The sequence below is a fragment of the Streptomyces sp. B15 genome, from assembly GCF_018070605.1.
Lineage (GTDB): Bacteria > Actinomycetota > Actinomycetes > Streptomycetales > Streptomycetaceae > Streptomyces > Streptomyces smyrnaeus.
Map to the genome: position 1 here is coordinate 55640 of NZ_JAGPXJ010000003.1, position 111359 is coordinate 166998.

104 protein-coding genes, 1 tRNA gene, 3 pseudogenes and 1 riboswitch (2 of these 109 running past the window's edge) are annotated in these 111359 nt (G+C 71.7%); of the genes and pseudogenes, 60 read left to right on the top strand and 48 right to left on the bottom strand.

What is annotated here, in order from left to right; genetic code table 11:
- On the top strand, nucleotides 1-202 hold the 3' portion of the coding sequence (locus tag KBY19_RS02780) for a TetR/AcrR family transcriptional regulator (RefSeq protein WP_099882156.1). It extends 593 nt beyond the left edge of the window; 202 of the gene's 795 nt are visible here — the last part of the coding sequence; its start codon lies off the left edge, out of view; the stop codon is at nucleotides 200-202.
- A 94-nt stretch (nucleotides 203-296) separates the two neighbouring features.
- Here KBY19_RS02780 and KBY19_RS02785 read toward each other — a convergent pair whose 3' ends face one another.
- Together KBY19_RS02785 and KBY19_RS02790 are read right to left on the bottom strand one after the other, a co-directional pair.
- Nucleotides 297-527 carry a tautomerase family protein gene (locus KBY19_RS02785; protein ID WP_099882158.1) on the bottom strand — a complete coding sequence of 77 codons (231 nt, stop codon included), beginning with the start codon at nucleotides 525-527 and terminating at the stop codon, nucleotides 297-299.
- A gap of 55 nt (nucleotides 528-582) precedes the next feature.
- Nucleotides 583-1362, bottom strand: a complete 780-nt coding sequence (locus KBY19_RS02790; protein ID WP_210965070.1) for an SDR family oxidoreductase — start codon at nucleotides 1360-1362, stop codon at nucleotides 583-585.
- A 158-nt stretch (nucleotides 1363-1520) separates the two neighbouring features.
- On the opposite strand from KBY19_RS02790, the gene KBY19_RS02795 reads away from it, so the two are divergent.
- Complete coding sequence (locus KBY19_RS02795) at nucleotides 1521-2453, top strand: helix-turn-helix transcriptional regulator (RefSeq protein WP_307843425.1); 933 nt, start codon at nucleotides 1521-1523, stop codon at nucleotides 2451-2453.
- Between the two features lie 69 nt (nucleotides 2454-2522).
- On the opposite strand, the gene KBY19_RS02800 is transcribed toward KBY19_RS02795, so the two are convergent.
- Nucleotides 2523-3491, bottom strand: a complete 969-nt coding sequence (locus KBY19_RS02800) for a hypothetical protein (RefSeq protein ID WP_099886586.1) — start codon at nucleotides 3489-3491, stop codon at nucleotides 2523-2525.
- 121 nt (nucleotides 3492-3612) lie between these two features.
- Between KBY19_RS02800 and KBY19_RS02805 the strand changes: the two genes are divergently transcribed.
- From KBY19_RS02805 to KBY19_RS02815, 3 genes are all read left to right on the top strand, one after another.
- The gene (locus tag KBY19_RS02805; RefSeq protein ID WP_185017335.1) at nucleotides 3613-4326 is read left to right on the top strand and encodes a GDSL-type esterase/lipase family protein; all 714 of its coding nucleotides are present in this window, start codon (nucleotides 3613-3615) and stop codon (nucleotides 4324-4326) included.
- A 373-nt stretch (nucleotides 4327-4699) separates the two neighbouring features.
- On the top strand, nucleotides 4700-5356 hold the full coding sequence (locus KBY19_RS02810; protein WP_210965071.1) for a TetR/AcrR family transcriptional regulator: 657 nt from the start codon (nucleotides 4700-4702) through the stop codon (nucleotides 5354-5356).
- 163 nt (nucleotides 5357-5519) lie between these two features.
- A complete protein-coding gene (locus KBY19_RS02815) occupies nucleotides 5520-6518 on the top strand; it encodes an aldo/keto reductase (protein ID WP_099882166.1) in 999 nt (332 codons plus the stop codon).
- Between the two features lie 153 nt (nucleotides 6519-6671).
- On the opposite strand, the gene thpR is transcribed toward KBY19_RS02815, so the two are convergent.
- The 3 genes from thpR to KBY19_RS02830 are packed head-to-tail and all read right to left on the bottom strand — an operon-like array spanning nucleotide 6672 to nucleotide 9096.
- A complete protein-coding gene (thpR, locus tag KBY19_RS02820) occupies nucleotides 6672-7256 on the bottom strand; it encodes an RNA 2',3'-cyclic phosphodiesterase (RefSeq protein ID WP_099882170.1) in 585 nt (194 codons plus the stop codon).
- Nucleotides 7257-7308: 52 nt separating this feature from the next.
- Nucleotides 7309-8685, bottom strand: a complete 1377-nt coding sequence (locus tag KBY19_RS02825) for an MFS transporter (RefSeq protein ID WP_099882172.1) — start codon at nucleotides 8683-8685, stop codon at nucleotides 7309-7311.
- A 33-nt stretch (nucleotides 8686-8718) separates the two neighbouring features.
- Nucleotides 8719-9096, bottom strand: coding sequence for a MarR family winged helix-turn-helix transcriptional regulator (locus KBY19_RS02830; RefSeq protein WP_099886587.1), 378 nt, complete (start codon nucleotides 9094-9096; stop codon nucleotides 8719-8721).
- A 310-nt stretch (nucleotides 9097-9406) separates the two neighbouring features.
- Between KBY19_RS02830 and KBY19_RS02835 the strand changes: the two genes are divergently transcribed.
- Complete coding sequence (locus tag KBY19_RS02835) at nucleotides 9407-9658, top strand: hypothetical protein (RefSeq protein WP_099882174.1); 252 nt, start codon at nucleotides 9407-9409, stop codon at nucleotides 9656-9658.
- Nucleotides 9659-9667: 9 nt separating this feature from the next.
- Here KBY19_RS02835 and KBY19_RS02840 read toward each other — a convergent pair.
- A pseudogene (locus tag KBY19_RS02840) lies at nucleotides 9668-11145 on the bottom strand (NCS2 family permease).
- Nucleotides 11146-11379: 234 nt separating this feature from the next.
- Between KBY19_RS02840 and KBY19_RS02845 the strand changes: the two are divergent.
- Together KBY19_RS02845 and KBY19_RS02850 are read left to right on the top strand one after the other, a co-directional pair.
- On the top strand, nucleotides 11380-11640 hold the full coding sequence (locus KBY19_RS02845; RefSeq protein WP_099882178.1) for a DUF2530 domain-containing protein: 261 nt from the start codon (nucleotides 11380-11382) through the stop codon (nucleotides 11638-11640).
- Nucleotides 11641-11726: 86 nt separating this feature from the next.
- Nucleotides 11727-12124, top strand: a pseudogene (locus tag KBY19_RS02850) (cation-translocating P-type ATPase); the annotation flags it as partial.
- Between the two features lie 186 nt (nucleotides 12125-12310).
- Here the strand turns inward: KBY19_RS02850 and KBY19_RS02855 are convergent.
- Nucleotides 12311-12547 carry a hypothetical protein gene (locus KBY19_RS02855; RefSeq protein ID WP_099882180.1) on the bottom strand — a complete coding sequence of 79 codons (237 nt, stop codon included), beginning with the start codon at nucleotides 12545-12547 and terminating at the stop codon, nucleotides 12311-12313.
- Nucleotides 12548-12841: 294 nt separating this feature from the next.
- On the opposite strand from KBY19_RS02855, the gene KBY19_RS02860 reads away from it, so the two are divergent.
- Complete coding sequence (locus tag KBY19_RS02860; protein WP_099882182.1) at nucleotides 12842-14203, top strand: hypothetical protein; 1362 nt, start codon at nucleotides 12842-12844, stop codon at nucleotides 14201-14203.
- 43 nt (nucleotides 14204-14246) lie between these two features.
- Here the strand turns inward: KBY19_RS02860 and KBY19_RS02865 are convergent, their stop codons facing one another.
- Both KBY19_RS02865 and KBY19_RS02870 read right to left on the bottom strand, forming a co-directional pair.
- Nucleotides 14247-17411, bottom strand: a complete 3165-nt coding sequence (locus tag KBY19_RS02865; protein ID WP_210965072.1) for a sacsin N-terminal ATP-binding-like domain-containing protein — start codon at nucleotides 17409-17411, stop codon at nucleotides 14247-14249.
- A gap of 236 nt (nucleotides 17412-17647) precedes the next feature.
- Nucleotides 17648-18481: a DUF3027 domain-containing protein gene (locus KBY19_RS02870; protein WP_185017343.1), complete on the bottom strand. Its 834-nt coding sequence runs from the start codon at nucleotides 18479-18481 to the stop codon at nucleotides 17648-17650.
- Between the two features lie 359 nt (nucleotides 18482-18840).
- On the opposite strand from KBY19_RS02870, the gene KBY19_RS02875 reads away from it, so the two are divergent.
- The 4 genes from KBY19_RS02875 to KBY19_RS02890 all read left to right on the top strand — a co-directional run bounded on the left by KBY19_RS02875 (nucleotide 18841) and on the right by KBY19_RS02890 (nucleotide 22516).
- Complete coding sequence (locus KBY19_RS02875; protein WP_307843428.1) at nucleotides 18841-20313, top strand: MFS transporter; 1473 nt, start codon at nucleotides 18841-18843, stop codon at nucleotides 20311-20313.
- Nucleotides 20314-20373: 60 nt separating this feature from the next.
- Nucleotides 20374-20895: a DUF2771 domain-containing protein gene (locus tag KBY19_RS02880; protein ID WP_247690541.1), complete on the top strand. Its 522-nt coding sequence runs from the start codon at nucleotides 20374-20376 to the stop codon at nucleotides 20893-20895.
- Nucleotides 20896-20966: 71 nt separating this feature from the next.
- Complete coding sequence (locus tag KBY19_RS02885) at nucleotides 20967-21668, top strand: futalosine hydrolase (protein WP_210965074.1); 702 nt, start codon at nucleotides 20967-20969, stop codon at nucleotides 21666-21668.
- Nucleotides 21650-22516 (top strand): 1,4-dihydroxy-6-naphthoate synthase, encoded by an 867-nt coding sequence (locus KBY19_RS02890; RefSeq protein ID WP_185017347.1) that lies wholly within the window; start codon nucleotides 21650-21652, stop codon nucleotides 22514-22516. Before KBY19_RS02885 ends, KBY19_RS02890 begins: the two co-directional genes overlap by 19 nt.
- A gap of 106 nt (nucleotides 22517-22622) precedes the next feature.
- Here the strand turns inward: KBY19_RS02890 and KBY19_RS37150 are convergent, their stop codons facing one another.
- Nucleotides 22623-23006 carry a cold-shock protein gene (locus KBY19_RS37150; RefSeq protein ID WP_099882193.1) on the bottom strand — a complete coding sequence of 128 codons (384 nt, stop codon included), beginning with the start codon at nucleotides 23004-23006 and terminating at the stop codon, nucleotides 22623-22625.
- 295 nt (nucleotides 23007-23301) lie between these two features.
- Here KBY19_RS37150 and KBY19_RS02900 point away from each other — a divergent pair, with 295 nt between their 5' ends.
- Entirely contained in the window at nucleotides 23302-23538 is a 237-nt protein-coding gene (locus KBY19_RS02900; protein ID WP_180289673.1) for a hypothetical protein, read from the top strand.
- Between the two features lie 29 nt (nucleotides 23539-23567).
- Here KBY19_RS02900 and KBY19_RS02905 read toward each other — a convergent pair whose 3' ends face one another.
- Nucleotides 23568-24290 (bottom strand): HAD family hydrolase, encoded by a 723-nt coding sequence (locus tag KBY19_RS02905; protein ID WP_282103008.1) that lies wholly within the window; start codon nucleotides 24288-24290, stop codon nucleotides 23568-23570.
- Between the two features lie 132 nt (nucleotides 24291-24422).
- Here KBY19_RS02905 and KBY19_RS02910 point away from each other — a divergent pair, with 132 nt between their 5' ends.
- The 4 genes from KBY19_RS02910 (at nucleotide 24423) to KBY19_RS02925 (ending at nucleotide 28694) form a co-directional block, all read left to right on the top strand.
- Nucleotides 24423-25538 (top strand): iron ABC transporter permease, encoded by a 1116-nt coding sequence (locus tag KBY19_RS02910; RefSeq protein ID WP_210965075.1) that lies wholly within the window; start codon nucleotides 24423-24425, stop codon nucleotides 25536-25538.
- Between the two features lie 61 nt (nucleotides 25539-25599).
- Nucleotides 25600-26802, top strand: coding sequence for an iron chelate uptake ABC transporter family permease subunit (locus tag KBY19_RS02915; RefSeq protein ID WP_210965076.1), 1203 nt, complete (start codon nucleotides 25600-25602; stop codon nucleotides 26800-26802).
- The gene (locus tag KBY19_RS02920) at nucleotides 26799-27719 is read left to right on the top strand and encodes an ABC transporter ATP-binding protein (protein WP_099882201.1); all 921 of its coding nucleotides are present in this window, start codon (nucleotides 26799-26801) and stop codon (nucleotides 27717-27719) included. Before KBY19_RS02915 ends, KBY19_RS02920 begins: the two co-directional genes overlap by 4 nt.
- Before the next feature lie 12 nt (nucleotides 27720-27731).
- On the top strand, nucleotides 27732-28694 hold the full coding sequence (locus KBY19_RS02925) for an ABC transporter substrate-binding protein (RefSeq protein WP_210965077.1): 963 nt from the start codon (nucleotides 27732-27734) through the stop codon (nucleotides 28692-28694).
- A gap of 55 nt (nucleotides 28695-28749) precedes the next feature.
- Here the strand turns inward: KBY19_RS02925 and KBY19_RS02930 are convergent, their stop codons facing one another.
- Nucleotides 28750-29334 carry a hypothetical protein gene (locus KBY19_RS02930; protein ID WP_099882205.1) on the bottom strand — a complete coding sequence of 195 codons (585 nt, stop codon included), beginning with the start codon at nucleotides 29332-29334 and terminating at the stop codon, nucleotides 28750-28752.
- Nucleotides 29335-29600: 266 nt separating this feature from the next.
- Between KBY19_RS02930 and KBY19_RS02935 the strand changes: the two genes are divergently transcribed.
- Nucleotides 29601-30131, top strand: a complete 531-nt coding sequence (locus tag KBY19_RS02935) for a hypothetical protein (protein WP_099882207.1) — start codon at nucleotides 29601-29603, stop codon at nucleotides 30129-30131.
- A gap of 27 nt (nucleotides 30132-30158) precedes the next feature.
- On the opposite strand, the gene KBY19_RS02940 is transcribed toward KBY19_RS02935, so the two are convergent.
- Nucleotides 30159-31274, bottom strand: a complete 1116-nt coding sequence (locus tag KBY19_RS02940; RefSeq protein ID WP_210965078.1) for a hypothetical protein — start codon at nucleotides 31272-31274, stop codon at nucleotides 30159-30161.
- A 155-nt stretch (nucleotides 31275-31429) separates the two neighbouring features.
- On the opposite strand from KBY19_RS02940, the gene KBY19_RS02945 reads away from it, so the two are divergent.
- The 3 genes from KBY19_RS02945 to KBY19_RS02955 all read left to right on the top strand — a co-directional run bounded on the left by KBY19_RS02945 (nucleotide 31430) and on the right by KBY19_RS02955 (nucleotide 36360).
- Nucleotides 31430-34090: a helicase-associated domain-containing protein gene (locus tag KBY19_RS02945; RefSeq protein WP_210965079.1), complete on the top strand. Its 2661-nt coding sequence runs from the start codon at nucleotides 31430-31432 to the stop codon at nucleotides 34088-34090.
- Nucleotides 34087-34599, top strand: a complete 513-nt coding sequence (locus tag KBY19_RS02950) for a DUF3592 domain-containing protein (RefSeq protein WP_210965080.1) — start codon at nucleotides 34087-34089, stop codon at nucleotides 34597-34599. The genes KBY19_RS02945 and KBY19_RS02950 overlap by 4 nt, the downstream gene beginning before the upstream one ends.
- A gap of 105 nt (nucleotides 34600-34704) precedes the next feature.
- Nucleotides 34705-36360, top strand: a complete 1656-nt coding sequence (locus KBY19_RS02955) for a DNA repair helicase XPB (protein ID WP_099882215.1) — start codon at nucleotides 34705-34707, stop codon at nucleotides 36358-36360.
- A gap of 108 nt (nucleotides 36361-36468) precedes the next feature.
- Here the strand turns inward: KBY19_RS02955 and KBY19_RS02960 are convergent, their stop codons facing one another.
- The gene (locus tag KBY19_RS02960; protein WP_307842696.1) at nucleotides 36469-37791 is read right to left on the bottom strand and encodes an AMP-binding protein; all 1323 of its coding nucleotides are present in this window, start codon (nucleotides 37789-37791) and stop codon (nucleotides 36469-36471) included.
- Between the two features lie 798 nt (nucleotides 37792-38589).
- Here KBY19_RS02960 and KBY19_RS02965 point away from each other — a divergent pair.
- Both KBY19_RS02965 and KBY19_RS02970 read left to right on the top strand, forming a co-directional pair.
- Entirely contained in the window at nucleotides 38590-40818 is a 2229-nt protein-coding gene (locus KBY19_RS02965) for an AAA family ATPase (RefSeq protein ID WP_099882219.1), read from the top strand.
- A gap of 63 nt (nucleotides 40819-40881) precedes the next feature.
- Nucleotides 40882-41868, top strand: a complete 987-nt coding sequence (locus KBY19_RS02970) for a serine/threonine dehydratase (RefSeq protein ID WP_210965081.1) — start codon at nucleotides 40882-40884, stop codon at nucleotides 41866-41868.
- A gap of 52 nt (nucleotides 41869-41920) precedes the next feature.
- Here the strand turns inward: KBY19_RS02970 and KBY19_RS02975 are convergent, their stop codons facing one another.
- Nucleotides 41921-42100, bottom strand: coding sequence for a hypothetical protein (locus tag KBY19_RS02975; protein ID WP_210965082.1), 180 nt, complete (start codon nucleotides 42098-42100; stop codon nucleotides 41921-41923).
- Between the two features lie 160 nt (nucleotides 42101-42260).
- Nucleotides 42261-43475, bottom strand: a complete 1215-nt coding sequence (locus KBY19_RS02980; protein ID WP_307843426.1) for a helix-turn-helix transcriptional regulator — start codon at nucleotides 43473-43475, stop codon at nucleotides 42261-42263.
- Nucleotides 43476-43689: 214 nt separating this feature from the next.
- Between KBY19_RS02980 and KBY19_RS02985 the strand changes: the two genes are divergently transcribed.
- On the top strand, nucleotides 43690-44037 hold the full coding sequence (locus KBY19_RS02985) for a hypothetical protein (protein WP_210965083.1): 348 nt from the start codon (nucleotides 43690-43692) through the stop codon (nucleotides 44035-44037).
- A gap of 45 nt (nucleotides 44038-44082) precedes the next feature.
- Here the strand turns inward: KBY19_RS02985 and KBY19_RS02990 are convergent, their stop codons facing one another.
- Together KBY19_RS02990 and KBY19_RS02995 are read right to left on the bottom strand one after the other, a co-directional pair.
- On the bottom strand, nucleotides 44083-46134 hold the full coding sequence (locus KBY19_RS02990) for a bifunctional aldolase/short-chain dehydrogenase (RefSeq protein WP_210965084.1): 2052 nt from the start codon (nucleotides 46132-46134) through the stop codon (nucleotides 44083-44085).
- A 154-nt stretch (nucleotides 46135-46288) separates the two neighbouring features.
- Nucleotides 46289-46672 (bottom strand): helix-turn-helix transcriptional regulator, encoded by a 384-nt coding sequence (locus KBY19_RS02995; RefSeq protein ID WP_099882229.1) that lies wholly within the window; start codon nucleotides 46670-46672, stop codon nucleotides 46289-46291.
- Nucleotides 46673-46850: 178 nt separating this feature from the next.
- Between KBY19_RS02995 and KBY19_RS03000 the strand changes: the two genes are divergently transcribed.
- Nucleotides 46851-48146 (top strand): MFS transporter, encoded by a 1296-nt coding sequence (locus KBY19_RS03000; RefSeq protein ID WP_099882231.1) that lies wholly within the window; start codon nucleotides 46851-46853, stop codon nucleotides 48144-48146.
- An 11-nt stretch (nucleotides 48147-48157) separates the two neighbouring features.
- Here KBY19_RS03000 and KBY19_RS03005 read toward each other — a convergent pair whose 3' ends face one another.
- Nucleotides 48158-48862 (bottom strand): copper homeostasis protein CutC, encoded by a 705-nt coding sequence (locus KBY19_RS03005; RefSeq protein ID WP_185017368.1) that lies wholly within the window; start codon nucleotides 48860-48862, stop codon nucleotides 48158-48160.
- Between the two features lie 67 nt (nucleotides 48863-48929).
- On the opposite strand from KBY19_RS03005, the gene KBY19_RS03010 reads away from it, so the two are divergent.
- Both KBY19_RS03010 and KBY19_RS03015 read left to right on the top strand, forming a co-directional pair.
- Nucleotides 48930-49802 carry a hypothetical protein gene (locus tag KBY19_RS03010; protein WP_210965085.1) on the top strand — a complete coding sequence of 291 codons (873 nt, stop codon included), beginning with the start codon at nucleotides 48930-48932 and terminating at the stop codon, nucleotides 49800-49802.
- A gap of 87 nt (nucleotides 49803-49889) precedes the next feature.
- Entirely contained in the window at nucleotides 49890-51230 is a 1341-nt protein-coding gene (locus tag KBY19_RS03015; protein ID WP_185017370.1) for a Cmx/CmrA family chloramphenicol efflux MFS transporter, read from the top strand.
- Nucleotides 51231-51235: 5 nt separating this feature from the next.
- On the opposite strand, the gene KBY19_RS03020 is transcribed toward KBY19_RS03015, so the two are convergent.
- Both KBY19_RS03020 and KBY19_RS03025 read right to left on the bottom strand, forming a co-directional pair.
- On the bottom strand, nucleotides 51236-51493 hold the full coding sequence (locus KBY19_RS03020; RefSeq protein WP_099882239.1) for a DUF4031 domain-containing protein: 258 nt from the start codon (nucleotides 51491-51493) through the stop codon (nucleotides 51236-51238).
- A 28-nt stretch (nucleotides 51494-51521) separates the two neighbouring features.
- Nucleotides 51522-51929, bottom strand: coding sequence for a hypothetical protein (locus KBY19_RS03025; protein WP_099882241.1), 408 nt, complete (start codon nucleotides 51927-51929; stop codon nucleotides 51522-51524).
- Between the two features lie 192 nt (nucleotides 51930-52121).
- On the opposite strand from KBY19_RS03025, the gene KBY19_RS03030 reads away from it, so the two are divergent.
- The 3 genes from KBY19_RS03030 (at nucleotide 52122) to KBY19_RS03040 (ending at nucleotide 56098) form a co-directional block, all read left to right on the top strand.
- Nucleotides 52122-53138 carry a MurR/RpiR family transcriptional regulator gene (locus KBY19_RS03030; protein ID WP_185017372.1) on the top strand — a complete coding sequence of 339 codons (1017 nt, stop codon included), beginning with the start codon at nucleotides 52122-52124 and terminating at the stop codon, nucleotides 53136-53138.
- 189 nt (nucleotides 53139-53327) lie between these two features.
- A complete protein-coding gene (gene murQ, locus KBY19_RS03035) occupies nucleotides 53328-54419 on the top strand; it encodes an N-acetylmuramic acid 6-phosphate etherase (protein ID WP_247690544.1) in 1092 nt (363 codons plus the stop codon).
- Nucleotides 54420-54487: 68 nt separating this feature from the next.
- A complete protein-coding gene (locus KBY19_RS03040; RefSeq protein WP_210957283.1) occupies nucleotides 54488-56098 on the top strand; it encodes a PTS transporter subunit EIIC in 1611 nt (536 codons plus the stop codon).
- Nucleotides 56099-56219: 121 nt separating this feature from the next.
- On the opposite strand, the gene KBY19_RS03045 is transcribed toward KBY19_RS03040, so the two are convergent.
- Together KBY19_RS03045 and KBY19_RS03050 are read right to left on the bottom strand one after the other, a co-directional pair.
- The gene (locus KBY19_RS03045) at nucleotides 56220-57494 is read right to left on the bottom strand and encodes an MFS transporter (protein ID WP_210965086.1); all 1275 of its coding nucleotides are present in this window, start codon (nucleotides 57492-57494) and stop codon (nucleotides 56220-56222) included.
- Between the two features lie 127 nt (nucleotides 57495-57621).
- Nucleotides 57622-58218, bottom strand: coding sequence for a TetR/AcrR family transcriptional regulator (locus KBY19_RS03050; RefSeq protein ID WP_099886591.1), 597 nt, complete (start codon nucleotides 58216-58218; stop codon nucleotides 57622-57624).
- Between the two features lie 92 nt (nucleotides 58219-58310).
- Here KBY19_RS03050 and KBY19_RS03055 point away from each other — a divergent pair, with 92 nt between their 5' ends.
- The gene (locus KBY19_RS03055) at nucleotides 58311-59609 is read left to right on the top strand and encodes a M20 family metallopeptidase (protein WP_210965087.1); all 1299 of its coding nucleotides are present in this window, start codon (nucleotides 58311-58313) and stop codon (nucleotides 59607-59609) included.
- Here the strand turns inward: KBY19_RS03055 and KBY19_RS03060 are convergent.
- From KBY19_RS03060 to KBY19_RS03090, 7 genes are all read right to left on the bottom strand, one after another.
- The gene (locus tag KBY19_RS03060) at nucleotides 59548-61245 is read right to left on the bottom strand and encodes an isocitrate lyase/phosphoenolpyruvate mutase family protein (RefSeq protein ID WP_185017382.1); all 1698 of its coding nucleotides are present in this window, start codon (nucleotides 61243-61245) and stop codon (nucleotides 59548-59550) included. The two genes, KBY19_RS03055 and KBY19_RS03060, sit on opposite strands and share 62 nt — an antisense overlap.
- A gap of 91 nt (nucleotides 61246-61336) precedes the next feature.
- On the bottom strand, nucleotides 61337-62176 hold the full coding sequence (locus KBY19_RS03065) for a MerR family transcriptional regulator (RefSeq protein ID WP_099882253.1): 840 nt from the start codon (nucleotides 62174-62176) through the stop codon (nucleotides 61337-61339).
- 57 nt (nucleotides 62177-62233) lie between these two features.
- Complete coding sequence (locus KBY19_RS03070) at nucleotides 62234-63034, bottom strand: VOC family protein (RefSeq protein ID WP_099882255.1); 801 nt, start codon at nucleotides 63032-63034, stop codon at nucleotides 62234-62236.
- Nucleotides 63035-63367: 333 nt separating this feature from the next.
- Entirely contained in the window at nucleotides 63368-64066 is a 699-nt protein-coding gene (locus tag KBY19_RS03075) for a sensor domain-containing protein (RefSeq protein ID WP_247690545.1), read from the bottom strand.
- Nucleotides 64067-64219: 153 nt separating this feature from the next.
- On the bottom strand, nucleotides 64220-64633 hold the full coding sequence (locus KBY19_RS03080; protein WP_210965088.1) for a hypothetical protein: 414 nt from the start codon (nucleotides 64631-64633) through the stop codon (nucleotides 64220-64222).
- Nucleotides 64634-64868: 235 nt separating this feature from the next.
- Nucleotides 64869-65435, bottom strand: coding sequence for a transglycosylase SLT domain-containing protein (locus KBY19_RS03085; protein WP_210965089.1), 567 nt, complete (start codon nucleotides 65433-65435; stop codon nucleotides 64869-64871).
- 278 nt (nucleotides 65436-65713) lie between these two features.
- Nucleotides 65714-66826 (bottom strand): FAD-dependent monooxygenase, encoded by a 1113-nt coding sequence (locus KBY19_RS03090; protein ID WP_210965090.1) that lies wholly within the window; start codon nucleotides 66824-66826, stop codon nucleotides 65714-65716.
- Between the two features lie 180 nt (nucleotides 66827-67006).
- Between KBY19_RS03090 and KBY19_RS03095 the strand changes: the two genes are divergently transcribed.
- The 3 genes from KBY19_RS03095 to KBY19_RS03105 are packed head-to-tail and all read left to right on the top strand — an operon-like array spanning nucleotide 67007 to nucleotide 69135.
- Nucleotides 67007-68056 carry a TetR/AcrR family transcriptional regulator C-terminal domain-containing protein gene (locus tag KBY19_RS03095; RefSeq protein WP_210965091.1) on the top strand — a complete coding sequence of 350 codons (1050 nt, stop codon included), beginning with the start codon at nucleotides 67007-67009 and terminating at the stop codon, nucleotides 68054-68056.
- 57 nt (nucleotides 68057-68113) lie between these two features.
- Entirely contained in the window at nucleotides 68114-68803 is a 690-nt protein-coding gene (locus KBY19_RS03100; RefSeq protein WP_099882265.1) for a GNAT family N-acetyltransferase, read from the top strand.
- Nucleotides 68800-69135, top strand: coding sequence for a DUF427 domain-containing protein (locus KBY19_RS03105; protein ID WP_099882267.1), 336 nt, complete (start codon nucleotides 68800-68802; stop codon nucleotides 69133-69135). The genes KBY19_RS03100 and KBY19_RS03105 overlap by 4 nt, the downstream gene beginning before the upstream one ends.
- A gap of 191 nt (nucleotides 69136-69326) precedes the next feature.
- On the opposite strand, the gene groL is transcribed toward KBY19_RS03105, so the two are convergent.
- The 4 genes from groL to thrC all read right to left on the bottom strand — a co-directional run bounded on the left by groL (nucleotide 69327) and on the right by thrC (nucleotide 73908).
- On the bottom strand, nucleotides 69327-70955 hold the full coding sequence (groL, locus tag KBY19_RS03110) for a chaperonin GroEL (protein ID WP_099882269.1): 1629 nt from the start codon (nucleotides 70953-70955) through the stop codon (nucleotides 69327-69329).
- 486 nt (nucleotides 70956-71441) lie between these two features.
- On the bottom strand, nucleotides 71442-71645 hold the full coding sequence (locus KBY19_RS03115) for a cold-shock protein (RefSeq protein ID WP_016472377.1): 204 nt from the start codon (nucleotides 71643-71645) through the stop codon (nucleotides 71442-71444).
- Between the two features lie 470 nt (nucleotides 71646-72115).
- Nucleotides 72116-72391 carry a MoaD/ThiS family protein gene (locus tag KBY19_RS03120; protein ID WP_099882271.1) on the bottom strand — a complete coding sequence of 92 codons (276 nt, stop codon included), beginning with the start codon at nucleotides 72389-72391 and terminating at the stop codon, nucleotides 72116-72118.
- A gap of 194 nt (nucleotides 72392-72585) precedes the next feature.
- Nucleotides 72586-73908 (bottom strand): threonine synthase, encoded by a 1323-nt coding sequence (thrC, locus tag KBY19_RS03125; protein WP_180289674.1) that lies wholly within the window; start codon nucleotides 73906-73908, stop codon nucleotides 72586-72588.
- A 17-nt stretch (nucleotides 73909-73925) separates the two neighbouring features.
- A riboswitch (SAM riboswitch) is annotated at nucleotides 73926-74075 on the bottom strand.
- A 221-nt stretch (nucleotides 74076-74296) separates the two neighbouring features.
- Here thrC and KBY19_RS03130 point away from each other — a divergent pair.
- Together KBY19_RS03130 and KBY19_RS03135 are read left to right on the top strand one after the other, a co-directional pair.
- Complete coding sequence (locus KBY19_RS03130) at nucleotides 74297-75298, top strand: glucosyl-3-phosphoglycerate synthase (protein ID WP_099882274.1); 1002 nt, start codon at nucleotides 74297-74299, stop codon at nucleotides 75296-75298.
- 137 nt (nucleotides 75299-75435) lie between these two features.
- A complete protein-coding gene (locus KBY19_RS03135; RefSeq protein WP_210957541.1) occupies nucleotides 75436-76992 on the top strand; it encodes a trehalose-6-phosphate synthase in 1557 nt (518 codons plus the stop codon).
- A 69-nt stretch (nucleotides 76993-77061) separates the two neighbouring features.
- On the opposite strand, the gene otsB is transcribed toward KBY19_RS03135, so the two are convergent.
- From otsB to KBY19_RS03150, 3 genes are read right to left on the bottom strand one after another with little or no spacing between them, the layout of a single operon-like run.
- Nucleotides 77062-77919 (bottom strand): trehalose-phosphatase, encoded by an 858-nt coding sequence (otsB, locus tag KBY19_RS03140; RefSeq protein ID WP_210957540.1) that lies wholly within the window; start codon nucleotides 77917-77919, stop codon nucleotides 77062-77064.
- Nucleotides 77920-77948: 29 nt separating this feature from the next.
- Entirely contained in the window at nucleotides 77949-78317 is a 369-nt protein-coding gene (locus tag KBY19_RS37415) for a DUF3263 domain-containing protein (RefSeq protein WP_210957539.1), read from the bottom strand.
- Nucleotides 78318-78342: 25 nt separating this feature from the next.
- Nucleotides 78343-79629 carry an extracellular solute-binding protein gene (locus KBY19_RS03150; RefSeq protein WP_099882281.1) on the bottom strand — a complete coding sequence of 429 codons (1287 nt, stop codon included), beginning with the start codon at nucleotides 79627-79629 and terminating at the stop codon, nucleotides 78343-78345.
- Nucleotides 79630-79981: 352 nt separating this feature from the next.
- Here KBY19_RS03150 and KBY19_RS03155 point away from each other — a divergent pair, with 352 nt between their 5' ends.
- The 3 genes from KBY19_RS03155 to KBY19_RS03165 all read left to right on the top strand — a co-directional run bounded on the left by KBY19_RS03155 (nucleotide 79982) and on the right by KBY19_RS03165 (nucleotide 83294).
- Nucleotides 79982-80941 carry an ROK family protein gene (locus KBY19_RS03155; protein ID WP_099886593.1) on the top strand — a complete coding sequence of 320 codons (960 nt, stop codon included), beginning with the start codon at nucleotides 79982-79984 and terminating at the stop codon, nucleotides 80939-80941.
- Nucleotides 80938-82131, top strand: coding sequence for an N-acetylglucosamine-6-phosphate deacetylase (nagA, locus tag KBY19_RS03160; RefSeq protein WP_210965092.1), 1194 nt, complete (start codon nucleotides 80938-80940; stop codon nucleotides 82129-82131). The genes KBY19_RS03155 and nagA overlap by 4 nt, the downstream gene beginning before the upstream one ends.
- A 185-nt stretch (nucleotides 82132-82316) precedes the next feature.
- Entirely contained in the window at nucleotides 82317-83294 is a 978-nt protein-coding gene (locus tag KBY19_RS03165; RefSeq protein ID WP_185017387.1) for a 1-phosphofructokinase family hexose kinase, read from the top strand.
- Between the two features lie 31 nt (nucleotides 83295-83325).
- Here KBY19_RS03165 and KBY19_RS03170 read toward each other — a convergent pair whose 3' ends face one another.
- Together KBY19_RS03170 and cdgB are read right to left on the bottom strand one after the other, a co-directional pair.
- Nucleotides 83326-84354 carry a carbohydrate-binding protein gene (locus tag KBY19_RS03170; RefSeq protein WP_099882286.1) on the bottom strand — a complete coding sequence of 343 codons (1029 nt, stop codon included), beginning with the start codon at nucleotides 84352-84354 and terminating at the stop codon, nucleotides 83326-83328.
- Between the two features lie 93 nt (nucleotides 84355-84447).
- Complete coding sequence (cdgB, locus tag KBY19_RS03175) at nucleotides 84448-86271, bottom strand: diguanylate cyclase CdgB (RefSeq protein ID WP_210957537.1); 1824 nt, start codon at nucleotides 86269-86271, stop codon at nucleotides 84448-84450.
- 430 nt (nucleotides 86272-86701) lie between these two features.
- Here cdgB and KBY19_RS03180 point away from each other — a divergent pair, with 430 nt between their 5' ends.
- Nucleotides 86702-87220 carry a flavin reductase family protein gene (locus KBY19_RS03180; protein ID WP_099882289.1) on the top strand — a complete coding sequence of 173 codons (519 nt, stop codon included), beginning with the start codon at nucleotides 86702-86704 and terminating at the stop codon, nucleotides 87218-87220.
- Between the two features lie 99 nt (nucleotides 87221-87319).
- Here the strand turns inward: KBY19_RS03180 and arfB are convergent, their stop codons facing one another.
- Nucleotides 87320-87760, bottom strand: coding sequence for an alternative ribosome rescue aminoacyl-tRNA hydrolase ArfB (arfB, locus tag KBY19_RS03185; protein WP_099882291.1), 441 nt, complete (start codon nucleotides 87758-87760; stop codon nucleotides 87320-87322).
- A gap of 325 nt (nucleotides 87761-88085) precedes the next feature.
- Between arfB and KBY19_RS03190 the strand changes: the two genes are divergently transcribed.
- Nucleotides 88086-88661, top strand: coding sequence for a TerD family protein (locus tag KBY19_RS03190; RefSeq protein WP_099882293.1), 576 nt, complete (start codon nucleotides 88086-88088; stop codon nucleotides 88659-88661).
- A gap of 266 nt (nucleotides 88662-88927) precedes the next feature.
- A complete protein-coding gene (locus KBY19_RS03195; RefSeq protein ID WP_210965093.1) occupies nucleotides 88928-89455 on the top strand; it encodes a hypothetical protein in 528 nt (175 codons plus the stop codon).
- Nucleotides 89456-89503: 48 nt separating this feature from the next.
- Here the strand turns inward: KBY19_RS03195 and KBY19_RS03200 are convergent, their stop codons facing one another.
- Nucleotides 89504-90166: a pentapeptide repeat-containing protein gene (locus KBY19_RS03200; protein WP_210965094.1), complete on the bottom strand. Its 663-nt coding sequence runs from the start codon at nucleotides 90164-90166 to the stop codon at nucleotides 89504-89506.
- A 216-nt stretch (nucleotides 90167-90382) separates the two neighbouring features.
- On the opposite strand from KBY19_RS03200, the gene KBY19_RS03205 reads away from it, so the two are divergent.
- The 5 genes and pseudogenes from KBY19_RS03205 to KBY19_RS03230 form a co-directional block, all read left to right on the top strand.
- Nucleotides 90383-91384 (top strand): zinc-binding dehydrogenase, encoded by a 1002-nt coding sequence (locus KBY19_RS03205; RefSeq protein WP_210965095.1) that lies wholly within the window; start codon nucleotides 90383-90385, stop codon nucleotides 91382-91384.
- A gap of 69 nt (nucleotides 91385-91453) precedes the next feature.
- Entirely contained in the window at nucleotides 91454-92248 is a 795-nt protein-coding gene (gene mltG, locus KBY19_RS03210) for an endolytic transglycosylase MltG (RefSeq protein WP_210965096.1), read from the top strand.
- Between the two features lie 673 nt (nucleotides 92249-92921).
- Nucleotides 92922-93104, top strand: coding sequence for a hypothetical protein (locus KBY19_RS03220; RefSeq protein WP_210965097.1), 183 nt, complete (start codon nucleotides 92922-92924; stop codon nucleotides 93102-93104).
- A gap of 445 nt (nucleotides 93105-93549) precedes the next feature.
- Nucleotides 93550-93855, top strand: coding sequence for a hypothetical protein (locus KBY19_RS03225; protein WP_210965098.1), 306 nt, complete (start codon nucleotides 93550-93552; stop codon nucleotides 93853-93855).
- A 74-nt stretch (nucleotides 93856-93929) separates the two neighbouring features.
- Nucleotides 93930-94199, top strand: a pseudogene (locus tag KBY19_RS03230) (nuclear transport factor 2 family protein); the annotation flags it as partial.
- Nucleotides 94200-94606: 407 nt separating this feature from the next.
- Here KBY19_RS03230 and KBY19_RS03235 read toward each other — a convergent pair.
- Nucleotides 94607-95872 carry a PP2C family protein-serine/threonine phosphatase gene (locus KBY19_RS03235; protein WP_307843427.1) on the bottom strand — a complete coding sequence of 422 codons (1266 nt, stop codon included), beginning with the start codon at nucleotides 95870-95872 and terminating at the stop codon, nucleotides 94607-94609.
- Nucleotides 95873-96876: 1004 nt separating this feature from the next.
- Here KBY19_RS03235 and KBY19_RS03240 point away from each other — a divergent pair.
- Nucleotides 96877-97146, top strand: a complete 270-nt coding sequence (locus tag KBY19_RS03240; RefSeq protein ID WP_210965099.1) for a hypothetical protein — start codon at nucleotides 96877-96879, stop codon at nucleotides 97144-97146.
- A 71-nt stretch (nucleotides 97147-97217) separates the two neighbouring features.
- Here KBY19_RS03240 and KBY19_RS03245 read toward each other — a convergent pair whose 3' ends face one another.
- A complete protein-coding gene (locus KBY19_RS03245) occupies nucleotides 97218-97688 on the bottom strand; it encodes an NUDIX domain-containing protein (RefSeq protein WP_210965100.1) in 471 nt (156 codons plus the stop codon).
- Nucleotides 97689-97690: 2 nt separating this feature from the next.
- Nucleotides 97691-98434 carry a helix-turn-helix transcriptional regulator gene (locus KBY19_RS03250; protein WP_210957529.1) on the bottom strand — a complete coding sequence of 248 codons (744 nt, stop codon included), beginning with the start codon at nucleotides 98432-98434 and terminating at the stop codon, nucleotides 97691-97693.
- 119 nt (nucleotides 98435-98553) lie between these two features.
- Between KBY19_RS03250 and KBY19_RS03255 the strand changes: the two genes are divergently transcribed.
- Complete coding sequence (locus tag KBY19_RS03255; protein ID WP_210965101.1) at nucleotides 98554-98955, top strand: DUF6415 family natural product biosynthesis protein; 402 nt, start codon at nucleotides 98554-98556, stop codon at nucleotides 98953-98955.
- 942 nt (nucleotides 98956-99897) lie between these two features.
- Here the strand turns inward: KBY19_RS03255 and KBY19_RS03260 are convergent.
- Nucleotides 99898-100371, bottom strand: coding sequence for a GntR family transcriptional regulator (locus KBY19_RS03260; protein ID WP_210957527.1), 474 nt, complete (start codon nucleotides 100369-100371; stop codon nucleotides 99898-99900).
- A 158-nt stretch (nucleotides 100372-100529) separates the two neighbouring features.
- Between KBY19_RS03260 and KBY19_RS03265 the strand changes: the two genes are divergently transcribed.
- The 7 genes from KBY19_RS03265 to KBY19_RS03295 all read left to right on the top strand — a co-directional run bounded on the left by KBY19_RS03265 (nucleotide 100530) and on the right by KBY19_RS03295 (nucleotide 106241).
- A complete protein-coding gene (locus tag KBY19_RS03265) occupies nucleotides 100530-100889 on the top strand; it encodes a hypothetical protein (RefSeq protein ID WP_210957526.1) in 360 nt (119 codons plus the stop codon).
- Nucleotides 100886-101089, top strand: coding sequence for a hypothetical protein (locus KBY19_RS03270; RefSeq protein WP_210965102.1), 204 nt, complete (start codon nucleotides 100886-100888; stop codon nucleotides 101087-101089). The genes KBY19_RS03265 and KBY19_RS03270 overlap by 4 nt, the downstream gene beginning before the upstream one ends.
- 14 nt (nucleotides 101090-101103) lie before the next feature.
- On the top strand, nucleotides 101104-102486 hold the full coding sequence (locus KBY19_RS03275; protein WP_210965116.1) for an FtsK/SpoIIIE domain-containing protein: 1383 nt from the start codon (nucleotides 101104-101106) through the stop codon (nucleotides 102484-102486).
- A gap of 46 nt (nucleotides 102487-102532) precedes the next feature.
- A complete protein-coding gene (locus tag KBY19_RS03280; RefSeq protein ID WP_210965103.1) occupies nucleotides 102533-103189 on the top strand; it encodes a DUF2637 domain-containing protein in 657 nt (218 codons plus the stop codon).
- 129 nt (nucleotides 103190-103318) lie between these two features.
- Nucleotides 103319-104782, top strand: a complete 1464-nt coding sequence (locus KBY19_RS03285; protein WP_210965104.1) for a replication initiator — start codon at nucleotides 103319-103321, stop codon at nucleotides 104780-104782.
- On the top strand, nucleotides 104773-104961 hold the full coding sequence (locus KBY19_RS03290) for a helix-turn-helix domain-containing protein (RefSeq protein ID WP_210957522.1): 189 nt from the start codon (nucleotides 104773-104775) through the stop codon (nucleotides 104959-104961). The genes KBY19_RS03285 and KBY19_RS03290 overlap by 10 nt, the downstream gene beginning before the upstream one ends.
- Nucleotides 104961-106241: a site-specific integrase gene (locus KBY19_RS03295; RefSeq protein ID WP_210965105.1), complete on the top strand. Its 1281-nt coding sequence runs from the start codon at nucleotides 104961-104963 to the stop codon at nucleotides 106239-106241. Before KBY19_RS03290 ends, KBY19_RS03295 begins: the two co-directional genes overlap by 1 nt.
- Nucleotides 106242-106330: 89 nt before the next feature.
- Here KBY19_RS03295 and KBY19_RS03300 read toward each other — a convergent pair.
- Nucleotides 106331-106404, bottom strand: a tRNA-Thr gene (locus KBY19_RS03300).
- A gap of 165 nt (nucleotides 106405-106569) precedes the next feature.
- Here KBY19_RS03300 and KBY19_RS03305 point away from each other — a divergent pair.
- The 3 genes from KBY19_RS03305 to KBY19_RS03315 all read left to right on the top strand — a co-directional run bounded on the left by KBY19_RS03305 (nucleotide 106570) and on the right by KBY19_RS03315 (nucleotide 109234).
- Entirely contained in the window at nucleotides 106570-107694 is a 1125-nt protein-coding gene (locus tag KBY19_RS03305) for an ABC transporter ATP-binding protein (protein WP_099882302.1), read from the top strand.
- Nucleotides 107695-107939: 245 nt separating this feature from the next.
- A complete protein-coding gene (locus tag KBY19_RS03310) occupies nucleotides 107940-108377 on the top strand; it encodes a hypothetical protein (RefSeq protein ID WP_099882304.1) in 438 nt (145 codons plus the stop codon).
- 137 nt (nucleotides 108378-108514) lie between these two features.
- Entirely contained in the window at nucleotides 108515-109234 is a 720-nt protein-coding gene (locus KBY19_RS03315; RefSeq protein ID WP_099882306.1) for a nucleotidyltransferase family protein, read from the top strand.
- 101 nt (nucleotides 109235-109335) lie between these two features.
- Here KBY19_RS03315 and KBY19_RS03320 read toward each other — a convergent pair whose 3' ends face one another.
- Nucleotides 109336-111359 carry the 3' portion of a DoxX family protein gene (locus KBY19_RS03320; RefSeq protein ID WP_210965106.1) on the bottom strand. It continues 223 nt past the right edge of the window, so only the last 2024 of its 2247 coding nucleotides appear in the window; its start codon lies off the right edge, out of view — the gene reads right to left on this strand; it ends in the stop codon at nucleotides 109336-109338.

Below are 111359 nucleotides of genomic sequence, written 5' to 3' on the forward strand. Positions count from 1 at the left end.
ATCGGGCGTCAGTGACGAGGAGTTCTGGCGCACCCAGGAGCCCTACATCGTGCGCGGCATGGAAGAGGGCGGCCTCGCCCGCCTGGCCGGCCTCCCCGACGACGCCTTCGCCGCCGAACCCGCCGAGAGCACCCGCTTCGCCGTCCGCGCCCTCCTGGACGGCCTCCAACGCCTGCTGGACGAGCGTCGTCCGTCGCCCTGACGGGGGCCGCGCCACGGGCGCTCCACCGCCGGGCGCGAGCGGCGGTGGCTCTCGGCCGCACGGTGCCGCACCGGCCGGGCGACGGCCGGTGCGCTCAGGCGTCCCCGGCGTCGGCCGGTGCCGCCTCACCGAGCATGGCGAGGGTCAGCACGTTGCCGGAGACGCCCCAGCCGCCGTCGGCGACCTCTTCGACCAGGACCATGGTGTTGCCGCGGGCGCGCTCGCCGTAGATCTCGACGTACAACTCGGTGGTGCGGGCGACGATCTCCTCCTTCTGCTTCGGGGTGAGGGTCTTCTCAGGGACCTTGAAGTTCGCGAAGGGCATGACTGTTCTTCCTTTGCTCGGTGGATGTTCGTGGGTGGGGCGACTGCGGGCGGGTTCAGATGATTCCGCCGTTGGCGCGCAGGACCTGTCCGTTGATCCAGTGGCCGGCCGGGGAGGCGAGGAACGCCACGACCTCGGCGATGTCGGCCGGGGTACCGAGTCGCTCCAGCGGGGGCTGGGCGGCCAGCCGGCCGATGGTCTCCTCGTCCTTGCCGTCCAGGAACAGGTCGGTGGCCGTGGGGCCGGGCGCGACGGAGTTGGCGGTGACGTCCCGGCCCCGCAACTCCCTGGCCAGGATCAGCGTCAGCGCCTCGACCGCGCCCTTGCCGGCGGAGTACGCGCCGTAGCCCGGGAAGGCCAGCCCCACCACCGACGAGGAGAACGTCACGATCGCACCCCCGGGGCGCACCCGACGAGCGGCCTGCTGGACGATGGCGAACGTGCCGCGAATGTTGGTGCGGTACAGATCGTCCAGGACCGCCAGGTCCAGCTCGGCGATCGGCGCCAGATGCAGCCGCCCCGCCGCGTGCACGACGACATCGAGGCCGCCGAACTCCACCTCGGCCGCGTCGAACAGGGTCGCGACCGCGTGTTCGTCGGCGACGTCCGCGCGCACGGCGAGGGCCCGGCCACCGTCGGCGACGGCCTCCTCGACGGCGGCTTCGGCCTCCTTCCGGTTGCCGCCGTAGCCGACCACGACGGCGTACCCGTCGGCGGCCAGCCGGCCGACGGTCCGGCGACCGATGCCGCGCGAGCCGCCGGTGACGACCGCGACCCGGGGTGAGGCGGAGGGCTGGGCCGGGGCAGCCCTCCGGTCGGGGGACGTGTGGGGCATTGCTGACTCCTGTGGTGGTTGCGGGTCGGGCCGCGGCCTCGCCGTCGCCCTGCTGCGTCCCCAACGGTCGGCCGGTTCCCCGCCCCTAGCCAGGGCTGCGTCCACCCAGGGGTTGCCACCCCCTGGCTACGCCCCGGCGCGCGAGCGACGATGGAGGGGTGAACCTTCCACAACTCGGTGCCTTCCTCAGGACACGCCGCGACCGCATCCGCCCCGCCGATGTCGGTCTCCCCTCGGGCCCGCGCCGGCGGGTCCCCGGGCTGCGCCGCGAGGAAGTCGCCCAGCTGGCCGGGCTGTCGGCCGACTACTACACCGAGTTGGAACGCGGCGGCGCGAAGAACGGCGTACAGCCCTCGTCCCAGACCCTGGCCGCCCTCGCCCGGGCCCTGCGGCTGAACGGCGACGAGCGCGACCACCTGTTCCACCTGGCCGAACGGCCGATCCCGCCGTCAGCACGCGGGCCGTCGGCCCATGTGCAGCCCGCGCTCCTCGGACTGCTGGACCGGCTGTCCAACACTCCCGCGCGCGTCATCACCGACCTGCACGAGACCCTGGTCGAAAACCATCTGGCCCTGACCCTGCTGGGCAGGTCCCCGGCACACCGCGGCCCGGCGGCGAGCTTCGTGTACCGCTGGTTCACCGACCCGCAGGCCCGCGAGATCTACCCGCCCGAGGACCACCCGCAGCACTCCCGGGTGTTCGTGGCCGACCTCCAGGCAGCGGCCGCCCGGCGCGGCCGGGACGAGGAGGTCACGAAGACGGTCGCCGTACTGCGCCGCCGCAGCCAGGAGTTCGCGACGCTCTGGGACACCCACGACGTCGCGGTGCGCCGCATGGACCGCAAGAGGATCGTCCACCCGCTGCTCGGCGTCATCGAACTCGACTGCTTCAACCTCCTGAGCGAGGACGGACGCCAGCGGCTGCTGTGGTTCACCGCGCCGCCCGGAAGCCGGGGAGCCGAGCAACTGGAGCTGCTGTCCGTCGTGGGAACCCAGGAGCTGAGCGCCACGGAGGGCACCGCGCCGGCCGTCAGCGACGACTCCCGGCGCGACGGCAAGGAGACGATCCGGGCCGCCTACCGATCACCGTGATACGCAGGCGCACAGCTGGGCCCGGACGGAGGGGAGGTGCCGGCGGCCCGTCGGCGCTCCGACGGCGGCTCAGTCCCGGCGGCGCGCGAACAGCCGGCGCAGACCGAACCAGACGACCAGGGCGGCGATGAACGTGCCGGCGCCCAGGGTGAGGTTCCGGTTGTCGTCCTCGGACGAGCTGTCGCCGGCGCCGTCGTCGGAGGACTTGGAGTCCGAGGAGCCCGAGCCGTTGTCGCGCCCGGAGTCGGGCACCGCCTCGCCCTTCAGCCGGGTCGGCTCCACACCGCTGCCGGACCCCTCGGAGCCGTACATCAGCGTCCGCCCGTCGGGGGCGAACGTGACCGACTCGCCCTGCCGCTGGAGCGGTACGGGGACGGAGCCGATCTTCTCCGGTTCGCCGTCCTGCCAGGTGTAGGCCGTCGCGCCGAAGTAGGCCCGCAGCACCAGTCGGGTGCCGTCCGGCGAGAACGCGCCGTCGGTCGCCTCGAAGTCCACCTTTGCGACGCGCGAGAAGGTGTTGACGCCGCCCGGCTCCAACTTCCGGGGACCCGCGTACAGGCCGCCCTTCCCCTGTGAGCTCTTGCTGGCGATGTAGACCCGGCCGGTCCTGGGGTGCACCATCAGCGACTCGGCGTTCCGCGGGCCGTCGGCGTAGCGGACGGTGTAGCGGGTGGGGGTCACGGTGACGTCGCCGCGCAGCTGCTTCGGTTCGGGGAAGCGGTAGATCCACACCTCGGGCCAGGAGCCGTCCAGGTTGTCGCCGATGTCGCCGACGTAGACGTTGCCGTCCGGGCCGACGGAGATCCCTTCGACGTCCCGCGGCTCGATACCGCTCAGCGTCACACGGCTGACGGTCTTTCCGGTGCGGCTGTCGACGGCGTACACGTACGGGCCGTCGTCGGAGTCGTTGTGCGTCCAGTAGACGCCCTTGTGAGCGCGGGAGGCGGCCAGTCCGCTGGACTCGGTGATCCGGGAGTCGCGGATGGTGAAGCCCTCCGGACCGTCCTCGGCGACGGCGGCGGGCGGGGCAGCCGTCATCGCTCCCAGCACCACGGCAACCGCCCCGACCCCGACCCCGACTCCACGCGTACGCACAGACATAGGCTCCAGTGTCCAGCATCACGGTGCAGCTCAACGCGGGATACCCGAGGATGTGCGGATGCGCGTTCTCTTCGTCGGCGACTCCATGACGATCGGAGCGGCTGGTGGGGGGAGCTCCGGGCCCCGGGCCGGGGGAGATCACACCTGGCGCTACCGGATGTGGCAGCACCTGTGCCGTACCGTTCCGGACGACGAGGACTGGCAGATCGTCGGCCCCCGCACCGCCCTGCACGAGGGCAGCCACGCCTACGCCGACCCGCTCTTCCCCCACCACGCGCGGGCGCACCTGGCGGGTTGGGGCGCGGGGTGGCTGCACATGGCGCCACTCGTCCGCGAGACGGTCGCGTCGTACCGGGCGGACACGCTGCTGGTCTCGCTGGGGCTGATAGACCTCGGCTTCTACACCGACCCCGAGCAGACGCTCGGGAACGTGGAGCTCTTCCTGACGGAGGCGCGGGCCGGCAACCCGACGCTGCGTGCGGTGCTGCTGCCCGTCATGCCCAACATCCGCGCGGTGACCGACCCGGCGTTCGCCGACGCGTGCGCGCGGTTCAACACCCTGCTGGCCAAGGCGGTGGCCGAGCTGTCCCAGCCGCGTTCGCCGCTGCTGCTGGCCTCGGTACCGCACGACTGGTCGCCGGAGCGGGACACCTACGACGGCACCCATCCCTCGGCCGAGGGCGAGCACCGGATGGCCGCCGCCTTCGCCGACGCCCTGCATCAGGCGTGGGGCGTGGGCGGGCCGTACCGCCGGAGCGCACTGGCACTCTGACCTGCCTTGCGGGGCAAGCGCGACCGGGTGCGGGCAAGTGCTGCCACCTGCTGCCAAGCGTCATGAGTACCGCCGAGTGCGGCAAGGGCGTCAAGTCCGGCAAGAGCTGCCAACTGCGCAGGTATCGTCAAGATCGGCAAAAACCAGCCAGGTGGCGTATCTTTCGCGTCGGAACCCCGCGCCTGCCGCAGCGGCGGGCGGCACCGGAGCTGTCGCTGCACCAGACTGGCGCCTTGTGCCGCGAACACCCCCGGCGCGGCGGTTCAGAACCGCGCTGAGGGGCGCTCGCGGCATCCCCCGACTAATGCGCGCGAGCGCGCACTAAGTGCGGGAACAGTAATCGGAACCTGAGCCTCGACGCAATGCGGACCCCATGACTGCTCCACAACCGCACGGATCGGATCGACCGGCCGAACCCGCCCGTCCGCACGGATCGACCCGCCCAGGCGGACGCACCGCGCGCACCCGTGCCGCCGTACTGGCCGCAGCCTGGGAGGAGTTGGACCGCCGCGACTTCGCCTCGCTCACCATCGACCTGATCGCCCGGCGCTCCGGAGTGCACGCCGCGACCATCCGGCGCCGCTGGCGGACCGTCGAAGGTGTGATCAGCGACATACTCAGTCAGCACGGCGAGACCATCCCGGTGCCCGACACCGGCAGCCTGCGCCAGGACCTGCACGCGCTCGCCCGCTCCATCGCCGACTTCTACACCCCGCCGCGCAACCAGCGCCTCGTCGAGGCCATCGTCACGGCCGCCGCGCGCGAGCCGGGCGCGGCCGAGGTGCTGCACAACGTCTTCGGAGACCGCATCCGGCGAGTCGCCGTCATGGTGGAGCGGGCCGCCGAGCGCGGGGAGGTCGCCGCCGACACGGACGGTGAAGAGGTCATCGCCGCGCTGGGCGCCCCCTTCTACTACCGGCTGCTGATGACCCGCAGGCCCGTCGACGCCGAGCTCGCGCGCAGGAGCGCGGAGGCCGCGTATCTCGCGGCCGTCGAGGGGGTCTTCCGTACTGGGCGCCGGGCCCCGTAAGGGGCGCGGGGAACTGCTCCCCCAGCCTCCGGCCGGGAGGCGCCCCCAAGCCACGACAAGCCCGCACCCTGCGACGCGCAGCAAGGCGCACCCCCTCCTCCAGCGGGGCGGGCGGGGCGCAGCCCCTTGCTTCGAGTGCACTCCAGCCGCCTAGCGTGGCGGCATGGAGTACACGCAGCTCGGACGTACAGGACTGAAGGTCAGCAGGCTCGTCCTCGGAACGATGAACTTCGGCCCGCAGACGGACGAGGCCGACAGCCACGCGATCATGGATGCCGCACTGGCGGCAGGCGTCAACTTCTTCGACACCGCCAACGCCTACGGCTGGGGCGTCAACAAGGGCCGTACCGAGGAGATCATCGGCAGCTGGTTCGCCAAGGGCGACGGGCGGCGCGACAAGACCGTCCTGGCCACCAAGGGCTACGCCAACATGGCCCCCGACGGTGAGACGCCCTGGCCCAACCACGACAAGCTCTCCGCGCTCAACATCCGCCGCTCCGTGGAGGCCAGCCTGCGCCGACTGGGCACCGACCACATCGACCTGTACCAGTTCCACCACGTCGACCGGGCCACGCCCTGGGACGAGATCTGGCAGGCCATGGACGTCCTCGTCCAGCAGGGCAAGGTGCTCTACGTCGGCTCCAGCAACCACGCCGGCTGGCACATCGCCCAGGCCAACGAGACCGCCGCACGCCGTGGCTCGCTCGGGCTGGTGAGCGAGCAGTGCCTCTACAACCTGGCCGAGCGGCGCGCCGAGATGGAGGTCGTCCCGGCGGCCGAGGCCTACGGGCTCGGGGTCATCCCCTGGTCCCCGCTGCACGGCGGACTGCTGGGCGGCGCGCTGCGCAAGGTCCGGGAGGGCGGCGGCGGCCGTACGACCTCCGGGCGCGCGGCCACCGCGCTGGAGGACGCGACGGTGCGCGGGCAGATTGAGGCGTACGAGAACCTCGTCGCCGAGCGCGGCCTGGAGCCCGGCGAGGTCGCCCTCGCCTGGCTGCTGTCCCGGCCGGGCGTGACCGGGCCCATCGTCGGCCCCCGGACGGCCGGCCAGCTCGACTCCGCGCTGCGCGCCGTCGAGCTGAAGCTCGGCGACGAGCTGCTCGCCTCGCTGGAGGAGATCTTCCCCGGCCCCGGGCCGTCGCCCGAGGCCTTCGCCTGGTAGGCGCCGGCCGGCGCCCGGCCCCCGGTCAGCTGCCGCCGAGGGCCGAGGCCAGGACGACCACGAGGAAGAGCACCACCAGCACACCGGTCACAATGCGCATTCTGGTCTTGGCGTTCACGCCGACAACGGTAGCCGGGACCCGGAACCGCTCCGTCACGGGCCCAGGGGCCAGCGCTCCAGCGGCTCGTACCGGGGCTGCTCCCCCGGTACGCCGCTGCGCGGCGGCACACTGCGGACCAGCAGCAGCTCCCGGGCACTCCACGGGGTTCCCTGGAAGGACTCCAGCTGCTCGGCGTACGGGCGCAGGTCGCTCGTCCGCCGCCCCTTGGCCCGGGCCAGCGTCAGATGCGGATGGAACGACGGGTGCTTGTCGTCGGGGAGCAGACCGGCGCGGCGGCCCGCCGCCGTGGTGGCCGCCGCCAGCTTCTTGAGGGCCTGACGGTGGGGTTCCTCCTGCTGGAGCCCCACCCACAGCGTGCGGTCGCCGAAGCGGCCGGCGCCGTGGAGGCGCATCGGGAGGGGGCCCGGCGCCCGCCGCGCCGCCCGGGCCAGCCGCGCTCGGAGGTCTTCCGCCTGGTCCTCGGTCACCTCTCCGTAGAAGCTCAGCGTGAAGTGCCAGGCCTCCGGCCGGGTCCAGCGGAGCGCTTCCGCGCCGGGCAGCTCCTCGAGGGCATCGACGGCGCGGGACAGTTCCTGTACCGCCTCCTGTGGAGGCCACAGTGCTGTGAACAGTCTCATGCGTGCGCAGCCTGCCATGGGTGATGCGGCACCACTGGCGCCGCACCACCAGCTACGCGGCCTCCGAAACCTCCGCGCGGCGGACGAAACGAACGGGCGGCTGGCCCCTACGGAGGCTCACCGCCGGGCGCAGGCCCGCGATACGGGCGAGCACCAGGGCGACGCCCACCGCCGCGACCGCCGAGATGAGGCCCCCGGCGAGGAAGCCGACGCGGGGTCCGAAGGAATCGGTGATCCAGCCCATGATGGGCCCGCCGATGGGGGTGCCGCCGACGAAGACCATCATGAACAGGCTCATCACCCGGCCCCGCATCGCCGGGTCGGAGGCCAGCTGGACGCTGGAGTTCGCCGTGACGTTGAACGTCAGGCCCGCCAGCCCGATCGGCGCCATGAGCGCGGCGAACAGCCAGTACGAGGGCGAGAGGGCGGCGAAGATCTCCAGTACGCCGAAGACCAGCGCGGCGCCGACCATCAGCCGCATCCGCGACTGGCCGCGGCGTGCCGCCAGCAGTGCCCCGGCCACGGAACCGACGGCCATCAGGAAGTTGAGGGTGCCGTAGGTGCCGGCGCCCGCGTGGAAGACGTCACTGGTGAACGCCGTGAGCCAGATGGGGAAGTTGAAGCCGAAGGTGCCGATGAAGCCGACCAGCACGATCGGCCACAGCAGTTCGGGGTGTTCGCGCACATAGCGCAGTCCCTCGCGCAGCTGGCCCTTGCCCCGCTCCACCCGCTTGCTGGTGTGCAGTTCGGAGGTGCGCATCAGCAGCAGGCCGATGAGGGGCGCGCCGAAGGACAGGCCGTTGATCAGGAACGCCCAGCCGCCGCCGACCGCGGAGATCAGCACGCCGGCGACGGCCGGGCCGACCAGCCGGGCACTCTGGAAGTTCGCGGAGTTGAGCGAGACGGCGTTGCGTATCTGGCCGGGGCCAACCATCTCGGAGACGAAGGTCTGCCGGGTCGGGTTGTCGACGACGGTGGCCAGGCCGAGGGCGAAGGCGAGCGCGTAGACGTGCGCGACCTGCACGTTTCCGCTCAGGGTGAGCGCCGCGAGCACCAGGCCGATGACACCCATGGTCGACTGGGTGACGAAGAGCAGCTTGCGCTTGGAGCAGCGGTCGGCGATGACGCCGCCGTAGAGCCCGAACAGCAGCATGGGGAGGAACTGGAGGGCCGTGGTGATGCCGACGGCGGTGGAGGAGCCGGTGAGGCTGTGCACCAGCCAGTCCTGGGCGATGCGCTGCATCCAGGTGCCGGTGTTGGAGACGACCTGGCCCATCGCGAAGAGGCGGTAGTTGCGGATCCTCAGGGAGCTGAACATCGAGGGCTTCGCGGTGGTGGTCGCGCGGGGCCCGGCGCCCTGGTCCTGCGGTTCGTTGTCGTCGGCTGGGGATGGTGCGGGTGCGGAGTGTGCTCCGTGGCCCGTACTCAAAGCGGCGTCGCCTCCTGTTCTGGGTCGTGCTCCTTACAGATGTGCCAGCTTCTCCAGCACCGGCGCGGCGGCACGCAGCGTCGCCCGGTCGTCCTCGTCGAGTTCCTGGACCAGCTCGGTCAGCCAGGCGTTCCGCTTGGCACGGGCAGCGGCCAGCATGGATTCGGCCTGTTCGGTCTGGGTGACCACCTTCTGCCGGCGGTCCTCGGGGTGTGCGTCCAGCCGGACCAGCCCCTTGGCCTCCAGCATGGCGACGATGCGCGTCATCGACGGCGGCTGCACATGCTCCTTGCGGGCCAGCTCGCTGGGGGTGGCGGAGCCGCAGCGGGCGAGGGTGCCGAGCACGGACATCTCCGTGGGGCTCAGCGACTCGTCGACGCGCTGGTGCTTCAGCCGCCGGGAGAGACGCATCACCGCGGCACGGATCGCGTTGACGGCTTCCTTGTCGAGCTCGGCGAGGTCCGGTTCCTGGTCGTCTCCGCCGGTCGCGGCGACCTCGTCGGCCTGTTCGAGGCGGTCGAGGCCGGCGAGCTGGTCGAGCGCACCCGGTGGAGGCCCGTCCGCGAAGCGCGGAGCGGGGAGCTGTTCCGACATAGTCCTTAGCCTAACTCATTACCCGGCCTAAGGAAAACGAGGTTTACGGCGCAGGGGCTCACACGTACGAGTGAGTCAGAACACATTCGCCGGACAGCGGCCGGGGTCGGTTCGCGACCGTTGTCGTATGAACAGCCTGACTCCGCCGTGCGACGACGACCATCACGAGCAGCCCGAGTCGCAGGTGCTCAGCCTGCGTATAGAGGCCGCTCTCTTCGAGCGGCTGAACGGCCACGCCGCAAAACGCGGAATGAGCGTCCAGGACTATGTGGTCCGGACGCTCGTTCGCGACGACTTCGACGAACGCTTCAAGGCGTCCGTCGAGCGGACCGAGCGGTTCTACGGCCACTCGGCCCGCAGCGCGGGGGGCCTCGCCTGAGGCCCGGCCTCATCCGACGCCGAACGCCTGCTCGATGGGATCCAGCAGGAAGTAGACGAGGAAGCACAGCCCGACCGCGTTCAGCAGCCAGGGAATCTCCCGCGCACGGCCGACGGCGACCCGCAGCACGATGAAGGAGATCACGCCCAGGCCGATGCCGTTGGTGATGCTGTAGGTGAACGGCATCGAGACGATGGTGAGGAAGGCCGGGATGGCGACGGTGGAGTCGCCCCAGTCGATGTCCCGCACGTTCGACGCCATGATCAGGAAGCCGACGACCAGCAGCGCGAAGGTCGTGCCTGCGAGGGCACGACCTTCGCGAGGGGCGTGAAGACCAGCGCGAGCAGGAAGAGCCCGCCGGTCAGCACATTGGCCAGACCGGTGCGAGCGCCCTCGCCGACACCGGCGGTGGATTCCACGAAGCAGGTGTTGGCCGAGCAGGAGCCGGCACCGCCGGCTGCCACCCCGACACCGTCCATGAACAGGATGCGGCCCATCCGCGGCAGCTGACCGTGCGCCCGGTCGTCGGCGAGCCCACTCTCCTCACCGACGCCGATGATGGTGCCCATCGCGTCGAAGAAGCCCGACAGCAGCACCGTGAAGACGAACAGGCAGCCGGTCAGCCACCCCACCTCCTGGAAGCCGCCGAACAGGCTGATCTCGCCGATCAGCCCGAAGTCGGGGCTGCCCACCACCGAGTCCGGCAGCTCGGGCACCGACAGCCCCCAGGCCGCGTCGGGGATCTCGGCCACGGCGTTGATCACGATGGCGACGACGGCCATCACCACGATGCCGATGAGGATGGCGCCCCGGGTCTTGCGCACCAGCAGCACATACATCAGGACCAGCCCGAGCACGAACACCAGTACGGGCCAGCCCTGGAGCTTGCCGTCCACGCCCAGCCCGAGCGGAACGCTGGTGTGCGCCTTGTCCGGGTTGCGGGTGACGAAGCCGGAGTCGACCAGACCGATCAGCGAGATGAACAGCCCGATACCGATGGCGATGGAGCGCCGCAGCCCGTTGGGGATGGCGTCCATCACCTTCTGCCGCAGACCGGAGGCGACCAGGATCATCAGCACGATCCCCGCGAGCACCACCATGCCCATGGCGTCGGGCCAGCTCATCTTGGGCGCGAGCTGCAGCGCGACGACGGCGTTGATGCCCAGGCCCGCGGCGAGCGCGATGGGCACATTGCCGATGACGCCCATCAGCAGGGTGGTGAGCCCCGCCATCAGCGCGGTCGCCGTCACCAGCTGACCGTTGTCGAGGTGCTGGTGGTACTTGTCCTCGCCCGCCCCGAGGATGATCGGGTTCAGCACGATGATGTACGCCATCGCGAAGAAGGTGGCGAGTCCGCCGCGCATCTCACGGCCCACGGTCGAGCCGCGCTCCGAGATCTGGAAGAAGCGGTCCAGTGCGGACGGGGAAGCGGGCGGGGTCCCCTGCGGGGCTCCCTCGGAATCGACCGGGCTGGCCGAAGCGGACATGCGTGACCTCGGATACTGCTTCGTACTGAGACGTTGCGCTCTCAGGGCGGCTGCTGGACGGTGCTGGAGACGACCGGCTCAGTTTGTACTATCCGACGAAAAAAACCGGCCACATCCAGACCGGTTCAGTATGAACAACCGAACGGGTTGATCGCCAACTCCACCCCCGGCAGCCCGGCACCCCCTCGCTAGGCTGGGGTGGGGGAACAGGCGAGAGACGAGGGAGCCGCGGCGATGAGCCTCATGGACAGATGGACCAACGGCGAGCGCGAGGCACCCGAGCCGCTGGAGGGCAACGTCGTCGCCACCACCGTGACCGGCACGCTGATCTGGCTGGTCCTCTTCCTGGTCCAGCTCCCCTTCTACAGCTGGTTCGCCGACAACGGCCACACCTGGTGGCTGTGGACCTGCGCCGTCGGCGCCGCCCTGGGCTGCGTGGGCATCTGGTACGTGAAGGCCCGGGACAAGGCGATCAAGCGAGCGCAGGAGGACTGAACGACGCGCGGCGGGATCGGCCGAGCTGCGCCCGCACCCGGCGCACACCCCCGACGAGGGCACCGGCCGCCATGTACCGTCGGAACATGACACAGCCCCGCGGCGGCCTCACCAGCGCCGAGGTATCCGAACGTATCGGGCGCGGCGAGGTCAACGACGTTCCGCCGCGCAACAGTCGGTCCGCTGCCGACATCGGTGCGGGCGAACGTCTTCACCGGGTTCAACACGATCATCGGCGCGCTCTTCCTGATCATTCTGGTCGTCGGACCGATCCAGGACGGCCTCTCCGGGGTTCGTGATCATCGCCAACACCGGCATCGGCATCGTCCAGGAGCTGCGCGCGAAGCGGAACCTGGACGATCTGGCCGTCATCGGCGAGGTCGTCGAGTCCGACAGCCCGGAGGTGGACGAGTCGCTGCTGACCGGCGAGGCCGAACCGGTCCTCAAGCGCCCCGGCGATCAGCTGATGTCCGGCAGCTTCGTGGACCAGCGCGGCGACGCTCACTTCGCGCTGAAGCTGGCCGGTGCCGTGTTGCCGTGGACAGCGGTGGGGGTGGCCGCCGTGGCGGGCGTCCTGCTGGAGGTGGTCCGGCGGCGGGCGGCCCGACGGCTCTCCCCGTCGTCGTAGCCTTCCGGCCCACCCGCCGCGCCGGCGGCCCTCCGGCTGGCTCTACGGCGCGCTGTCCGCCAGCTGGGTACGCCCCTGGGCGCGGGCGCAGTGCGCGCAGCAGTAGTAGTGGCCCTCCGACTCCATGCCGTGCCCCAGGATGCGGCAGCCGCAGTTCTCGCACACGGGCGCCATCTTGTGGGCCGCACACTCCAGGCAGTCGAAGACGTGCACCTGCCCCGCGGAACGGACCTCGAAGGTGTGGGGGTAGTCGTTGTCGCAGACCTCGCAGACGGGCATGGACTCTCCTTGAATCACATGGAAACGGGTGGAAGCGGATGCCGAGCCGGTACTGATCCGGTGCCGAGCGTGCACATCGTTACCCCGCGAGCCCCGCCCCCGACCCGGCCTCAGCCACCCGGGCGCACCCGTTGGAGGGGCGGCGCGGCGAAATTCGGGCCCGTAATTCTGAAAGTTATCTCCGGGACAATTGAACTGAACCAGCGGAAAGAAAAGCCGAGTTGAAAATCTACGCGCGATGCGGCAAGAATTCGCGGCACCGAATCCGCGGTTCCCCCCACGAGGAGAATTCAAATGTCCCGTTCCCGTACGGCGGCGTTCACCGCCGTGTCCCTCTCGGTCGCGCTGGCGGTCGGCGGCTGCGGCTCGGACGACCAGGACGACGGGGGCGGCGACGCCTCGGCCGCCGCGTCGGCCCCCGAGGCCGAGCTCTCGCACAAGGTGCCGATGGCCAAGGTGAGCGAGATGGCCGGCGCCCAGGGAATGTGGACGACCGGCAGCCATTTCGTGAAGGCCGACCTGAAAAAGATCGTCGGCTATCCGCTCGACGGGGGAAAGCCCGCCTGGACGGTGCCGCTCAGCGGGGAGATCTGCTGGTCCTCCCCCGAACCGACCGAGGACGGTCTGATAGCCGTCGTCTACGAGAACGACAAGAAGGATCCCTCCGTCTGCACCGAGGTCGGCCTCGTGGACCTGAAGCAGGGCAGACTGCGCTGGCACCGGCAGGCGCTGGAGGACGGGTCCGCCGCGATGTTCGACGAGGTGACCATCGGCGGCGGCACGGTCGCCGCGGGCGGCACCAGCGGCAGCGCGGGCTGGACCGTGGGCGGCCGTCAGCTGTGGGGCCCGTCCTCGGACACCCGCTGCCCGGCCGACGGCTACGCCGGAAGCGGCGACAAGCTCATCGCCGTACGAGACTGCGGTACGACGGACAACCCCAAGCTCAAGGTGCAGACGGTCGACCCCCGCACCCGCGCCGCCGACTCCACCTTCTCGCTGCCCGCCGGGACCGAGAACGTGCACGTCGTCTCCGCCGACCCGCTGGTGCTCGCCGCCGACGACGGCAAGGCGCAGGGCGGCTCCGGAGTCTCCGAGTTCCTGTCCGTGGACGACAGCGCGGCACGCGGCCGGCTGCTCGCCACGATCCCCGCGACGGGCGGCAAGTACGGCAAGTACGACGTGGACTGCCCGGCGACCGAGATCACCGACTGCAAGCAGGTCGCGGTCGGCAAGGAAGCCGGTGCGCTGTACCTGGGCACGGAGAAGCCCGTGAAGGCCGGCTCCGAGGCGAAGAACGACGTCGTCGCACTCGATCTGCGGACCGGCAAGCGCAAGGCCCACGTCGAGGGCTCGGACGTGGGCGCGATGACGCCGATCGGGCTCGACAAGAACGGCGACGTGCTGGCCTACCAGAAGGCCAACACCTACCGCGAAGAGGGCGGCGCGGTGTGGCGGCTGGACGCCCGCACCCTGAAGAAGACTCCGCTGCTGCGCAACAACGGCTCCGACTACAAGACGGAGACCTCCTTCGAGATCGGCGACTCCCGTGCGCTGTACGCGGCAGGCCGGCTGTATCTGGGCGCCGACGACGTGAGCGAGCCCTCCTCGACCGGGCTGCCGACGCCGCTGGCGGCGGTCTACAGCACGAAGGGCTGACCGCCCCCCCCCGACCCCGTGCCGCGGGCGCGGACGTGGGGTCTCAGTCGAACCAGCGGGCGGCGGCCAGCTCCGCCGCCCGCGCGGGGTCCTCCAGCAGCGCCGGGACCTCGAAGCGGCGGGGCCAGGCCCCGGCCGACCAGGCCAGGGCCGAGGCCAGTCCCTCCAAGGTGGCGGCGTGCAGGGTGCCGTCCGGGGTGCGGCGCCAGTCGAGATCGACGCCGCCGATCCGCAGCTCCTCGTGCTCCCGGTAGCGGTCCGGGGCGCCCGGCAGCAGTTCCCGCACCACGGCGGGCACCTCCCGCTCGGTGCCCGCCGACTCGGGCACCAGATGGGCGACCTCCTCGCCGGCGCACCGCACCTCCAGCAGTGCCGCCAGCTCACCGGCGTCCTGCGCGGCCACCGGCAGCAGCGGCCGGTCCCCCACCAGGGGGAGGGCATCGGGGGCGTCCGCGACCAGCGCCTCGGCGGCGTCCACCACCACCGTCGTTCCGTCCCGGACCGCGCGCAGTTCGTCGGGCAGCGTGAGTTCGGCCGGGTCGAGCCCTGCGGTGGCCAGCAGGGTGTAGAGCCCGTGCAGCTGCGCGGGGTCGACGGGGAGCGCGGGGTCTGCCAGCCGGCGCAGCAGCTCAGCCGGCCCGCCCGGCTCCGCGAGCAGCGCGGCGGCGGTCGTCCGGACGCCGAGCGCGCGCAGCACGCCCTCGTCGGTGACATCGCCCGGGTCGGCCTCCTCGTACAGCCCGCGCAGCAGCGGATCTCCCCCGGAGGAGCGCAGGCCGGCCGGACGGCGGCCGTCGAGGACCGGGTGGCCGCGCAGCCACCAGGCGGTGTACGGGCGTACGTCGGTGACGGTGCCGTCGCCGAGCCGCACCCGTACCGGCGCGGTCAGCGCGTCCCGCAGCGGCGGGCGCGCCAGCATCGCCAGCGCCTCGGGCCAGTGCGCGTCGTCCACCAGGTCCAGGTCGCGTACGGCGACGAACTCCACCGCGACGGGCGGCACGGAGCCCTCGTCGCCGTCGGCCGCCAACTGGTCGAGCACGTCCTCGCACCACACGTCCACGGCGTCCAGCAGCCCCGGGTCGTCCGGCTCGGGGTAGTCCCCCTCGCGGGGCTCGAAGCCGTCCGGGTCGAGCACCACGTCCTCGGCACGCACCAGGGCGAAGTCCGCCTGGACGCCGACGGCCGTCAGCGGCTGCTCGCCCCAGCGTTCGGCCAGCTGCGCGTCACAGGTGGCCAGTTCGTCCTCGCGCAGCACGCGGGCGAACGGGGAGCCCGGGTAGACGAGTTCGGCGGCGGGCGCCGGCTCGCCGTCCTCGTCGGGCAGCGCCAGGGCGCCCAGCCACGGCTCGTCGCCGGGCGCGAGGTGTGCGTCACGGACCAGACCGAGGACGGTCTCGGCCAGTTCGTCGGGGTCGAGCCCGCCCCCCTCGGCGCCGTCCGGACCGTCGTCCCACGCCTCCTCGGCGTCCAGCGAGGCGGCGACCGCCGCGCGTACCTGCGGGGTCGTCAGCACGGCGCGCGGGGTGGCGGGGGTGGCACCCAGCTTCTCCAGCAGCGGGTGCGCGGCGTCCGGGTGAGCGGCCTTCAGCCCGAGCCGGGCCATCCTCTCGGGCGGCACGGCGCCGTCCGGGAGCGGCAGCAGCACATGCCGGGGCCCGACCGCCGTCCGGCCGTCGGCGAGCGGCACCGGCAGCCCGGTCAGCCGCTCGGGGTCCACGCCCGCGAGGGAGTCGTACAGCCGCCACCACCAGCCCGGCTCCCGCTCGACGCCGGTGAGCCGGTCGACGGCCTCGCCCAGCGGAACACGGGGCACCTCGAGCACTCGCAGCTCGGTGCGTCGCTCCAGCCCGGCGGGCAGCAGGCTGGGGAAGAGTTCGGACAGTACGGCGACGGTCGCGGCGCCGGCGCCCTCGACGATCTCGGCGTCCCGGGGGCGCAGGGCGTACGGCTGCTCGGTGTCGTCCTCGGCCGCCGTCCCGGTGGCCGCGCTCGCCAGGAACGGGACGTCCGGGAGCCGTTCCAGCACCAGCGCGCGCAGCTCGCCGTCGAGTTCGCCCGCCCCCAGCGGCCCCGGCACCAGCTCGACGGTGCTGGTGGTCACGGGCCGCCAGTCGCGCAGCAGCGCGGCGTAGGCGTCGGCGGCACGGTGCAGCAGAAACCGGGTCAGCGGCCCCGGGGCCACATGGCGCCGGGTGGGCTCCAGCGGGAAGGAGGCCAGCAGCAGCGCGGGGAATCCCAGCGGCTCGTCGGTCGGGGTCGGCGCGTGCAGACACGCGGCGGTACGCGGCTTGGCGGGGGCGCCCTCCTCGTCGACCGGCACCGCCCAGGTCACCGACCAGGTGGGCCGGGCCCGCTCCTCGACCGGCCGGTCGGCGAGCAGTTCCGGGTCGGCGACACCGCTGTCGCCCGCCAGCCGCCACCGGGTGGCGCCCGCCGCTGAGTCCCGGATGAGGACGTATCCGTCCTCCTCGTGCCGGGTGAGGGTGCGGGCCGGGCCGTCCCCGGTGTCGATGACGACCTCGGCCAGGCCGGGCAGCGCCAGCAGCAGCGCGTCGTCCACCGCCGCCAGCAGCTGCCGCGTCAGCGAGTGCGCCGCCTCGTCGCGCAGCGGGAGCAGCACGGCGGTGTCGTACCCCGAGGGCACGGCCGACTCCTGGTACGGGGCCGGGAGCGGCAGCCGCAGCAGCGGTACGTGCCCCTCGCGGTGGTCGAGCTCCTCGGCGAGCCGGGCGTTGGCGGCAGCGGCCTGCCGGGTCAGTTCCCTGGCCTCGGCCAGCGACCAGCGCACGCCGTCGCCCGCCTGCCCCGCCGTCCCCGTGCGGGTGACCACAGCGGGTTCGTCGGTGACGGCGAGGACCGCAGAGAAGCCGACGCCGAAACGGCCCACCGCACCCTGGTCGGGCTCGGTGCGCTTGGCGGAGGCGCGCAGCGTGGACAGCGACTCGACGCCCGCGGCGTCCAGCGGCTCCCCGGTGTTGGCGGCGGTCAGCTTCCCGTCGGCGAGGCCGAGGCGGAGCCGGCCGGGCACACCGGCGCGGGCCGCGGCGTCCGAGGCGTTCTGGGCGAGCTCCACCACCAGACGGTCGCGGTAGCCGCCCAGCGCCAGATCCTGCTCGGCGTTGGCATCCTCGCGGAACCGGGCGCTGGACGCGGTCCAGGCCTCCAGCACACTTTCCCGCAGTCGCTCGGTCCCGAACGTGTCCCTCACGGCGTCGGCCTCCTCGGCATGTGCGTCCCCTCCCCTTGAGCCGTCCCCCTGCGGCGAAAGGGAAGGTTACGGCACGGTCGAATGCCCCAACGCCGCCGTCTGCCGGGTGCAGGCGCGCTGTGGCTGGGGGGGCACCCCCTGCTCGAAGAGCTTGGGGGAGCAGTTCCCCGCGCCCCTTACGGGGCGCGACCGTTCCCGCGAAGCTTGCGGGGTACGCAGAATGCGACGGCCGGAGATCAGTCGCCGAAGGGGTCGGCGACCGTCTCATCGATGACGGGCGGCGGAGGCTGCGGAGCACGCGGCATGACGGCGGCCTCCGAGTGGCCGCCGCAGCCGAAGGCGAGGGAGACGACGTGCCCGTCGGCGGGGCTGTACTCGTTGGCGCACACCCCGAACGCCTGCCGCAGCGAACCCGCCAGCGGCACCAGGAAGCCGCAGCTCATACAGCTGGCCGGGGCCGACTGGGCCATCGGCGTCTTGGAGCCGTGCGACTCCTCCCAGCGGTCGGCGGCCGCGTGCAGCCCGTACCGGGAGAGCACCCGTGGCCGGCCCATGCCCAGTTCCTCGGCGACCGCACCGACGGCGGCACGGGAGGGGCCCCGCGCCTCGGGCTGCTCCTCGGCGACCGGCGAGTCGGGCGGCGGCGCGTCCGCACCCGTGTAGCCGGGCTCCAGCCGCAGGTCGTCCGCCTCGGTCGGGAGCAGGTCGCCGGGGCCCAGGTCACCGGGGCGCAGCCGCTCGCTCCAGGGCACCCACTCGGGGGCCAGCAGCGCGTCGGGGCCCGGGACCAGCACGGACTCGTCGACGGTGACGTTCTTGGCACGGGAGGCCCGCGCGACGGTCACCGCCCAGCGCCAGCCCCGGTACCCGGGCTCCTGCGCCTCGAAGTAGTGGGTGACCACCCGGTCCGCATCGGCGTCGGCCACCGCCTCCAGCCACGCGCCGACGGTGCCGGGCACCGCCGCTTCCTCGGCGGCGGCCCGGGCCAGTTCCACGGCCTCGGCACACAGCCGGTCGGGGGCGCGCCGACTCCGCGCGCCACGGCTCGTACTCCGCGTCGCGGCACTCATGCAGCACTCACAAGAATCGTCTCTCCTACGCCGTCGCGCCGTTGTCGGCGTGCGCTGCCCGTACGGCCACGAGTGGAGGGGCGGGGTCGGGGACGGAGCGGGACCGGGTGGCCGCTACGACGTCCGCGCCCGCGCTCAAAGGCCATACGGTGCGCACCGTTCACCCACGCTACCCCACAGGGTCACCCGAGGAATCCGCAGCCAGCCGTCCCCGCCCGCGCGGGTGGGGGGACGGGGACGGCGGCAGGACGGTCGAAGGAAGGTGGAAGAGGGGAACTGAACGGCATGTTTCGGGGCACACTGACGGCGTGCCTGTCGACAAGCCCGGCAACCGCAGGACGCACGGCAAACTCAGCGGCGTGGGACGCGCCGCCGGTGTGCTGCGCCGCCCGCCTGCCGCGCTGGGGCGCCACATCCGGCGGGCCACCCACGCGGAGGGCGCGGGCGAGTCCGGGCTCGGCAAGCTGATCGAACTGCACGCCGTCAACTCGGCGGGCGACATGCTCATCACGGTGGCGCTGGCCTCCACCGTGTTCTTCTCCGTGCCGACCGGCGAGGCGCGTGGCCGCGTCGCGCTGTATCTGGCCGTGACGATGGCGCCGTTCGTGCTCCTCGCGCCGGTGATCGGTCCACTGCTGGACCGCGTCCCGCACGGGCGGCGCGCCGCGATGGCCGCCGCGATGATGGCCCGCGCGCTGCTCGCGCTGACCATGGCGGGCGCCGTGGCGACAGGCGGGCTGGAGCTCTACCCGGCGGCACTGGGCGTGCTGGTCTCGTCCAAGGCGTACGGAGTCGTCCGGTCCGCCGTGGTGCCACGGCTGCTGCCGCCCCGGATCTCCCTGGTCAAGGCCAACTCCCGGGTCACCCTCGCCGGGCTGCTGGCCACCGGTGCCGCCGCCCCCGCCGGGGCGGGTCTGCATCTGCTGGGCGAGCAGTGGCCGCTGTACGGAGCGGTCGCGGTCTTCCTCGTCGGAACGTTCCTGTCCTTCTCCCTGGACCACAAGGTCGACTCCGCCAAGGGTGAGCGTCCGGCGCGGCTGGCCCCGCTGGCGCCGGTGCTGCCCGTACCGGCCCCTTCGACGTCCGAGGCGTCGGAGGCATCCGAGGCGTCGGGGGCGTCCTCGGCGCCTTCGACGTCCCCGGCACCTTCGGAATCCTCGGCGCCCGCTCCGTCGGAGTCCACGGCACGGGGCGAGCAGGAAGGCCCGCGGACCGAGAAGCAGCCGGGCCCCCGTCCCGGGTTGCGTACCGTCGGCGTCTCCGTACTCAGCGCGCTGTTCGCGAACTCCGCGCTGCGTGCCCTCTCCGGCTTCCTGACCTTCTTCCTCGCCTTCCTGCTGCGCGAGCACCCCCTCGACGGGCTGGGGGCCGCCGTCTCGCTGGGGCTGGCCGGTGTCGCGGCGGGCGGCGGCAACGCGCTGGGCACCGCCATCGGCGCCTGGCTGCGGGCCCGCGGTCCGGAGGTGATCATCACCTGTGTGCTGTTCTGCGCGCTCGGCGCGACGATCGCCGCCGCCGCGCTGTACGGCATCGTCACCGTCACTCTCGTCGCCGCCACCGCCGGGATCGTGCAGGCGCTCGGCAAGCTGTCGCTGGACGCGCTCATCCAGCGCGACGTGCCCGAGGAGGTCCGCACCTCGGCCTTCGCCCGTTCCGAGACGCTGATGCAGATGTCCTGGGTGGTCGGTGGCGCGCTCGCCATGGCCCTGCCGCTGATCGGATGGCTGGGGATGGCGGTCGCGGCCTGTGTGGTGGCCGCGGGGGTGCTCACCTCCGTCCGCGGACTGCTGGGCGCGGCCCGCCGCGGCACGCCCGCCCCCCGCGTCGCCTGATGCCCGCGGCACGCCGCACCCCCGCGTCGTACAGCGCTGCGGGCCCGATAGCCTGCCCGCATGAGCAAGCTCGCGCGGCAGGGCCGCATGTCGTCACAGTCGCGGCGGGGCGTGCGCGCCGCCACCGCCCTCGGTGCCGTCTCGCTCGGCCTCGTCGCCCTCTCGGCGTGTGAGCAGCCGAGCCCGATGGTGACCGCGACGGTCGGTGCGGACTCGGTCTCCACCGAAGCTGCCTGCTACAACGACGGGAAGGCCATCCCGCAGGACGAGGTGCGCAAGTGCCTCGCCAAGAAGGCCGAGAAGTCGATCTCCGTCGACACGAGCGAGGAGCTGCGGCTCGGCGTCGACCCGAAGACGGCCGAGGACGGGTGGCTCGTCCTCGTCGACGGCAAGCGCGCGACCCCCGAGCCGCTGGAGAAGACCTACTTCTCCTTCTCTGGCGAGGCCTTCTTCCAGGAGCAGTCGGCCTCCGGCCAGCCCGCGGCACCGAAGAAGAGCGCCCAGGTGACCCTCGTGCAGGTCTCCGACGGCGAGTTCAACGGCATCTGGCACATCAACCTGAAGAACGCCGCGAGCGAGTAGTCCCGTCGTCCCCTGCCCACCCCGGGCCCGGGGCGGGCAAGGCAGGGGCCGACTCCCCGAAGGAGCGCCGCATGTTGGCAACGTACCGACGGGTACTGGTGGTCGCGGCGGTCCCCGCGGAACGCGAGGCCGTCCTCGCCGCCACCGGCGACAGCGCCCCGCACCTCGACGTGATCGCCGGCGGCGTGGGGCCGGCGGCCGCCGCGGCGGCGACCGCCGCGGCCCTGCTGACCGCCGCCCACCGGTCGCGCCCCTACGACCTGGTGGTGGCGACCGGCATCGGCGGTGGTTTCGCCGCGAACGGCATCGAGGTCGGCGACACCGTCGTCGCGGACCGCATCGTCGCCGCCGATCTGGGCGCCGAGACACCGACCGGCTTCGTCTCCGTCGCCGAGCTGGGCTTCGGCACCGCCGAGCACGCCCCGCCGCCCCACCTGGTGCGGGAAGCGGCCGAGACGACCGGCGCCCGCACCGGGCCGGTGCTGAGCGTCTCCACCACCACCGGCTCCCGGGAGCGCGCCGAGCAGCTGCTGGCGCACCATCCGGGCGCGGCGGCGGAAGCGATGGAAGGCTTCGGCGTCGCCCAGGCCGCGGCGGCGCTCGGCGAGGGGCCGCCGGTCCTCGAACTGCGTACCGTCTCCAACGCCGTCGGCCCGAGGGACCGGGCGGCCTGGCGCATCCCGGAGGCGCTGGCGGCTCTCACGGCCGCCTTCGGCAAGCTGGTCCCCCAGCACCACACAGAAGGACTCCCGTCATGGACACGAACGCCATAACAGCGCCGCTGACCATCGCCTACTCGCCCTGCCCCAACGACACGTTCGTCTTCGACGCCTGGGCACACGGACGGGTGCCCGACGCGGCGGCGCCCGAGGTGACGTTCGCGGACATCGATGTCACCAACGGCATGGCCGAACGCGGGGAGCTGGATGTACTGAAGGTGTCGTACGCGGTGCTGCCGTGGGTGCTGGAGGAGTACGCGCTGCTGCCGTGCGGCGGGGCGCTGGGCCGGGGCTGCGGGCCGCTGGTGCTCACCCGGGAGGCGGGCGAGCCGGCGGCGCTGAGCGGCAAGCGGGTGGCGGTGCCGAGCGAACGTTCGACCGCGTATCTGCTCTTCCGGCTGTGGGCCGCGACCGAGGTGCCCGGCGGGGTGGGCGAGATCGTGGTACTGCCCTTCCACGAGATCATGCCCGCCGTACGGGACGGCGCGGTGGACGCGGGACTCGTCATCCACGAGGCCCGGTTCACCTACCAGGAGTACGGGCTGCACAGCCTCGCCGACATGGGTGAGCACTGGGAGGCCACCACAGGGCTGCCGATCCCGCTGGGCGCGATCATCGCGAAGCGGTCGCTGGGAGCGGAGAGGCTGCGCGCGCTGGCCGACACCATCAGCACCTCGGTGCGGATGGCGTGGAAGGACCCGTCCGCCTCGAAGCCGTATGTGCTGGAGCACGCCCAGGAGATGGACCCGGCCGTGGCCGAGCAGCACATCGGCCTGTACGTCAACGAGTTCACCGAGGAGCTGGGCGCCGACGGCTATGCGGCCGTCCGCGGGTTGCTCGGCCGCGCTGCCGACGAGGGGCTGGTGCCGCCCCTCGGGCCGGATGCGCTGGCCTTTCCGTAAGCCTTGCCCTGGGCCACGGCGGGGTCCCGCCGTTGGTTGCCCGGGTGCCCGTGTCTGTTGGCCGTTCGCGCAGTTCCCCGCGCCCCTGACGGGGCGCGGGGCGCTCTCACACGTCCAGTTGGTCGGCGACGGCGCGGAGCATGCCCGCGATCTTGCGGCCGTGCTGCTTGTCGGGGTAGCGGCCCCGCTCCAGGGACTGGGAGACACCGTCCAGCAGCGTCGTCAGGTCCTGCACGATGGAGGCCAGCTCGTCCGGCTTGCGGCGCTGTGCCGCCGCCACGGACGGGGCCGGGTCCAACAGCGTGACGGAGAGCGCCTGGTCACCGCGCTGTCCGGCGACGACGCCGAACTCCACACGCTGGCCGGGCTTGAGCGCGTCCACTCCGTCCGGGAGGACCGACGAGTGTACGAAGACGTCACCGCCGTCGTCGCGGGAGAGAAAGCCGAAGCCCTTCTCGCTGTTGAACCACTTGACCTTGCCGGTAGGCACGTCTGTCCTCGTCCTCGTACTCGTCCGGATGCACCGGGCTACGGCTGCTGGAAACTGGCTGACTCTGCTGCGCCGGGGCGGCCAGGCCCCGAGACTCCCCGAACCCCGACCCCCGATCCCCCGCAATAGCAGTCGGGCGGGCCGCATGACCCGCCACCACCAAGGTTAATGGCCCGGGGCGCCGTGGCAAGGTGCCACCGAGAGCGGGTGCCCTCAGTGGTTCCCGGCCGGACGGTCTCCGGGCGGCCCGAGTGCCCGCTGCCGGAGCACTCGATCCCGGATCTACCCTGTGTGGGTGAACACTGAAACTCCGTCCGCCGGTGATCTTCTCGTGCGTATCGGCGGGATCGTCTTTCTGATCGGCGCGGTGGCCACACTCGTCACGGTCGCGCCGCTGTTCCTGGGCACCGAGCCGTTCCCGGCCCCCGCGTACTTCGTCTGCATGCTGATGGGCGCCGGGTTCCTGCTGGCGGGCGCGGGCGTCGTGCGCACAGCGGTGGCGCAGCGGCGGCAGGCGGCACGGGAAGTCTGAGGCCGCCCGGGGGGCGGCCCGACAAGCCGCTAGTCCCCCGCGAACGCGGCGAACCAGCCCGGGAAGGCCGTCAGATCCGGCAGCACCACATCGGCCCCCGCCTCGGTCAGCTCGCTCTCGTCGCAGGGGCCGGTGGCGACCGCCACGGAGCGGGCGCCGGCCATCCGCGCACCCCGCACATCGCCCACGTGGTCACCCACGTAGACGGCGGCACCGTGCGCGGTCAGCGCCTCCGCCTTGCCCTCCGCCCACAGCTCGCCGACCAGTACGTCGGGGGTGAGCCCGAGGTGGTCCAGGTGCAGTTCGGCGCTCGGTCCGTGCTTGGCGGTGACCACCAGCGTGCGCCCTCCCGCCGCCCGTACCGCCTCCAGCGCCTCCCGGGCGCCCGGCAGCGCGGTCGTCGGTTCGATGGCGTGGTCCGGGTAGAGGGCGCGGTAGCGCTCGGCCATCGCGGGGATCTCCTCCTCGGGGAACCAGTACGCCATCTCCTGGACGAGCGGCGGGCCGAGCCGGGTCACGATCAGGTCCGCGTCGATGGCCACGCCTGTCTCCGCCGCCAGCCGCCGCCAGGTGGCGTGGATACCGGGGCGGGAGTCGATCAGCGTCATGTCGAGGTCGAACCCGACCGTGGGGCCGGGCGGACTTCCCCCGACTCCGTCCGGGTGGGGGTGCCCCCGGCCGGAGGCTGGGGGAGTACCCCCGGACGCCGATGCCGAGTCGGGGGACGGAGCGTGCGAAACCATGCCGATCATTGTGCCTTGCCCTACGCCTTACACTGTGGTCTGCCTCAATACTTAGGTCTGCCTAACTTGACTGCCTGACCTGGCCCACCAGGTCCGGTTGCCGGTGTCGGCCGACCACACCGATCCGTGAGGAAGGGACCGATGCCTGCCGCCCCCGCACCCCGCTCCACGCCCGCCGGGGCCTCGGCCGCAGTACCGGCCGAGGCCGTGGCCGCGGCCGGCAGCGGCAGCCCTTCCGCGCCGGGGCGCTCCCGCCGGACCGTCGCGCTCTGGGGAAGACTCGGGTGGCTGCTGGCGGGCGCTGCCGCACTGGCGCTGGCGGCGCTGCTGAGCCTCGCCCTGGGCAGTCGCCCCATCCCGCCCTCTGCGGTGTGGGACGCGCTGCTGCACGGTGGCCACAGCAACGCCGCCGAAGTCGTCCGCACCCTCCGGGTGCCCCGCACCGTGGTCGGCATCATGGTCGGCACCGCGCTCGGCCTCGCGGGCACCGTCCTGCAGGGCCTCACCCGCAACCCCATCGCCGAGCCCGGCATCCTGGGCATCAGCCAGGGCGCCGCCGCCGGCGTCGTGGGGGCCATCGCCTTCGCCGGAGTGCACACGCTGAGCGGCTATGTGTGGTTCGGCTTCGTGGGCGCCGGGATCGCGGCGGTCGCCGTCTACGCGGTCGCCGCCAAGGGACGCGGCGGAGCGACACCCGTGAAGCTGGCGCTGTCCGGCGCGGCCGTCAACGCCCTGCTCGTCGCCCTCGTCTCCGGCGTCCTGACCACCCGTGCCGCCGCGCTGGACGAGTTCCGGTTCTGGCAGGTCGGTTCGCTCTCGGACCGGGACGCGACCATCGCCGGGCAGGTGTGGCCGTTCCTGGTGGTGGGCACGCTGCTGGTGCTCTCGGTCGCGCGCGGACTGGACGCGCTCGCACTGGGCGAGGACATGGCGCGCGGGCTCGGCCAGCGGGTCGCCGCCGTACGGATCGTCGGCGGGCTCGGTGCCACCGTGCTGACGGGCGCCGGGGTCGCGGCGGCCGGGCCGATCGCCTTCGTCGGGCTCGCCGTTCCCCATATGGCACGCGCCCTGGTGGGGGCGGGTCACCGCTGGCTGCTGCCCATGGCGGCCCTGCTGGGCCCCGTCGTCCTGCTGGTGTCCGACGTGGCGGGACGGTTGGTGATGCGGCCCGGCGAGGTCCCGGCGGGTGTGATGACCGCGCTGGTCGGGGCGCCGTTCCTGGTGATCCTGGTGCGGCGCAGGGCGGTTGCCGCATGAGCGCCGCCAAGTGCCGCACGACCCGTACGACGACTGCCGCGCCGTCAACAGGGGTGTGGATATGACCGCCCTTTCCCCCCGCACCGACCCGTCCGGCGGCCCGGTGCCGCCCGCCCGCCCGGCCGGATACGGCCTCGTACGGGCCCGCGGCACCTCGTGGCTGCTGCACCGGCGGGCCGGCGTCGTCGCGGGCGCCCTCGCCGTCGCGCTCTTCGCCGCCGTCGTCGCCAACCTCACCCTCGGGGAGACCACCGTCCCGGTGACCGAGGTCGTCAAGGTGCTGTTCGGCCGGCCGTCCCCCGACGAACTGGTCGTCGGCACCCTGCGCATGCCGCGCCTGGCCGTCGGGCTGCTGGCGGGGGCGGCCTTCGGCGTCGCGGGCGCGCTCATCCAGACCGTGGCCCGCAACCCGCTCGCCAGTCCGGAGATCATCGGCGTCACGCACGGGGCCTCCGCGCTGACCGTCGGAGCGATGACGTTCGGCATCACCTCCTACGCGACGCTTCCCTACCTTTCCACCGCCGGTGGCCTGGCCGCCGCCGCACTCGTCTATGTGTTCGCCTGGCGCGGTCCGGGCTCGGCCGGCTCCCGGCCGGGAGCCGGGCCCACCCGCTTCATCCTCATCGGCATCGGCATCTCGGTGGCGCTGCGCTCGCTCACCCAGCTGTTCCTCACCAAGGGCGACTACCTGGTGGCGCAGCAGGCGAAGGTGTGGATGACCGGCTCGCTCAACGGCCGCGGCTGGGACCAGGCCACGCCGCTGGGCATGGCGCTGCTGCTCATGCTGCCGTGCGTGATGTGGTCGGCGCGCGCCATGCGCACCGTGACGCTGGACGACGACACGGCGACGGGGCTGGGCGTACGGCTGGCCCGCAACCGGCTGGTGCTCGTGGTCACCGGCGTCGTCCTGGCCTCCGTGGCGACGGGCGCGGCCGGGCCCATCGACTTCGTGGCGCTGCTGGCGCCGCAGATCGCTCGCCGGCTGACCCGTACGGCGCAGATTCCGCTGCTGTCCTCCGCGCTGCTGGGCGCCTTCGTGGTCACCCTCGGGGACCTGCTGGCCCGCAAGTTGTTCGCGCCGACGGAGCTGCCGGTCGGGGTGCTGACGGCGGCCGTGGGTGCGCCGTATCTGATCTGGCTGCTCGTCCGTACCAGCGGCCGCACGCGCGGCAGCCGCACGCGCCTCGGTGTCCGGACGAACCGGTCGAAGAAGAACAGCACGCAAGAGCCGACCACTCACAGGCCGAAGGGGGCCGCGCAATGAGCACTTCCGCCACTGGCCGGCTGGCGGCGCGCGGGCTGACGCTCGCCTACGAGGACCGCACTGTCGTCGCCGAACTGGACCTGGAGGTACCCGACGGCGAAGTCACCGTCGTGGTCGGGCCGAACGCGTGCGGCAAGTCGACGACGCTGCGCGCGCTCGGCCGACTGCTGCGCCCACGCGCCGGAGCGGTGCTGCTGGACGGCGAGGATCTGGCGCACATCCCGACGCGCACCATCGCGCAGTCCCTCGGGCTGCTGCCGCAGTCCCCGGTGGCGCCCGAGGCGATCACCGTCTCGGACCTCGTCGCACGCGGACGGCAGCCGCACCAGCGCTGGTGGCAGCAATGGTCGCAGGAGGACGAGCGAGCCGTCACCGAGGCGATGGAACGCACGGACGTCACGGCCCTGTCGGAGCGTCCGGTGGACGAGCTGTCGGGCGGCCAGCGCCAGCGGGTGTGGCTCGCGATGGCGCTCGCGCAGCAGACGGATCTGCTGCTGCTGGACGAGCCGACGACATACCTGGACATCGCGCACCAGGTGGAGGTCCTGGACCTGGTGCGGCAGTTGGCCGCGCCCACGGCCGAGGGCACACGGGGCCGCACTGTCGTGATGGTGCTGCACGACCTCAACCAGGCGGCGCGGTACGCCGACCACCTCGTCGCCATGAAGGACGGCCGCGTCGTCGCCCGGGGCCGGCCCGACCAGATCGTCGACGCGGCGCTCGTCAGGGAGGTGTTCGGGCTGGAGGCCGTCGTCGTGCCCTGCCCCGTCACCGGCGACCCGCTCGTCGTCCCCGGCGCCCCGTGGCAGCCGCAGTCGCCGCCGCAGTCCTCCTCGCAGCCGCAGACCCCCGCACAGCAGCGAGCCGACCCCGCGAGCCCCGCGCAAGGCACGTTCGAACCCTCGACAAGAAAGTAGGAGGACCCTCTCGTGAAGGTCACCTCGACCGCGGTGGGCACGGCACTCGCCGTCGCCTCCGCTCTCACGCTCACCGGCTGCGGCTCCGACTCGGATGCGGACAAGGGCGCCAAGGGCGGTACGCACACCGTGCAGACCGCCAATGGGCCGGTGAAGGTGCCCGACGACCCCAAGCGCGTCGTCGTCCTGGACACCGCCGAGCTGGACTCCGCGATCACACTGGGCGTCAAGCCGGTCGGCGCCACCACGGCGCAGCCCGGCAAGCCCTTCCTCGACTATCTGCCCGAGGACAAGGTGAAGGGCGTCAAGAACGTCGGCGTCATCGCCCAGCCCAACATGGAGAAGATCGTCTCCCTCAAGCCGGATCTGATCCTCACCAACAAGGAGCGCGGCGCCAGCCGTTACGACGAGCTGTCGAAGATCGCGCCGACCGTGATGACGAAGACGACCGGATACCCCTGGAAGGAGAACTTCCAGGTGCACGCGGCGGCGCTCGGCAAGAAGGCCGAGGCGAAGAAGGTGCTGGCCGACTACGCGGCCCACACCAAGAAGGTCACCAAGGCGCTCGGCGGCAGGAAGAAGGCCGCCGGTATCGAGGCCGGCGTCATCCGCTTCCAGGAGGGCGCCGACACCCGCATCTACGGCGAGAAGGCGTACATCGCCACCATCCTCAAGGACGTCGGCCTCTCCCGCCCGCCGGTCGCGGCGCAGGCCAAGGACTACGGCGGCCTCGCCATGGACGTCAGCCCCGAGCAGGTCGACAAGGGCGACGCCGACGTCGTCTTCTACACCTCCTACGGCGACCCGAAGAAGTCGGGCGAGGCCAAGTCCGTCAAGAGCCCGCTGTGGAAGAACATGCGCGCCGTCAAGGCGGACCGCGCCTTCCATGTGAAGGACGAGCTGTGGATCCAGGGCATCGGCTACACGGCGGCCGACAAGATCCTGGACGAGCTGGAGGCGGACCTGACCAAGTAGGGCCGCCCGGCTGTCCCCAGGGGGCCCGGTCCCGCAACGGCCCCCTGGGGACGGCTCACGACGCCGGGGACTTGCTGGCGGTGGTGACCTGGCAGGAGTAGACCAGCCGCTGGTTGGTGGAGTGCGAGACGTCCACCGTGACCGAACGGGAGCCGCCGGGGCTGACCGTCACCGTCTTGAAGCGGCTGCCGATGGTCCGGGTCGCGATCGAGGAGCTGGGCGAGGAGCCGATCTTGAACGAGACGGTGAAGTTGTAGCGGAACGCCTGGTCGTTGGAGGAGTTCTGGATCTCCACGTCGTAGCTGATCCGGCCCAGCGAGCGGCTGTAGCGGCAGCGCTCGCCGTCGACCTCGCCGATCGCGCTCGGGTTGTACGTGGGCGGCGAGGAGGGGGTCGGCACACCGCTGCTGCCGCCGCTGGACAGACCGCCCGAGCTGGTACCGCCGTTGGAGCTGCCGCCGGAGCTGAGCCCGGGCACATCGGTGGACCCCGGTGAGGGGACCGAGGGCGCCGAGGGCAGGTCACCGACGTCCCCCAGGCCGCCGAACGCCTTGTCCTTCGGATCGTCGGCGCAGCCCGAGAGGCCGGCCGTGGTGGCGAGGACGAGACCCGCGGCCCCGATGGCGCGACGTATACGCATGTGATCCCCCGTTGTGCGTGAGCGCTTCTACTGGAAAGCTTGTAAAGCTTGTACTGGAATGCCGTGCTGATGTCACCACAGTTGCCGGGTCATGACAGATTCGAAGCACTGAACCGGCAGAGTAACCGATACGGAACGTCCGCGGTCCAGGCACCCGCGACCTCTTCCACACCTGCGCCCCTTGGGTATTTTGGGCGCTCAGACTCGGCAGATGCTTCATATACGGGGGAACGATGAGCCAGCCTTGGCCGCCACAGCAGCAGCCCATGCAGCCGATGCAGCCCGCACCGCCCATGCAGCCGATGCAGCCCATGCAGCCCGGCTATCCGTACGGGCCCGGCCTTCCGCCGCAGCGCCAGGGCAGCGGAGTGAAGGCTTTCCTGTTCGCGTGGCTCATCTCGGGCGTCGCCGCGTCGGTGTTCGCCGGACTGCTCGTCGCCAGCTACGAGGACCTGTCGAAGGTCGGACTGCGCATCATGTACGTGGTGTTCGCGCTCGTACTCGCCGTGGCCGTGGGCGCCATGGCGGGCAAGGTGGGCGGGCCCAACCCCGGCGCGTACGTCGTCCCCAGCCTGTTCGTGATGGCCGCGGTCTTCTTCGGCGTCACCAACGGCTTCGTGTTCGTCCTGCTCGACGCCGGCGGCAGCGATGTCTTCGAAGCGATGATCGAGGACGACCCGGGGGCTCCCGCCGAGTTCTGGTGGAAGGGGCTCAAGGGCGGCATCGCGCTTCTCGGCCTCGCCATCGGTGGCGGCGGCACCTTCGGGATGGCCAGCATCGTCGGCAAGCGCCGCTGAGGGGCCTCGGCCCTCCTCGGCGAGGGCTCAGCCTCCGGCCGACCGCCTGGCGCGCCAGACCAGATAGAGGGCGCTGGCGACGGCGGCCAGCCGCAGGACGACCGGGAAAGCGTCGCTCATCGCCTCGCGCAGGGCCTCGCTGCCCTCGGCGAGCGGGGCGCCCCACCGGCCGTCCGCCCGGCCCCACAGCCAGACCGCCGTACCGGCGACGACCACGCCCGGCATCCCCGCAGCCGCCCACTTGCCCTCGTTCCGGCTCAGCTTCGGCGACCACCAGGCCGCCAGCCAGCCCAGCGCCAGCGGGATGAGCGAGCCGATGACGGCGCCCGCCACCAGCAGCAGCACCGCGGCCCACTCGACCACACCGCCCCGCCCGCCGCCTCCCCCGCCGTTGCCGCGCAGCTTGCGCCCCAGCAGCAGCGCCGCGCCGAGACCGGGCGTGGTCCCCCCGGCCGCGGGGGTCGCCGGAGCCGAAGGGGCCTGCCCGGGTGGCTGCGGCGCGGCGGGGGCGGCGGGGGCCGTGCCAGGTGCGGTGGGGGCCTCGGGACGGTCGTCGGTGGGCGGCGGCTTGAGGACTTCCGGCAGCTCGATACCGCCGACGAAGCCCGGCAGCGGCTCCCCGGCCGCCACGGCGTTGCTGCCGCCGGTGCCGGTGCCGAACGGGCCGGGATCCACGCGCCACCAGTCCGGGTCGGTGTCCTCGTCCCCCAACTCGTCGAGGCTCGCGAGATGCGGCGAGGAGGCGCCGAAGGCGGCGGTCGGGGCCCCGTTCCCGGTGCGCTGGGCGGGCAGCGTCGGAACCGAGGGCTCCGCCTCGGAGCGTCGCGAGCCGCGGGTGTCCCGCTCAGCGGCCGTGCTGTCCGCCGCCCGGGCCTGCTCGGAGGGCACCGGCGCCGCGGAACGCGGACCGTGCCCACCGTTGGCGGAGGCCACCACGTCCTCGGGCCGGCCGAGCCGGTCCAGGATCTTGCGCACGGCCGCCTTGGTGACCGCACCGCCCTCCGCGGCCCGCGCCCGGTCGATCTCCCCGCGCAGGCCACCGACGAGCCGGGCCCGTTCGGCCGCGCTCATCCGCGTACTGTGCGCCAGGTCCCCGACCCGGCTCAGATAGTCGAAGACAAGCTGATCGCTCTCGATCCCCACCAAGTCCCCGCAGCCCGCTAGCCCTTCATGCCCTCCGCGAAGACCGTACCGCGCCGACCCGCCCGAGAGGGAGTAACGACCGACAGACGGGTCCCGAAGGAGCGCGGCCCTCATGGGAGCAGGTGGCGCGGCCGGGGACCGCTACCGTTGGGAGGATGAGCAGTGAGCAGAACGGGGGCTCTCCCTCTCAGCCGGACGCATCGCCCCGCACGCTCGCGGAGGACCTCCGCGCCCGGGACGACAGCGCGCTGGCCGCGCTGCTGCGTGCCCGCCCCGATCTCCTCTCCCCCGTGCCGGGCGACCTCACCCAGCTCGCCACCCGCGCCGGTACCCGCGCCTCGGTGGTACGGGCCCTGGAACAGCTCGACCAGTTCACGCTGCAGGCGGCGGAGGCACTGGCGGTGGCACCCACCGCCCCGCCCCCGTCCGGGGCCGGACGACCCCGGCAGGGCACCGCGGCCGTCCGGGAGGCTCTCGCGGAACTGCTCCCCGGCGAGGAGGCCGCCGAGCGGCTGCCGCAGGCGCTCGCCGAGCTGCGCGCGCGAGCCCTCGTCTGGGGCCCGGCGGAGCACCCGCGGCTCGTGCGAACGGCGCGGGAACTGCTCACCTCGCCCTCTCCCACCGGTCTGGGCCCCACCCTGGCGGAGGCGGTGGCGGCGGCCGGGCCCGCCAAACCCTCGCCCTCCCGGCTGCAGGAGATGCTGGCCCGCGTCGGCCTGCCCGGCACCCACGACCCGGTCAGCGCGCTGTCCGCGCTGACCGCTCTGTTCAACGATTCCGAGAGGACGGCGGCACTGCTCGCCGAAGCGCCGGAGGGTGCCGAGGCCGTGCTGCGGAAGCTGGAGTGGGGGCCGCCCTACGGCGCCGTCGACCTGGAGGCGCCCTCGCCGCCGGTCGCCTGGCTGCTGGACCGCGCGCTGCTGGTGCCCACGGGCGCCGAGCCGGGCGGCGGGCAGAGCGCGCCCGGCAGTGTCGTACTGCCCCGGGAGGTGGCTTTGCAGCTGCGCGGCGGCCGGGCGCACCGCGTGCTGGAGCCGACCGCACCGCCCGTCGCCGTGGCGCGCACGTACCAGGCCGCGACGGTGGACGCGACGGCGGCCGGGCAGGCGATGACGGCGGTGGCGACCGTGGAGGAACTGCTGGGGCGCTGGGAGGTGGAGCCTCCGCCGGTGCTGCGGGCGGGCGGGCTGGGCGTACGCGACCTCAAGCGGACCGCCGGCGCCCTCGACCTGCCCGAGCCCGCCGCCGCCTTCTGGATCGAACTCGCCTACGCGGCGGGCCTGGTGGCCTCCGACGGCGAGGTCGACGAGGCGTACGCGCCGACCCCCGCGTACGACGAGTGGCTGCGCGCCACCCCCGCCGAACGGTGGGCGACGCTCGTCGTGGCCTGGTACCGGGCGACCCGCACGGCCGGACTGGTGGGCGAAGGGCATCCCGCGCCGGAGCGGGGCCGGGAGTGGGGCAAGGACGCACGGGGGCGCGTGCCGGCCCCGCTGGGGCCCGGACTCGACCGGAGCCCGGCCCCCGAGGTGCGGCAGCGCGCACTGCGGCTGCTCGCCGAGCCGGCGCCCGGCTCCGCGCCCGACCGCGACGCGCTGCGCGAACGGCTGCGCTGGGAGCGCCCGTTGCTCGGCAACCGGGCGGCGGCACGCACCGCCGAGCAGGGGGCGGCCGACGGGGGCCAGGAGTTGCGGACCCGGCTGCTGGACTGGGCGCTGGACGAGGCGGAGACGCTGGGAGTCACGGGCAGGGGCGCCCTCGCGTCCTATGTGCGCCCCCTCGTGGACGCGGGGGCCGGGGAGCCCCACGGGCCCCGCGCCTCCCAGGAGACCGACGCCACCCGCGCCGCCGTCGCCCAGGCCCTCGCCCCGCACCTTCCCGAACCCCTCTCCGAGGTGCTGCTCCAGGCGGACCTCACCGCCGTCGCCCCCGGGCCGCTGGAGCGCGACCTGGCCGCCTTCCTGGGGGTACTGGCCGACGTCGAGTCCAAGGGCGGCGCGACCGTCTACCGCTTCACGCCCGAGTCCGTACGCCGCGCCCTGGACACCGGCCGCACCGCAGCCGACCTGCACGCCTTCCTCGACGCGCACTCCAGCACACCGGTGCCGCAGCCGCTGACCTATCTGATCGACGATGTGGCACGCAGGCACGGACAGCTGCGGGTGGGCGCCGCCTCCTCGTACGTACGCTGCGACGACGACGCCCTGCTCGCCGAGATCCTCGCCGACCGCCGCTCGGCGCCGCTGCGGCTGCGCAAGCTGGCCCCCACGGTCCTGGCCTCCCCCGCCCCGCCGGACCAGTTGCTGGCCCGGCTGCGGGAGATGGGGTACGCGCCGGCGGCCGAGTCCGCCGAGGGCGATGTGCTGCTGGCACGCGCCGCCGCACACCGCACCCCGCCGCGTACGGCACCGGAACCGGTGCCCGAGGGCCCGCCCGCGCCGGACACCGCGCTGCTGACCGCCGCCGTCCGCGCCATCCGCGCCGGCGACCACGCCGCCACTCTCCCGCTCTCGGCCGGGCCCGACCGCCAGGCACCCTGGGCCGACAAGCGCAAGGCGCCGTCGGCTCCGCCGCCGGAGGGAGGACTCCCGCGCACCGTGATGGCCGAGACCCTCGCCACGATGCAGTCCGCCACCCTCTCCGGCACCGCGGTGTGGATCGGGTACGTCAACGCCGACGGCGCCGCCTCCCAACGGGTGATCGCCCCGGTCAAGGTCGAGGGCGGTTTCGTCACGGCCTACGACCACACCGCCGACGAGGTCCGCACCTACCCGCTGCACCGGATCACGGGCGCGGCCGAGGTGACGGAGGCGTGACCGGGGCCGCAGCCGGGTCCCGTGGGCGGCGGGCCAGGCCGGGGACACCGAAGGGGCTGTGGGGTTTCACGGCCGGCACGGCGGCGTTCGCCGTCTTCGGCGCCGTCCTGCTCGTGGAAGCGGCACTGTTCGCCGACCGCGCCGAGCGGGCCGAGGCGACCGTGGCCGGGATAGGCGAGAAGAAGACCTGCGTGCGCAACGCGGGCAAGAGCAGCAGCGAGAAGTACACCTGCTACCCGGTCGACTACCGCTTCACCACCCGCGAGGGCCGCACTGTCGAGTTCACCGAGCGACGCGGCGAGGACAAGCTGCCCGACGTCGGCGACCGTGCCCCTGTCCGCTACGACCCCGGCCGCCCGGCCGCCGACGTCCGCTTCGAGACCGGCTTCCTCAGCCGCTACGGCTACCCGGCCGCCGCCTTGGCCGCCGGTCTCGCCGGGGCCTGCACGGGCGTCGTCCTGCTGCGCCGCTACCGGAAGGCGGAAACCACGCGGCCAACCCCCTCCTGATTAGGAGCACGGCGTTCACCCCGTCGAACGGCTCGCCCGCCGGGCCCTCCGGTGCGGCACACTGGACGTTCGGTCCCCTGAACCCGAACGTCGAAAGGGTGACGCGTGAACGGTGGCCCCCTGATCGTGCAGAGCGACAAGACGCTGCTGCTCGAAGTCGATCACGAGCTCGCAGAGGCGTGCCGGAGGGCCATCGCGCCGTTCGCGGAGCTGGAGCGGGCTCCGGAGCACATGCACACCTACCGGGTGACACCGCTGGGGCTGTGGAACGCGCGGGCCGCCGGGCACGACGCGGAGCAGGTGGTGGACGCACTGGTGGAGTACGCGCGGTATCCGGTGCCGCACGCGCTGCTCGTGGACATCGCCGAGACGATGGCGCGTTACGGACGGCTCGCGCTCAGCAAGCACCCCACACACGGGCTGGTGCTGGAGAGCAGCGACCGGCCGGTGCTGGAGGAGATCCTGCGGTCGAAGAAGATCCAGCCCCTGGTGGGCGAGCGGATCGACCCGGACACCGTGGCCGTGCACCCCTCCGAGCGCGGCCAGATCAAGCAGGCGCTGCTGAAGCTGGGCTGGCCGGCCGAGGACCTGGCCGGGTACGTGGACGGCGAGGCGCACCGCATCGCGCTGGAGGAGGACGGCTGGGCGCTGCGGCCGTACCAGCAGCAGGCCGTCGAGGGCTTCTGGCACGGCGGCTCCGGTGTCGTCGTCCTGCCGTGCGGCGCCGGTAAGACGCTGGTGGGCGCCGGCGCGATGGCCAAGGCACAGGCCACCACGCTGATCCTGGTCACCAACACCGTCTCGGCCCGCCAGTGGAAGCACGAGCTGGTGCGCCGCACCTCGCTGACCGAGGAGGAGATCGGCGAGTACAGCGGGACGAAGAAGGAGATCCGCCCCGTCACCATCGCCACCTACCAGGTGATCACCACGAAGCGGAAGGGCGTCTACCCGCACCTGGAGCTGTTCGACTCCCGTGACTGGGGTCTGATCCTCTACGACGAGGTGCATCTGCTGCCCGCACCGGTCTTCAAGTTCACCGCCGACCTCCAGGCCCGCCGCCGCCTAGGGCTGACGGCGACGCTGGTGCGCGAGGACGGGCGGGAGTCCGACGTGTTCTCGCTCATCGGCCCCAAGCGGTTCGACGCGCCCTGGAAGGAGATCGAGAACCAGGGCTACATCGCGCCGGCGGACTGCGTCGAGGTGCGCGTCAGCCTCACCGACTCCGAGCGGCTGGCCTATGCGACGGCCGAACCGGAGGAGAAGTACCGCTTCTGTGCCACCACCGACAGCAAACGGCGCGTGACCGAGGCGCTGGTGCGCCGGCACGCGGGTGAGCAGACGCTGGTCATCGGCCAGTACATCGACCAGCTCGACGAGCTGGGCGAGCACATCGGCGCTCCGGTGATCAAGGGCGACACCAGCAACGCGCAGCGCGAGAAGCTCTTCGACGCCTTCCGCGCGGGTGAGCTGAGCTGTCTGGTCGTCTCCAAGGTGGCCAACTTCTCCATCGACCTGCCCGAGGCGACGGTGGCGATACAGGTGTCGGGAACCTTCGGTTCCCGGCAGGAGGAGGCCCAGCGGCTGGGCCGGGTGCTGCGGCCCAAGGCCGACGGCCATGAGGCCCGGTTCTACTCCGTCGTCGCCCGCGACACGATCGACCAGGACTTCGCGGCCCACCGTCAGCGGTTTCTCGCCGAGCAGGGGTACGCGTACCGGATCGTGGACTCGGTCGATCTGCTGGGGGAGCCCGACGAGGTGTAGTGCGCCCCGTCAGGGGCGCGGGGAACTGCGCGGGCAACCTGGGGGCACCTCCCGGCCGGAGGCTGGGGGAGGACCCGCAGACCGCACTCGGCGGTGAGGGGCACCCCCTCAGCGGCCCTCCGAGGGCCACGTCTTCGGTGGCTTCATGGCGACGCGGCCGTCCGGGTTGATCGTCGCCGTCTCACCCGTCCGCAGCCAGCCCTCGTGCAGCGGCGCTGGGTTATCGCCGTCCTCGACGTACGAGGCGGTGATCCACGGGCCGCGCAGCAGCAGCTCGCCCTGGGACTGGCCGTCCCAGGGCAGCGGCGTCAGATCGGGGCCCGTGACGCCGTACTCGACCGAGGCGGGGAAACGGTAGTGGCCGGACTCCGGGCGGGCCACACACGCCGGGGAGAGCGTCTCCGGCGCTCCCCAGGCCGCCGCCGTGCTGATGCCGTGCCGCCAGCCCAGCTCCTGCGCCAGCAGCGGGCCGCCGGGCTCCTCACCGGGACCGCCCACCACGACGGCCTCCCGCAGCGAGGAGAGGTCTCTGGGGTGGGCCGCCAGCTCCTCCAGCACGCCGTCCCACACGGCCGGGTCGGCGACGGCGAGAGTGGGGCGCTCCCGTTCGGCCATCTCGGCGAGCGGCGCCGGCTGGTCGTAGGTGCCGGGCAGCAGCAGCGAGGCGCCGCCGGCGAACGCGGCGTACGGCAGCCCCCAGGCGAGCATCCGGGACATCGGGACGACGGGCAGCACCAGGTCGTCCTCCCCGATGCCGTAGGCCTGCGGGGTCTGCGCCTGGAGTGCGTGCAGGTAGAGCGCCCGGTGGCTGTAGGCGACGCCGCGCGGGGCCGTGCCGTCGGCGGAGGCGGCGTGGCAGAGCACCGCCGCGTCGCGCTCGTCGATCTCGGGCCAGTCGTAGCTCTTGCGGCGGTCGGTGATCAGCTCCTCGTAGTCGTGCACCTCGGCGCCGTAGGCGGTGCCGCCGCTGACGACGGCGGCGGACTCGCTGCCGCCCGCGACGATCACATGCCGCAGATGGCCGAGGCGGGGCAGTACGGAGGCGAGGGGCGCGAGCCCGGTCGGGTCGGTGATCAGCACCTGCGCCCCGCCGCGCACCGCTGCCGCGACGAGCTGGTCGGCCGGGAGCCACGGGTCGAGCGTGTGCAGGACGGCGCCCATGGAGGGGACGGCCAGATACGCCTCCAGGTGGTCGGCGGTGTTGGCCATGAGCGTGGCGACGGTGTCCCCGGCCGCCACCCCGAAGTCGTCGTGGAGCGCACCGGCGAGCTGGACGGCACGGACGCCCGTGTCGAAGAACGTGCGGCGGTCGGGTTCCGCCCCGCCCGCCGTTCCCGCCCAGGTGGTCACCTGGGAGGTCCCGTGTGTGAACGCCCCGTGTACCAGGAGCCGGGTCACGGTCAGCGGGATGTCCTGCATTGTGCTTCGCACACCGGCCTCCTCGGGCCTCTTCACACTCTGGTCGGCGGCCGTCCCGACGCCTGTCGGCGGAATGCCTGTCGGCGGGAAGCCTGACGGCGGGTGCCTGTGGGCGGGACCGGCCGGGTGGGTAGCCGGATTGTCGACCTGGTCGTCCCTGTTGATTCTTGCCCCGGAGGCGCGCGGTGTCAGCGGGACGTGGCGGTGCGACACGGGCGCGTATGCCGTCGGCGGGACGGCGGCGCGGGGGCGTGCGGGACGCGGGTTCGCGGCGTGCGCGGGCCCGGGGGGCGCGGCGCCGCTGCCAGTCACCCGTGCCGCCTCCTCGCCCCGGGAGGACGGACCGTCCCGGATCGCCGTTGATTGCCGCCGGGCGTCGACCTTAATCGAGTCACCGCCCGTACATCGAACGCGCACCGCTCGGAACCGGTTGCCGGAGGACCGGGGCCGGACCCGCCCCGGGAGGCGGTGCGGGTCCTGGAAGGCGCCCGGCAGCCCCGCTCCAGGCCCCCGCAGCCAAGCCGTGCGGCCCGGAAAAACCGCTCGCCCGCCCCACGGGAGGGGGCTACAATCCCCGACTTGCCCCCTCGCCGCCCGTCCCGGCGCGAGGCGCCCGCCGCACGGAAACCGGCCGGGCCCGTTCGTAGACCTGTACGTAGATCTGCGTAGACCTGTCGAGCTGTCCGCCCGCACCCGCGTGCTGCGCACCGGCGTCCGCATCTCCGCCCGCTCCGGATGCCGCATGCCTGGATGCCGTGCGCGGGCTGTACGGCGTGCAGGTGCCCGTAGCGCCTTTCCGGAGGAAGCCTGGTGACCACCCGCTCCGCACCCGAACCGACCGATCAGCCCTCCCCCGGCGACGACCCCCTCGCGCGCGAGCGGGCCCATCTGGCTGCCTCGCGCGCCGCGCTGCGGGCCATGCGGGCCGACGCCGAAGCCCTCGACATCCGCGACGTGACCGCGAACTGGGTCAACGCCGAGGTGCTCGCCTCCGGTATCGAGGCCCGTATCGCCTCGCTCGCCGATCTCGCACACGCACCGCTGTTCTTCGGCCGCCTCGACTACGCCGAAGCGCTCGGCGGCGAGGACGGCGACGGCGGGAAGGCGGACGGAGGCGGAGGCGGGCACTCGTTCTACATCGGCCGGCGGCACGTCCACGACACGGACGGCGACCCCATGGTCATCGACTGGCGCGCCCCCGTCTCGCAACCGTTCTACCAGGCCTCCCCCAAGGACCCGCAGGGAGTGACGCTGCGGCGCCGCTTCGGATACACGGGCGGCGAACTGACCGCCTACGAGGACGAGCGGCTGACCGGAGACGGAGTCGACTCCGCCGTCGGCGGTGCGGGGGCACCGCCGAACCGGCGGCGCACCAGCGCACTGCTCCAGGCCGAGATCGAGCGACCGCGCGTCGGCCCCATGCGGGACATCGTGGCGACCATCCAGCCCGAGCAGGACGAGATCGTCCGCGCCGGGATCGACGGCACCGTGTGTGTGCAGGGCGCGCCCGGGACGGGCAAGACGGCGGTCGGTCTGCACCGGGTGGCCTACCTGTTGTACGCGCACCGGGAGCGGCTGACCCGGACGGGCGCCCTGGTCATCGGCCCCAACGACTCCTTCCTGCGCTACATCGAGCAAGTGCTGCCCGCGCTGGGCGAGGTGGCGGTGCGGCAGACGACCGTCGAGGGGCTGGTGGCACGGCCCGACGTACCCGTACGGGCGGTGGATGCGGCGGAGGCCGCCCGGATCAAGGGCGACGCCCGGATGGCGCAGGTGCTGCGCCGCGCGGTGCGCTCGGGGGTGCGCCCGCTGCCGGACGAGCCGTGTGTGGTGGTGCGCGGCTCCCGGCGATGGCGCGTCCCCGCGTACGAGATCGAAGAGCTGGTGCGGGAGTTGCTGGCGCGCGACATGCGGTACGGAGCCGCACGTGCGGCGCTGCCGCAGCGGATCGCCCATGCCGTGCTGGTGCGGATGGAACAGGCCGGAGAGGCGCCCGACGACCGGGTGCAGGAGGCCGTGGCCCGCAGCGCCGCGGTGAAGGCCGTGGTGCGTCAGGTGTGGCCTGCCGTCGACCCGGCGAAGCTGGTGCTGCGGCTGCTGTCCGACGCGGAGTTCCTGGCCGAGCAGGCCGAGGGGGTGCTCAGCCCCCAGGAGCAGCGGACGATCCTGTGGGAGAAGGCGCCGCGCGGGGTCAAGAGCGCCAAGTGGTCGGCCGCCGACGCGGTGCTGGTGGACGAGGCCGCCGACCTGGTGGAGCGCACCGGCTCCCTCGGACACGTGGTGCTGGACGAGGCGCAGGACCTGTCCGCCATGCAGTACCGGGCGGTGGGGCGGCGCTGTTCGACGGGCTCCGCGACGGTGCTGGGCGACCTGGCGCAGGGCACCACACCGTGGGCCACCGAGAGCTGGGACGCCGCCCTTGAGCACCTGGGGAAGCCGGGCGCCGTGGTGGAGGAGCTGACGGAGGGGTTCCGGGTGCCGCGGGAGGTGATCGCCTACGCATCGCGGCTGTTGCCCGCCATCGCACCGGGACTGCGGCCGGCGACCTCCGTGCGGGAGTCGCCGGGGGACTTCGCCGTCCGGCGGGTTCCGGCACCCGCCGCAGGGGCCTCGCCGACCGACACAGCGCCCGACCGGCTCGACCGGACGGTGGTCGGCGCATGCCGGGAGGCCCTGGAGCGGGAGGGGTCGGTGGGGCTGATCGCCGCCGACTCGCGGATCGGCGCGCTGCGGGCGGCGCTGGACGCCGCGGGGCTCGACTGTCTGTCGCCCGGCGAGGAGACCAGCGTCGACGCGCGGCTGACGCTGGTACCGGCCACGCTGGCGAAGGGGCTGGAGTACGACCACGTGGTGCTGGACGAACCCGCCGCGATCGTGGCCGGAGAGCCGGACGAGCGGACGGGGCTGCGACGGCTGTACGTCTCACTGACCCGGGCGGTCTCCGGACTCGTCGTCGTGCACGCCGAGCCTCTTCCGGGGGCGCTGTCGGCGGACGGGTTGACGGAGCAACGGGGCGGTCGGTGCGAGGCCGTAACGTAGCCGTAACGTAGATGTTTGTCCCTTCACATCCGAGCACGTCCGAGCACGTCCAGGAGTCGCGCCGTGCACCATCTTTCTTACGGAGATGTCAAGACCGCCGCCGATCGGGTTGCCGACGGCGTTCGTCCTGTCGCGGTTGCGCGCGCGGACGTCGGTGCCACTCCGGAGTACGAACTGTTCTTCGCACTGGAGTTCATGCAGCACACCGGAAGCTTCAAGGTGCGGGGCGCGCTCAATTTCCTCCTCGCGCACCGGGAGCGCGGAGAACTCCCCGACGCGGGCGTCACCATCGCCTCCGGCGGCAACGCGGGGCTCGCCTGCGCGTGGGCCGCACGCGATCTGGGCGTGCCCGCGACCGTCTTCCTGCCGGAGACCGCACCCCAGACGAAGGGCGACCGGCTGCACTCGTACGGGGCGGAGGTGCGGCTGGTCGGTACGGAGTACGCGGAGGCCGCCACGGCGTGCGAGGCGTTCGCGGCCGACACCGGGGCGTTGGCCTCGCACGCGTACGACCACCCGCTCATCGCGGCCGGGGCCGGGACGTTGGTGGAGGAGATCCGGTCGCAGGTGCCGCTGGTCGACACCGTGGTGGTGTCGGTGGGGGGCGGCGGACTGTTCGCGGGAGTCGCCGCAGCCGCACAGCATCACGGGATCCGGGTGGTGGCCGTCGAGCCGGAGCGCTGCCGCGCGCTGAACGCGGCGCTGGAGGCCGGGCGCGTGGTCGACGTACCGGTCGACTCCGTGGCCGCCGACGCGTTGGGCGCCCGGCGGGCCTCCCCGATGGCCCTGGCGGCGGCGGGCAACCGGAACGTGCGGTCGGTACTGGTGAAGGACGAGGCCGTCCTCTCGGCACGGCGGGAGCTGTGGGAGCGCTACCGGCTCGCGGTGGAGAACGCGGCGGCCACCGCGGTCGCCGCCGTCGAGCCGGCACCGGGCACCGGCGACAGCACGGCTCGCCGGGAGAGCGCCCCCTATGCGCCCTCCGCCGGTGAGCGGGTGGTCGTGGTGTTGTGCGGCGCCAACGCGAACCCGGGCGAACTCGGATCCTGACGGCCGCCCCCATGGTGCCCACCGCCCGGGCGGCCTCCGCCGGGAGCGCCACCTAGCCCCGGCTCTCCGCGATCCGCAGCGCGTGCGCGAGGGCGGGCAGCACCCTCGCGAGCGCCAGCCGCAGCGCGAGGGCGCCTGCCGCGGGCTCCCCCAGCACGGAGTGCGCCTCCGAGAGGGCCTTGTGCGCGGCGGCCAGTTGGCGCTCCTCCGCCCGGTCCGCGAACGTCGCCACCACCCCTTCGGGGCCCCGGACAGATAGCACGGCTTACCCACGTCACTCACCCACGGCAGCAGCCGCATGTCTTCGTGCTTGTCCATAGCGGGACCGTAGAAGGGGCACGCTGCGGGAAAGGGCACAGTTTGTGCCCCCTGGCACCGCCTGGTTCGTCCGCTCAGGCGGTCAGGACTCCTACCCGGGTGGCGAGCTCACCGGCACGGCGGCGGCGGGTCGGGCTCTTGGCAGCGGTCTCCTCCAGGAGGATGCGCCGGGCGTAGCCGTTGTAGCGGACGGTCTCCGGGGCGGCGTCGTAGGCCTGGGTCAGGGCGGTGAGGGATTCGTCGAGGCGGCCGTCGAGTTGGTAGGCGCGGGCGCGTTCGACGTGATGGCGGGCCTGACGGGGCCGGGACGGCAGGCCGAGAGTGTCGGCGGCGTGCGCCTGGCGCGCGCTCTCCCCGCCCATGTGCAGTTCGACCGCGACGGTCACGGCATGGGCGCCCATGACGGCACGGGAGAAGGACGTCACCGGGTGGAAGTAGTCGGCGGGAAGTCGCCGGGCCACGGCGTGGGCCGTGTCCCAGTGGTGCCAGGCGGTGCCGGTCTCGCCGCGGCGCGCAGCCGTGTATCCGGCCTCGAAGCGGAGAGCACCGGCGATGGCGCGTACGTCGTCGTCCGCGTCGGGCAGCAGCGGCCCCAAGTGCCGCAGCGTGGCGTGGGTGACCGCGTCCGCGGCGTCGAAGTGGGCGTGCCCGCTGTCCCGGTGGGCCTGCGTCGCCAGCCACGCGGCGACCCCGATCGCATGCGGGTCCTCGGACTCCTGTGCCGCCACCATGCCGCGCTCCACGGCACGCCACAACAGCGCGGAGTCGGGCTGGTAGGCGAGGAAGAACTGGCTGAGGGCGTACGTCTCGGCCAGCACCGATTGCGCGGCGCGGCGCTGGGGAGCGGTGTCCGCCTGGAGCACGGCGAGTTGGGCGTCCTCGATCAGCCCCGGGAGCAGCGCGCCGAGCACGTCGCGGTGGTGCGGAGCCGCGTGTCGTGCCGCCCACGCCCGGGCCAGGCCCTCGCGCAAGTACGCCACACCGGGGGCCTCGCGGCTCCGCGCGCTGAAGGGGAAGGCGTCGATGGCTGCCCGCACCTCGGGCAGGCGGCGGTGCCCCGGGCCGGTGAACAAGGCTGTGGGCACGGTGCCCTCACCGGTCAGCTCGGCCAGGTCACCCACGCGCAGCACTTCGGCGATACGCAGCACCACGGGCAGCTTGGGCATCTGCAGCCGCCCGCCTTCGATCTGCTTCACCCAGCTCGTGGACCGCCCCAGCAGCCCGGCCAGCACCTCCCGGCTCATCCCGCGCCGCACCCGCAGCACGCGGACCCGCTGTCCGAACGCCACCGGCTCGGTCTCACAACTCCCGCCCACCGCACCCACCCCTCTCAGCCGACCTCTCGTTCCAGCCTAGAGACTGCCTGCCCGGCACCGGGGCCGTCCGAACAACGTGCGAACGGGCGGGGCGCGGGCTGATCAAGGGTGAGGGGTTCGTAGAGGCGGTGGGCGCGACTGGGACCGACCGTGCTACGCAGCGGCGCATGCCGCTATCGTGCCGGGCATGAGCGCCCCGGGCAGCAACGACTACGAGCGGCTCCAGCAGGACATGCTGCGGATGCGGACCTCCTCCCCGGCCGATCGGAGGGCTTTCCTCCGGCAGCAGAGGAACACCCCGCGCAACGCCCGGACGGTCACCATGCTGGTCGCGGTGGTGTATCTGGTCGGGGGGATCGGTCAGACGGTCAAGGGGGCGACGGAGCACCAGTCGGCTCTCGTCATCGCCGTCACCGTGGCCGCCACGGCATTGGCGGGCGTCATGTTCGAGCTGGGGCGGCGCGGTCGGACGCGGCTGGCCTTCGCCACCTTCGTCGTCGGGATGATCGTCCTCTCGTTCGTCGGGGCCCTCTGACGCGCGCGGGGCCTTGCCCCTTCGCCGGGGCCCGGCCCCGGGCCGTCAGCGAAGGAACGCCGCGGCGACGCCCGCGTCCACCGGCACGTGCAGACCGGTCGTATGGGTCAGGTCGCCGCCCGTGAGGGCGAAGACGGCGGCGGCGACATGTTCGGGCAGGACCTCGCGCTTGAGCAGGGTGCGCTGGGCGTAGAACTCGCCCAGTTTCTCCTCCTCCACGCCGTAGACGGCGGCGCGTTGGGCGCCCCAGCCGCCGGCGAAGATGCCGGAGCCGCGGACGACGCCGTCCGGGTTGACGCCGTTGACGCGGATGCCGTGTTCGCCCAGTTCGGCGGCGAGCAGGCGGACCTGGTGCGCCTGGTCCGCCTTGGTGGCGGAGTAGGCGATGTTGTGGGGGCCGGCGAAGACCGCGTTCTTGGAGGCGATGTAGACGATGTCGCCGCCCAGTTCCTGCGCCCGCATGAGCCGCGCGGCCTCGCGGGAGACGAGGAAGGAGCCGCGGGCCATGATGTCGTGCTGGAGGTCCCAGTCGGCGGCCGTGGTCTCCAGCAAGGGCTTGGAGCGGGAGATGCCCGCGTTGTTGACGACGAGGTCGGCGCCGCCGAAGGCGAGTGCCGCCGCGGCGAAGGCGGCCTCGATCTGCCGCTCGTCGGTGACGTCGACGGTGACGGGGACGGCCTTGTCCGGCCCGCCCAACTCGTCGGCGACGGCTGCCGCCTCGGGCCCGGCGCGGTCCGCGACCACCACGCAGGCGCCCTCCGCCGACAGCCGCCGGGCGATGGCCTTGCCGATACCGGAGGCGGCCCCGGTCACCAGCGCGATCCGCCCGGCCAGCGGCTTGGGCGGCGGCATGCGCCGCAGCTTGGCCTCCTCCAGCGCCCAGTACTCGATGCGGAACTTCTCGGACTCCTCGATGGGCGCGTACGTCGAGACGGCTTCGGCGCCCCGCATCACGTTGACGGCGTTCAGATAGAACTCGCCCGCCACGCGGGCCGTCTGCTTGTCCTTGCCGAAGGAGAACATGCCGACGCCGGGCACGAGGACGATGGCGGGGTCGGCGCCGCGCATCGGGGGCGTGTCGGCGGTGGCGTGCCGGGTGTAGTAGGCGGCGTACTCCTCGCGGTAGGCGGCGTGCAGCTCGCGCAGCCGGTCGATCACCTCGTCGAGGGGGGCGGTGGCGGGCAGGTCGAGGACGAGGGGGCGGACCTTGGTGCGCAGGAAGTGGTCCGGGCAGGAGGTGCCGAGCGCGGCGAGCCTGGGGTGCTCGGCGCGGGAGAGGAAGTCGAGCACGGGCTCGGTGTCGGTGAAGTGGCCGACCTGGCGCAGGTCGGTGGAGGCGAGCCCGCGCAGTACGGGCGCCAACGCGGCGGCGCGCTCCCGGCGTTCGGCCTCGGGCAGCGGCCGGTAGCCGTCGCCGAGGAGCGGTCCGAAGGGTTCCGGCGTGCCGCGCCGGGCCAGGAACTCCTCCGCCGTCCGGATCATCCACAGGGAGTTGCGCTCGCACTCCTCGGAGGTGTCGCCCCAGGCGGTGATGCCGTGGCCGCCGAGCACGACGCCGACCGCCTGCGGGTTGGCGTCCTTGACGGCGGCGATGTCGAGCCCGAGCTGGAATCCGGGGCGCCGCCAGGGCACCCAGACGACGGTGTCGCCGAAGCACTCGCCGGTCAGCTTCTCGCCGTCGGCCGCGCAGGCGAGGGCGATCCCGGAGTCGGGGTGCAGATGGTCGACGTGTGCCGCGTCCAGCAGGCCGTGCATGGCGGTGTCGATGGACGGCGCCGCGCCGCCCTTGCCGTGCAGGCAGTAGTCGAACGCGCCGACCATCTCGTCCTCGCGCTCGACTCCGGGGTAGGTGGCGGTGAGCGCGCGCAGCCGGTCCAGGCGGAGGACGGCCAGCCCGTCCTCGGTCAGGGTGCCCAGGTCGCCGCCCGATCCCTTGACCCACATCAGCTCGGCGGGCTGTCCGGTGACCGGGTCGGTGGCGCTGCCCTTGGCCGAGGCGTTGCCGCCCGCGTAGTTGGTGTTGCGCGGGTCGGCGCCGAGGGTGTGGGCGCGGTCGAGGAGGGCGGCCACGGCGGGGTGGCGGGACGAGGAGGGCATGCGCTTCCTTCGGTGGCGGGCGGCGGCGACGGAACACCTCGTGAAACGGTCCGTGAAGCGGGTCGTGAAACTGTGCGGGAAACTGTGCGTGAAACGATTCAAACGGCAAGCAGCAAGCTAGAGGGGGCCGTTGAGGCTGTCAACGGCGCCGGGTCTACTCGCAGGCCGGGGTCCAGTCGGCGATCAGCGCGAGAAGGCCGGGGAAGCGGGCTTCCAGATCCTCGATGCGGACCTGGTTGCGGCGGGAGGGGCCGTACTGGCGCTGCCGGACGAGGCCGGCCTCGCGCAGGGTGCGGAAGTGGTGGGTGAGCGAGGACTTGGGGCGGTCCAGCTCGAACCAGGTGCAGGTGTGGTCGAAGTCGACCGCCTCCAGCAGGAGCTTGCGCACCACGCCGATCCGCAGCGGATCGCTGAGCGCCGCCATCACCGCCTCCAGCCGGATCTCGTCCCGCGCGGGCTCGGGCAGCGGCTCGGGCAGCTGTGCACCGGGTGGGGGCGGCGGGATGCGGAAGTCCCGGGTGAGGGCCGCGTCACTCATCAGGTGGCCTCCTTCGACGGCGGGCGGGCGCCGGAGCCGCACTCGCGGTGCGGTACGACGCGAACGGGAGTAGTACGAGTTGCATCGTACTACTCACCACTGGTACGAATTCTCTCGTACTACTTGTACGAGTCCACTCGTACACCCTTCGTGCCCTCCCCTGCCCAGGAGCTCCCGTATGCCCACGCCCTCCCCGCGCTGGATGTGGCTGGCCGCCTGGCCCGTCGTCGCCGTACTCGCGCTGTCCAACGAACCCGCGCCGCTCTACGTCCTGTGGCAGGACCGGATCGGCTTCTCCGCCGCCACCCTGACGGCGATCTACGCCTTCTACATCGCCGGACTCCTCGGCACCCTCACCATCGCGGGCACCCTCTCCGACCGCTTCGGCCGCAAGCCGGTACTGCTGCCCGGACTGGCACTCGGCCTGCTCGCCTCCGCGATGTTCGCGACCGCGCACTCGGTGCCCGTGCTCCTCGCCGCCCGACTGCTGAGCGGTATCGCGGTCGGCGCCTTCCTCTCCGCCGGAATGGCAGCGGTCTCCGACCTCGCGGACCGTACGCAGAAGCGAACCGCCGGGCTCATCGCCTCGTCCTCGATGGTCGGCGGCGCCGCCGTCGGGCCGCTGCTGGCGGGCCTGCTGTCCGAGCTGGCGCCGGGGCCCTCGGTGACCGTCTTCCTGCTCCAGCTCGGGCTGCTGCTGGCCGCGCTCGTGGTCGTCCTGCGGATGCCGCTGCCGCGCCGGGCACCCGGAGCCGCCCCCGCCGCCCCGCAGCGCTGGATACGCATCCCGTCAGCGCCGCGCGCCAACCGGCGTCAGCTCCTGCTCGGCCTCGCCGTCTTCGCCCCCGCCATCGCGGCCACCGGATTCGTGCTGTCCCTGGGCCCCACCCTGCTCGCCGACCTGCTGCACACCAGCAGCCGGATACTCTCCGGCGCGACCATCTTCGTCCTGTTCGCCGCCGCGACGGCGATCCAGTTCGCCGCACGGGGACTGCGGGTGAGGACCGACCTGCTGACGGGCGCCGCACTGACCGTGGCGAGCATGGTCACGCTCGTGCTCGCGGTCCGCACCACCTCGGTCACCGCGCTCGTCACCTCGGCCGTGCTCGCCGGGCTCGGCCAGGGCCTGACCCAGCTCGGTGCCCTGACCATGCTCAGCTCCAACGTCCCCGCCGGGCGCCTCGCCGAGGCCAACGCGGCCCTGACCGCGGGCGGCTACCTGCTGGCCGGCGCCCTCCCGGTGGCCGCGGGCGCGCTCAGCGACGTCACCTCGCTCAACACCGCCACCGCCCTGTTCGGCGCGACGGTCGCCGCGCTGTCCCTGGCCGGCGCTACGGCGGTGCTGCGCGGGCGGAACGGGACCGGCGGTGGCGACGGTACGCCCGGTGGCGACGGCCCGCGCGGGGTCGTCGTCCGGGCGCGGCACGTGCGGTTGCCTTCGGCGGTGCGGGGTTCGCAGGCCGGGGCCCGCTGAGCGGGGCCGGCTCAGTCCCCGTCCAGGGCCCGGCGCCACGTGCGCACCGCCGCCGGTTCGACCGGGGCGCTCCAGCCCTGAGGGCGGGCCGCGCTGCCGATGTGGAAGGCATCGATGCCCGCGCGGAGCAGCCCCGGTACGTGGTCGAGGGACAGACCGCCGCCGACCAGCAGCCGGGGGGCGTAGCCGGGTTCGCGGGCCGCGGTACGGGTGGCCTCGGTGAGCAGCGTGGCGAAGCCCGCGCCCACCCCGTCCGGCGAGCCCGCGGTGAGGTAGGTGTCCAGGCCGGGCAGCTCCGCGAGCTGCTTGCGGAGAGCGTCCCGGTCGGCGGCCCGGTCGAGGGCGCGGTGGAACGTCCAGCGGCACCCCGGGACGGCGGCGGTGACGGCCTCGATCGCGGGCAGGTCCGCCTGTCCGGCCTCGTCGAGGAAGCCGAGGACGAACTCCTCGGCGCCGGCCGCCCGCAGTGCGGCCCCGCGTGCGCACAACTGCTCGATCCCGGCGTCTCCCCCGGCGCTGAAGCCGTCGGCGAGCCGCAGCATCACCCGAAGGGGGATGTCGACGGCGTCCCGGACGGCGGCGAAGGTCTCCGAGGAAGGGGTGAGCCCGTCGGCGGCCATATCGGTGACCACCTCAAGGCGGTCCGCTCCTCCGGCCTGTGCGGCAGCCGCGTCCTCCGCGCTGAGCGCCACCACCTCGAGAATTGGTCTAGACATGCGCAACAGAGTGCCACACGGCGGGGAGCGCTGGAAGACGGCGCTCCCGTCGGACGACAATTGCCCGATGTCGACAACACAGCCCCCGTCCGACGGCCGACCGGCGGACGGGGCGACGAGTGAGGCGGGCCGGGCGGCCGAGGCGACGCACCGGGCCCTGCTCGAACGCTGGAACGCGCTGCTGATCAGCGCCCGTGACGGCGCCGAAGGACCCGATCCGACCCCGTACGGGGAAGATCTCCTCGGCCGCTGGGCCGAACCCCACCGCCGCTACCACTCCACCGCCCACCTGCGGACCGTTCTCGACCGCCTCGACGAACTGGCCGCGCACCTCGCCCCCGGCGAGCCGGGCGGGCAAGCACCCGCCGCCGAAAGCACCGCATCCGGCGCCGCATCCGGTGCCACGTCCGGCACTGCAGTCGGCGCCGCGTCCGGCACTACAGTCGGCGCCGCGTCCGGCACCGCCCCGGGCCCCGACTTGGTCGCCGACCTGGACGCCGTGCGACTCGCCGCCTGGTTCCACGACGCCGTCTACCGCCCCGACCGCAGCGAGAACGAGGAGCGCAGCGCCCGCCTCGCCGAACGCGCGCTGCCCGAGGCGGGGGTGGCGCAGGCGCGCACCGCCGAGGTGGCACGCCTGGTCCGGCTGACCGTCAGCCACGACCCCGCCCCCGGCGACCTCGACGGCGAACTGCTCTGCGACGCCGACCTCGCCGTCCTGGCGGGCACCCCCGAGCAGTACGCGCACTACGCCGCCGAGATCCGCCAGGAGTACGCCTTCGTCCCCGACGCCGCCTTCCGCGAGGGCCGCAGCAGCGTCCTCCACCAACTCCTCGGCCTGCCGCACCTCTACCGCACCCCGTACGCCCGCACCCACTGGGAGCCCGCGGCCCGCCACAACCTGACCACGGAACTGCGGCTGCTGCAGGCTCAGCCGTAGCTGTGACGAAGTGCTCGGGCAGTGCGACTCGGTGACCGGTCGGACCCGGTGGGAATACCCGGGCGCGGACAGCCGGTTGCGGCAGACATGGCTGGGGATCTCGCACGGGGCGAAGCGGTCGGCGGACGGATTCCGGTCGCCGTGTATGTGCTGGGGCTGTCCGTCTTCGCGCTGGGGACCTCCGAGTTCATGCTCTCGGGCATCCTGCAGCCGCTGGCACGGGATCTGGGGGTGTCGATCCCCCAGGCCGGGCTGCTGGTCTCGGCGTTCGCCGTGGGCATGGTGGTGGGGGCGCCCGTACTGGCCGCGGCGACGCTGAAGTTGCCGCGCCGTACGACGCTGATCGCGCTGCTGGCCGCGTTCGTGCTGGGGCACGTCGTAGGGGCGCTGGCGCCCACGTACCAGGTGCTGTTCGTCTCGCGGATCGTCAGCGCGCTGGCGTGCGCCGGGTTCTGGGCGGTGGGCTCGGCCGTCGCCGTCTCACTGGTGCCGGAGAACGCGCGGGCCCGCGCCATGGCGATCATGGTGGGCGGGCTCGGTGTCGCCAATGTCGCGGGGGTGCCGGCGGGGTCGTTCCTGGGCCAGCAGGCCGGGTGGCGCGCGGCGTTCTGGGCGATCGCGGCGCTGGCGGCCCTCGCGGTGGCCGGCGTACTGGCGTCGGTGCCGGACACCCCCGTGCCGACGGGTGCCCACGCCCCCGACCTCCGGCGGGAGCTGCGGATCTACCGCGACAAGCAGGTGTGGCTCGCGCTGGTGACCATCGCGCTGAACGCGGGTGCCGTCTTCGCGCTCTTCTCCTACCTCGCGCCGCTGCTCACCGAGGTGGCCGGGCTGCCCGAGAGCTGGGTGCCCAGCGTGCTGGCCCTGTTCGGGCTCGGCGGGCTGATCGGCACGGTGATCGGCGGCCGCATCGCGGACGCGCATCTGTTCGGCACGATGTACGGCGGCATCAGCGCTTCGACAGCCGTGCTCACCGCGCTGGCACTGCTGGCCGAGTACCGCTGGGCGGCGATCGCGCTGGCCCTGATGCTCGGCGTCACGGCCTTCACCACCGGCCCCGCGCTGAACGCCCGGATGTTCAACGCCGCCGACGCGGCCCCGACCCTGGCGGGGGCGACGGCCACGGCCTCGTTCAACATCGGCAACACGGTGGGCCCCTGGGTGGGCGGCCTGGCCATCTCCGCCGGGTGGGGGTACGCGGCGGTCGCCTGGGTCGGCGCTGCCATGGCGGCGGCCGCCGTGCTGACGACGGCCGTCTCCTCCCGGGTGCACGCCCGCTCCCGGCTCGTCACCGCGTCCGCCGGGCCGGGGCTGCGCTCTGTTCCCGCCGCGACGGCGTCCACCGTGACGGGGCCTGCCGCGACGTCGCCCACCGCGACGGACGTGACCGGCGGTGCCGGGGCGGGCCTGCGCCGCCCCAGGGGCTGACGCGGTCAGCGCTTGCGGCGGCGCAGGCCCGCGTTCGTCAGGTGGCCGAGCAGTTCCTTGGAGCCGACCGGGACCGCTCCGGCCTCCACCGCGGTGTCGTACAGCGTCGAGGGCACGTCGTAGTGGTCCCCGTCGAAGGCCCGCGGCGGGCACCCGATGCCCGCCGCGAACGCGTGGAGTTCCTCGTACGAGACATCGCTCACCAGGTGCGACCACAGGCGGCCGTGCCCCGGCCAGATCGGCGGATCGATGTAGACGGTCACCTGGAGGGCTCCGCCCGGTGCCCCGCGCTCACAGCTTGCCGCTCAGATAGCCGACCCGGGCCACCACCGTGGAGGTCTTGCCGCACACCCAGTGCGGCTCGACACCGAGCTCGGGTTCGACATCGAGCGCGTGCGGATCGGAGCCGACGCACACGGGGCAGACGGGCCAGCGTCCGTACCGCTCCAGCAGCGAGTCCTGCACGTCCTGCGCCACCAGGCCGTCGACGAATGCCACCCCCTCCGGCCACTGCCCGACCCACCAGCGCCGGTGGGTGACCGCCTCCTCGACCAGCGAGACGATGTCGGCCTGCGCGACGTCGCTGGCCTCCAGATCAGCGAGGATCAGGGCGCGGGCCGCGTGCAGCGCCCGCTCCAAGGCGTCCTGACGGTCCTCGTCGCCGGGACCCGGGTCGGATGCGGATTCCTTCGGTGCCATACCTCCATTGCACCACTGCGCTCCCGGCCGGCTCACAGCTCACACCGGCGGACACCGGCGGACACCGACTCGCCGACCCGGTGGACCGGCGCGCGGATTCGGGACTCGGCTCGCGGACTCGGGGCCGGACTCGCGGACCGGCGCGCCGCGGCGGGCATTGACGGGTAACCGATACGAAAATATCTTTCAGCTGTGAGCAGTGACCTGAAGGAAAATTTCGCCTTCCGTCCGGGTCGTCGGACGCCAGGGCCGGGCGCCCAGCCCCCGGCCCCCCGCTCAGCGGGCGAGACCGGCGACAGCACCCCCGCCTCCCGGACCGCCAACCGCCCGGGGCCCACCGCACTCGCGGCCAAGGTCCGCACCATGGCGCCGTCGATGACCCGTTCGATGCAACGCGTCGCCGAAGCCGTCGCCGGCGACCCGGCGGGCTGCGCCCAACTCACCGTCACGGGGCTCGCCGAGCGCACGGGCACCAGTGAGGCCACCGTGGTGCGCACCTCCCGGCTCCTCGGCTATCCCGGCTACCGCGACCTGAGGCTCGCGCTCGCGGGGCTCGCCGCACAGCAGGAGTCGGGTGCGGCCCCCGCGGTGACGGCCGACATCGTCGTCGACGACCCCATTGCCGACGTCGTGGCCAAACTGGCCGCCGACGAGCAGCAGACCCTCGCGGACACCGCGGCCGGGCTCGACGTCGCGCAGGTCGAGGCGGCTGTCGCCGCGATGGCGTCGGCCCGGCGCATCGATGTGTACGGCGTCGGCGCCTCGGGGCTCGTCAGCCAGGACCTGGCGCAGAAGCTGCTGCGCATCGGCATGGTGGCGCACAGCCATGTGGACCCCCACCTGGCCGTCACCAACGCCGTCCAGCTGCGGGCGGGCGATGTCGCGCTCGCCATCACCCATTCGGGGCGGACGGTGGACGTCATAGAACCGCTCCGGGTCGCCTTCGACCAGGGTGCGACGACCATCGCGATCACCGGCCGCCCGGACGGCGAGGTCGCCCAGTACGCCGACCACGTACTGACGACCTCCACGGCACGCGAGAGCGAGCTGCGACCGGCGGCGATGTCCAGCAGGACGAGCCAGCTCCTCGTGGTGGACTGCCTGTTCATAGGGGTGGCCCAGCGCACGTACGAGACGGCGGCGCCCGCGCTGTCCGCCTCCTACGAAGCGCTGGCGCACCGCCACTCCCCCAGGCCGCGCACCCGCTGAGCCCCCGGCCGACCGGCCACCCGACCGGTCGGCCCCCGGCCACGGCGCGCCCGTCGCGACGTCCCCTCGCCGACGGCGACGCATCCGCCGAAGGCCCCGCCGAGCGCGCCGTGACGCCACACCGGCCGCACGTGCCGCGTCACGGCCCACCGGATCCCGCCGCCCTGAGCCACAGAAAGCGCTCTTCCCATGACCACCTCACAGCCCGCCACCTCACAGCCCACCACCTCACAGCCCGGTACCGCGCAGGCCCGTACCGCCAAGGCCGGCACCGCGCAGACCGGTACCGCGCAGCCGCACGGTTCCGGCCATGACCAGCTGCGCCAGCAGTTGGACACGCTCACCACCGAGGCGTTCCGCAGCGAGCTGGCCGAGATCGACCAGCTGCCCACGCTCGACATCGCGAAGATCATGAACGGCGAGGACAGCACCGTCCCCGGCGCCGTCGCCGCCCGGCTGCCCGAGATCGCGGCGGCGATCGACGCCATCGCGGAGCGGATGGCGCGCGGCGGCCGGCTCCTCTACGCCGGGGCGGGCACGGCCGGGCGGATGGGGGTGCTGGACGCCAGCGAGTGCCCACCCACCTTCAACACGGCTCCCGGCCAGGTCACCGGGGTGATCGCGGGCGGCCCCGGCGCGATGGTGAACTCGGTCGAGGGCGCCGAGGACCGTGCCGAGGCCGCTGCGGCCGACCTGGCCGCGCTCGGCCTGGGGGCTGACGACACGGTGGTCGGCATCTCCGCGTCCGGCCGTACGCCCTTCGCCGTCGGCGCCGTCGAGTACGCGCGCTCCCGCGGGGCGCTCACGGTGGGACTGGCCTGCAACGAGGGATCGGCACTCGCCGCCGCCGCCGAACACGGCATCGAGGTCGTCGTCGGACCCGAGCTGCTGACCGGCTCCACCCGGCTCAAGGCCGGTACGGCGCAGAAGCTCGTACTCAACATGCTCTCCACCATCACCATGATCCGGCTCGGCAAGACCTACGGGAATCTGATGGTGGACCTGCGCGCCTCGAACGAGAAGCTGCGGGCCCGCTCACGGCGCATCGTCTCGCTGGCGACCGGCGCGCCGGACGAGGAGATCGAGGCGGCACTGGCGGCCACCGACGGCGAGGTCAAGGCGGCGATCCTCACCGTCCTCGGCGGAGTCGACGGCCCGACGGCGCAGCGGCTGCTCGCCGACTCGCACGGCCATCTGCGCGCGGCGCTGCGGTCCGCCATCGACACACCCAGCAGCGCACCCGGCGGTACGCCCGGTGGCACACCCGGCGGGGTCGCGTAGGCACAGCAGCACCACCCACCCCCACAGCAACCGCACCATGGCACCACTCAAAGAAGAGCGACCGCACCATGAGCACAGACAGCACCAAGGCAAAGCCTGAGGGCAACTCCGACAGACAGCTCGCCGAGGCGATCCTCCCCCTGGTGGGGGGCGCCGCGAACGTCACCTCCGTCAGCCACTGCATGACGCGGATGCGGCTCGGCCTCGCCGACCGCTCCCGCGTCCAGGACGAGCCCCTCAAGGCTCTTCCCGGTGTGCTGGGCGTGGTGGAGGACGACACGTACCAGATCGTGCTCGGGCCGGGCAAAGTCGCCCGGATCACACCCGAGTTCGAGGCGCTGGTCGAGGCGGAGGCCGAGGCGGCACGGGACCGGGCCACAGCCCAGGTCGCCGTCGGGCAGACCGCCGGTGACCCCGCCGGAGCGCCCAGGACGGCCGACGAGCTGGCGGCCGAGGGCGCGGCGATCCGCGCCGCCCGCAAGGAGAGGAACGCGACACCGGTGAAGCTGATGCTGCGCCGTGTCGCCAACATCTTCGTACCGCTCATCCCCGCACTGATCGGCTGCGGCATCGTCGCGGGCATCAACGGCCTGTTCACCAACGCGGGCTGGCTCCCGTCGCTCACCCCCGCGCTGGCGGCGATCGCGAGCGGCTTCATGTCGCTGATCGCGGTCTTCGTCGGGCTGAACACCGCCAAGGAGTTCGGCGGCACCCCGGTACTGGGCGGCGCCGCGGCAGCCGTCATCGTCTTCCCCGGGGTCGCGGACGTCTCGGCGTTCGGTCAGAAGCTGGCCCCCGGGCAGGGCGGTGTGCTGGGCGCACTGTTCGCCGCGCTGCTGGCGGTCTACGTGGAGAAGGCCTGCCGCCGCCTCGTACCGTCCGCCGTCGACGTACTCGTCACGCCCACCGTGACGGTGCTGGTCGCCGGACTGGTCACGCTGTTCGGACTGATGTACGTGTGCGGCGAGATCGCCACCGGCATCGGACACCTCGCCGACTGGCTGCTCCAGCACGGCGGAGCAGCGGCCGGATTCGTACTGGGCGGACTCTTCCTGCCCCTGGTGATGCTGGGACTGCACCAGGCCCTCATCCCCATCCACACCACACTGATCGAGCAGAGCGGCTACACCGTGCTGCTGCCCATCCTCGCGATGGCCGGCGCCGGCCAGGTCGGCGCGGCGGTCGCCATCTACCTGCGGCTGCGCCGCAACACCTCGATCCGCAAGACCATCCGCTCCGCGCTCCCCGCCGGCTTCCTCGGCGTGGGCGAACCGCTGATCTACGGCGTCTCACTGCCGTTGGGCCGCCCCTTCATCACGGCGTGTGTGGGCGGTGCCTTCGGCGGCGGGGTCGTGGGCCTCTTCTACCAACTGGGCACCTCGGTCGGCTCCACCGCCATCGGCCCCTCCGGCTGGGCGCTCTTCCCCCTGCTCAAGGGCGACCAAGGGCTGGGTGCCATCGCCGCGATCTACGGCCTGGGGCTGGCCGCCGGATATCTGGTCGGCTTCGTGGCGACCTACTTCTTCGGCTTCAGCAAGCAGATGCTGAGCGAGCTGAACGCGCCGACGGAGACCGAGGCCGCAGTCGGCAAGGGCACCTCTCCCGAGCCGCCGCACCCCGGGAGCCCGGAGCCCAGTCCGGCCCCCGCTCCCGCGGGCGGCCCCGGTTCACTCGTATGAGCTGAGCACCGCGTGGCAGTCCCCGGTCGTGCCGGGGGCTGCCACACGGCTCCGGGCACGGCCGGTCGACGCGACCCGGGCGCGGCCGGTCGGCAAGGCTCCGCCCCGGCCGCCCCCGGGCTCAGCCGACCCTCGCCGCGGAGCGGCTCGTCTCCTCGCCCGCTCCCTCGCCCGCCTCCGCGACCTCCGCGACCGCCGCGACCGGGGCGCTGCCTGCCGGCCGGTCGGGGACCGGCTGCCGCACCGGGCGGCGACCGCTCCGCAGGTCCGGTAGCAGGCTGACGACGCCCAGCGCGGCCATGCCCACCCCGATCCACACCGGGGAGACCAGCCCGAAGTGCGGGATGGCGAGGCCACCGAGCGCGGAGCCGATGATGATGCCGAGCGTGATGAAGGACGAGTGGACGGTGTTGACCAGCGGACCGGTGTTGCCCGCACGCTGGACGCGAGCGGCCATGGCCGGGTTCATGGTGACGCCGACCAGTCCGATGGCCAGCATGCAGACGACGGCGCCGACGGGTGCCTCGGCCAGCAGGGCGAAGGCGGCGAGGAAGATCCCGAGGCTGATCAGCCCGGTCAGCAGGACCGCGAGGGTGTGCCGGTCGGCGAGGCGGCCGACGATCGCATTGCCGATCAGGTTGGCGGCACCGTACGCCACGAGCAGCAGCGGCACGCTGCCGGTCGAGAAGCCGGAGATCTCGGTCAGGATCGGGTTGAAGTAGCTGAACGCCGAGAATGTCGCCCCGATCACCAGGGTGCTGGTGGCCAGCACCAGCCACAGCTTCGGATTGCGGAAGACGCCCAGTTCCCGGCGCAGACCGCCGCCCGCGCCGCTCCCGCTGCCCTGCCGTTCGATGTTCGGCGCCCATACCAGCGTGGCCGCGGCGGCCAGCAGGGTCATCACGGTGACGGCCCAGAACGCGGCGCGCCAGCCGTACCGTTCGCCGATGAAGGTGGACAGCGGCAGTCCCAGAAGCGTGCCGAGCATCAGACCGTTGAGCGCCACGGACACGGCACGCCCGGCCAGTTCCGGCCGGACCAGCCGCACGCTGAGGGAGATCGACGTGCCCAGGAACGCGGCGGAGGCGGTCCCGGCGACGACCCGTGCGACGAGCATCACCGCGTAGCTGGAGGCGGTGGCGGCCAGGACATTGCCGATCAGGAAGATCCCGAACAGCAGCAGCAGCGCCTGCTTGGGCCGCAGTCGAAGCACCCCGGCGGCGAGGAACGGCCCGCCGACGGTCATCGCGGCGGCGAACGCGGTGACCAGGTAGCCGACCTGTGAAACGGTGACGTCCAGCCCGTCCCCGATCTGCGGCATCAGCCCCGCCACCAGGAACTCGCTGGTGACCATGGAGAAGATCCCCGCGGCCATGAGATAGACGGTCAGTGGCATCCGTGCTCCCCGAGTACGTCCGATGGTGCGCCCACCGGTTGTGATGGATGGATCCGTTATGGATGGATCAGTACAAAACTTGCCCAGCAAAGAGCCGCAGGAGCACGCACCCCCGCGGCTGTCGGTGTCAGCGCCGAAGCGCGCTCACCGCCGTGGCGGCGATCCCCTTCAGCGCCGGGCGGTCCGCACCACCCTGCGCGGAGACCCGCATACCGCCGATGACGGCGTTCACAAACCGGGCGAGCGCCTCCGGCTCACGGTCGGCAGTGATCTCGCCGGCCCGCTGCCCCGCCTCGATCGCGGCCCGCAGCGCGTCGAGCCGCACCCGTAGATCCCGGGTCAGCACCCGGTCGACCTCCGGGTCCCGCGTCGCCAGCTCCACCGTGGTGTTGACGGACAGACAGCCGATGCTCCGCCCCGCACGCCGCTGCTCGAATTCCTGCTCGATGATCCTCCCGAACAGCGCCTCGATCCGCTCCAGCGCGGACCGCTCGACATCCTCCAGAATCTCCAGCTGTTGCGCGGTCATGGCATCGACGTACCGGGTCAACGCCCGCTGGAACAGGTCGTGTTTGCTGCTGAAGGTGTTGTAGATGCTGCTGCGCCCCAGACCGGTCGCCTCGCACAGGTCCTGGGTCGAGGTGGCTTCGTACCCCTTCTCCCAGAAAGCGCGCATCGCCGCGTCCAGGGCCCGCTCCTCGTCGAACAGTCTCGGCCGGGCCATGCGCAGCACAGTAGCACGGTTATGGACTCAGCGTTCCAATACATTGCGGGCAATCGGGAGCGGCGGATCCGCTGCCGCGCCACCATATGCGCATGAGCGACGAGAATCGGCAGGTCACCGAGGCAGCTGCGGACTCCCAGGGGCATACGGAATCCGTGGTGCGGCTCGCCCAGGAGCTGATCCGACACCCCAGCCGGGCCGGACTCGACAACTACGGCCCTGTCCTGCGCGTGGTGGAGGAGTGGCTGTCCGCCCAGGGCCTGCCCCATCGCCGTCTGTACGGTGGCACAGGTGGCGCAGGTGGCACAGGTGCCGCCGATGCCGCCGACAGCGACGCCGGGAAGCCCGCAGGGCTGCTCGTGGAGCTGCCCGGGGGCCGGCCGGGCCCCTGGTGGACACTCGACGCCTGCCTGGACACCGCCCCGTACGGCGACGAGCACGCCTGGTCCTTCCCACCTGCCTGCGGCGACGTCGCCGACGGCTGGCTGCTGGGACGCGGCGCCGCCGACTCCAAGCTCGCCGCGGCCATGTTCTGCCACCTCGCCGCCGACCTGCTGCCCCGTACCGACACCCTGCGCGGCGGGCTCGCCTTGCTGTTGGACGTCGACGAACACACCGGCCGCTTCGGCGGCGCCCGCGCCTACCTCGCCGACCCCACCGCCGCCCGCCCGGCCGGAGTGATGATCGGCTACCCCGGAGCGACCGAGGTGGTGGTCGGCGGTCGCGGCCTGTGGCGGGCCACCCTCGCCGTACACGCCCCCGCCGGACACTCCGGATCACGCCGGAAGGTGGTCGGTGCGATCTCCCGCGCCGCCCACCTCGTACGCCTCCTCGACGCGGCGCAACTGCCCACCGCCGACGCCGACCCACACTTCCCACTGCCACCGAAGCTGTCCGTGACCTCCTTCCACGGCGGCCACGGCTTCTCCGTGACACCCGACCTGTGCGAAGTGAACGTCGACGTACGCACCACCCCCGGCTTCGCCGCCCACGACGCCGAAACCCTCGTCCGCGAGACCGCCGCCCGCCTGGACGCGGAACTGCCCGCCCCGCGACCGACGGACATCACCCCCGTGGCCGACTGGCCGCCCTTCCGCCTCACCGAGGACGAGCAGCCCGCCCGCGCACTGCTGCGCGCCGCCACCGACGCCGGGTTCGCCGTACGACCGAAGACCGCGGGACCGTCGAACATCGGCAACCTGCTGGCGGGCGAGGGAATCCCGGCGACCGCCGGCTTCGGGGTGCCCTACGAAGGGCTGCACGGCATCGACGAACGCGCCCACCTGGCCGAACTGCCCCGGGTCTTCGCCGCCTACCGCCAAGCCGTGCTCAGCCTTCTCCAGGCGCACCGAACGCCTGCACCTCGGCGTAGGAGGGAGCCGCGCCGGTGAAGTGCGCGGGGTCCCGGCCGTCCCGTACGGCTCGCGCCACCGCCACCGCCGCACCCAACGCCGAGCGGTAGAGCAGCGAACCGAGACTGACCCGCCGCACACCCAGCCCGGCCAACTCCGACACGGTGGGCCCGGCAGGCGTGTAGAGGATGTTGAGCGGCACGTCGAGACGCGCGGCCAGCGCACCGATCCCCGCCGGATCCGACAGCCCCGGTACGAACACCCCATCCGCACCCGCCTGCTGGTACGCCGCGAGCCGACGCTCCGTCTCGGCCTGCCGACAGCCCAACCAATAGGTGTCGGTACGGGCGTTGACGAACAGCCCGGGCACCGCCGCCTTGATCGCCGCGATCTTCGCCATATGCAGCTCGACGGCGGTGAGAGCGCCGTCGTCGCGCCCGTCCTCGATGTTGATACCGGCCGCACCCGCGGCCCACAACTGCCGAGCCAACTCCGCCACCCGCCCCGGGTCGTCGCTGAAGCCGCCCTCGGCGTCCACGGTGAACAGCAGCCCGCCATCGCCCAGTTGCCGCGCCAGCGCCACCGTGGTCGCGGCGGTGGCAGCCGCCCCGTCCGGCAGCCCGGCCGCGGCGGCAACACCGAGACTCGTGGTGCCCACCGCCTCGAATCCGTCCGCCACCAGAGCAGCCGCCGACGCGTGATCCCACGCGTTGGGCAGGAGCAGCGGCGCGTCCCGGTGGTGCAACCGCGCGAAGGCGGTACGCGGCTCCCGCTCCAAGAGGCCCGCAGCCAGCCCCAGTGCGTGCTCCCGACCGGGGCACTCCCGTGGTGGAGCCCCGAAGGCGAGCGGCACCTCCGAGCCGGGCGGAAGCTGCACCGAGCCACCCGCCGCGCGGGCTGCTCCCCCGGGGCCCACCCGGTCCTCGCGGCTCGCCGCGACGATGTCCAGCACCACCACGTCCCCCTCGGCGATCTCGCGCCCCGCGACCTGGGTCCCGCGAACCGCGACCCGCCGCATCACCCGCACCGGGGGATCGCGACGCAGCGTCTCCGCCAACAGCTCCCCCACCGGCCGGGCGGGAGCCGCGGCCGTCGCCGAAGCCGCCGCTCCAGCTGTTGCGTGGCGTACCAGCGCCGCCGTGGCCTCACACGCCTGCACAAGGAGGCAGATACGGCTCGCGGCCACCTCCAACTCGTCCGCTCCCCCGGCCTCCCCCGCCAGCAGCTCCACCAACTCGGCCACCGCCGCGTCGGCTGCCGGATCCGTACCGCCGAAGTAGACCCCGGCCACCACCGCGACCGCCTCCGCCACCGCCTGCGGCTCCGGCAGCCCCAACGCCTCGGCGAGGGTCCGCACCACCCGGATCCGCACCTCCTCGCCGACCGCCCCCGGCCCCGCCGCCACCGCCCGCCGCAGCTCCGCCGGATCCACGCGGCGCAACTCGGCCTCCACCAGCGCACGGCGCCGCGCATGGCTCTCCCCGGAGCTGAACCGGGACACCGAGGCACGCAGCCAGGCCACCGACGCGCCCCGCCCCGAGCTGTCGCCCGGCTTGAGCAGGGTGTGCCGCCCACGCCCCTCGTCCCCGGGCGGCAGCTCCGGCACCAGGTGCGGGTCGGCAAGCGCGGCCCGTACATCCGCACTTCGGTCGAGCTCGTGCACGGTTCGTGTCATGCTTCGGACGCTAGGCTCCGGACGCTTCGGCTTCGGCCGAAGCGTCCGGAGCACGAGCCGGACCCAACGCGTCCCGCCCCGTCCCATCGGCTCAGCCGACTGCCCGTACCACCGGCTCCTGGAGCTCCGTCACCCACTGCTCCGGACCGCCCTCGCAGGAGAGCAGCAACTCGCGCGGATATCCGGCGGAGCGGTAGCCGTTGGCCTCGATCCAGGTGGCCAAGGTCTGCAGCGCGGGCATGACCTCGTCCATGGGTCCGTGGTGCACCAGCGTGGCCGCCGTCTCGACCTCCGGAAGGTCCACCACCTGGAACCCCCCGGACCCTGGAGCTTCGGCCTCCGGCGCCACCTGCACCGCCGCATGCACCAGGACGCTGTCCTCGTCGTCCCCCGGCCCCTTCTCGTAATAGGCCAGCCCCAGCCCCGTCGGCTCCACACCCGCCCTCTCCAGGCGCGGGAACAACTCCTCGTACAGGGGCTTGATCACCGGCCCGATCGACTCCGGTCCCGCCCGGTCGGCGACCCCCGACAACTCCGCCACCCGCACTTTCGGCAGCCGCTTGACCACCACGTCCTCGGAACCCATGTGTCCCTCCCTCTCGATCAGCCGAAGACGCGCCCCCACCTGTGCGAGCCGTGCGGCGTCGGCCTCCATCGCCGCCCGCAGCTCCACCTGCCGCAGCCGCAGCATCCCCCGCAGCTCCTCGACGCTGATCCGCTGGTCGATGATCTCCCGCACCTGCTCCAGCGTGAAGCCGAGCTCTTTGAGCGCGATGATCCGATTCAGCCGGGACAGCTGTGCCGCCGCGTAGTAGCGATAGCCGGTGTACGGGTCCGTACGAGCGGGCCGCAGCAGCCCGACCGCGTCGTAGTGGCGCAGCATCCGCACCGACACCCTGCCGTGGGTCGCGAAGTCTCCGATGGTGAACATGACTCCCCCACTTCACGACCTCACACGGTGTGAGGGTCAATCCCCGCCCGCCGCTCGTCACCCCATGTTGGGGTCTCCCTTGATCAACGCGAAGGGCGCGCCCGCCGGGTCCCGGAGCATCGCGAGACGCCCCACACCGGGCGCGTCCGTCGGCGGGATCAGCACCTTCGCCCCGGCGCCGGTGGCCCGGGTGCACGTCGCGTCGCAGTCCTCCGTCGCGAAGTACGGATGCCACTCCGAGGTCGACCCGGCGCTCAGGTTCTCCTGCGGGAGCTGCATGATGCCGCCCTGCCCGGTGTCGCCCTCCGTACCGCCACCGGGCGACGACACCACCGTGTAGACCAGGTCGTCACCCATCGACATGTCCTCGTAGAACCAGGAGAACACCGCCGTGTAGAAGCCCTTCGCCGCTGCCGCGTCGGTGGTGTACAGCTCCGTCCAGCACAGCGTCTCCGGCTCCATGACCACTTCCAGCCCCGCAGTTTCCGCCGGCTGCCACACGGCGAAGTCCGCGCCGGTCGGATCCGTGAACTGTGCCAGGCGTCCCGCGGTGAACACATCCATCGGCTCGGTCCGTACGGTGCCACCCGCCCGCTCCACCTGGGCACGGGTCGCGTCCGCGTTCTGCGTGTGGAAGTACGTCGTCCAGGCCGGGCTCGCCCCCTCCTCCATCAGCGGGCCGACGGCGGCGACGGTCTTGCCGCCGCGCTGGAAGAACCCGTACCCCCCGGCTTCCGGCCCCGCCGACTGGAACTGCCAGTCGAAGACGCTGGTGTAGAAGGCGACGGCAGCGTCCACATCGGGTGCGCCGAAGTCGAGCCAGTTGGGGGTGCCGGGAACGAAGTCGGTCGTCAGCATGCGGATCCTCCGACGGACGGGGCTGGGTATTGCGTGCTGTGCGGTGCCTCCGGGCGCTGCCTGCGTACCTGCTCCTCCTGCGTACGGGGCCCTGCTGCCTGCTGCCTGCTGCCTGCTGCCTGCTGCCTGCTGCCTGCTGGGCGTACAGGACTTGCTGGAGGTGGTGTGTGCAGGCCGTACACCCGGCGCTGCGAAAGGTGCCCGCCCGTCGCAGCTGCCCGCCGCCTCAGGATGGCAGCAGTTCGGCCGGCGCGCCGCTCGAGCGCCCGCTCCCTCCCCCGGGCCCCGTCTGACCAGGCCCCGAGCCCCGGGACCCCGGTCCGCAAGTCCGCGTCACAGCTCGCCCCGGCGCAGCAGGACGCGTCCCAGGCTTGCCTGTACCACCGTGAGCCCCCGCACCACCGGCACCGTTGTGAGCAGCAGGAACACACCGAGCGCCGTGTTGAAGGCGATGTCGGGACCCCGCCCCGATATGCCGAAGGCCAGATCCATCAGGCCGTCCTTCCCGTCATCGCGGGGTAGCGACCAGGACCACAGCCCATAGGTGAGCTCGCCGAGCCCACCCACCAGCCAGGTGACTGCGAGGGAGAAGGTCACCACCCGGAGGGGGAAGGCGAGCACCGCGTGTGCCAGCTCCCGCCACGCCTGCGGATCACGCACGATCTTCCAGCGTCCGCCGCCGCTCCCCTTCTCCGACGAAGCCGGTTCCCGGCGACGGTGCGGGAGAGGGCGGCCGGTGACTGCGGCTATGTGGTCCGCCTCGACACGAGCCAGATACCGGGCCATGGACAGTGTTCCGGCCAGCACCGGCAGACCGAGGACGATGACGAGCGTCGAGACACCGAGCGCGAAGCCCGTCACCATCAAGACGAACGCGGCGATGCCCATCGGCAGCCCCGAGAGGAGATACCCCACCTCCCGCCCGAAACGTCCCCCGCCACGGGCGCCGGAGACCGCCGGCATCGGTGCCGAAAGCGCGGAGGAGGGGGACTGGGAGGGTCGACTGGGCTGTACGTGCGTCGTCGTTGTCATGTGTCCACTGTCGCCGGACCGCGAGCCCGAACCCATACCGCTGGGGCCCGAACTCGGGGTGTATCTAGCACTACCCCGTGTTCGGGCCCCAGCGGTACGTACAGCACGCCCACAGTCAGCCGACGCGCGTACCGTCAGCGGACGCGCATACCGTCAGCGGACGGTCACCGTCACCGGATTCGAGGGCTCACCCGCGATCATCGTCCGGACCTGGTTCACGCCCTTGATGCCGAGCTTGACGCGCATCGAGTAGTCCAGTGAACGGTTGACGATCGATGTCCCCGGCAGCGTCTTCCACTTGCCGCGCTGCTTCTGCTGGAGGTGCACGGTCGTCCCCGCCTTGATCCCGGTCACCTTCCCACGCAACCGGAACTCCTCCCACTGCTTCACATGTTCCCGGTCTGCAGTGACGGTGTTGGTCCTGGCCCTGGAATCGGCCTGGACCGAGGTGTCGGCAGTCGCGGTGGGTTCGCCGGTCGTCGCGGTCGCTGTAGCAGCACCCACCCCGATCAGCCCGACGGTCATGACACCGGCAACGGCAGTACGGAAACGAAAGGTTGCGGCCATGGTGTGCGTCCTCTTCTCGTGAGTTCGGTGTACTCCGCCCGCCAACAGCGGTACACCGGCGGGCATTTCAGGCATCCCCACCCGATGACCCGAATACTCCACAGAACAGACGAGCGGACATTGAGAAGAAGGAGCGGATATATGCGAAGGAGCGGGTGGGAGGTGGTGTTCCTCCCGCCCGCTCCTGTTCGCATGCGTGGCGTGGTGCTGTGTGTGGTGCTGCAGGGGTTGCTGGTCAGTAGGCGGAGTCGACGTTGTCCATGGAGCCGTAGCGGTCGGCGGCGTAGTTGCAGGCGGCGACGATGTTGGCGACCGGGTCGGTCAGCTGGTCGGGGGTGCCTTCGACGTGGTAGCGGTCGAAGGTGGGCTGGATCACCTGGAGGAGGCCCTTGGAGGGGGTGCCCTTCTTGGCGTTGATGTCCCAGTCGTTGACGGCGTTGGGGTCACCGGCCGACTCGCGGATGATGTTGCGCTTGATGCCCTCGTAGGAGCCGGGGATGTCGTGCTTGTTCATGATGGCGCGGGCCTCGCGGATCCAGCCGTCCAGGTTGTCCGCGTACTCCTTGCCACCGGCCTTCTTCTCGTCCTTCTTCTCGTCCTTCGCCTTCGCCTTCGTGTCGGCCTTCGCCTTGGCGTCGTGGGCGTGTGCGACGGCGGCGGGCTGGGTGGCGGGCTTGGCGGGGGCCTGGGCGGCGTGGGCGGTGCCGGCCAGGGCGGTGGTGGCGATACCGGCCGCGCCCAGGGCGGTCAGGCCGGTGGTGGCCAGGCGGGCGGGCTTGAGCGAGCGAAGAGCGGTACGCATGCGAGCGGAGAGCCTTCCAGTGGGGGACGTGTCCGGCCGCGCACCCCCCGGGGGCCGCACCTTGTGGTGCGTTTGTCCCGGTCTCGTCGCGACCTGGCACCCACCCTGGGAACCGGCTCCCCGGCCCGACAACTGTGTGACCTACGACCCCGCATAGTGCGACATACCCGACTCGATCGAGCCGCCGCACCCCTCGCCCCGTATCCACGAAAACCGGGGCATACGATTCGGCTTCGTAAGTGATCTGGCTCCTATGGGCGGCCTCACACACCAACCCCCTACGCGTCACCCAGGGTGAGGGCATTCTTCGCTCGGGTGAGGGACTCCTCGGAAGCTCCCTGGCCGGGATTCTCGGTGGCGAGGGCCTGGTTGAGGGCGACGTAGGGGCGCATGCGCTCCTCGTAGCGGGGCAGTGCGGTGGCAGGGTCGGCGGACGGCCTGCCCAGTTCCTCGGCGAGGACGTAGGCGCCCACAAGGGCGAGGCTGGTTCCCTGACCGGAGAGCGGCGAGGCGCAGTAGCCCGCGTCGCCGACCAGCGCGACACGACCCCGTGTCCAGCTGTCCATGTGGACCTGCGCCATGGCGTCGAAGTAGAAGTCGGGCGCGGTCCGCATGGCCTCCAGCAGCTTGGGGGTGTCGCCCCCGAGGGAGGCCATGTTCTCGGCGAGGAGGTTCTTCTGCTGCTCGAGGTCGCGGTGGTCGTGGTCGAGCGACTGCGACATGAAGCCGAGAGTGGCGCGGATCTCGGTGTTCTCGCGTACGGGGTACACGCAGTAGCTCGCGGTCTCGCTCTGGACCCACATCTGCCAGTGGTCGAGGTCGAGGAAGTTGTCCGTACTGAAGACGGCCACATGGGAGCCGAGATGGCGGAGATGGTCGGACTCGGGGCCGAACGCCAGGCGGCGTACGCGAGAGTGCAGCCCGTCCGCCCCTATGACGTAGTCGAACGTGCGACGGGCACCCCCGGCCAGGGTGACCTGGACTCCGTCCTCCGCCTGTGCGAGAACCGCAATGGAGTCGTCGAACAGGAACTCCGCCGCGTCCCGCGTCCGCTCGTACAGCATCGCGGTCAGATCCTCCCGCAGCAGCTCTATGTCGCCGTTGTCGAGTCGGCCGCTGCTGTACGTCATCTCGGTGGAGCGCCAGAGTTCGTTGCCGTCCCCGTCGTGCATCGACATGCCGCGCATGCGGGTACGGGCTCGGCGCGCCTCGCCGAGGAGGCCCGTCCGGTCGAGGACGTCGAGGGCGACGCCGCGCACGTCGATGGCGTGGCCGCCGGGTCGCACGGCGGGCGCCCGCTCCACGACGGTCGGCGCGTAGCCGTGGTGACGGAGCCAGTGCGCGAGGGTGAGCCCGGCGACGCCGGCGCCGGAGATGAGGACGGTCTGCATGGCGACTCCTTCGTACGGTGTACGCCCGATCTGGACAGCACTGAATGTACGGCGTACACGCCCGCTCGCCAACCCACGTCAGCCCCGCCTGACCCCTCTCTGTGCTAGGACAGACCCGGCCCCCGGCGGTCGCCGTGCTGCTAGCCTCTGTTCTAGTACAGCCAGTGGAAGGGATGGATTGTGGCCCACCTCTCACCGCCGTACGCGCGCATCGCGGCCGAGTTGCGGCGGCGCATCGCCGAGGGAGAGCTCGCTCCTGGTGACCGGGTGCCGTCCACCCGTCAGATCGCCCGCGAGTGGAATGTCGCCCTGGCCACCGCGACCAAGGTGCTGACCACCCTCCGCATGGAGGGACTCGTCGAGGCCCGGCCGCGCGTGGGGACCGTGGTCGCGGATCGGCAGCGGAGGACGGCACCGGCCGGAGGTCCGGCGGATTCCGCCCGGCCGGCACCGGCCGCGGACCCGGCGGATTCCGCCCGGCCGGCACCGGCCGCGAGCCGTCGTGCCCCGCTCACCCGCCCGGCGTCGGACGTCGGCCCGAGCGCCGAGGGGGAGTTGTCCCGCGAGCGCGTCGTCCGCGTCGCCATCGGGATCGCCGACTCCGAGGGGCTCCCCGCGCTGTCCATGCGGAGCGTGGCGGCCCGCCTGGGCGCCGCGACGATGGCTGCCTACCGTTACGTGGGCGGCAAGGACGAACTGGTGCTGCTGATGGCGGACACCGTTCTGGGCGAACGGCGGCTGCCGCCCCCCGGCTCCCCGGACGTACCGGCCGACTGGCGGGCCCGGCTGGAGCTGGGCGCCCGCTCCCTGTGGCAGCTGCACCGCGCCCACCCCTGGCTGGCCCAGATCGGTCCGCTCACCCGCCCGCTGCTGCTGCCCAATCTGCTGACGTACTCGGAGTGGATGCTCAGCGCACTGGACGGCCACGGTCTCCACCCGGCGACCATGCTCGATCTGAATGTGCTGCTCTACAGCCACATCCAGGGGCTCGCCATCCAGTGGGAACGTGAGACCGCGGCCGAGAGCAGCACCGGTCTCTCGGAGGACGCCTGGATGGCACAGCAGGCGGGGACGCTCGCGTCGCTCACCGCCTCCGGCGCCTACCCGACCTTCGCCCGTCTCGTCGACGCGCTCGGTGAGGACGGCTACGACCTCCACCTTGAGCAGCTGTTCGAGACCGGACTCGCCTCCATGCTCGACGGTGTGGCCCGGCTCGTCGCCGAGCGGTGAACCGGTGCGGCGCCAAATTCGTTCGACCCCGCTCCCCCTCTTCGGCAAGCTCTCGTCATGGAAGCCGACATCTGGCCCTTGTACGGGCTGCGTCTGACGACACCCCGCCTCCAGCTGCGCCTTCCCGACGAGCGGACGCTCGCCGAGCTGGCGGAGCTCGCCGCCGGAAAGGTGCACGACGACAGTGAGATGCCGTTCAGCATTCCGTGGACCGCCGCGAGCCCCGAGGAGCGCAAGCGCGGCTGCTTCCAGCACGTACTGAGCACCATCGCCGACTGGCGGCCGGAGGCCTGGACGCTGAGCCTCGCCGTACTGCACGAGGGCCGGGTGATCGGGCGCCAGGACGTGACCAGCACCGATTTCGCGGTCGTACGGGAAGCGGAGACCGGCTCCTGGCTCGGTGCGGCGCACCAGAACCAGGGGTTCGGCACCGAGATGCGGGCAGCCGTACTGCAGTTGGCCTTCGCCGGGCTCGGGGCGCGCAGCATGACGTCGGCCGCGATGACGGACAACCCGCGCTCGCGGCGGGTCTCGGAGAAGCTGGGGTACCGGCCGGACGGTCTGATGAGCGCAGCCGTGCTGGGCCGGGCCCGGACCTTCGAGCGGCTTCGGCTGGACCGTGCCGACTGGGAGGCGCACCGCTCGGTACCGGTTGAGACGGCGGGACTGGAACCGTCGGCCCTGGCGCTCTTCGGGGCCGGGAGCGACGCTGGAGTCCGAGAATCCGCGAGGAAGGACATCCCATGACTGCACAGGGCCACACGATCACTGTCGAGGAAGGCACCGAACGCGTGCGCGTGGTCACGCGAGACGGCCGGGTGCTGGCGGACAGCCGCCGTCCGGTGCTGCTGAGCGAGACCGGCTACCCGGTGCGGTACTACCTGCCGCCCGAGGACGTCCGCACCGATCTGCTGACGCCGTCCGACACCCACACCCGCTGCCCCTTCAAGGGCACCGCCGACTACTGGTCGCTGGCCGACGGTACGGCCCAGGACATCGCCTGGTCCTATCCCGAGCCGTTCGACCAGGTGTCCGAGATCAAGGGACACCTCTGCTTCGCGGACGTCGAGGTGGGCTGACACCGGCGCAACAGGCGAGCGGTGGTCGAGCAGCAGGCCAGGCGAGCGGAAGCGGCAGCAACGGCGAAGGGCGGGCACCCCGTTCGGAGTGCCCGCCCTCGTGCTGCCTCAGCAAGCTGAGCTGCCTCAGCAGGCTGTACTGCCTCAGCAGGCGGCGGAGCCGTACGTACGAGACGTACGGCTCGGACTCGTCAGAAGTCCATGCCGCCCATGCCACCACCGGCAGCCGCGTCGGCGCCGGCGGCGGCCTTCTCCGGCTTGTCGGCGATGACGGCCTCGGTGGTGAGGAAGAGCGCCGCGATGGAGGCGGCGTTCTGCAGCGCGGAGCGCGTCACCTTGGCCGGGTCGAGGATGCCCTCGGCGATCATGTCGACGTACTCGCCGGTGGCCGCGTTCAGACCGTGGCCCGGGGTCAGGTTGCGCACCTTCTCCACGATGACGCCGCCCTCGAGGCCGGCGTTGACCGCGATCTGCTTGAGCGGAGCCTCCAGGGCCAGCTTGACGGCGGCGGCACCGGTGGCCTCGTCGCCCTCCAGCTCCAGCTTCTCGAAGACCGAGGACGCCTGCAGCAGGGCCACGCCACCGCCGGCGACGATGCCCTCCTCGACGGCCGCCTTCGCGTTGCGGACGGCGTCCTCGATGCGGTGCTTGCGCTCCTTGAGCTCGACCTCGGTGGCGGCACCGGCCTTGATGACGGCCACGCCGCCGGCCAGCTTCGCCAGGCGCTCCTGGAGCTTCTCGCGGTCGTAGTCCGAGTCGCTGTTCTCGATCTCGGCGCGGATCTGGTTGACCCGGCCCGCGACCTGCTCGCTGTCGCCCGCACCGTCGACGATGGTGGTCTCGTCCTTGGTGATCTGGACCTTGCGCGCACGGCCCAGCAGGTCGAGGGAAGCGTTCTCCAGCTTGAGGCCGACCTCCTCGGAGATGACCTGGCCGCCGGTGAGGATGGCGATGTCGTTCAGCATCGCCTTGCGGCGGTCACCGAAGCCCGGGGCCTTGACGGCGACGGACTTGAAGGTGCCACGGATCTTGTTGACGACCAGCGTGGAAAGGGCCTCACCCTCGACGTCCTCCGCGATGATCAGCAGCGGCTTGCCCGACTGCATGACCTTCTCCAGCAGCGGAAGGAGGTCCTTCACGTTGCTGATCTTGGAGTTGACGATGAGGATGTACGGGTCTTCGAGCTCCGCCTCCATGCGCTCCATGTCGGTGGCGAAGTAGGCGGAGATGTAGCCCTTGTCGAAGCGCATGCCCTCGGTGAGCTCCAGCTCGAGCCCGAAGGTCTGCGACTCCTCGACGGTGATGACGCCTTCCTTGCCGACCTTGTCCATGGCCTCGGCGATCAGCTCACCGATCTGGGTGTCGGCCGCGGAGATGGAGGCGGTGGAGGCGATCTGCTCCTTGGTCTCCACGTCCTTCGCCTGCTCCAGCAGAGCGGCGGAGACAGCCTCGGTGGCCTGCTCGATACCGCGCTTCAGAGCCATCGGGTTGGCACCCGCGGCAACGTTGCGCAGGCCTTCCCGTACGAGCGCCTGAGCCAGCACGGTGGCGGTCGTCGTGCCGTCACCGGCGACGTCGTCCGTCTTCTTGGCGACCTCCTTGACCAGCTCGGCGCCGATCTTCTCGTAGGAGTCCTCGAGCTCGATCTCCTTGGCGATGGAGACACCGTCGTTCGTGATCGTGGGGGCGCCCCACTTCTTCTCCAGAACGACGTTGCGGCCCTTGGGGCCGAGCGTGACCTTGACGGCGTCGGCAAGCTGGTTCATGCCACGCTCAAGACCGCGCCGCGCCTCCTCGTCAAAGGCGATGATCTTGGCCATGTGGGTTGGTCCTCCCTGGATTCCCCCGTGCGCCGAGCGCAAGGGGAGGGTTGGATTTCTCCGGACCGCGTGGCGCCCGCGACGGACGGCCTACGACCCGGCGGTTCCTTCCCCACCCGGCCTACGGCCTCACCGACCCGGTCCTTCTCTGTCACTCTCACTCGCAGAGTGCTAACCCAATGATTAGCACTCGGGCATGGAGAGTGCAAGCGACGTTCGGGGCGCCCCTCGCTTGCGGCGTGCCCCCTCTCTTTCGTCCGGTGAGGGGGTGCCCCTGGATCTGGCTTGCGGGCTGCGGGTGCTTCGTGGTCGCTCGCGCAGTTCCCCGCGCCCCTGACGGGGCGCGGTCATTCCCCGGAGCTCGGGAGGTCTGCGCCTGGGGGAGCAGGGCTGGCAAGCGCAGCCCCCATGCGGGGTACGCAACAGAAGGGGCCGCACCAATGGGTGCGGCCCCTTCTGTGTGTGCTCTGCGCAGTCCGGCGACACTCAGCCGGTCACGCGGACCATGTCCGCCTGCGGCCCCTTCTGACCCTGCGAGATCTCGAACTCGACCCGCTGCCCTTCGTCCAGGGTGCGGTAACCGTCCATCTGGATCGCGCTGTAGTGGACGAACACGTCCGCACCACCGTCGACCGCGATGAAGCCGTACCCCTTCTCCGCGTTGAACCACTTGACGGTGCCCTGAGCCATTCCTAACTCCCCTATTACTGGCCCTTGCGCGAGCCCGCACTTCGCGAACCCGGGTCAGACCTCACCCCCACCGGCAAGCGGGGGCGTGCGCCGGAACGCGTCGACCGCCGCTGAATGTATCTGCACGGACGCCCTCTGCAACAGGTCAATCGGACGAGAATTCTGGGCACGGCTGATCGGATATAAGTCTCAACTGCGGCTGGAGCAGGGCAAGTCGGGCCAGACATACAGGGCCTTCACGACAATTGCCGCTCGGTTTTCGACAGCAACTTGTCCCGTTGTTGTCGCGATGGTGTTCCGCCCTCGCCGCGTACTCACTTCGCGGCCGGCGCCTATCGGGGGAGGGAACTTCCGTCACTCTACCGTCTCCCGAAACACGGAATCGCCCCCTCCGCTTTTCTGTGGAAGGGGCGATCCCGCGGCTGAAGCGCTGGTGACAGGCTCCGCGGCGGCGGGTGGGACCGAACGGGTCAGCCGCCGGCCACCGCCGGGATGATGGAGACGCCCGCACCGTCCGGGGTGGGCGTCTCCAGGCCCTGCTCGAAGCGGACGTCGTCGTCGTTGACGTAGACGTTGACGAAGCGGCGGAGCTTTCCGGCGTCGTCGAGGACGCGCGCGCTGATGCCCGTGTGGTTCTTCTCCAGGTCCGCCAGTACCTCGCCGAGGGTGCCGCCCTCGGCTGTGACCTCGGCCTGACCACCTGTGTAGGTGCGCAGGATGGTCGGGATCCGGACGTTGACGCTCATGTCGATCTTCCTAACGTAAGTGGGAACGCGCCCCGGAGGCGTCCGCTCCGGTCTTCCCGCCGCCTAAACACCGGGGGGCGGATTTCAGCCGTCTGAGGCATTCGGCATTCCGGCAACGGGAGGCGCCTTCGGTGACCGGGACGCCTCGGGTCAGTCCGTGCCGGCCTACCGGCCAGTCGTCACCGGCCCTCGGGTCAGGCCAGACCGGCTTCGCGGAAGGCCGCCAGATTGGGGCGGATCACCGCGCTGGGCCGGGCGGTGGGGGCCACGGCGTCGAGGGTCTTGAGGCCGTCGCCCGTGTTGAGGACGACCGTCGTGAGGCTCGGGTCGATGGCGCCGGACTCGATCAGCTTGCGGGTCACACCCAGCGTGACGCCCCCCGCCGTCTCCGCGAACACCCCCTCGGTCCGCGCGAGCAGCTTCATCGCATCGACGATCTGGGCGTCGTCGACGTCCTCGACGGCCCCGCCGGTGCGCCGGCAGATGTCGATGACGTACGGCCCGTCCGCCGGGTCCCCGATGGCCAGGGACTTGGCGATGGTGTCGGGCTGCTTGACCGGGCGTACGGCACTGGTGCCGTCCTTGTACGCACGGGACACCGGCGAGCACCCCTCCGCCTGCGCGGCGTAGATGCGGAACGGCTTGTCCTCGACCAGCCCGAGCTCGATCAGCTCCCGCAGCCCCTTGTCGATCTTCACCAGCTGGCAGCCGGAGGCGACGGGGATGACGAGCTGGTCGGGCAGCCGCCAGCCGAGCTGCTCGCAGATCTCGTACGCCAGGGACTTCGAGCCCTCGGCGTAGAAGGGCCGCAGGTTGACGTTGGTGAAGCCCCAGCCCTCGCCCAGCGGGTCGCCGATGAGCTCCGAGCAGAAGCGGTTCACATCGTCGTAGGTGCCGTCGATCGCGACGAGGTCACCACCGTAGATCGCCGCCATCACCACCTTGGACTGCTCCAGCCCGTCCGGGATGAACACACAGGAGCGCAGTCCCGCGCGGGAGGCGGCGGCGCCCACCGCACCGGCCAGATTGCCGGTCGAGGAGCACGAGAGGGTGGTGAACCCGAAGGCGCGGGCTGCCTCCAGCGCGATGGCGACCGGGCGGTCCTTGAAGGAGTGGGTGGGGTTGCCGGAGTCGTCCTTGACGTAGAGCCCGCCGGTCACGCCCAGCTCGGCAGCCAGCCGGTCGGCCTTCACCAACTGGGTGAAGCCGGGGTTCAGGTTCGGCTTCTCGGCGACGTCGGACGGTACCGGCAGCAGCGGCGCGTAGCGCCACATCGAGGCGGGTCCGGCCTCGATGCGCCTGCGCAGCCCCTCCGGGTCGCCGGTGGGCAGCTCGTAGGCGACTTCCAGCGGGCCGAAACACTCCAGACACACGAAACTGGGTCCCAGCTCGGTGCGGGTCCCGCACTCCCGGCAGGAGAGGGCGACGGCGGCGCCGAGATCGTGGGAGGCGGTTTCGGACGCGTCAGTGGCGTCGGTGGAAACGGTGCTGTTCGCTGCAACTGTCTGCACAGCCATGGAGGCGAGGCCCTTTCTCCTCATCTTCCCCGTGGCGTATCTCGTCACGGGCCGGAATTGGCACCGTCCCCACGAGGCGGTCTCGCCTGGAGGTCCGCGTACGCGCGGATCGCGGGATGGTTGCCGGGGCTTCAACGGGCCGTTCCCTCTGCCCCTCTGGATGAGCTGCACTATGGCTCCGGGCGGCCAGGGGCCACTCGGGCGTTTGTCGCGGCGACCCCGAGATGCGGAGGTCACCTGCGTTGTTCAAGACTGTAACGGACGGCGGTCACGCTTGAGAGGGACGTCCGAACCGCGAGATGGATCAATCCGTCGCTCCTCCTCCCCGGTCCCGGGCCGGGCCCGCACCGCCCGTCCTGCCTCTGCCCGACTACAGGAAGGCGCGCACGTGCTCGACGAAGTGGGCCAATGGCTGCAGCGCCGCTCCTGGCGTGTCGCAGACCGGCCGCTGGAGGCGCTGCTGGCGGCCAAGCGCCGCTCCGGCACCAGCGTCAGCGTGGTGCTGCCGGCGCTCAACGAGGAGGCCACCGTCGGCGACATCGTCTCGGTGATCCGCCGCGAACTTGCCTCACCCCATCTGGACACCGGGACCCCGCTGGTGGACGAGCTGATCGTGATGAACTCGGGCTCGACCGACCGCACCGCCGAGGTCGCGGCGGCGGCCGGGGCCAAGGTGATCCACCGGGACGAGGTGCTGCCCAGGCTGCCGACCCGCCCCGGCAAGGGAGAGGTGCTGTGGCGCTCCCTGCTGGCGACCAGCGGCGACATCGTCTGCTTCGTCGACGCCGACCTGCGCGAATTCTCGCCGGACTTCGTCATCGGCATCGTCGGACCCCTGCTGACGGAGCCGGACGTGCAGTTCGTCAAGGCGATGTACGACCGCCCGCTGTCCGGCAGCCCGGCAGGCGGCGGCCGGGTGACCGAGCTGGTGGCACGCCCGCTGCTCAATCTGCACTGGCCGCGGCTGGCCGGTCTCGTCCAGCCGCTCGGCGGTGAGTACGCGGCGCGCCGCTCGCTGCTGGAGCGGCTGCCCTTCCCGGTCGGCTACGGGGTGGAGCTGGCGCTGCTGGTCGACGCGCTGGAACTGGTGGGGCTGGACGCGCTGGCCCAGGTCGACGTGGGCGTACGGCTGCACCGCAACCAGGACGGGCAGGCGCTCGGCCGGATGGCCACCGCCATCTACGCGGCCGCAGAGCGCCGGATAGGCCGCGGCCCCGCGGCGGTGCACGACGCACGGAGCGTGTTCGAGGGCCGGTCCGGTGGGACGGCGCTGACCCAGTTCGAACGGGACGAGGGCGGCTGTTTCGTGCCCCGCGGCCATCTGGTGGACGCGGAGGAGCGCCCTCCGATGTGCACGGTGCCCGAGTACGGGCAGCGGGTGGCCGCGTGAGGGCCCCGTTCGTGCTGGGCAGGGGCTGCCCTGGCTGTCGTGTGCGGGCCGCGGGTTGTCGGGGGCTGGTCGCGCGGTTCCCCGCGCCCCTGCGGGGCGCACTTTTGAGCGGTTTCGGCGGCGGCTAGGCTCGCCGCATGGTCGCTGGAACACCATCTTCGCAGGGAGCTCACCACACCGCCCAGGGAACGGCCCAGGAGGCAGCCGAGGCCAAGTCGTCGCAGGTGCTGGTCGCCTCCAACCGGGGGCCGGTGTCCTACACGCGTGCGGACGACGGCACGCTCACCGCCAAGCGGGGCGGCGGCGGACTCGTCTCCGGGCTGTCGGCCATCGGCCCCGGGACGGACGCGGTGTGGGTGTGCGCGGCGCTCGGTGAGGGCGACCGCGAGGCGGCCCGGCGCACCGGGGGTCACCTGGACAGCGGGGAGACCGGCGGACAGTCCGTACGGATGCTCGACATCCCGGCCGACACCTTCGAGGCGGCGTACCACGGCATCGCCAACTCCGTGCTGTGGTTCACCCACCACATGCTGTACCAGACACCGCTGGAGCCCTCCTTCGACCAGGACTTCGGCCGCCGGTGGGCGCAGTACGAGGCGTACAACGCCGCCTTCGCCGACGCGCTGGCACAGGAGGCGGGGCAGGGCGCCACGGTGCTGGTGCAGGACTACCACCTCACGCTCGTCCCCGGCATGCTCCGCGAGCGCCGCCCGGACCTGCGGATCGGCCACTTCTCGCACACCCCGTGGGCGCCCGCCGACTACTTCCGGCTGCTGCCGGACGAGATCGCGGCCCAGGTGCTGCGCGGCATGCTCGGCGCCGATCGCACGGCGTTCCTGACCGCACGCTGGGCCGCGCTGTTCACCGAGTGCTGCGAACGGGTGCTCGGGGCGACGGTCGAGGGGGGCACCTCCCGGCCGGGGGCCGGCGGCGAGGGCGAGCCCCTCACGGTGACGTACGAGGGCCGCACGACACGGATCGGGGTGCACCCGCTCGGCGCGGACGGCGACTTCCTGCGGGAGCGGGCGCACCGCGACGACGTCGCCGAACGGATGGCGCAACTGCGCGGGCAGGTGGGTACGGGGCCGGACGGAGGCCCTCGCCGGACGGTCGTGCGGGTGGACCGGACCGAGCTGTCCAAGAACATCGTCCGCGGTCTGTACGCCTACCGACGGCTGCTGACCGACCACCCGGAGTGGCGCGAACGCGTCGTCCATCTGGCGTTCGCCTATCCGTCGCGGCAGGACCTGGCCGTCTACCGCGACTACACGGCAGAGGTCGGCCGGGTCGCCGACGCGATCAACGAGGAGTTCGGCACCGCTGACTGGACGCCGGTCCTGCTGCATGTGAAGGACGACTTCGCGCGGTCGCTCGCCGCCTACCGGATGGCGGACGTCGCTCTGGTCAATCCCATCCGCGACGGGATGAACCTGGTGGCGAAGGAGATCCCCGTCGTCTCCGACGAGGGCTGCGCCCTCGTGCTCTCCCGGGAGGCCGGGGCGTACGAGGAACTGGCGTCCGACGCCCTTTGTGTGAACCCCTTCGACGTGCGCGAGACGGCCGCCGCCTTGCGGACCGCCCTCGAACTGGACCCCGCCACCCGCGCGGCCCGCTCCCGCCGGCTGGCCGCGACCGCCACCTCGCAACCCCCGACGCGCTGGCTCCTGGACCAGCTGGAGGCGCTGCGCGACTGAGCCCCCGGTCGTCCCCGGTCGTGGACAGCCGCCCGGGGGGGGCGGGGCAGCAGTCGCGCAGCCGGTGGACTACAGCGCGTCCGCCAGAGCGTGGAGCCACGCCGCCAGACCGGCCGGGCCCGGGACCCGGAGGTCCGATTCGGCACGGAGCCGGGGGACCATCTCCGCGTCCGTCTCCGGAGCGCTGTAGAGCAGCAGCCCCGGCACCCCCTCGCTGCGGAGCGCCGTGACAGCGGCGTAGGCGCTCAGGTCGCCGAGGTCGTCACCGGCGTAGGCGACGGTGGTGGCGGACCGCTCGCGGACGTAACCGGCGAGGGCGGCGCCCTTGTCGGCGCCCGGCGGGCGGAGTTCGAGCACCATGCGCCCGGGCTCCACCAGGAGCCCATGCCGCTCGGCAAGGGCATACAGCGGGGCGCGCAGCCGTTCAAGTGCTTCATCGGGAGAGCCCGCGCGCCGGGTGTGCACGGCAAGCGCTCTGCCCTTGTCCTCCGTCCAGGTGCCCTCCGGCGCTCCCGCTTCGGCGAGTACGGCGGGGAGTTCGGCCCGTACGGCCGCGACCCCGGCGGGGGGCTCGGGTGCGCGTACGACCGGGTCGGCGGCGTCCCACCGTTCGGCCCCGTACGCGCCGAGCACCGTCAGCCCCTCCAGTCCGGCGGCGCCCTCGAAGCCGCCGTACCGCACCGCGTCCGCCGCTGGGCGACCGGTGATCACGGCGACCCCGGCGAGCCGGGGGGCGAGCCGCGCCAGCGCCGGCACGGCTTCGGGGTGCGCCCGCGCCTCTCGCGGGTCGGTGACGATGGGCGCGAGGGTCCCGTCGAAGTCGAAGGCGAGCACGGCGCGCGCGGGCTCGGCGAGGAGGGCGGCGAGCCCCGCGCGCCCTGCCTCCGTCTCCGGTTCGGGAGACGGGGAAAGCGGAGGAAGCGACATGACCGCACCTTAACGAGCGGGGGCTCCCGCTAGTGGGTGCGATCCCGGTTGCTCTGCCGGACACGCCGCAGCCGGTTGACCGTCACGGGGTCGAACTCGCTCGCTCGGGGATCGTCCAGAAGCGCGTTGAGGTACTGGTAGTAGCGCACGGGCGACATTCCGAGCTGCTCCCGGACGGCGCGTTCCTTCTCCCCTGAGGAGGGCCAGCCGCGGGCGGCGAAGGACAGCACTGCGCGGTCCTCGTCCGAGAGTCCCGCCGCCCCACCACCGACCGACGCGCGCCCGGCACCGGGCTCCGAACCGCGCCCGGCACCGGGCTCATGCTCGGAAACCGGCTCGGAAACCGGCTCGGAAACCGGCTCGGAAACGGGCTCGGGTTCGCCTTCCGTGCTGCTCACCTCTCCACCGTACGTGCGCGGTGTGTCAGGAGGCCCCCGCCTCCTCCTCGGCCTCCGCCTTGCGCTGCAGCGAGGTGAGCACGGCCTTCGGGTCGCCGCCCTTGGCAGCCGCCTGGCCGATGGTCTTCTTCATGACCGCGCTGGTGCTCGCCCAGGACACCTTGCCCACCGGGTAGAACTCGGCACCGGCGAGCTGGTCGAGGAAGGGCCAGAGCTTCTTCTGCTTCTTGTCCTTGCGCATCCGCCGGGACGCGCTGGTGGTGACGGGCAGCAGCCCGTACCGGGAGGTGAAGGCGTAGTGGTTCTTCTCGTCGAAGACGAAGGCGAGGAACTTGCCGCACGCTTCGCGGTGGCCGTTCTTGCGGAACGCCATCATCCAGTCGGCGACGCCGAGGGTGCCCTCGGCGGGGCCGTTGCTGCCGGGCAGCTTTCCGGTCCCGTAGGAGAGGTGCTTCTTGTCGGCCTGCTGCATCAGGGTGGGGTGGCCGTTGAGGATGCCCACCTGGCCCTCGGTGAACGCCTCGAACATCTTCTGCCGGTCGACGCGCTGCGGGCCGGGCTCGGTGTAGCCGGGCGTGACGAGGTTGTCGCGCAGCCACTGGAACGTCTCGACGTTCTCGGGGGAGTTGATGGTGTAGTTGCCGACGCTGTCGACGTAGGAGCCGCCGTTGCCGAGCATCCACATCAGGGCCTCGCCCTGTGCCTCCTCGGGGCCGAGCGGCAGGCCGTAGGGGATCTTGACGCCGGCCGACTTGAGGGCGCGGGCCGCGGACTTGAGGTCCTCCCAGCTCTCCGGCGGCTCGTCGGGGTCGAGCCCGGCCTTCTTGAAGAGGTCCTTGTTGTAGAAGAGCACCCGGGTGCTGGCGACGAACGGCAGTCCGTACTGGACGCGCTGCACCTCACCGGCCTCGGCGAGCGAGACGAGGAACTCGGCCTGCGCGGGTATCGGAAGCAGCTCGTTGACCTTGTAGAGCTTTCCTTCGGCTGCCCAGTCGGCGTACGAGTCGACCTGCGCGATGTCCGGCGGATTGCCTTTGTCGACCATCTCGGTGAGCTTCTTGCCGATGTCGTTCCAGCTGTGCACGGTGACGTCGACGGTGATGTCGGGGTTCTTCCTGGTGAACTCGTCGGCGAGTTTCCGCCAGTAGATCTTCGAGCTGTTGTCCCCTCCGGGGGTCCCGTAGTCGGCAGCGACGAGTTTCAGCGTCACCTTTCCCGACCCGGGGCCGCCGCCGCAGCCGGACAGTGCGGTCATTCCGGCCGCACCGGCCACTCCCGTCGCGGCCATACCCAGGAAACGACGCCGTTCCATCTTCCTCATACCCCTCAGCCCTGCGAACCTCGGAACCTGCCACGAGCATCCTGATGCCCTCGTTCCCCCCTGGCACCACCGACCCCGGTCCCACGGGCCGGAGTCTCCCCCAGGAGGGCCCGAGCGTCTACCTGAACCGGATACCAGTACGGAATCAGCTTGGCTTCCGTTCGGTGATCCGGAGCGGGAAGCCACCGGAGTGGACTAGACCTTTTGACCTCTCGCACGGGAGACTGTGCCCGTGAGTACCCGTGACGAGGCCACCAGCGCACCCGGCGTACCAGGCACCTCCACCGTGCCCGACGCGCCCGCCGTGCCGAGCGACGCACCCGCCGCGCCGAGTTCGCCCCCCGTGCAGTACGTCATCGCCCTCGACGTGGGCGGCACCGGAATGAAGGCCGCCCTCATCGGCACCGGCAACGAACTGCTGTACGAGGCGCGCCGGGGCACCGGGCGCGACCGCGGACCCGAGGCCGTCGTGGCCGGAATCCTCGACTTCGCGGCCGAACTACGCGCCGTGGGCCTGACGCGGTACGGCACCGAGCCGTCAGCCGCGGGAGTCGCCGTCCCCGGCACCCTCGACGAGGAGCGCGGCATCGCGGTCTTCTCCGCCAACCTCGGCTGGCGCGACGTCCCCATGCGCGCCCTGCTGCGCGAACGCCTCGGCCGCGGACGGGACGAGCAACTGCCGCCGCTGCCCGTGGCGCTGGGCCACGACGTGCGCACCGGCGGGCTCGCGGAGGGACGCATCGGCGCCGGTGACGGCGTGGACCGCTACCTCTTCCTGCCGCTGGGCACCGGCATCGCGGGCGCCATCGGCATCGGTGACCGGGTCGAGGCGGGCGCGCACGGCAGCGCCGGCGAGATCGGCCATATCGTCGTCCGGCCCGACGGGCCGCCCTGCGGCTGCGGACAGCGCGGCTGTCTGGAACGACTCGCCTCCGCCTCCGCCGTCGGCGCCGCCTGGGCGGCAGCCTGCGGTGACCCCGAGGCGACGGCGGCCGATGCCGCCAAGGCCGTCGCCGCGGGCGACCCGCGTGCCCAGCGGGTGTGGGCAGACGCCATCGACGCGCTGGCCACCGGCCTGGTCACGGGACTTACCCTGCTCGATCCCCGCACACTGATCATCGGCGGTGGCCTCGCCGAGGCGGGCGACACCCTCTTCGTTCCGCTCCGGGAGGCGGTGCGCGAGAAGGTCACTTTCCAGCCACTCCCGACCATCGTGCCCGCGGCCCTCGGGGACGCCGCGGGCTGCCTGGGCGCAGGGCTTCTGGCCTGGGATCTACTCTCCGCGGAGGTTGCGAGCCGATGAGCAAGCGAACGGTGCTGACCGGTGCCCGGGTGGTATTGCCCGAAGGGGTGCGCGACAGCGGCAGATTGACGGTCGAGGGCCGCACCCTCGCCGCCGTCGGCTCCGCGGACGACGCGGAGGACAGGGCCGCCGACACATCCGGCGCGCCCCGAGCCGACGCCGGAACCGTCGATCTGACGGGGCACTGGATCGTGCCCGGGTTCGTCGACATCCATGTGCACGGCGGCGGGGGCGCGTCCTTCTCTGCGGGCAGCCACGAGGAGTCGCTGAAGGTCATCGACACCCATCGCAGACACGGCACCACCACCATGGTGGCCTCCACGGTCACCGGCGATCTGGACGAACTGTCCCGGCAGGCGGGCTCGCTGAGCGAACTGGTCGAGCAGGGCGACCTGGCGGGCATCCACTTCGAGGGACCGTTCATCTCCTGCGAGCGGCGCGGCGCGCACGACGAGTCGCTGTTGCGCGACCCGGACCCCGGCGACGTACGCAAACTCCTGGACGCGGCGCGCGGCCGAGCGGCGATGATGACGCTCGCACCCGAACGCCCCGGCGGTCTGGACTCGGTGCGGCTGCTCGCCGACAGCGGCGTCATCGCAGCCGTCGGCCACACGGACGGCAGCTACGAGAGCACCCGGCAGGCCGTCGACGCCGGTGCGACGGTGGCCACACATCTGTTCAACGCCATGCCGCCGCTCGGCCACCGGCAGCCGGGGCCGATCGCCGCGCTGCTGGAGGACGAACGCGTCACCGTCGAACTGATCAACGACGGCACCCATCTGCACCCCGCCGTGCTGCGACTGGCGTTCGACGCGGCGGGCGCTGACCGGGTCGCCTTCATCACCGACGCGATGGGCGCCGCCGGCATGGGCGACGGCCGCTACCCGCTGGGCCATCTGGAGGTCGAGGTGCGGGACGGCGTGGCCCGGCTGGTGGAGGGCGGCTCCATCGCCGGTTCCACCCTGACGCTCGATCAGGCGTTCAAACGTGCCGTCACCGTCGACGGGCTGTCGGTCGACGACACCGTCACGGCACTGTCCACCAACCCCGCCCGGCTGCTGGGCGTGGCCGACCGCGTGGGCTCCCTGGAGCCCGGGAAGCTGGCGGACCTGGTGGTGCTGGACGAGGGGTTCAACCCGACCGCCGTCATGCGGCAGGGCAGTTGGGTGGTCCCCCCGCACACCCGCTGAGCTGGACCAAAGGGCCGCCCGGCGCGGGTTCCTGACGGCACCTCCCGGCCGTAGGCTGGGTGCGGCATGATCGCTGACGCGGTCGCGTCCCGTTTGCAGTGTCGTTCGTCGTGGGTTGTGTGTGTCATGAACCGTCGGTTGTTTGTCATGAACCGTCGCAAGACGGATGAGGGTGGTGCGCGCAGATGATCCTGACCGTCACGCTCAACGCCGCGCTCGACCTCACCTACCGGGTGCCCCACCTCGTCCCGCACGCCTCCCACCGGGTACGGGAGGTGACCGAGCGGCCCGGCGGAAAGGGCCTGAACGTCGCCCGGGTGCTCGGCGCGCTCGGCTTCAGCACGACCGTCACCGGGTTCGTCGGCGGCGAGACCGGCCGCGTCCTGCGGGCCCTGCTCGCCGCGAACGCGGAGGCGGAGAAGGAAGGCACCGAGGGCCCGGCGGGCGGCGGCAGGCCCCGGGTCGCCGATGCGCTGGTCCAGGTCGCCGGGCGTACCCGGCGCACCGTCGGCGTCGTCGACGAGACCACCGGCGACACCACCCAGCTCAACGAGCCCGGACCGCACATCACCCCCGAGGAGTGGGACGGCTTCCTGACCGTCTACCGCCAGCTGCTGGGCCGCGGCCCGGCAGCCGTCGCACTGTGCGGCAGCCTGCCGCCGGGCGTCCCCGTCGGCGCCTACGCCACGCTCGTGCGCGAGGCCCGTACGGCCAGCATCCCCGTGCTGCTGGACACCAGCGGCGAACCGCTGCGCCGCGGCCTCGCCGCCCGGCCCGACATCGTCAAACCCAACGCCGAGGAGCTCGCCGGGATCACCGGGACGGCCGAACCGCTGCGCGCGGCGCGGGCCGCCCAGCGGCGCGGCGCCCACGCGGTGGCGGCCTCGCTGGGGGCGGACGGCATGCTGCTGGTCGCCCAGGACGGCGCCTGGAGCGCCGCCGTCCCCGAGCGGCTGGCGGGCAACCCGACCGGCGCGGGCGACTCCGCGGTCGCCGGCCTGCTGTCCGGCCTCGCCGAGGACCTGCCGTGGCCCGACCGGCTGGCCCGTGCGGTGGCCCTGTCGGCGGCTACGGTGCGCTCACCGGTGGCCGGCGAGTTCGACGAGGCCACCTATGCGCAGCTGCTGCCGTCGGTGCGGGTCCGCAAGGCGGAGACCCCCTGACAGGCCGGTCCCCGGACCCGCGCCCACGCGGCTAGCCGCCGTTCCAGCCCTTGGTCAGCCAGACCTGGTCGAGATTGACCTCGCACTTGTTGCCGGCCTCGCAGGAGATCTTGACCGAGTTCTGGCCCTTCTTGAGCTGGATGTTCGACCAGGTGTTCTGCCAGCCGTGCTCCCAGTCGCCTTCCTTGGCTCCGGAGAAGTTCTTCATCCGCAGCGGCCGGCTCTCGGGCTTGCCGTTGATGGTGAGGGTGGCGTCCGCGTCCTTGCCGGGCACGCCGTAGCGGACATGCAGCGTGTACTTGCCGGCGGCGGGGATGTCCTTCAACTGCCAGGTCGCCGAGGCACCCGGCTGGTTCATCCCGCCCACATAGGCGCCCCGCTGCCCCTTGGCGCCCGCCACCTCGGTGGCGGCCTTGGCCCCGCCGCCGAGCCGGAGGCTGGCCGCGTCCTCCTTGGGCAGCTTCTTGGACGCGGGCTGCTTGTCCTTGTTGTCCTTCTCGTCCTTGCCCTCGTCGCCCTGGTCCTGGCTGTCCTGCTGCGAGCTGGTGTCCTTGGCCCGCGGGTCGTCGGCGCTGTCGTCCTCGTTGAAGACGATGGCGGCGCCGATACCGATCACCACCGCGGCCACCACGGCTATCGCACCCACCAGCAGACCGGTCCGGTTGCGACCGCCCCGGCCGTTGCCGCCCTGGCCGCCCTGCTGCCGCGCGGCGGCACGTCCACCGGGCACGGTCTCGGGCGCGGCGTAGTGCGGGCTGGGCTGGTGCTGCGGAGGCGGGGGCTGCTGCGGGTAACCGTAACCGGACTGCTGCTGCGCGTAACCGGAGCCCTGCTGCGGATAGCCGTAGCCGCCGGTGCGCTGCTGTTGCTGCGGGTAGCCGTAGCCGTACTGCCGCTCACCGACGGCACGGACCTGGTTGAAGGAGCGACGAGGGACGCCGGGCTGCTGGCCGGGCGCGGCAGGCTGCTGGGCCCCGCCCTCCTGCCGGTACAGATACGCGAACGGGTCCTCGTCGCCCCCTTCCGGCGCAGCCCCCGTGCCGTTGTTCTCGGCGGTCATCCCCTCACTCCCTACTGCGTCAGGTATCCGGGCGAGCCTACCTCTCCTGGGTGAACCACTTGGCACGGTCGGCAGCCGAGCAACCGGGCTGTGCTAGCCCGCCCGGCGCTGCCCCTTGGACCGCGACCGCTTCTCCACATACATGCGCTGGTCAGCGGATTGGAGCACCTCTTCGGCCGTCATTCCGCAGCCCGCCCAGCCGATGCCGAAGCTGGCGCCTACCCGCACCGCGCGCCCGTCAACCTGAATCGGGGGGATGATCGCATTCCGCAGCCGTACGGCCAGGTCCTGGGCCTCCGCCGGGCCCAGCCCGTCCGCCAGCACCACGAACTCGTCACCGCCCAGCCGGGCGACCGTGTCGTCGTCCCGCACCCCGGCCTCCAACCGGCGGGCCACCGCGATGAGAACCGCGTCGCCGCAGTGGTGACCGTAGCGGTCGTTGATGGACTTGAAACCGTCCAGATCGCAGAAGAGCACGGCGAGGCCCTTCTCGCCGGGTCCGTCGCCCTTGGGCGGCACCGTGTGCACATGGTGCGGGTCCGCGCCACCGTCCCCGCCGTAGCCGCCGTAACCCCCGAATCCGGTGCTGCCCGGGGAGCCGGACGGACCGCCGGACACAGGCACCGGCCCGTACGCCCCCGTGCTCTGCTCGCCGCCCCCGGGAGGCGTCGCGAGCCCGGTGCCGGGCTCCGTCCCGGCGCCGGATATCCCGCCCCTCTCGCCGAGCCCCTCCACGTCCCAGAAGCCGTCCCCGTGCCCGTAGGCGTGGCCGTACCCGCCACCCGCGTAGCCGGCGGACGGGTCGCCCGGCACGGCACCGGCCGGGACCACCGGCCGGTCCGGCCTCGCACACAGCCTGCTGCTCAGCCGGGCCCGCAGCTCGGCGCTGTTGGGCAGCCCCGTCAGCGAGTCGTGGCTGGCGCGGTGCGCGAGCTGGAGCTCGTGCCGCTTGCGCTCCTCGATGTCCTCGACGTGGGTGAGCAGATAGCGCGGCCCGTCGGCGGTGTCGGCCACCACGGAGTTGCGCAGCGAGACCCAGACATAGCTGCCGTCCCGCCGCGCCAGCCGCAGCTCGGCCCGGCCGCCCTCGGCCGAGGTGCGCAGCAGCGTGCGGATGTCCTCGGGGTGCACCAGATCGGAGAAGGAGTAGCGGCGCATCGCGGCGGCGGGGCGGCCCAGCAGCCGGCACAGCGCGTCGTTGATCCGCAGCAGCCGCCCGTGCTGGTCCCCGCCCATCTCCGCGACGGCCATCCCGCTGGGCGCGTACTCGAACGCCTGCCGGAAGCTCTCCTCGCTGGCCCGCAGCGCCTGCTGCTCGCGCTCCAGCCGCACCAGCGCCCGCTGCATGTTGGAGCGCAGCCGGGCGTTGCTGATGGCGATGGCGGCCTGTGAGGCGTACATCTGCAGCGCCTCACAGCCCCACGCGCCGGGGCGGCGGCCGTTGCGCGGCCGGTCGACGGACAGGACGCCCAGCAGCTCGCGGTCGGAGGCGTACAGCGGCGCGAAGAGGCGGTCCATGGGATGCCAGGCGTCCGGGATCTCCCGCACCGGGGAGGGGGCGTGCCACTGCGGCACATCGTCGTCGTCCAGCACCCAGCCCTCGGTGTACGGGATGAAGTGGAGCTCCCCCCACCGCTCCCCCATCGACAGTCGGCGCTCCCAGGAGGCGCGCGAGCCGACCCGGCCCGCCATCATCGCCTCGGCGGCGGCGCTGCCGGCGACCGCCGCCACGACGAGGTCGCCGTCGGCTCGCACCAGATTGACCGCCGATATTTCGAAGCCAAGGCCCTCGACCACCCCGTCGGCGACCGTCTGCAGGGTGTCGGCGAGGCTGCGGGCGGTGTTGAGCTGCGCCACGACGCGGTGCAGCTGGCGCAGACTGGCGAGGCGGACATAGGGCTCCGACTCGGTTTCCATAGCCCTCCCCCCTGAGCCTTGTCGTCAACTCCAGGTGCTCGTGGCGTCGCTTCCGGGCCTCACTGCCTCAGCGTCTCGGCTGGGTTTTCGGCTGCTACGGCCACTGAATCACAGCGAGCTGTTCACCCGGTACACAGGGTCAACAATTAATGCTCTCTGTGACTCAAGTCACAACAGTCCGCGATTAGTTGATTGCGCAACGTGTGCCCCGGGCCATTACGGGTACCCGCCACCTATACCCCTGGCCTCGGGCGGGAGCCGTGACCACGGCTTGTGCGCGAGGTCCCGCAGCCGCCCGGCCCGGCGTCGGTGGTCCTAGTCCCCACCTGGTCCCCGAGTCCGATGCGGCCCCCGGAAAGTGATGGTTAGCGTAGCCAACGTGTCCCACGCAGTGCAGCAGCAAACGACCCCCGTGCCCCAGAGCCACCCGATGCCCCATGCTGATGGGGTGAGTGACGAGGAGTTCCGCGCGGCCATGGCGCGACTGGCGGCCGGCGTCGTGCTTGTCACCGCGCACGATCCCGAAGAGGGAGCGCGCGGTGAGGACGTCGGCATGACGGCCACCGCGTTCCTGTCCGTCTCGCTCGACCCGCCGCTGGTCCTGATCAGCGTGCGCGAGGGCTCCCGGATGGACGAGCTGCTCTCCCGCCAGGACCACTGGGCGGTCTCCCTGCTCACGGAGGCCCAGAACAAGACCGCCGGTCGCTTCGCAATGAAGGCGCGGCTCAGCGACCGGCTCCTCTTCCAGGAGCTCCCCCACACCCGCGGCGACGTCAGCGGCGCCCCCCTGGTGGACGGCGCGCTGGCCGCCGTCGAGTGCCGTACCGAACAGCGGGTGACGGCAGGCGACCACACCCTGGTCGTCGGGCGCGTCCTGGCCACCCGGCTCACCCACGGCGAGAGCGGGCCACTGCTCTACTACAGCGGTCGGTACCGCTCCATACGCTGACCCGGACCGCGGGGACCGGGAGGGAGGGGGCGGCCCGGGCGAGCGGGGGTGTCGGCGCCGGTCTCGGCGCCGGTGTCGGTGTCCGTGTCGGCCCGACCGTCAGTCCCAGCCGCGTCCGGTGCGGCCCCGCTTCACCTCACTGCGCTGCTTCTTCTGGCGCAGCCTGCGCTCATTGATCCCCCGGGGCACCTTCTTCTTGCGCCGCGGCGGGGGCGGGGGCGCCGTCGCCTCCGCGAGCAGCGAGGCCATCCGCACCGCCGCCGTCTCCCGGTTGCGCCACTGCGACCGGTGCTCACTCGCCCGTACGACCAGCACGGTGCCGTCCACCAACCGGGTCGCCAACCGGTCCAGCGCACGGCGCTTCCACACCTCGGGAAGCGCCTCGGTGCGCCCCAGATCGAAGCGCAGCTCGGCCTGGCTGTCGCTGGTGTTCACATGCTGGCCGCCCGGCCCCGACGAGCGCGTGAAGCGCCACGTCAGCTCGGCCTCGGGCAGGGCGACCGCGCCTCGGATGTAGTAGGGACCGGACATGGGTTCCATGGTCCGGCCTCAGGCCGCCGTCGTCATCCGCTTTTCCGGACGCCCTCGAAGTGGCCGGACACGCGCGAGATGGCCGGGCGCCCTCAAGGTGGCCGGGCGCCCTCAAGGTGGCGGGACACGCGCGAGGTGGCCGGGCGGCAAGAAGTCGGGCGGCCAAGAAGGTAAAGAAAGCAAAGACGACGCAGAAAGCTGGAACCCGCTCGTCCCCCGGCTGCGTTGTGCAGGATGTGAGGCGCGTGGCCGCGGACCCCGGTGAGGTTCCGTCCCGACGCCGGTGATTTCCTCGGGGATCACACCAGAGCCAGACACGACAGAAGGGCACCCCATGGCTGTAAGCCTGTCCAAAGGCGGCAACGTCTCGCTCACCAAGGAGGCACCGGGCCTGAGCGCCGTCACGGTCGGCCTCGGCTGGGACGTGCGCACGACCACCGGCACGGACTTCGACCTCGACGCGAGCGCCATCGCGGTGACCGCCGAGGGCAAGGTCTACTCCGACCAGCACTTCATCTTCTTCAACAACAAGGCGACGCCGGACCAGTCCATCGTCCACACCGGTGACAACGTCACGGGCGAGGGCGAGGGTGACGACGAGCAGATCAACGTCAACCTGGCCGCGCTGCCCGCCGAGATCGACAAGATCGTCTTCCCGGTCTCGATCTACGACGCGGAGAGCCGCAGCCAGAACTTCGGCCAGGTGCGGAACGCCTTCATCCGCATCATCAACCAGGCCGGCGGCACCGAGATCGCCCGCTACGACCTGAGCGAGGACGCCGCCACCGAGACCGCCATGGTCTTCGGCGAGCTCTACCGCAACGGCGCGGAGTGGAAGTTCCGCGCCGTCGGCCAGGGCTACGCCTCCGGCCTGGTGGGCATCGCCCAGGACTTCGGCGTCAACGTCTGAGACGGCGCTCAACGTCTGAGACCACGCTCCACATCTGGGCCGGACGCTGAGTGGTGGCGCTCCCGGCACGCACAGCCGCCCCGCACCGGGCGACATCTGCCACCGGCGTGCGCGCGACCTCGCCGGCCACCGGCACGTGCGGGATCTCGTCGGCCACCCGCGTGCGGGACCTCTCAACCCGTGTCGGCCACCCGCGTGCAGGGCCTCTCGGCCCGCGGCGTCCGGGGCCGGCACAGGCGTGTCCCCAGGCGTGACACCATCGCGCCGTGCTCGACATCGGTTACGCCCTCTCCCGCCGCTTCCCCGACCCGCCCCAGACGGACTACCGCAGCGCTGACGTACGCACCCTGCGGCACGACCTCTTCTGCGGCGACGTCTATCTCGCCGACACCACCACCGACCGCGAGCTGTCCACAGCCTGGGGATGGGTGCCGGTGCTCGACTTCGCGTGGGCACTGTGCGACGTGACCGAAGAGCTGGGCGGTAGCCCTCCCCCGGCCTCCGGCCGGGAAATGCTCCCGGACAGCCGGTCCCCCGGTCCGTTCCGCGCCACCCTGGACTTCACCGAGTCCGCCGAGCTGCTGCACTTCACCCGCCGGTTCGGCTGGGTGGAGATCACCGCGGACTGGTCGGCCGACGACGAGAGACCGCTCTCCTTCTCCTACAGTGAACTGCGCCGGGAGGCCCGCGACTTCCTGCACGACCTCGTCGCGGACCTCTCCGACATGCACGAAGGCCTGGAGGCCAACCCCGTCATCTGGACCCTGATGGCCCGTTTCCCCCGGCTCCCATGAGCGGGGCCGCCGCCGGTGCGGGCCCCGGCGAGGCACCGGTCCGGCCCCTCAGGGCTCCACCCGCACCCCGATCTGCGCCGCGAACGCCGGTGCGAGGTCCATCAGTTGCCCCGGGCTGATCACGGCCCCCGCCAGCCGGTCCACCCCCGTGGCGAGCTCCAGCTCCGTCGCCCCGCGCAGGTCCACGTCCTTGAGCCGCACCTGGTTGAACTCGGCGCGACGCAGTGCGCAGTCGCGGAACGCCACTCTTTCGAGTGAGGCCCCCGAGAAGTCGGGCTCGTTCAGCACACAGCCCTCGAACGTCACATCGGTCAACTTCGCCTGCCTCAGGTTCAGGAAGTCGATCTTCCCGCCCCGCACCAGCACCCGATTCAGCCGTGCCCCGTGCAGCTGGACACCGCCCAGCCGTGCGTCCCGCAGCTCCACATCTCGCAGCTCGGCGCCCGCCAGCCGGGTACCGACCCCCCAGACCCCCTCCAGCACCGAGTCGATCACCCGCAGCCGCCCGAGCCGGGCCTCGTCCAGCGCGCACCGGTACACCCCCACGTCCAGGAACGTGGCCCCGCTCCCGTCCGTACCGCTCAGATCGAGCCCCTCGAACCGCACTCCGTCGTAGTCCCCGCCGGGCTCCAGCCCCTGCCCCTCGAAGGGCCGCAGCTCGGGCAAGGAGATCTCCGGGCGCCGTGCTCCACGTACTGCCGATGTCGCCATGTCCTCATGCTGACGCCGACCACTGACAACGGCGGCTCGTCGGACTGCGGACACCTGCCACCCCCGGACTGCCCGAGAGCTGTTATTGACTTCAACCACACTTCAAGTCGGAGCCTTGCTGTGGACAGCGGGACCGGCCGGCCGGGTCGGCCCCTCGACGACGCCTCGCCGGCCCCTCACGGCCCCTCACTTGCCCGCCCCGGAAGGAACCCGCCCATGTACGCCGTACGCCTGCACGCCTTCGGACCCGCCGAGAACCTGCGGTACGAGCAGATACCCGATCCGACCCCCGGCCCCGGCCAGGTGCGGATAGCCGTCCAGGCGGCAGGGGTGCACCTGCTCGACACCACCCTGCGCGCGGGTGTCACGCTCGGCCCACTTCCCCTCCCCGAGCTGCCCACCGTCCCCGGCCGCGAGGTCGCAGGGACGGTCGAGGCCCTGGGAGAGGGCACCCCCGAGCACTGGCTCGGCCGCCGCGTGACCGTGCACCTCGGCGCGGTCCCCGGCGGTTACGCCGAACTCGCCGTCGCCGACGCGTCCGCCCTTCAGCCCGTACCCGAACCGCTCACCGCCGCCCAGGCCGTCGCCATGATCGGTACCGGGCGCACCGTCATGGGGGTGCTGCGCGGAACCAGGATCGGGCCCGAGGACACCGTGCTCGTACTCAGCGCCGCCGGCGGTATGGGCGCGCTGTTGACCCAGTACGCCAAGCACCAGGGCGCCCGCGTCATCGGCGCCGCGGGCGGCCCGGCCAAGACGGCCACCGTCCGCGAGCTCGGCGTCGATCTCGCGGTCGACTACACGCTCCCCGACTGGGCCGACCGCGTCCGCGCCGCGTACGGCGACCGCCCCGTGCACCACCTGTTCGACGGCCCGGCCGGTGCGCTCGCCCGTACGGCGCTGGACCTGCTCGCGCCCGGCAGCACCCACCACGCGTACGGCGGCTCCTCGTCCCTGCTGGCGGGCGACGACCACCAGCCGGCGCCCGGAGCGGCCCTGACACCCGAGGAATTGCGCTCTAGGGGGATCACCGTCCGCTCCTTGGCGGCCGCCTTCATGATGGAGCACAAGCGCGAGCTGGAGGACGAGTCGCTGGCACTGGCCGCCAAGGGCGTCATGACACCGCTCGTGCACACCTTCCCGCTCGCCGAGGCCGGCGCCGCACACCGCGCACTGGAGACCCGCGGCACCACGGGAAAAGTGGTGCTGATCCCATGACCCCAGCCGGCGCCCGATAAACCGCAGCCGGGGTCCGACGCACCACTGGACTGGCCTACCGTTCTTCCCATGACCACCAGGACCGGGAAGCGGAAGCGATGGCTCGTCGGGGTGTCCCTGCTGTGCGCCTTGGCCGTGGTGACGGCAGCCGTGGTGCTGATCCGGCAGTACCAGCAGGAGTGGCGGACCACGTCCTTCTCCGTGCAGGAAGGCTGGCGCGCCTCCCAGGTGTACGAGGAGGCCGACAAGGCGCTCTCCGTCCCCGAAGGGACGACGAAGAAGGCAGCCGAGCGCGCCGCCCGCACGGGTGAGCTCAAGCTTCCCGCCGCCGCGAAGGGCAACCCGGAGGGGTACTTCTACCCCGCCGTGTACACGGTCCGGCCCAAGACGACGCCGACCTCATTGCTCAAGTCCATGAGCAAGAGGGCCCGTGAACGGCACGCCGCGGCAGGCGCACGTGACTACGACACCCTCACCGTCGCCAGCGTCATCCAGGCCGAGGCGAACACCCCGGAGGACATGGCCAAGGTCTCCCGCGTCATCCAGAACCGCCTCAAGCGCGATATGCCGCTCCAGATGGACTCCACCATCAACTACGCGCTGGGCCGCTCCACCCTCAGGACGAGCCACGCCGACACCCGTCTCAACTCCCCCTACAACACCTACCGCCACAAGGGCCTCCCTCCGTCCCCCATCAACAACCCCGGCCCGGAGGCCATCAAGGCCGCCCAGCACCCCGCCCCCGGCGACTGGCTCTACTTCGTCACCGTCAAGCCGGGCGACACCCGCTTCACGGACGACTACGCACAACACGAGCAGTGGGTGGAGGAGTTCAACAAGGAACAGGCCAAGGGAACCTCATAACTCTCGGCCCCGTCGGGACGGGCCCCTTGGCACAAGGTGCGCCGGGCAACACCAAGGTCACTCCCGTACAGCCGACCGACCCGCGGTCGGCTGACTGCGGCTGCGGCGGCATCTGCGGCTGCAGCGGCGGCTGCAGCGGCGGCGGAAGAACACCCGCACCACCGACGGCGGCGACCTGGGTGCCGAAGTCGCCCGGCTCCGGAGCGAATCCCACGGTGACGTCGCGATCTTCGGAAGCTCGGACCTGACCGTGACACTGCTGGAGCAGGGCCTTGTGGACGAGCTGCGGATCCTGCTGCGCCACCGCCCCTCGCCGTCGGACCGCGCCACGAACGACCACGACGACACGAACGCCCGGACCAGACCGGCCACCACCGGTCCCTTGGCCACGTGGCCGGATCACGACACTGGCCGGAACCGGTTCTGTACCGAGAGGTGTGATGCCGCTACAGTTAGACGCTCATTCTTCTACAGAGAAGGAGAGGAGGAATCCGTGCTGAATCGCATGTATCGCTGGGCCATCAAAAGCCCCGTACGGGGTGGCGCAAGCCGTAAGTGGCGAGAAGCTGCTGGAAGGGCCGGATCCTTCATCTTCTCCGCCCCAGGGAACATTTCTCTGCCCGTGTGAACACACAGAATGCGCGCCCGGCCCGTGCGCGGGGAGGCGAGCGCGATGTTCCTCCAAACCCTTGAAACTCTGGGCACCTTCTTCGGCGGCCTCGGCGCCCTCGTTGCCGCCACCACCCAACTCCTCACCTTCCTGAAAAAGAAGGAGCAGGAGGAGAGGGAGGTCGGCAGCGGCAGCGGCAGCGGCAGCGACGACGCAATCCCGTGGATGATACTCACCGCATACTGACGTCGCCTCGTTTCCTTCCCCGGCACGGACGTGCCGTGCCGGCACGCTGAGATCCGACCCCACCGAACGCGGGCGATGACTGGCTGTGGAAGTCATCGCAGTGTCGCTCGACTGCGGCCGTTGTAGCCCCTGTACGCACCGCTATGACGGCCGCAGCACTTGCGGTAACGGCGCGGCGACTCCAATACGACTCCCATACGGTCGAGGGCGCCTGGAAACACATCGAGAGGGCTGCAGCGAAAGCCGACGCCTTTCGCCCTCACCCTCGCGGAGAATGCTTCTCCGCAAGACGTCGGCACCGCCACGATCCGCCCATGGAACCTATAGGAACCAGCCTCGGCAGAAACCCCGGGGGCGAACGGATCCGCCTCCGAGACACGTTTTCCCGTGGCCGTCCAGGGAATGATCCAGACGTAGGTGGTTTTCAGTGGGACGGGGGCTACTCATGGGCGATACGTCGCGGTCGCACCGCAACAACGGGGATATAGACGACGCTTCTTCCGAGTCGGAGGACAAGAAGCCGGAGGAAGAGAGGGTGGAGCGGGGACCACTGCCCGGACGTAACTCCGATCGTTTCGACGAGGGACCTCCGGACCCTCTCGCCTCGCTGCTGGCCAAGGTCAACAATGGCGAGGCCGTTCCGGTTCCTGGCGGCAAGGCGGGCAGCGAGGACCGGGATCTCCAGGAGGAGGAGTGGCGGCCACACGACCGCAACGGCCCCTATGGGCAAAGGCGTCGCCGCAAGAATTGAAGCGACGCGGTCCGACGCAGGAAACGCCCCCAAGGCACCTGGTGAAGCTGTGCCCGTAACTGACACGGTAGTTGGGCGACGACGCCATCTCCGGCACAGCCGACGGCGCCGACGCGGTGGTGGAGCGCGCTCAGCTGATCGCCTCGTACGGCCTCGACTTCGAGCTGCTGCATCTCCTGGTCAGCATGGAGAACATGGCGCTCTCCCTGCACAACACCGCGCGCCGGGAGGACGCCGTGCTGGACGAGTACCTGGCCACGGTCTGCCGGCTCCGCGACGGAAGGATCGCGAGTATCGAGACCTACCTCTCCGACGTGCCCGGGATGGACGCCTTCTTCGTCTGACGCCCAGTAAGGTCCTGACCGCCTGGGCGATGCCCTGCGTGACATCAACGAGGGCGACCACGATGACGGAGCGGGCGGCGTTCCCGCCCCCGCCTGATCTTTTCCCCAGCCGTCGATGTCAGGACTGATGTCACAGCAACGCCAAAGGCCCCGTCCCACACCAGGAACGGGGCCTCTGACCTGCGGAGCCGCCATTCGGATGCGAACCGACGGCCTTCTGTTCACGCGCTCTACCCAGGCCGGTCGTCTGCGGTCATTCAGGACGGACAACGGGCTGCGCCGCCCGACGGTAGGCGTTGGCGGTTGGCGTGGTTGCTGTACTTCGCTGCTGTACAGCACCGAGCCGATGCTGACCGTCTTCATCGCCTCGCGGACGTAGGGGTGCGGGCCGGTGGCTCCGCCTGTCCTCACGGCGAAGGGGGCGACGTGCCGTAGTGGGGCCAATCAGGGCCGCCCCAGTCCAGGCAGAGCACCGTAGCGTCATCTCTTGGGTCGTGGTCGCTGGCCCGCATTACGGCTTGAGTGAGGGCGCGCGACGCTTCGCGAGCATGCAAAGTGCCGGTTTCCTTGATGAGGCGGCGCAGCTCTCGCTCGTGGCCGTGCGGTTCAATCATTCCGTCGGTGAGCAGGAAGAGGCGGTCGCCGGGGCGCAGATCGAGGCTCTGGACGTGATACTCGGCGTGGGGTGAGATACCGAACGGCAGGTCGACGCCTGGGGTGATCTCCTCGACTTGCCCGTCGCGAAGCAGCAGCGGCCAGACGTGGCCTGCGTTGATGAACTCGGCGCGTCGGGTCTCGAACGCGACCCGCAGCAGTTGCCCCGTGGCCATCGCCTGGGCGCCGTGTTCGGCCAGCGCATGGGTCACCTGAGCGGACTGGTCGAGAACCGCGCGGTGCTCGCTCACGGCGTGTTCGAGCACCGCCTTGTTAGCGGCTTCGGCCTGTCCTGCGAGTCCCGCACCCGCGCGGCGGGCGTTGCGCAGGGCACCGACGATGACGGTCGCCAGCAACGCCGCCCGCACGTCGTGACCCATGGCATCGGTCAGGGACATGTTGAGGCCGTGACCGTTGAGGGTGTAGTCGAAGGTGTCACCGCCGACATCGGTTGCCGGCTCCAGAGACCCGGCGATGATGAAAGGTCCGGCATCGCAGGTGAAGGACTCGGGCAGCAGACGGTGCTGGATCTCCGCCGCCAGGGACAGTCGAGTGGTCCGTCTCCCCCACTCGTACAGATCGGTGAAGCGTCTGTCGGCGACCACGACATACGCCAGCACGCGGGAGGCCTCGGTGATCCGTTCCAGCGTCTCCACGTCGGGGGGAACAGGAAGAGTAAGCTCCAGGACCCCGATCGCGTCGCCCCGGTCGGTCACCGGCGCGACCACCCGGGTACTACGCCGCCCGGTGTCGACTCCCGCGTGCCCCTCCGTGCTCACCCACAACTGCTGCGAGTGGATCACCCGCTCATAGGCCGTGCCGGACAGGGCAAGCGGCTCGGGTGCGACGGTGCCGCCCTGCTCTGTCGATCCCGTCAACCGGACCACGGCATCGCCCCCGCGATCGGTGATGAGGAACGAGACCTCTTCAGCGGCGAACTGCTCCTGCAGAACCCTCGCCAGAACCGCGACAGACTTCACCGGTTGCGCAGACTGCACCGCCGCGAGCAGGTCACTCACCCAGCCCATGCTGTTCGCCACGCGCTGCGCCCTTCTCTACGACGGCAAGGCGTCGGCCTGCCCATGGGCACCTGTCCGAGGCACGGCCCAGCAGGGCTAGGAACACTTCCGCTCCTGGCAAGAATGCACCGCTCCCGGCTCTTGCCGCCAAGCTGGATGACCTGTCTGGGTGAGTCGCGGGTGATAGCCGTTGTCGCTCGAGGTCAGTGGAGTCTCGATGCGCGGTTCAAGCTCACCAACGATCTTGCGGCGAGACAGGCGCGAAGTGCCGTGCAGGATCGACAGACCGCAAATCGAAAACACAGCCCTGACGCTGCCTGTACGCCCGAGCGTGCGGGTAGCGAGTCCCCTCCTGTCCGGAGCAGGGGCGAATGGCCCGTCCGTAGCGCGTCTCGGTGGCGCCGACCTGTCCTTCTGTAAGTGATCCCGCAAATATGTCACCTGCGGCGCCTTCGCCGTACGGCTTCCTGATCTGCGCTGATCCCTCGGGAAGTTTCCATCGGCCGTCACCGTCGACCCCCTTGCACAGCCCGGAAACGGCCCGAGGACGACCGTCCCAGCCACGACCGTCAGGCCAAGGTCACCGCCGAACTGGCTGGTACCTCAAGCGGGGAAACTCAGCCACGTTTCCATGCTTCTGATCTTTGACCCGCAGACGCCTCCGCGCAGCCCCGGCCGACGCTCTGGCGATGGCGGGACCGGCCCGCAGACCGCAACCAGACCTGGGCGCCGCGTCACGGGCCTCCCCGGTGTTCTGCGCCCGCAGTACAACGCTGCTCGGCGTCATGCTCCTGGTCGTGCTGCTGGTGTCCGCTTGCTGGTCGGCCGAGCCACGGGGGGCCGACGCGTCCGGGATCCCTTGCTGGGCTGGCGGGTTGCTGCTCCGGTCTGCGCGCTGAGCGGGCCGGGGGCGACGCGAGCGGGGCGGACACAAGAGCGGGCGGCGGCCACGGTCCGCCAGCGCGCGCGGCCCGCGTCAGCGGGCCGCCTTGATCCGGGTGACCATGGACATCTACACCTTCGCTCGCCTCGACGAGCAGCGCGACGCGATCGGACGGCTCGGGGATGCCCTCAGATGGGACGACGACCCCGACGATTCCCCTAAATCGGCTGCCGTCAAAACTGCCGTCATCGGCACCACAGAGGCCCCGCACCATCCCGGTACGGGGCCTCCCACCTGCGGAGCCGCCTGTCGGATTCGAACCGACGACCTTCTGTTTACAAGGTTCGGGCAGGCTCCTGGTGAGTACGGTGACAGCATTTCCGCGCGGTGATTGCGGTGGGGCGCTGATGGGTGCTGTGTGTCGTCGTTGATGTCAGCGCTGATGTCACAGAGCAGAAGAGATCAGCCCAGGAACGGCCGCTCGCGGCGCTCCAGGAAGTGGCCGATCCGGAGCCGCTGCGTGTGGTGCATGGGAAGTTGGTCGATCTCCTCTGGCGGGACGAATCGCAACTCCGTCGACTCGTCCGAGATCGCGAGGCGTCCACCAACGACGCGGGCTGTGAAGCAGACATTGAACTGACGGCGCACCTCGCCATCCGTGTACGCGATGACGTGGCGCGGATCTGTATAGGTGCCCACAAGGCCGGTGATCTCCACGTCCAGGCCCGTCTCCTCCTTCACCTCCCGGACGGCCGTTCCCGGCAGTGAGTCGGTCATCTCCATACCGCCACCGGGCAGCGCCCACATGTCGTTGTCCCGACGGCGCTGGAGGAGAACGCGCCCCTCGTCATCAGTGACCACGGCTGAAGCGGCGACTACCAAACTGTTCGGCTTGGGGGCCGCCGGGTCGTCGTAGTACTCGGTCCGTGCCATGGTCACCCTTCTCGTACTGGCGTTGCGGTCTCCCACACCGCGTCAAAGCTCTCGGCGTACGTGTCGAACATGCCGCCCCTTCCGCTGCGCCGAAGATGCCATACCGGAGCGCCGTAGGCGTTCACGCCCCAGACGTGCGCGTTGATCAGCGCTTCATCATCCGCACGGTAGATCGAGTTGTAGAGCGTGGTGGCATGGGTTCGCACTTCGACGCCGGGTACCCCGACAAGAGGTCGGTAGTGCATGAGCGCCAGGCGGCAGCGGGACTCGATCCCATAGCCGAACCGCTCTTCCTCGCCACGCTGCTGAACGTTCGTGCTGTCCGCGTCACCGACTGCGATGCGGACCACGCAACCCTCGGCTACTCGCTCCCGCAACAGATCGTTCAGACGTGGGTACGCCTCATGCAGAAAGACGGCGGCGTACACAAGGACATCAATGCGCTCGCGTGCCTGTTTCAGCATGTCCACGATGGCGGACACAGGGATGTCCGCCCGCTGGTCGTACAGCGCCACCAGTTCCGGGCTGACAGCGCGGGCGGGCCGCGCCTGGCGCAGCGCTGGCCATAGAGCATGCACGTCTTCTCCTAGCGTCTCGGCTGCTGCTACAGCCGTGGAACGGCGGGGAGTGCGCCCAAGGTTGACCCAACGCTCAACGGACTTGGGGTCGACTTCGACCTTGTCCGCGAGGGACGCGTACGTCCAACATCCGGCCGCCATGGCAGCACGTAGCCTCTCGTTCGGCATCTGAGTCTCTCCCTGGGTTCGGGGACGGCGCTAGGGACGTTCTACACGACGCGGGACGTCCCAAAGTGGGGTTCATCGGTGGTTCCTACGTCCCGGTCACCTGCCGGAAGCTCCTGTTCATGGGCACCGACACGACATCCAGCCTTCGTACGGACGTGGACACCGAGGACGTGAACGCGACGATCAGCGCCGCTCTGACCGAGCGGAAGGCTCTGCCCCGGTACGAGGAACTGTGCGAGCTGCACAATAAGTTGGTGACGCACATCAATGCGCTGCTGCCTTTAGCCGCGAAACAGATCGAGGCTCTGTGGCACGGCTCCCGAGAGTGGTACCTCAAGCGCTCCAGCCTCGACACGATCCCGTACGAGGTGGCTCAGGGGCTCGGCACTGGGCTGCTGACTGCTGAGGCCCATGTGAGAAGCCTGGGCTACACACTCCGGTTTCTTTTGAGGAATTCCGGGCTGGCTGCGGCTGACGAAGAACCCGAAGGCGCGAACTCCTCTTCAGCGACCGACGTCTGAGCCGCGTCCCACTCAACAACCGCATACGAAACCGGACCACCCCTCAGTCCTTGGCGGGGAGAAGGGTGGTCCGGTGGAGAGTCCCTGTTCAGGACCCTGGTGCCGATGGTACCGGGGCGCTTGTTGTGTCTCCGCCCAATACCTCGGTCCGGCTGTACGTAGCGAGACGAGAAGGGACTTGAGCCGGTGCGCCACACGGGGAGCCGACCTACAACAGGACGCCAAACGAGTGCCCCTGATGCCTCAGCCACAGGAAGTCAGCCACGACGGCGGGAGATGCGTCCACGCACCTGCACGTGGCCCCCTCAGCCACCCTCCGGCATCAGCCACGCTTCCAAAGTCCTGATCTTTGACCCGCAGACGCCTCCGCGCAGCCCCGGCCGGCGCTCTGGCGATGGCGGGACCGGCCCGCTGACCGCGACGAGACCTGGGCGCCGCGTCACGGGCCTGTCCGGGTTTCTGTACGCGCAGTACAAGGCTGGTCGGCGTCGTGCTCCTGGTCGTGCTGCTGGTACGCGCTCGCCAGTCGGCCGAGTCGCGGGGGCCGCTTCGTTCCTGACTTCCCTGCTGGGCTGGCGGGTTGCTGCGCTGGTCTGCGCGCTGAGCGGGCCGGGGGCGACGCGAGCGGGGCGGAGACAGGAGCGGGCGGCGGCCACGGTCCGCCAGCGCGCGCGGCCCGCGTCAGCGGGCCGCCTTGATCCAGTAAGGAAACTCTGAACAGCTCGGCTCCTGCCCTGGAAAGGACAGCAATGCACGACGCGCACGACCACGGCATAGGCCGGGCAGGGTGCGGACAGCCGGAGTGCACCACCATGGGGTGCGGGGACCAAGGGGGCGTCGGGACGCTGAACGAGTCCGAACGCGCGCTGTTGGCGGAGATCGCCGCAATGACCAGCCGTCTCCGCGAAGAGGTGGAGAGTGTGCGCGCGGATATCGCCGAACTCAACGAGTCGGGTAGCCCTGATCCCGCTGCTCTTTCAGTTCTGCGACGTCCCGCTTAAGGGTCTGGACTTCAGCGTTCAGCGTTCGTAGCTGGTCGCGAATGGCGAGCAGTGTTGCGGCGTAGGGGCCGGTGGCTTCGGAGGCGTCTGGAGCCGCTGGCCCCTCGGCTCCCTTGGCTGCTTCGGGCCGCTTGGAGCTCTTGGCTTCAACGACCGCCACCACTTCTCCGTCCTGGGTGACTACAGCGTCGGCGACGTAGCTGCCGCGCCCTTGGACGGTGTAGATCAGCCCTTCGTCGCGCAGGACGCGCAGCGCGCTGCGGGCGGTCATGTTGGCGACACCGAACCGCTCCTGTAGCTCCCGGTGCGAAGGGAGCTGTTCCCCCGGCTTCAGCCTGCCCGACTTGATCTCTTTCCGGATCTCGTCGGCGGCCTGCTGGTACGGCGGGCGCGTGTCGTGAGGCGGCGGCGTCATGGACCAAGGGTAGCCCGGGTTAGCCCACCTATCACAGACAGCCAGCAACCTCCCTTCAACTCAGATAGCTAGTTCGCTTGACATAGCTAGCCCAGCTAGGTGAGAGTTGGTGCCCCGCCGGGCGGACCGCCCCGGGGAACCAGAAGGGAAGTTGAGACATGGCGCGCATTCGCGTTGGGCTGCTGCCGTCCACGATGTTCATGGTCGGCACGCTGCCGGTGCCGAAGATCGCGGATCAGGAGACGGGCAAGATCGCTCAGGACCGTGACACCGGCGAGGACCTGTTCACGCTGACGGTGTTCCTTATGGAGGACGGCCGTGCGGAACAGATGAAGATCACCGTTCCGAAGTCGGGGCTGCCGGATGGACTGAACCTGGGTATCCCGGTACGGCCGGTTGACCTGTTCGCCATCCCGTGGGCCCGGATCTTCAATGGCCAGCTCTCCGATGGCATCGCCTACCGGGCTAGCGCACTGGAGCTGGCCGGGGCGCCGCAGTTCGCGGAGCAGGGCCAGTGACGGCGGCCAATCGCGGGCCGGTCTACCCGCTGCCGCTGAAGGAGCCGCACAACGACCCCCGGTTCGACTGCGGGTTGGTCTTCGACGTGGCCCAGGTTCTTGAGGCGCACGACTACCCGGCGCTGGCAGCGGGTCATGACCTGCTGGAGCTGTCGCAGGCGCTGTTCGGCTTCATCTACTCGACTGAGGACAAGGTGTGACTGTGCAGGAAGTGATGGGGTCCGCTTCAGCTCTGGCCGGGGCGGCCCTGGCCCTGAGCGTCATATGGGCGCTGTGGTGGCTGGTGCGCTACGTGCGGGCCGACAGGATGACGCGGGCGAGCATCCGTCAGGCGGTCCGCGTCCGCTTCGGCTGGCGGCGGCTGGCTCCGATGGCCGGGCTGTCGGTGCAGGACAAGACGCCCCCGGCTGTGGTGATCTCGCAGGATGGCAAGGTTCCCAAGCCTCGGGTGATCATCCCCAAGATCAAGGTCCGCGCGGACCGGTATGGGGTCGTCGTCCGGGCGGTGTGCGTGCCGAAGGTGAGCCTGGCGGAGTTCCAGAAGGCGGCGCCGTACCTGGCGGACGCCTGGCGGTGTACGCGCGTCTCGGTGCTGCCCGACAAGCCGGGACAGCTCGTCGTGCGTGGTGTGCGGGTGGACCCGCTCATCGTGCCTACTGAGCACGTCCCGACGGGGGAAGTACCGGAAGCGCTGGCCCGGTGGCACCTGGGGCTTGATGAGTACGCGCAGCCGATCAGCGTGGACCTGTCGGACGTTCCCGGCGTCACCGTCGCTGGTCTGCCCGGCTATGGGAAGACCTCGCTGGTCAACCGGTTCATCTGCGATACGGCGCCCTCGGCGGCGGTGCAGTTCGCCTTTGCGGACGGCAAGGTCACCTCCTCCCACGAAGGGGACTATGCCGATCTGGCGCAGCGGGCGTTCGCCTTCGTCGGTGACGATCTGACCGACGCCAACGCGCTGTTCAAGCGGCTGGTGGAGCTGCGGCGTGCTCGCTCGGCGTCCATCCGGGGCGTGCTCGGGGTCAAGAACATGTGGCACGTCGGGCCCTCGGATACCTGGCCTCTGGTGGTGCTGGTCGTGGATGAGGCGCATACCTACTTCCGCGACTACAAGGGCTCGGACCCGCAGACGAAGAAGCTGGCCGCGCTGGCGGCCGAGAATGCCCGGCTGGTTGAGGACCTGGTGAAGAAGGGCCGCAGCGTCGGCATGCTGGTGCTCATCGCCACGCAGAAGGCGACCGGCGACGCGATCCCCACCTTCATCCGGGACGTGTGCCCGGTAGGCCTGTCCTTCGCACAGAAGACCGCAGACGCGGCGGTCGTCGCCCTTGGCGAAGACATCCGCAACTGGCCGGACGCCAACCCGACCGCTCTCCAGGACCCGGCCTACGTCGGCGTGGCCTCCATGGCTCACCAGGGACGGCCCGGCTTCGCCCGCATCCGCACCCCGTACGTGGCCGACGTGGACGCGGCCCGCATCGCTGCCGACACCGCCCACCTGACCCGCGACCCGGCCGAACTCCTTCAGTCGCTCGCCGGTCCGTCCGTCCTGCTACGGGACCGACTCACCAAGGACGACGGCGCGGAAGCTGCCTGACCCCCGTCCTCGACCCAATGACGCATCGAAAGGAGGTGACACCCCCATGGCTGAGGACCGGATTACTCAGCGCACCGTGATCGTGGTCATGGGCACCATCGCGGGCCTGGCGTTCGTGTTCTCCTTCGGCAACGTCTGGGCTCTCGCCCTCCGCCTCGGCGTCCCCGCCCCCATCGCACCGCTGATCGCCCCGATGGTCGACCTGTCGGTGACCGGCCTCCTGGTGGCTCTCTGGTACCTGTCCCTGCGCGGTGTTCCCGCCCATCAGCTCAAGGGCGCCACACGCCTCATGCACCTGTCCGGCCTGCTGACGCTGGCCCTGAACATCGCCGAACCCATCCTCGCCGGACACTACGGGCGAGCTGCCGTCGACACTGTGGCGCCCGTGCTCCTCCTCGGCTGGGGAGCGGTCGGCCCTCAACTCCTGCGCCACCTCCACGCCGTGACTCGGCCGGCGCCTGCACCCGAACCGGCTGAAGAACCCACCCCCGTCCCGGCGCCTGCCCCCGCTTCGCCGGTGGCCCCTGCCAAGCCCAAGGAAACCGGCGTTGCTGTTCCTGAGCCGCTGATGGAAGCGGCCCGCTCCATCGCCACCACCTATCTGGCCGAACACGGCCGACCGATCACGGCCGCGCAGTTGCGGACCCGGCTCGGCGTCGCGCTGCCGCTGGCCACCGCCGCGCACGCCCGTCTCGCCGCCTGATCTCTCCGCCGAACGTTCCGGCTCCTCCTCTCCTCCACTGCCCGGCCGGGCACGGTCCGTCATGCCCTGGGCCGCCCCTGCCCTCCCCTGGTGTCGCCCAGGGCCCTTCCTGAAAGGACGCATCTTCCCGTGCACGACCGTCCGTCTCTGCGCCACGTGGCGAGCCAGGCCCTTCGGGACCTCATCGGCTTCGCCCAACGGCCGGACTTCGACCGAGTACAGGACCAGATCCGCCAAGTCCGCGGCTGTACCCACCCGGTCAACCTCGTCGGCGGAACGGCCACTCTCGACGCCGACACCCGCACCGTTCTGCGCTCGTACTCGACGGCCGACGAACCGACCGGACGCCTACTGACCGCCTGCGGTAACCGCCGCGCCTCCCGCTGCCCGTCCTGCTCACGCCTCTACGCGGCCGACACCTACCACCTGATCAAGGCCGGGCTGTCCGGCGGCAAGGCCGTGCCCGAGACTGTTCGCGAACACCCCCGCGTCTTCGCCACCCTCACCGCCCCCTCCTTCGGGCCGGTGCACAACCGCCGCGCCACCGACGCGGGCAAGGCCCTGCCCTGCCGCTGCGGCACCGTCCACACCACGGATGCCCCAGAGCTGGGCACACCGCTGGACCCGGCCACCTACGACTACTCCGGCGCCGTGCTCTGGAACGCACACGCGGGAGCTCTCTGGGCCCGCTTCACGACCTACCTGCGCCGTGACCTGGCCGCCCACCTGGGCATGACGCAGAAGGCGCTGAACGCCCGGCTGCGGGTCTCCTTCGCCAAAGTCGCCGAGTACCAGAAGCGCGGCCTGGTCCACTTCCACGCAGTGGTCCGCCTCGACGGCCCCGACGGGCACACCGACGCTCCGCCGACGTGGGCAACCCTCGACGCACTCACCCGCGCCATCACAAGCGCAGCGGAACGCTCCGCACTCACGGTCTCTTCCGACGCAATCGGAGAACGCGAACTGCGCTGGGGCACTCAGCTCGACATCCGGGAGATCGCAGCTCTCGGAGAGGGAGAACTGACCGATCAGAAAGTTGCCGCCTACGTCGCCAAGTACGCCACCAAGAGCGCTGAAGCCTCCGGCACCGTCGACCGGCCGTTGCGCTGCTGCCACTGCACCGGACACGGCTACGTCACCGGCCCGGACGGCTTCCGCGACCTGTGCGACGACTGCGACGGCACGGGACAGAGCGAACGCATCGCCTCTCTGCCCGTGCACCGCCACGCGCGCCAGATGATCCGCACCGCCTGGGCCCTCGGCCACCTGCCGGAATTCGCGGACCTCAAGCTCTGGCGCTGGGCACACATGCTCGGCTTCCGGGGCCACTTCTCCAGCAAATCCCGCCGCTACTCCACCACCCTCGGCGCCCTCCGCGACGTCCGCCGTGCCTGGCGGATGGAACGGGCACAACCAGCCGGCGCGGCCCAGGAATCGAGCGAGGAAACCACCCTCGTCGTCTCCCACTGGAAGTACCTGGCCTCCGGCTACAGCCCCGGCGAAGAACTCATCGCCGCCCAGGTCCGCCACGACATCGCTCTTGCCCGAGACGAAGACCAACGCCGCAAGACGGAAGGAGACCCATGGCTGTGACCACCGGACTGCTCAACGTGGACCAAGTCGCCACCCGGCTCCAAGTGAGCCGATGGACGGTCTACAACCTGATCCGCTCCCGCGAACTGGCCTCCTTCACCATCGGCCGCTGCCGCCGCATCGCCGAGTCCGCACTGCACGACTACATCGCACGACAGACCGAACGAGAGGCTGCCTGATGGCCAAGGCCAAGAGGAACGTCAACGGCGAAGGCACCATCGTGCAGCGCAGGGATGGCCGTTGGCAGGGAGCCGCCTACGTCCTGACCTCCGACGGGACGTACAAGCGTCGCTTCGTCTACGGGAGTAGCTGGGAGGACGCACACGAAAAGCTCACCCGCCTCAAAGCCGACTCCCTGAACGGTCTGCCGGTAGCCGCCAGCAAGATGACGCTCGGCGAGTACATGACGTACTGGCTCACCCACGTGGCCAAGGTCAAGGTCCGCAAAACCACCTACGTCAACTACGAGTCCTGGGTGCGCAACTACATCGCGCCGGGCCTCGGCAAGAAGAAGCTCGGGCGTCTGTCCGCCCGCGACATCCGGGCCTTTCTCCTGAAGACAGCCCAAACCTGCCAGTGCTGCGCCCAGGGCAAGGACAAGGCCCGTCCCAGGACCAAGCAGCATTGTTGCGCCCTTGGCCGGTGCTGCCAGCAGTTTCCGTCAGACAGAACGGTCCGCATCCTGCTGGCGCTCCTCCGGACAGCGCTTCAGCACGCCGTGCGCGAAGACGAGATCCCCCGGAACGTCGCCAAGAATGTGGAGCTGGGCATGGGCACGATGCGCGAGATAGAGCCGCTGACAGTGCAGGAGGGGCAGAAGCTCCTGGCCGCCGCGCGGGGCGACCGGCTGTGGGCCGCGTACGAACTCGCCGTGCGCGTCGGTCTCCGGCGCGGGGAAGTCCTCGGCTTGCGCTGGCAGGACGTAGACCTGGACGCGGGAGTGCTCACGGTCCGGCAGACACTTCAGCGCGTCGGCGGCGAACTCTTCATCGGCCTCCCGAAGACTCAACGATCGGCGCGACGGGTGGCGCTGCCTGCCGAGTGCCTGACAGCACTCCGCGCACGCCGTGCAGAGCAGCAGGGCGACCGGCGTGCGGCTGGCGACGAGTGGAAGGACGCAGGAAGCGATCTGGTCTTCACGACGAAGAAGGGGACCCCCATCGAACCGCGCAACCTCAACCGGTCTTTCACGGCGCTGTGCGACCGGGCCAAGGTACGCCGTGTCCGCTTCCATGATCTCCGGCACACCTGCGCATCGCTCCTCCACGAGCAGGGCGCTGACGCCCGCATGATCATGGAAGTCCTGGGACACAGTTCGATCCGCGTGACGATGGACATCTACACCTTCGTCCGGCTCGACTCCCAGCGGTCTGCCTTCGACCGCGTGGGCGATGCCCTGCGTGACATCAACGAGGGCGACGACGATGACGGAGCGAGCGGCGTTCCCGCCCGCGTCTGATCTTCCCCGTGGCCGTTGATGTCAGAACTGATGTCACGGCAACGTCAGAGGCCCCTCCCAAAACTTTGGAAGGGGCCTCTGACCTGCGGAGCCGCCTGTCGGATTCGAACCGACGACCTTCTGTTTACAAGACAGATGCTCTAACCAGCTGAGCTAAGGCGGCGGGGTGTCGTCGCTCGTGCAGTGTACCTGGGAGCTGGATCGTGATGTCTGGGGCTACTGACAAACGGGCGGGGAGGGGCTAGCGTCTCGCCAGGTTCACGCGGTGGACCACCTCCCTTTACGACGGATCGTCCGGCACGTACCTGCCGGTGAAGGAGAAGAGAACATGGCCACGGTCACCTACGACCAGGCGACCCGGGTGTACCCGGGCGCCGACAGCCCCGCCGTCGACAAGCTCGACATCGAGATCGCGGACGGGGAATTCCTCGTTCTCGTCGGTCCCTCCGGTTGCGGTAAGTCCACCTCGCTGCGGATGCTCGCGGGGCTGGAGGACGTGAACGAGGGCAACATACGCATCGGTGACCGGGATGTGACCCACCTTCCGCCGAAGGACCGGGACATCGCGATGGTCTTCCAGAACTACGCGCTGTATCCGCACATGACCGTGGCCGACAACATGGGCTTCGCCCTGAAGATCGCGGGTGTGCCGAAGACCGAGATCCGCAAGAAGGTCGAGGACGCGGCGAAGATCCTGGACCTGACCAAGTACCTGGACCGCAAGCCCAAGGCGCTCTCCGGTGGTCAGCGGCAGCGGGTCGCGATGGGCCGGGCCATCGTCCGGGAGCCGCAGGTCTTCCTGATGGACGAGCCGCTGTCCAACCTGGACGCCAAGCTCCGCGTCCAGACCCGTACCGAGATCGCCAGCCTGCAGCGTCGGCTCGGCATCACCACCGTGTACGTCACCCACGACCAGGTCGAGGCCCTGACGATGGGCGACCGTGTGGCCGTGCTCAAGGACGGGCTGCTTCAGCAGGTCGACAGCCCCCGCAAGATGTACGACCGCCCGGCCAACCTGTTCGTCGCGGGCTTCATCGGCTCCCCGGCCATGAACCTGATCGAGGTCCCGATCACCGACGGTGGCGTGAAGTTCGGCAACAGCGTGGTGCCGGTCGAGCGGGAGGCTCTGACCGCTGCCGTGGACAAGGGTGACAAGACGGTCACGGTCGGCGTCCGCCCCGAGCACTTCGACATCGTGGACGGGGACGGCGACGGCAAGGCGCTGTCCAAGGACGAGAAGGCCGGCGTCCCGGTCACGGTGAACGTCGTGGAGGAACTGGGCGCCGACGGCTACGTCTACGGCACCGCCGAGGTCGGCGGTGAGAAGCGCGACCTGGTGGTCCGCGTTCCGGGCCGCAGCGTCCCGGAGAAGGGCAGCACCATCCACGTGGTGCCGCAGGGCGGCGAGAGCCATGTCTTCTCCACCTCCTCCGGCGAGCGCCTCAGCGACTGACCCCGGCGGCACCCCCGGGAGGGTGCAGTGAGCGACAAAGGGCCGTGACGGCATCCCCGTCACGGCCCTTCGCCGTACGGGGATGCCGCACGCCGGAGGCCGGACGCCGCATACCGCGTGCCGCACGCCGCATCACCGTCCCGTTCCCTCTTCCGTGGGGTATCGCTCGAACAACCCACTTTCCGCGTCCCTCGATGTGGTGACCAAATGTCGCCAAATCACTACCGCTCGCTACCATCACGGTCGTGAACCACGCAGCCCGCCGTATCGGCCGATCCCTCGCCCTTGTCCTCCCGGTCGTACTCGTCCTGTCCGGGACTCTCGCCGTCACACATGTCCCGTGGGCGCCAGCGCCCGCGGACTCGCCGGTTCTCGCCTCCTCGGCGCACAAGGCGTCGGCGCCCGACGCCTCGACGCCTGCCGGGCCGGCGACGCACCGCGCCCCGAAGGACGTGCTCCGCGACCGGCTCATCGCCGAACTCCAGGAGCAGGACCCGGGGGTGGCGCTGACCAGTCTGCAGCGCGCGATCACCCGCAAGCCGTCCCTGGCCCGCCACTGCGTCTCGATCGCGCGGGCGCTCGGCAAGGCAGCCGTCCACAAGTACGGTGCCCAGCGCGCCCAGCGCTTCTCGCGGCCCGTCTGCGACACGTCCTTCGCGTCCGGAGTCGCGCAACTGAGCTGAAGGCAGCAGCCCGAGCCGGACATCGCGGGCGCCCGAGGCTTCGGGCGGGCCGCCGGAGTCCGTGCGTACGGCGCGAAGACAGCTGGAATCCGGGGCGCGACGCCCGGCGTGCGCCCCGCACGCATAGGCTGCGGCACATGACCCAGCACCCGACCCAGGCCGTGATCCTTGCCGGTGGACAGGGATCACGGCTGCGGCCGTACACCGACGACCGTCCCAAGCCGATGGTGGAGATCCCGGGTACCGGCGTACCGATCATCGGTCACCAGCTGGCCTGGCTCGCGGCCGAGGGCGTCACCGATGTCGTCGTCTCCTGCGGCCATCTCGCCGAAGTGCTCGACGAGTGGCTCGCCAAGGCCGAACTCCCCTGCCGCGTCACGACGGTGATCGAGCGCGAGCCGCTGGGGCGCGGCGGCGGACTCAAGTTCGCGGCGCGCTCCCTGCCGCGCGCGGACGAGCCGTGGTACGCCACGAACGGCGACATCTGGACCCGCTTCTCGTTGCGCGAGATGGCCGCCTTCCACGGCGAGCGGGACGCCACCGCCACGCTGGCGCTGGCCCGTCCGCGTATCCCCTGGGGCGCCGTGGAGACCGACGCGTTCGGCCATGTCCTCGACTTCATCGAGGCGCCGCCCTCCCCGTATCTGATCAACGCGGGTGTCTACGTCTTCTCCCCGCGGTTCGCCGGGCTGCTGCCCGAGCGCGGGGACCACGAGCGCACCACCTTCCCGCGTCTCGCCCGGGAGCGAGCCCTCGCCGGCTTCCCACTTCCCCAGGGGTCGTACTGGCGGGCCATCGACACCGCCAAGGATCTCCGCGAAGCAGCCAAGGAACTCGCGGACGGCAACCCCCGCTGAGGCCGCCCCCAAGGCACGTGGAAAGGCCTTCGGCTCCCCTTTCCCGGGGAGCCGAAGGCCTTTGTCCGCGGTTCAGCCGCGTCCGGTGCTGTGCGGGCGGTTCAGCGTCCCAACAGGCCGCCCAGCGCGCCTCGTCCGCCGCTGCCGCCGCCGGACGAGGACGTGCCGCCGCCGGAGCCGGACGAACCGCCGCCCGTGGTGGCGGAGTCGTGGGAGAGGCCCGAGCGGGAGCCGGTGCTGCCGCCGGTGGTGGCCTGCGGCTGCTGCTCGGGCTGCTGCTGGGCCGGGGGCGCCGTGGTGCCCTGCTGCCGGCCCGGCGTCGTGGCGCCCTGCGGGCCGCCCTGGTCGGCGCCCTGCGTCCGGCCCTGGCTGGGGGTGGACTCGGGGCCGCTGGTGGCCCGGCCCTCGCCCGGCTCGGTCTCGTTCGCGGAGGGGCGGCCGTCCTTGCCGCGCCGGTCGGCGTCGCCGCGCCGTCCTTCGGAACCGGCCGGGCCCTGGGTCTCCTGGCCGGACGAGGACTGTCCCGGTGACTGCGGCATCGGGGAGCCCGGCAGCCGGTTGGTGGGCGTCTTGCCGCGCTCGGGGGCCGTGGTCGGCTGGGAGGAGCGGACGGCGCTGCCCAGCAGCGATCCGATGAGCAGGGCGAGGCCGACGACGACCGTGGCGATGACGGTGCCCCGGCGCAGTACGCGGCGGCGCAGGTCCCGTAGTTCGACGCGGGGGCCGAGTTTGCGCCAGGCCTCGCCGGCCAGCCGCCCGTCGACGGAGTAGACGGGGGCGCCCGCGATGATCAGTGGGCTCCAGGCGGCGAGGTAGATGATGTCCGGCGCCTCGTAGGCGGGGACGCTGCTCCAACTGACCGTCATCAGCAGTGCCGCCGACAGCAGTGCGCCGACGCCCGCCGCGACCCGCTGCCACAGCCCGAACATGGTCAGCACGCCGACGATCACCTGGAGGAAGGCCACCGTCAGGCCGGCCCCGACCGGGTGCGCGAGGGCGAAGTCCCGCAGTGGGGAGGCGATCGTCCACGGGTCCAGGGAACGCAGCCAGGTGACCATGGAGCCGCGTTCGCCGCCGTCGAAGTAGACGGGATCGCACAGCTTGCCCATGCCGGCGTAGACGGTGATGAAGCCCAGGAAGAGCCGCAGCGGGAGCAGGACGACGCCGAGGTTCATCCGGCGCCCCGGGTAGTACGCGTGCCGTACGGTCTCGCGGCGGCGTCGGCCCTCGGAGTCCACCGCGCCGTCGTCGGCCCCGTGTCCCGCGTAGCTCCCGTACCCCTCGTAGTCCTCCGGGTCCTGGTGGCGGAAGTGGCGGTGGTGGCCGTCGTGGTCGAGGTGGCCGTCGTGGTCGGGGTGGCCGTCGTGGTCGGGGTGGCCGTCGCCCGGCCGGTAGGGAGCGTCGCCGCGGTAGGCGACCGTCGCCAGATCTCCGGTGTCCTGCTCGAGTGCTTCGAGTTCGCCGGTGTCCTCGTCGAACGCGCCTCGCGCCGGGCGTACGCCCTTCAACAGCGGCTCCGGGCGCGGTGGTTCGGGCCGCGGCGGCACGGGCCGGCCGCTCTCGGACGGCTGCGGGCCGCGGGGCGGGCCGACCACGGTGGCGGGGCCGCTTCCGGAGGCACCGGCCCCGGTCCCGGTCCCGGCGCGACCGGGGCCGCCGGGGCCCGTGACGCGGGGCAGGGTCTGGGTGGCGGAGGGGTCGGACTCGGCGGTGGCGGTACCGCCTTCGAAGCCGACGAGGCCTGCGGTGCGGGCGGCCTGGATCAGCTTCGTGGCGCCCGTGTCGTCCGGCTCGCGGCCGCCGCTCCACACCACGGGGGTGCGGCGCCCGGTCCGGGCTGAGCCGGTGCGGCGGGTCGCGGCCGAGGCGCTGCCGCCGGCCGCGACGGGAAGGGGCTCGGTGTCCTCGAACGCCGCCGCCTCGCGCCCGGCGGGTGCCGAGGTACCGGCGGATGCGGACGTCCCGGCGGGCGCGGGGCTCGCGGCAACCCCGGCTTCGACGGAGGTCCCCGCGGCGGAGCCGGCCTGCGTTCCCGGCCAGGTGGGCGCGGGCGGTGCGGCGGCGGTGGCCGGCGAGAGGGCGGCGTATGCGCCCGTGGGCGAGGAGGCGGCGGACGGCGGGGTCG

What these genes read in the sequence shown, in the direction of transcription:
- KBY19_RS03075 (WP_247690545.1), bottom strand. Translation starts at nt 64,066, where the DNA reads ATGACAACGACGACGCACGTACAGCCCAGTCGACCCTCCCAGTCCCCC.
- KBY19_RS03135 (WP_210957541.1), top strand. Translation starts at nt 75,436, where the DNA reads ATGGTCGCTGGAACACCATCTTCGCAGGGAGCTCACCACACCGCCCAG.
- thpR (WP_099882170.1), bottom strand. Translation starts at nt 7,256, where the DNA reads ATGAGACTGTTCACAGCACTGTGGCCTCCACAGGAGGCGGTACAGGAA.
- KBY19_RS03005 (WP_185017368.1), bottom strand. Translation starts at nt 48,862, where the DNA reads ATGTCTAGACCAATTCTCGAGGTGGTGGCGCTCAGCGCGGAGGACGCG.
- KBY19_RS03060 (WP_185017382.1), bottom strand. Translation starts at nt 61,245, where the DNA reads ATGACACGAACCGTGCACGAGCTCGACCGAAGTGCGGATGTACGGGCC.
- KBY19_RS03165 (WP_185017387.1), top strand. Translation starts at nt 82,317, where the DNA reads ATGATCCTGACCGTCACGCTCAACGCCGCGCTCGACCTCACCTACCGG.
- KBY19_RS03050 (WP_099886591.1), bottom strand. Translation starts at nt 58,218, where the DNA reads ATGGCCCGGCCGAGACTGTTCGACGAGGAGCGGGCCCTGGACGCGGCG.
- arfB (WP_099882291.1), bottom strand. Translation starts at nt 87,760, where the DNA reads ATGGAACCCATGTCCGGTCCCTACTACATCCGAGGCGCGGTCGCCCTG.
- KBY19_RS02920 (WP_099882201.1), top strand. Translation starts at nt 26,799, where the DNA reads ATGAGCACTTCCGCCACTGGCCGGCTGGCGGCGCGCGGGCTGACGCTC.
- KBY19_RS03170 (WP_099882286.1), bottom strand. Translation starts at nt 84,354, where the DNA reads ATGACCGCCGAGAACAACGGCACGGGGGCTGCGCCGGAAGGGGGCGAC.
- KBY19_RS02995 (WP_099882229.1), bottom strand. Translation starts at nt 46,672, where the DNA reads ATGAGTGACGCGGCCCTCACCCGGGACTTCCGCATCCCGCCGCCCCCA.
- KBY19_RS03105 (WP_099882267.1), top strand. Translation starts at nt 68,800, where the DNA reads ATGACTGCACAGGGCCACACGATCACTGTCGAGGAAGGCACCGAACGC.
- KBY19_RS02810 (WP_210965071.1), top strand. Translation starts at nt 4,700, where the DNA reads ATGACTGCTCCACAACCGCACGGATCGGATCGACCGGCCGAACCCGCC.
- KBY19_RS02870 (WP_185017343.1), bottom strand. Translation starts at nt 18,481, where the DNA reads ATGAGTGCCGCGACGCGGAGTACGAGCCGTGGCGCGCGGAGTCGGCGC.
- KBY19_RS02835 (WP_099882174.1), top strand. Translation starts at nt 9,407, where the DNA reads ATGAACAGCCTGACTCCGCCGTGCGACGACGACCATCACGAGCAGCCC.
- KBY19_RS02855 (WP_099882180.1), bottom strand. Translation starts at nt 12,547, where the DNA reads ATGCCCGTCTGCGAGGTCTGCGACAACGACTACCCCCACACCTTCGAG.
- KBY19_RS03150 (WP_099882281.1), bottom strand. Translation starts at nt 79,629, where the DNA reads ATGGAACGGCGTCGTTTCCTGGGTATGGCCGCGACGGGAGTGGCCGGT.
- groL (WP_099882269.1), bottom strand. Translation starts at nt 70,955, where the DNA reads ATGGCCAAGATCATCGCCTTTGACGAGGAGGCGCGGCGCGGTCTTGAG.
- KBY19_RS03120 (WP_099882271.1), bottom strand. Translation starts at nt 72,391, where the DNA reads ATGAGCGTCAACGTCCGGATCCCGACCATCCTGCGCACCTACACAGGT.
- KBY19_RS02890 (WP_185017347.1), top strand. Translation starts at nt 21,650, where the DNA reads ATGGACACGAACGCCATAACAGCGCCGCTGACCATCGCCTACTCGCCC.
- KBY19_RS03015 (WP_185017370.1), top strand. Translation starts at nt 49,890, where the DNA reads ATGGCTGGGGATCTCGCACGGGGCGAAGCGGTCGGCGGACGGATTCCG.
- KBY19_RS03315 (WP_099882306.1), top strand. Translation starts at nt 108,515, where the DNA reads ATGACCCAGCACCCGACCCAGGCCGTGATCCTTGCCGGTGGACAGGGA.
- KBY19_RS03045 (WP_210965086.1), bottom strand. Translation starts at nt 57,494, where the DNA reads ATGCCACTGACCGTCTATCTCATGGCCGCGGGGATCTTCTCCATGGTC.
- KBY19_RS03250 (WP_210957529.1), bottom strand. Translation starts at nt 98,434, where the DNA reads ATGCCGAACGAGAGGCTACGTGCTGCCATGGCGGCCGGATGTTGGACG.
- KBY19_RS02905 (WP_282103008.1), bottom strand. Translation starts at nt 24,290, where the DNA reads ATGATCGGCATGGTTTCGCACGCTCCGTCCCCCGACTCGGCATCGGCG.
- murQ (WP_247690544.1), top strand. Translation starts at nt 53,328, where the DNA reads ATGACCACCTCACAGCCCGCCACCTCACAGCCCACCACCTCACAGCCC.
- KBY19_RS02945 (WP_210965079.1), top strand. Translation starts at nt 31,430, where the DNA reads ATGAGCAGTGAGCAGAACGGGGGCTCTCCCTCTCAGCCGGACGCATCG.
- KBY19_RS03260 (WP_210957527.1), bottom strand. Translation starts at nt 100,371, where the DNA reads ATGACGCCGCCGCCTCACGACACGCGCCCGCCGTACCAGCAGGCCGCC.
- nagA (WP_210965092.1), top strand. Translation starts at nt 80,938, where the DNA reads ATGAGCAAGCGAACGGTGCTGACCGGTGCCCGGGTGGTATTGCCCGAA.
- KBY19_RS03190 (WP_099882293.1), top strand. Translation starts at nt 88,086, where the DNA reads ATGGCTGTAAGCCTGTCCAAAGGCGGCAACGTCTCGCTCACCAAGGAG.
- KBY19_RS02830 (WP_099886587.1), bottom strand. Translation starts at nt 9,096, where the DNA reads ATGCGTCTCTCCCGGCGGCTGAAGCACCAGCGCGTCGACGAGTCGCTG.
- KBY19_RS03115 (WP_016472377.1), bottom strand. Translation starts at nt 71,645, where the DNA reads ATGGCTCAGGGCACCGTCAAGTGGTTCAACGCGGAGAAGGGGTACGGC.
- KBY19_RS03295 (WP_210965105.1), top strand. Translation starts at nt 104,961, where the DNA reads ATGGCCAAGGCCAAGAGGAACGTCAACGGCGAAGGCACCATCGTGCAG.
- otsB (WP_210957540.1), bottom strand. Translation starts at nt 77,919, where the DNA reads ATGTCGCTTCCTCCGCTTTCCCCGTCTCCCGAACCGGAGACGGAGGCA.
- KBY19_RS03065 (WP_099882253.1), bottom strand. Translation starts at nt 62,176, where the DNA reads ATGTTCACCATCGGAGACTTCGCGACCCACGGCAGGGTGTCGGTGCGG.
- KBY19_RS03080 (WP_210965088.1), bottom strand. Translation starts at nt 64,633, where the DNA reads ATGGCCGCAACCTTTCGTTTCCGTACTGCCGTTGCCGGTGTCATGACC.
- KBY19_RS03085 (WP_210965089.1), bottom strand. Translation starts at nt 65,435, where the DNA reads ATGCGTACCGCTCTTCGCTCGCTCAAGCCCGCCCGCCTGGCCACCACC.
- KBY19_RS03290 (WP_210957522.1), top strand. Translation starts at nt 104,773, where the DNA reads ATGGCTGTGACCACCGGACTGCTCAACGTGGACCAAGTCGCCACCCGG.
- KBY19_RS03070 (WP_099882255.1), bottom strand. Translation starts at nt 63,034, where the DNA reads ATGCTGACGACCGACTTCGTTCCCGGCACCCCCAACTGGCTCGACTTC.
- KBY19_RS02985 (WP_210965083.1), top strand. Translation starts at nt 43,690, where the DNA reads ATGAGCGCCCCGGGCAGCAACGACTACGAGCGGCTCCAGCAGGACATG.
- KBY19_RS02790 (WP_210965070.1), bottom strand. Translation starts at nt 1,362, where the DNA reads ATGCCCCACACGTCCCCCGACCGGAGGGCTGCCCCGGCCCAGCCCTCC.
- KBY19_RS03200 (WP_210965094.1), bottom strand. Translation starts at nt 90,166, where the DNA reads ATGGCGACATCGGCAGTACGTGGAGCACGGCGCCCGGAGATCTCCTTG.
- KBY19_RS03055 (WP_210965087.1), top strand. Translation starts at nt 58,311, where the DNA reads ATGAGCGACGAGAATCGGCAGGTCACCGAGGCAGCTGCGGACTCCCAG.
- KBY19_RS02860 (WP_099882182.1), top strand. Translation starts at nt 12,842, where the DNA reads ATGTCCCGTTCCCGTACGGCGGCGTTCACCGCCGTGTCCCTCTCGGTC.
- cdgB (WP_210957537.1), bottom strand. Translation starts at nt 86,271, where the DNA reads ATGGAAACCGAGTCGGAGCCCTATGTCCGCCTCGCCAGTCTGCGCCAG.
- KBY19_RS02915 (WP_210965076.1), top strand. Translation starts at nt 25,600, where the DNA reads ATGACCGCCCTTTCCCCCCGCACCGACCCGTCCGGCGGCCCGGTGCCG.
- KBY19_RS02800 (WP_099886586.1), bottom strand. Translation starts at nt 3,491, where the DNA reads ATGACGGCTGCCCCGCCCGCCGCCGTCGCCGAGGACGGTCCGGAGGGC.
- KBY19_RS02815 (WP_099882166.1), top strand. Translation starts at nt 5,520, where the DNA reads ATGGAGTACACGCAGCTCGGACGTACAGGACTGAAGGTCAGCAGGCTC.
- KBY19_RS02845 (WP_099882178.1), top strand. Translation starts at nt 11,380, where the DNA reads ATGAGCCTCATGGACAGATGGACCAACGGCGAGCGCGAGGCACCCGAG.
- KBY19_RS02785 (WP_099882158.1), bottom strand. Translation starts at nt 527, where the DNA reads ATGCCCTTCGCGAACTTCAAGGTCCCTGAGAAGACCCTCACCCCGAAG.
- KBY19_RS03220 (WP_210965097.1), top strand. Translation starts at nt 92,922, where the DNA reads ATGTTCCTCCAAACCCTTGAAACTCTGGGCACCTTCTTCGGCGGCCTC.
- KBY19_RS03305 (WP_099882302.1), top strand. Translation starts at nt 106,570, where the DNA reads ATGGCCACGGTCACCTACGACCAGGCGACCCGGGTGTACCCGGGCGCC.
- KBY19_RS03040 (WP_210957283.1), top strand. Translation starts at nt 54,488, where the DNA reads ATGAGCACAGACAGCACCAAGGCAAAGCCTGAGGGCAACTCCGACAGA.
- KBY19_RS03275 (WP_210965116.1), top strand. Translation starts at nt 101,104, where the DNA reads ATGGGGTCCGCTTCAGCTCTGGCCGGGGCGGCCCTGGCCCTGAGCGTC.
- KBY19_RS03100 (WP_099882265.1), top strand. Translation starts at nt 68,114, where the DNA reads ATGGAAGCCGACATCTGGCCCTTGTACGGGCTGCGTCTGACGACACCC.
- KBY19_RS02805 (WP_185017335.1), top strand. Translation starts at nt 3,613, where the DNA reads ATGCGCGTTCTCTTCGTCGGCGACTCCATGACGATCGGAGCGGCTGGT.
- KBY19_RS03265 (WP_210957526.1), top strand. Translation starts at nt 100,530, where the DNA reads ATGGCGCGCATTCGCGTTGGGCTGCTGCCGTCCACGATGTTCATGGTC.
- KBY19_RS02930 (WP_099882205.1), bottom strand. Translation starts at nt 29,334, where the DNA reads ATGCGTATACGTCGCGCCATCGGGGCCGCGGGTCTCGTCCTCGCCACC.
- KBY19_RS03280 (WP_210965103.1), top strand. Translation starts at nt 102,533, where the DNA reads ATGGCTGAGGACCGGATTACTCAGCGCACCGTGATCGTGGTCATGGGC.
- KBY19_RS02910 (WP_210965075.1), top strand. Translation starts at nt 24,423, where the DNA reads ATGCCTGCCGCCCCCGCACCCCGCTCCACGCCCGCCGGGGCCTCGGCC.
- KBY19_RS03240 (WP_210965099.1), top strand. Translation starts at nt 96,877, where the DNA reads ATGGACATCTACACCTTCGCTCGCCTCGACGAGCAGCGCGACGCGATC.
- mltG (WP_210965096.1), top strand. Translation starts at nt 91,454, where the DNA reads ATGACCACCAGGACCGGGAAGCGGAAGCGATGGCTCGTCGGGGTGTCC.
- KBY19_RS02885 (WP_210965074.1), top strand. Translation starts at nt 20,967, where the DNA reads ATGTTGGCAACGTACCGACGGGTACTGGTGGTCGCGGCGGTCCCCGCG.
- KBY19_RS03245 (WP_210965100.1), bottom strand. Translation starts at nt 97,688, where the DNA reads ATGGCACGGACCGAGTACTACGACGACCCGGCGGCCCCCAAGCCGAAC.
- KBY19_RS03205 (WP_210965095.1), top strand. Translation starts at nt 90,383, where the DNA reads ATGTACGCCGTACGCCTGCACGCCTTCGGACCCGCCGAGAACCTGCGG.
- KBY19_RS03025 (WP_099882241.1), bottom strand. Translation starts at nt 51,929, where the DNA reads ATGGCACCGAAGGAATCCGCATCCGACCCGGGTCCCGGCGACGAGGAC.
- KBY19_RS03225 (WP_210965098.1), top strand. Translation starts at nt 93,550, where the DNA reads ATGGGCGATACGTCGCGGTCGCACCGCAACAACGGGGATATAGACGAC.
- KBY19_RS03010 (WP_210965085.1), top strand. Translation starts at nt 48,930, where the DNA reads ATGTCGACAACACAGCCCCCGTCCGACGGCCGACCGGCGGACGGGGCG.
- KBY19_RS03180 (WP_099882289.1), top strand. Translation starts at nt 86,702, where the DNA reads ATGCCCCATGCTGATGGGGTGAGTGACGAGGAGTTCCGCGCGGCCATG.
- KBY19_RS02990 (WP_210965084.1), bottom strand. Translation starts at nt 46,134, where the DNA reads ATGCCCTCCTCGTCCCGCCACCCCGCCGTGGCCGCCCTCCTCGACCGC.
- KBY19_RS03000 (WP_099882231.1), top strand. Translation starts at nt 46,851, where the DNA reads ATGCCCACGCCCTCCCCGCGCTGGATGTGGCTGGCCGCCTGGCCCGTC.
- KBY19_RS03090 (WP_210965090.1), bottom strand. Translation starts at nt 66,826, where the DNA reads ATGCAGACCGTCCTCATCTCCGGCGCCGGCGTCGCCGGGCTCACCCTC.
- KBY19_RS02880 (WP_247690541.1), top strand. Translation starts at nt 20,374, where the DNA reads ATGAGCAAGCTCGCGCGGCAGGGCCGCATGTCGTCACAGTCGCGGCGG.
- KBY19_RS02935 (WP_099882207.1), top strand. Translation starts at nt 29,601, where the DNA reads ATGCAGCCGATGCAGCCCGCACCGCCCATGCAGCCGATGCAGCCCATG.
- thrC (WP_180289674.1), bottom strand. Translation starts at nt 73,908, where the DNA reads ATGGCTGTGCAGACAGTTGCAGCGAACAGCACCGTTTCCACCGACGCC.
- KBY19_RS03255 (WP_210965101.1), top strand. Translation starts at nt 98,554, where the DNA reads ATGGGCACCGACACGACATCCAGCCTTCGTACGGACGTGGACACCGAG.